Source organism: Novosphingobium sp. PP1Y, from assembly GCF_000253255.1.
GTDB lineage: Bacteria > Pseudomonadota > Alphaproteobacteria > Sphingomonadales > Sphingomonadaceae > Novosphingobium.
This window is the reverse complement of record NC_015583.1, coordinates 1,034,976-1,150,318: the sequence shown is the minus strand read 5'-3', so window position 1 is coordinate 1,150,318 and position 115,343 is coordinate 1,034,976. Positions and strand designations below refer to the sequence as shown.

Below are 115,343 nucleotides of genomic sequence, written 5' to 3'. Positions count from 1 at the left end.
CCGGGTCGGGTTCGAACCCGAACAGTTTCTTGCGCCGTTCTGCCCACTCGCGCCGCGCCGGATGGTCTTGCGCCGGGCTGAGCGCACTGGTTACCACGCAACCGTTACCCAGCCCATGGAAGATCGGCTTGCCCAGATGGAATTCAATGCCGCGAACGATGTGCGCATGGTGGCCCAGAACCGCATCGGCGCCGGCCTCGATCGCGTGGCGCGCCAGAACGCGTTCGTAAGGCTCGATCTGCGCGGTCGTATGCACGACGCCCTTGTGCATGGCGACCAGCACGATGTCCGCCTTCCCACGCACGGATGCGATCTCCGCTGCCAGACGGGTCAGCGCCGCAGGAGCAACTTCGCCCAGCCGGGCGGCGGGCGCGATGGGCGAACCGTCCAGTGTCTCCACCCGCAGATAATTGGAGCCGGCCCCAGCCTCGGCGGCCCAGCCATTCTCGGGGCCGACGCAGTTGTAGCTGAGCAAAGCCACGCGCCATCCCGCACGATCGATAAAGGCAGGCGCGGCGGCTTCGGCCAGATTCGCGCCGGCTCCGGCAAACGCGATGCCGCTATCGGCCAGTTCCCGGCGCGTATCCGCGATACCTTGCGCGCCGCAATCGGCGATGTGGTTGCCGGCGAGGCTGACCATGGCGTAGCCTGCGCGCGCAATCGAGGCCACGTTTTCCGGTGGCGCGCCCGGCGCCGGTACGTCGCCTGCCAGTTCGGCCTGCGTCCGGCTATGCGGCACCTCCAGATGACCGATGGCGATATCCGCCGCCTGCAGCGCTGGCGCAATGCCCGACAACCAGTGATCGCCGTCCGGCTCGTCGAGCACGAGGTCACCGGTCACGACCAGTTGCAGCGTGCCGCGCGGCCCCACGGTAATGTCTTCGTTTTCGGGCATCGTCAGTCCAGAACGGGAAGGTCTATGCGCGAGGCATCGGCGCCGCCCTGCCACACGGTCAAAACCGGAGCCGGGTCCTGCCGAATTTCGCCAAGGTTGCGCTGGCGCAGATCGGCGCCGGTGACGGTTACGCGCAAGCTGTGCCCGGCCGGCACCACGCGCGACACAGGGGTCAGGGCGATATCGAGCGCAACCTTGCGGCCGGGCTTTACCGGGGCGGCATCGGCAGCAAGGCCCGAATGCCAGGGCATGCCCAGCGTATCGTACGGCGCGGGCGAAAGCTTGCGGCTGGATAGCGCCAGTCGACCGAACGAAATCACCTGCGCCTTGCCCTGCGCATCGATCTCGTCGAGATAGACGAACACGTTGGCATCGGGCGTGCTGGACGAAACCGTCAGTTGGACCCGGGGAAAGCCCACCAGCGTCATGGGTTGGCCAAGCGGCGCGCTGGAATAGCTGGGGCCATGGGCATCCATGGGATCGACCCAGAACGCGAAATAGGCGCTGTCACCCAGCTCGTAGTCGACGGCGAAGCTGTCGTGAGCCGCGCGTCCGGGCATTGGGGCCAAATGGCCGCGCCCCTTCATGGAGACATCACCCGGCGACAGATACCATGTCACGGGATGAGACTGCTCGCCCGGCAAGGCCTGCGACCTGACCCAGCCCTTGCCTTCCGCCCAATAAGTTGCGCGCGGCTGCTGCTCCAGCCCGTTCGCTTCGCCCTTCAGGTGGAAATCGAAGTAACGGCGGATCTCGCCGGTGAAATCGAAGCCGGGCGGCGGATTGCAGTGATCGCCCGGGCCACCCAGGAAGCGCCCGCCAAGGCTGGCTGCGCTCTGGATCGACTGGGCGGTCGGCTCATCATGCCAGTTGCCCCAGAAATAGGTGGCGATACCCGCGTTGCGCATGGCGTCGAGCCGATCGTAGAGTGCGACTTCCTGCCAGAAGGCATTTCCCGTGAGCGAAGACACGCTGTCGCGATAGGGCATGGAATACCACAGGCCCGCCATCGGCGTGTTTGCGGCATGGCCGGCCACGGCCTGGGCCAGCTGCTCTCCCTTGGGGTCCGCATCAACCGGCACGCTGGCCAGATCGTAGGATGCCGGTTCATCAGGGCGGGTGTTGAACTGGGCCGCGATCCCGCCGCGCCGCACGAAGGCGTACTTGTCGATATCGGACGCACCGATGAACACGGCCTTGAGCGCGGAAGGCGCGCTGGCCGCGGCCTGAAACGTGGTGCCCCCGAGATAGGAGCAACCGACCATGCCGACCTTCCCAGTGGCATAAGGTTGCCGCGACAGCCACTGGATCAGGTCATGACTGTCACGCGCTTCGGTGCGATCCTGGAATCCACGTCGCGTGCCGAACGAAGCGCCCTTGCCGCGAACGTCAGCCGTCGCCACCACATAGCCGGCCCGGATCAGCGAGCGCAGCGCCAGCCTGTCGCCCAGAGCCAGTTCGACGACTTTGCCGTTCTCGTCGCGATAGCGCGCACGATAGGGCGTTGCCGCGAAGATCACCGGCAGGGGCCTGGACTCTACCATGTCGCCGGTGGCCGGACGGTAAACATTCACAGCCAGACGGGTGCCATCGGCAGCGGGGACATAGAAAGATTCACGCCGGTAATCGGGATAGTCTTGGGACAGCGCATCCGTTGTACAGGTAAGGCCGAGAGCGGCGCCCACAACGCTTCGAATCATGTTTACACGCTCTCCCGTTCTTGCTTGCGTACATGATTGGGAATGCAATGAATCATTGCAATCGAAAAATTGACAATATTATTATTGACAATATCATCCTCGAAAATTCCACAGCCTGCGAGCCGATACGATGACAGACAAGAAAACACCCGGAGCCTCGGAAATCGCCGAGTGGATCCGCGATCGCATCCGCAAGGGGCGCATGGTTCCCGGCCAGCGTCTGGTGGAAGCCGACATCATGCGCCAGACCGGGGCCAGCCGCTTCAAGGTGCGCGAGGCCTTCCAGCGGCTCGAAGGCGAAGGCCTTGTCCACACCGAGGAATTTCGCGGTGCATCGGTTCGCAGCGCAACGCACGAGGAGATCCGCCAGATCTATCGCTGCCGCGCGGCCCTTGAAGGCAGCTGCGCGGCTGATTTCACCCATAACGCCACCAGCGGCCAGCGCGAACGCCTGCTGGATCTGCAGGTCCAGCTGGAAGCCTGCGTCGAGGAAAACGAATCCGAACGCTTCGGCCGCCTCAACATGGAATGGCACCAGCTGCTGATCGAAGGGGCCGGAAACGCCGTTGCGGGTCAACTACTGGAACGCCTGCACGTGCCCGTGCACCGCCTGATGTTCGAAAGCTTCTACAGCGCCAATCGGCTGCGCGCAGCCAATGCCGACCATCGCCGCATCATCGATGCGATCATGGCCAACGATCCCGTATCCGCCGAAAACGCCATGCGCAGCCACGTTGCGGCGGGCCTGGACACGCTCAACCAGATCGACAGCGAAGTCCTGGGGTAGAACCTGTATTCACGGCTGGTCGTCGAGCGCCTTGGTGGAGACATGCCAGCCGCTCTGCGTACACAGGCCGCAATCCGCGCTCTTGAACATCGCGCCTTGCGAGCGCACGCCTTTGAGTTGCCAATCGAGCCAGGACACGACCGGCTCGACGAACTCGCCGCCGTGCACCTTGCGATAGTGTTCGGCGTGGCCGGTGCCTTCGTGCCAGACCCAGGCGGCAGGCAACCCGGCGACAGCGGCGAAATCCGCCTGTGCGTTCTTGTGGGCAATGTCGCTCGGATCGCCGCTCAGCCACAGCGTCGGGGCGTGCAGGCGCGCAAGGCGGCTCTGTTGCAAACTCTCGCGTGATCACCAAGACTGCCGATTTGGGTTGGCAAGGCTGGTTGTGATGGATGATTTCAAGGGGCGGCATTTTGCCGGCGAGGTAATCCTGTGGGCGGTGCGTTGGTATTGCCGGTACGGTATCAGCTACCGCGATCTTGAGGAAATGCTGGCCGAACGCGGGATCGATGTCGATCACACAACGATATATCGCTGGGTTCAGCACTATGCGCCCGAGATGGAGAAGCGGCTCCGCTGGTTCTGGCGGCGCGGCTTTGTTCCGAGTTGGCGCCTAGATGAAACCTACGTCAAAGTGCGGGGCAAGTGGACCTACCTGTATCGGGCGGTCGACAAACGGGGCGATACGATCGATTTTTACCTGTCCCCGACCCGCAGCGCAAAGGCTGCAAAGCGTTTTCTGGGTAAAGCCTTGCGCGGACTGAAAGACTGGGAGAAGCCGACGAAACTCAACACCGACAAGGCACCAAGCTACGGCGCGGCAATCGCCCAACTGAAACAAGAAGGCAAACTGGCCCCGGACACTGAGCATCGGCAGGTGAAATATCTGAACAACGTGATCGAGGCCGACCATGGCAAACTCAAGATGTTGATCAAGCCTGTACGTGGCTTCAAATCGATGCCCACCGCCTACGCCACGATCAAAGGCTTTGAGGTCATGCGTGCCCTACGCAAAGGGCAAGCCCGAGCGTGGTGCCTGGAGAAGGGGATCAAGGGGGAAGTGCGTCTTGTCGAAAGAGCATTTGGCATTGGGCCATCAGCCCTGACCGAAACCATGGACATGCTCAATCAGCATTTCGCGAACGCTGCCTGATCCTGAAAGCCAGGGCGAAAAGTTCCGCCAATGCCGATGTTTGCAACAGAGCCGATATGGCTGCCTGAGTCAAACCGAATAGCCTCCGGAAAACCCGGGACGCTTCAAGGTTTGCAACAGAGCCTCTTGACGGGGCAGCTCAACAGCCGGGAACAAAGCTTGCCAAATTTTGCCAAAGTCGCTATGAGAGTCAAAAAGTCGCTATGAGAGTCAATATGTCGACCATGAACATCTCGCTCCCGGAAGGACTCAAGTCGTTCGTGGACCAACAGGTTTCCACGCGCGGCTACGGCACCAGCAGCGAATACGTCCGGGAGTTGATTCGCAAGGATCAGGACATCCAGAAGCTTCGCTCGCTTCTGCTGGAAGGAGCGAATTCTGCGTCAGGCGCCCCGGCGGATAAGGGCTACTTTGACGGCTTGCGCGCCCGAGTAAAGCGCAGCGCCGCGTCGTGACGTCCAAACCGGTCGTGCCGCGCGCTGTGGCGCGTACCGACATCGACAATGCGATCGAACACTACCTCGCGGAGGCCGGACCGGAAGTGGCTCTCGGCTTTATCGACGCGCTGGAGCGGACCTACGCCGCGATCGGCAAGGTGCCCGGCATCGGTTCGCCGCGCTGGGCGCATGAACTCAACCTGCCGGGTCTGCGTTCATGGCGCATTCAAGGCTATCCTTGGCTGGTTTTCTATGTCGAGGCTGAAGCCAGTATTGATGTCTGGCGCGTGCTCCATGCCAAACGCGATATCCCCGCGTGGATGGAGGGCGAGGTCCCGGAGGCTTCGGTATGAACAAACAGGATGACCTGTTGATCGAGGTCGACGGGAACGGCGAACTCCAGTTGCCCAAGGAAATCATGGCCCGGCACGGATGGGGACCGGGGGTCCCGCTTGTTGCTGGAAGAAGTGCCTGAGGGGGTTCTGTCGGAAACTTTGGCGCGATGTGAGAAGGATGGCGCAGTTTCGGCATTCGGGGAAGAGATTGTTGTTCAAGGGTCGCCATTTCGAGGGCTCGCTGATCATGCTGTGCGTACGCTGGTACCTGGCCTACGGGTTGAGCCTGCGGGATCTCGAGGAAATGATCGCCGAGCGCGGCGTGGCGGTCGACCATTCGACGATCCACCGCTGGGTACTGCACTATACGCCACAATTGCTGGACGCGTTCAACGCTCGCAAGCGGTCGGTGACTAGCAAATGGAACCTCGATGAGACCTACATCAAGGTGAAGGGCGAGTGGATGTACCTTTACCGGGCGATCGACAAATCGGGCGCCACAGTCGATTTCCTGTTCTCGAACACGCGCAATCTCAGGGATGCGAAGCGCTTCTTCCGAAGGGCCTACAAGCGCCACGGCCTGCCCGTCCAGCTGACCATCGACGGCAGCCAGACTAATCTGGAAGCTGCGCGGACATGCCATGCCGAAGTCAGGATGCGAACTCGGTCGAAGGCCGAGCCGCTCAAGGTCCGGCAGAGCCAATACATGAATAACCGGATCGAGCAGGACCACCGGCGCATCAAGCGCCGCATCCGGCCCATGCTCGGTTTCAAGTCCCAAGCCACCGCTGGCGTCATCCTCGAGGGCATCGAACTCATTCACATGATCCGCAAGGGCCAGATGATACCTGCCAACGACGCCCGCAATCCGTCCTTCGCAGATCAGTTCGACAGCCTTGCAGCCTGAAATACAAAGTCAAAGAGCAAGCCGCACGGCCGGCCAAAGTTTGCGACAGAACCCCCAAGCGCACTAATGATACTATGCATTATCAATAGTACGTAATTCGTCGTTCTTGAGTCGAGATTACCCGCCAAGGTTGCATTGACTTTCGTGTTCGAAAGCGCACTCTCTGGATGGAGGTGTGTCATGAAGAGCACGCAAATCTGGGATGTCGACCGCCTTGTCGCTGCAAAGATCCTGACGGATCTTGGCGTCGAGGCGTCCAGGGATAAGATCGAGGCCGTCGCTCGGCACGCGGCGACGCATCGGGAAGATTCCGCCTACTGGGCCGCCAAGCGCGTTCAGGCTGCCAACCTCGAGCGATTGGCTGAGCAACTCCGGAGCGACTACCGGGAACACCAATCGGTCTGGTACGATGGCTTCCGCGCAGCGGAGGCTTGCATTGCAACGACGACCGCGGACGAGGCCTTGCAGATGGCTTCCACGCCTCCGCAGTCGATCGCAGGGATTATCCGCTCACGGATCAGACTGTCCAAGGCCGAAAATCGGCAGAATAGCTCGCCTACCTGATCGGTATCAGGCCCTCGGGCTGTTCCGCAGGTCGCCGACAGCCCCCGCAACGATAGCCATGTGCGCGTCCCAGGACGGATTGTACCAATGCGGCAAGCGCTCCATCTGGGCACCGTAGCGCGGTCCCTCCTGCGCATAATCCATGACCGCTGCCCCCCACCCCGGTCCGTCCAGCGGGTCGAGGAACTCCGGGATCTCACCACCTACTTCGCGCAGCGCTGCCAGATCGCTGCAGATTGCGGGCGTGCCTACGGAAAGCGCCTCGGCCACAGGCATGCCGTAGCCTTCCGCGAAGGAGGGCATGACCAGCGCCCGGGCGCCGCGCAGGAGGGCGGAGAGGCGTGTATCGGGGCAGTTGTTGATCTCTTCGACGTGGCCTTTCAGCGCGGGGCAGCGCTCCAGCAGGTCCACCACCTGTTCGTTCTCCCAGCCCCGGCGACCGACGATGACGAGGCGCGGCACTTGGGCTGCCGGCAGCGTCTCGGCGAGGTGGCGCCAGAGGTGCAGGAGGAGCAGGTGGTTCTTGCGCGGTTCGATCGTGCCCAGGCACAGGAAGTAGGGCCTCCCGTCCGGAAATGACGCCGGCGCGGCAGGGGCGAGGCGTTCCGTTCCGAGCAGGGCTACGTGAACCGGCGGCGGGGCCATGCCGTTCCCCTCGGCTTCGATCCAGCGGGTCAGCGATGCGCCCGTGGCTGCCGAGTTGACGATGACTGCGTCGGCCAGCTCCGCTACCGTCCGCATGCGGCGGCGATGCTGCTCTGCGCCTGCGGGGCGCGCATATTCGGGAAACTCGATCGGGATCAGGTCATGCACCATGACCATGAAGCGCGCCTGCTCGCGCCGGAGGATTGCGCGTACCTTGCCGGTATTGATCAGGTGGTGCGGCGAGACCTGCAGGTACACGGCGCCGGGGGCACTGCCTACGCCCTTGCCTGTCGGCAGCAGCCGGGCCAGCCACGGCAGCACCGAAGGCAGCGAGCGCTGGCGCGGATTGTCGTCCTGGTGCGACCAGCGCTGTTCCAGCTCGTCGAGATAGGCGAGCGCGGCCAAGCGCCGGAGGCGGCCGTAGATGCCAGTGGGATGAACTGCGGCAAAGGCAAGGTCCTCGCCATATAGCCCGAGCAACCCGCGGGCGTAGGCCATCTCCACGCGGTCGACGCCCGAGGGCGTGGAGTAGCGCACGCGCGAGATCAGGCGCGATATATCGAGAATTACCTGCGTCACGGCTCCTCCACCCTACCGAATGGCGGCCATGAGCCGCCCTTGCAGGCGGCGCAAGGGCTCGATCCACCCTTGGCGGTTCGGCGCGTGCTTGTGCACGATGCGATCGACCAGCACTTCGGGCGGGCACGGCAGGCCCGTGACCGGATCGAGGTAGCGCGGATAGAGCAGCAGGACGCCGGCCACCAGTGCATCGAGCGACAGCGGCCGGCCGCGGCGTGCGGGGACTGCGCCCAGATCGCGGGTCAGGCCCCATCCGGAGTAGAAGGGCGTGCCGTGGCAGGTCACCTCGCGCCCGCGCATCAACGCCTCGAAGCCGGTCAGCGACGTGAGGACGTGGACCGCGTCGACCGCGTCAAGAAGCGGGGCCATGCCGCCTTCGCGCACGATGCGGTCGGCATGGCGCAGGGCCTCGGCATCGGCGACGGCGCCCACCCGGTGCCCGGCATCGACATCCGGATGCGGGCGCCACCAGATCTCGGCCTCGGGCTCCAGAGCGCGCACGCGGCGCAGCAGTTCGAGGTTGGAATGCAGCCCCCCGCCGCCTGCGAGCACCGACATGTCGTCTTCCACCTGGCCGGGCACCAGGACTACGCGGCGGCCCGTCTCGCGCGGGGGCAATGCGCTTTCCGATCCGGCGGCGTACTTGCTGATACCGGCCGAGACGATGGTCTCGCGCAGGGTCCTCGCCCGGTCGATCAGCTCAGGCGGGAACGCGCTTGTGGCAAGGATCGCCTCGAGGTCGCTGGGGGCGGTCGGGTCGAAGTGGATCCCGCGCCGGTCGACCACCACCGAAAGCGGCGGGACCAGATTGCTGCCCAATCCGACCGACCGCACGAAGCCGTCCTCCACGCGCACCAGCGGCACCTTGTCCTTGCGGGCCTGCGCGAGCAGCCCGGGGGAGATGCGCGAAGGCCAGATCGCTACTGCACCGCTTTGCCTGCGGGCAATGGCGAGCGCCCGGCGCGAGCGTGAGACGAGCTTGAGCTTCTGGCCCGGGGCCCAGAGGAACCGGCGTATTTCCTCGCGCTTCCACCAGGCCATGCCGCAGGCCGCGACAATGCCACGGTTGCCTTCGAGCACCCGCCGCCATTCGGCGAGAAGATCGATAGTCGCACCGAGGGTGGCCGCGGTGTCGTGGAAGGGATCGCGGTAGTGCGCGGCTGCGATGGCCTTGGCCGCACGGCGCCGCAGCGTCGCGGCATCCTCGCCGGGAGCGCCGAACGGGCCCGGCGACAGAACCTGCACCGGGACACCGGCAATGGCCGCGAGCGCGGTCCATTCATCGTCGCCATGCGCCTTGAGCAGGCCGGTGCCATCGAGCGCGGACCAGGGGTCGACTTCGGACCGGAATCTGCCGCCTTCGCGGCGGGTCAGGGCCGCAAGCGCATGATCCAGCGCTTTCAGCCCGTTACCGAGCCAAAGCGCGGACCTGCGCTGCTCCGGATCGAGAGCCGCCAGCAATTCGGCAATCTCGGCCGGGTCCCTCGGGCGCAGGACCATGCTCGCCGGGTTGGCGATCTCGGCAGGTGGCGACCAGAAGCTGCCGCCGACGCGTGCTGCGCGAATGCGCGCGAGGAGGGCATCGGCCTCGGGAAGCGCCTGCACCGCGCCGACTTGCGAGACAGAGGCGTCTGCGTCCGGGAATGGCGGGGCGCGCAACAGCGGCAGCGAAGGGGTCACGGGCGCAGGCCCCAGGACTCGAGCATCAGTCCGCCCCCGTCACTGCGCCGGATCACTCCGTAGCCGCCGGTAGGCAGTTTCAGACTGTCGAGCCGGTCCATGGCCGAAGCCAGCGCCGGATCGGCCATCAATGCAAAACGGGCCGCGCCATTGCTGGTGACGAGCAGGGCCGGGCCTTGCGCATCCCGCTTCGCGAAGAGATCGCGCCAGCCCTGCAGCCGCATTTCGGCGTCGACCTGCCAGTCGGGCGGCGGCGCGGCATGGCGTTCCCAGGCGGTGAGTGCCTCGATGCCGATGCGCGCCAGCACGGCTTCTTCGCTCCGGTCTTCATCGGGGCCGTGATCGATCTCGCGCAGCCATGCACAGGGCTCGGCCTTGGCCCCGCCATGCTGCGCATCGAGGATGATCTGCGCCGTTTCGCGTGTGCGCAGGAGCGGCGAGACCAAGGCGCGCGCAAACACCCATCCCTGCGCTGCAAAATGCGCGGCCAGCGCCCGGGCCTGCTCGCGCCCCTTCTCGGTCAACGGCAGGTCAGTGCGCGCACCGATCCGGCGCGGGGTCTCCCCGGCAGCGAAAGTGTTGCCATGGCGGACGATTACGAACATTACGCAAGGCGCCTACCCGACGCGGCGGCGGGCGCAAAGAGCGATCATTCGCAAAGGGTTGGTTCCTGGGGATAGGGATCGCCGAGCCGGGCTATCGCGGCTTCGGCCTGGGCCAGGTCTTCAGGGGTATCGATACCGGAAAGGGCGTGCTGCGGCATCTCCACTTCGACCGTAGCGATCGTCCGCCCCCCTTCGAGGAAGCGCAATTGCTCAAGGCCCTCAAGTTGCTCGCAAGGCGTCGGCCCGCTGCGGGCGAACCATTCGAGCGCAGCCATGCGATAGCCGTAAAGTCCCAGATGCTGCCAGACCGGGGAGTGCGGCCCTGCCTCGCGCAGCTTCGCTTCGTTGCGGATTGCGGGAATGATGGTCTTTGAAAACCACAGGGCATTGCCGCTGGCATCGCGCACGCAAGTCGTGCCGCTGAACGGGGCCGTCTGCTTGTGCGCGCGCAACCGATCCAGGCGATCCCAGTCCAGACGATAGACGGGCGTGGCAACATCGGCGCTACCCGCGCGCAAGGTCTCGATCAGGCCGGCCACGACGCCCGGCGGAATGAACGGCGCATCGCCCTGCAGATTGACGACGAGGCCGGGCGCCCGGTCCATCACGCTGGCCGCGGCAAAGGCGCGCGCGGAACCGGAATCGAGCGAAGCGGGCGTCATGACGGCACGAACCGCAAGGTCGCGTGCGTGTTCGGCGATGCGCTGGTCATCGGTCGCAACCACGACTGTGCAATTCCCGGCCTGCGCCGCCGCGCCGCGAGCGACGGCGACGACCCGTTCAAGCAGGGTGCGACCGGCTATCGGGAGCAGCGGCTTGCCCGGCAGCCGGGTGGAGCCATAACGCGCCGGAATGACGATGAGATCGGCAGCGTCCGGATCTGCGCTATCGGCCATGGAATGAAAATCGCGGGGCGTCGGCCCGGCTTCAGGCAATGCCGACACCCACGATGTCATGCATGTGGACGACCCCGACGAGCTTGCCGGCCTCGACAACGAACAGCACCGAGACGGAATTGTCGTTCATGATGCGCAGCGCTTCGGGCAGCAGGACATTACCGGGGACGGTGACCGGATCGGTGGACATGTGATTGCCGATGGTATCCGACAGATTGTTGACGACGATGCAGCGGCGCAGGTCGCCATCGGTAAAGACGCCGACCAGCATGTCGTTCTCGTCGACCACTGCCGTGCAGCCGTAGCGCTTGCGGCTCATTTCCAGCGTCGCGTTGACCAGCGTCGCATTGCGATGAACCCGCGGGATGGCATCGCCGATGCCCATGATTTCCGTCACGGTGGCAAGCTGTGCGCCAAGACGCCCCCCGGGATGGAAGACGCGGAAATCCGAAGGCGTGAATCCGCGCGCCTCGATCAGGGCCACGGCCAGGGCGTCGCCCAGGACAAGCTGCAGCGTGGTCGATGACGTGGGCGCCAGTTCATTCGGGCAGGCTTCGCGCACGACAGGCAGCTGCAGGCAGATATCGGCGGCGCGGCCGGCGGTGCTGTCGGGGTGCGCGGTCGCGACGATCAGTTCCACGCCGTAGTGCCGGCAATAGTGGAAGATGTCGTTCAGTTCCTTGGTCTCGCCCGACCAGGTGATGGCCAGCACAACGTCGTCGCGGCCGATGACGCCGAGGTCGCCGTGGCTCGCCTCTCCGGGGTGAAGGAACAGGGCGGAGGTTCCCGTGGAGCGCATGGTCGCGGCGATCTTGCGCGCGATGTGACCGCTCTTGCCCATGCCCGTAACGACGATGCGGCCGCGGGTATTGGCAAAGGCATTGATCGCCTTTTCAACGGCATCGCTGAGGCCCGGACTTTGCAGCGCAGCACGCAAGGTCGTGAGCGCCTGCATCTCGATATCCAGAGTCTTGAGCGCAGATGCAGCATAGCGCGTCTGCAAAGCTTCGATTTTCATAATGCCCCTAAAAAACCGCCGCTTTTGAATGTAGCTACCGCAGCAAACTTTACTTAAAGTTAATCTTGCACACGACGCCTATTCGAGGACGCAGCATATTTGAAGCCGCTGGGGATTGCCAGCGCAATCAAACCGGGCCAAGGGTCATGGGCGAGATTAACACCGCAATGCAGCATAGCTGCCCAGATAGCTCCGATCTAGATGTTTCAGATATTTAAGGTGCGATGCGATGCTTTTGTGCAACCGTGAGATTGGGACGAACCGCCCTTTATTCGCGATAGCCGGACCCTGCGTTATCGAAAGTGAGGCGCTGGCACTTTCCGTGGCCGAGCATCTTGCTGATGTGGCGCGCAAACTCGGCCTGCTGCTCATTTTCAAAAGCTCGTTCGACAAGGCCAATCGCAGTTCCGACCGCTCCTTCCGCGGGCTTGGCATGGACGAGGGCCTGCGCATCCTGGAAAAAGTGCGCAGCGAAACCGGCCTTCCCGTGCTGACCGACGTGCATGAACCGGCGCAGGTCGCGCCTGTCGCCGAAGTGGTCGACGTGTTGCAGACCCCCGCGTTCCTTGCGCGCCAGACCGATTTCATCGCGGCCGTTGCCCGGTCGGGCAAGCCGGTCAACATCAAGAAGGCGCAGTTCATGGCGCCCGCCGACATGCAGCAGGTCGTCGCCAAGGCGCGCAATGCCGCTGCCGCCGCCGATCTCGAGCCGGACAATTTCATGCTTTGCGAACGCGGCACCTCGTTCGGTTACAACACTCTCGTCAGCGACATGCGCGGGCTTTCGATCATGGCCGACACCGGTTGCCCGGTCGTGTTCGACGCGACGCATTCGGTGCAGCAGCCGGGCGGCTTGGGCGAACGCTCGGGCGGCCAGCGCGAATTCGTGCCCCTGCTGGCCCGCGCCGCCGTCGCCGCGGGTGTCGCGGGCCTGTTTATGGAAACCCATCCGGACCCGGACAAGGCGCTTTCGGACGGCCCCAATGCCCTGCCCCTCGCCGACTTTGCGCCCCTGCTGCAGAAATTGCAGGCCATCGATTCGGTCACCAAGGACCTTTGACCGGGTAAGCAGCTGTCGGCGAAGCAATCCTAAGTCACGCGGCTAACAGCGGACCGGGCCAGGCAGCACGCCTCAACCCGCGACGCGCCCGCCGGCCTTCTCGATCGCCTTGCGGATGTCCTGCACGAAGCGGGAATGACGCACGCCGAACAGGAAAAGGTTCTGTATCAGGTTGCCGCGCCAGCGACAGGGCCGCTTGATCTGGATGAGCAGGACATAGCGGTCTTCCCCGGTCTCGTTCCAGACTTCGTGGTTGAACATGTCGTCGAACAGGAAGGACTGCCCGTCCTGCCAGTTGAGGACATGGACGGCTTCGCCTTCCTCCAGGTGCATGCGGCACTTGTCCCAATCCCGCGGGGCGCGCAGCGTGAGATGGTAGGTCAGCATGCCCTTGGTCATGCCCCAGTGCCGGGGAATGTGGCCTCCCGCCTCCAGCACCGAGAAGTTCGCCGTGACGAGGCCGGGCACCTTGTCGAGCAAGGCCGCAGTGACCGGCGCACGGGCCGCATTGGCCTCCATGCGGTAGCCATAGCCCTTGAGGAAGAATGCGCGCCAGCGCTTGTCGGCGGCAATGCGGCCGTGATCGAACGAGATGTCGCCCAGGGAGGGAATATCCTCTGCGCGGATCCGCAATGCCTCGTCGCGAATGTCCTGCCAGCGCGCCTCGAGCCGCGGAATCCAGGCAAAGAAGCTCTTGTCCTGAACTGCACTGTCGGGGATCCGGGAATCGCGCATGATCACACCGTCGATCTTGGGGCGCAGTTCTTTGCCGATCTGGAACAGTGACTTGTTGATGAAGGGGACTTTCCACCCGCGTGACTTGAGTGTTTCGTTCCAGTTCAAGAACCGGCTCCATTTTGATGATCATGTTTCAAAGGTCGGCCTATACCCGTCCGCGCGGAATTTTCCATGACCGCAATCGCCTTGTCCAGAGCGATCGGGACGCAGGACTGTCCGGATGGGCTTGCCATCACCCCTCGCTTGGCGGCAAGGGGGAGCGATGCGCAGCAATGAGATGGACCGGGCATGACGGTCCGGGCCAAGGCAAAGACGATCCTGCTCTCCCCTGTATGGGCGCTGCAGTTGATGACGTCCGCCAAGAGCTTCCTCGACAATCCGCTGATCGGTTCGAACCGGCTGAACCGCTGGGGCCTGCACCGCTCCCGGGTGCGCCTTGCCGATGCGCTGTGCCGCTGGCGCCGCCGCCGCCTTGCCGGAAAGCTGCGTCCCGACTGGCGCGAGGCGTTTGAGCGCGACGGTTTCGTCGTCGTGCACGATGTCGTCCCGCCTGCCGAATTCCCTGCCCTGCGCGCGGCCCTTCTCGCTTATGAAGGCCCCGCGCGCGAGATGCGCCAGGGCGATGCGATCACCCGCCGCATGGCGATCGACCCGCAGATGCTTTCAGCCATTCCGGCCTTGCGGGCCTTGCTGGCGCGCAAGGATCTGCTTGCGCTCTTCCACTACGTGGCCGGTTTCCGCACGACACCGCTGCACTACATCCAGACAATCGTCAGCCATTGCGGCGGCAACGAACCCGATCCGCAGGAGTCCGTCCACGCGGACAGCTTCCACGCATCGATGAAGGCGTGGCTGTTCCTCAATCCCGTTTCGGTCGAGGAAGGCCCCTTCACTTACGTGCGCGGCTCACACCGCTTCGACGAAGCCCGGCTTGCCTGGGAAAAGCGGCGCAGCCTGCGCGACGCCAAGTCGATCGACCGACTTTCGGCGCGCGGCTCGCCGCGTGTGACGCCGCAGGACCTCGAAGACATGGGCCTGGGTCAGGCCGAACCGCTCGCCCTGCCCGCCAATACGCTGGTAGTGGCCGATACCGGCGGCTTCCACGCCCGCGGGAAAGCGGAAAGCAGCGGCGAACGCGTGGAGATCTGGTCCTACGCCCGCCGCAATCCCTTCCTGCCCTGGCTCGGCGGCGACCTGCTCAGCCTGCCCGGCATCGCGGAACGGCGCATTGGCTGGTTATGGTCCTTCCGGGACCGCTTCGAAGCCCGCATCGGCCAGCCCTGGAAACCCGCCGGTCATCGCCGCCCGACTGATGCGGGGGCATGAGCGCAGGACAAGGGTCTCGACATGGCTTGATGTTCGTTTCCGACATAGGCCAAAGCTATGGGAAACGGTAATTTCCTTATTTCCCCTGCAAATTCCTGACGTCTATTCTCACCGTCACTGAAAGCAGGGAAAAGGAAAACCATGGCAATGCACCTGAACCGCAGGGTCTTCATCGGATCGACCGGCGCGTTCTTGGCCGCGGTGGCAAGCGGCGGGCTTGCAACTGCTGCCGGAAAGCGTGCCATTGCCCGTGTCATCATCGACAACGACTTTGCCGGCGATCCGGACGGCCTGTTTCAGCTGGCGCATCATTTGCTCAGTCCTTCGGCCACGATCCCGCTGGTCGTCTCCTCGCACTTGCCCGTGAAATTTGGCGGCCCGGCTTCAGCCACAGCCGGTGCGGCCAAGGCGCAGGAACTGATGGAGGTGATGAACCTTGCGCAGCGGCCGCCGATCCTCGCCGGGGCAGAGCTGCCAATTGCATCGCGCTCCGACTGGAAGCCCAGCCCGGCGAGCGCTGCCATAGTGCGTGAGGCGATGCGCGAGGACGCTGACGAACCGTTGTTCTACGCTGCAGGGGCCAGCCTGACCGAACTCGCCCTTGCCTGGCTCGCCGAACCGAAGATCGGCCGGCGCCTCAAACTCGTCTGGATCGGCGGGCGCGAACATCCCGGGTTCGCCTATCCGCCCCCCGGACCCGACGAAGCGGAATTCAATTTCTCCGTGGACACCTTGGCCGCCCGGATCGTCTTCAACGAATCCGACATCGAGATCTGGCAAGTGCCCCGCGACGTCTATCGCCAGGTGCTGTTCTCTCTCGCAGAGCTGAACGAACTGGCCGCTGTCAGCCCACTGGTCGGCCATCTCAAGCGGGAGCTCGATAACATGGCGGATGCGCTGGCGAAGATTCCGGGCTTCCCCACGCCCCCTTCCAGCGAGGTATATGTGCTGGGTGACAGCCCGCTGGTGACGCTGACCGCGTTGATGACCCCTATCCAGCCCGATCCGGCATCGAGCCGTTATATCCTCAAGCCCACCCCGCGCCTCGCTGTAGACGGTCACTATGAGGAGAACCCGGGCGGAAGGCCGATGCGGGTCTACAGAACCGTCGATTCCACTCTCACGATCCGGGACATGGTGGCCAAGTTCAAAGCCATGGGACCCACCGTCTAGGCATCAGTCGCTCTTCCGCCTTCGCCCCATCACCAACGCCAGCGAACAGGTCGAGAGGATCGGCCCGATCCAGTCGGCGAACTGGTCTGCCTTGGGCCAGACGCGGCCATCGAAGGCGCCCCACCAGGGCATGTTGGCGCGCAGGCCGTGGCCGAACTGCTCGATCCAGCGATACTCGGCCTGGGCCATTTCGCGGCCGAGGAAATAGCCGCAGGCGAGAGCCGCGCCGGCCCACCAGTTGCGCGTAAAAAGGCCAACCACGGTCTGGATCGCCAGGGCCCAGAAGGCATGTTCGATGAGGTTCATTCGATCTCCGCAATCTGTCGGATCGAGGCGGGTTTCGCGATGCCGGTTAATTTCAGTTAAGCATAAATCTCGAGAATCTCATCAGTTTATCGGGAACTTTCAATGCGCTTGCCTGTTTTGCCCGGTGTTTATGACAGAAATGACATCAGGGAAAACTACATGATCAAGACATTCACTTCCACGCTCGCTGCTGCTGCCGTGATGGTCCTGGCCCAGCCAGCCCTTGCGCAGTCGGGCGACGCGGACTCGGCAGCAACCGGCGGCGGCACAACCTTCCGCGGCATTCGCGTTGAGGGCAACGTCGGTGGCGACCGGTTCCAGTCCGAAGGCAACCATGACACCAATTTCGGCTACGGCGCCACGGTCGGCTTCGACGGCACCATGGGCGAGCGTTTCGTGATCGGTGCCGAGGGCAGCTACTGGCGCGCCAATAACTGGGCCGAGAACTGCACCGACCTGCCCGACACCAACAGCATCTGCCACAAGGCTTTCGAGGAATGGGGCGCCGCAGTGCGCGCCGGCTATCTGGCCACGCCTGACCTGCTGATCTTCGGCAAGGCCGGTTACGTCAACGGCGAACAGCGCCGCCGCATCGACGATGCCGACGGCAACCAGCTCGTCTATGATCACTACCGCGCAGACGGCTACCAGGTCGGTGGCGGCGTCGAGTATGACGTCGTCAAGGGCTCGACCCCGATCTACGCCAACGTCCAGTACGTCTTCTCGGACTACCACGGCCACTCGGCCCGCCACCGCGTGATGGGCGGTATCGGCGTGCGCTTCAAGTAAACCGCTACAGGGATACTCCAGCGATGGCGGCGCGGGCACAGGCTCGCGTCGCCATTTGCTTTATCGGCCATGCCGGACGGGGTGAGTTCCGGTGCAGGTTAGTGGCGTTCCACCCGCTGTGAACACGGCGTGCCAGGCCTAAGATCGGTTCAGGCCGGTACGGCGCAGCCATCCGCGCGTGGATCGGATGCACCTTCGAAGCGTCCATCGCCATGGACGATGACTGCTCCTGCATGACCCATTGTATCCGAATAGGCCGGCAAACACTCGACGACGTGCCCCGCCTGAGCGAGACTGTCGAACAGGGCCGCCGGAAAACGGCTTTCCAGCTTGAGCGTTGCCGATTCCTCGCCCCAGGTTTTTCCGAGAAGCCAGCGCGGCGCCGATATGGCCTCCTGAAGCCCCTGGCCGTAAAAGGCATAGCGGGAAAAGATGGCAGCCTGCGTCTGCGGCTGGCCGTCCCCGCCCATCGTTCCGTAAGACATCACCCGGCCATCATCGAACAGAGCGAGGGCGGGATTGAGCGTGTGAAATGGCAAGCGTCCCGGAGAGAGGCGATTCGGCCCATCGGTCAGGGTGAAGCTGCTGCCCCGGTTCTGCCAGAGCACGCCGGTGCCATCCACGACGACACCCGATCCGAACTCCCAGAATATACTCTGAATAAAGCTGACGACCGTTCCATCGCGGTCCGCAGCCCCCATCCAGATGGTATCGCCTGTCGATGCCTCCACCGGCCAAGGCAGGGCGCGCGCCGGGTCGATCCGGCCCGCCTCTTTGGCAAGGAAGGAAGGCTCGAGCCACTGGCGCGGATCGAGCGCCATGAAGGCAGGATCGCCGACGTGGGCGTCACGCAACAGAAACGCACGCTTGGTCGCCTCGACTGCGGCATGGACATGGGCGAAGCTATCCCGCTCACCCAGGGCAAGCCGGTCCATCAGGGCGAGGATCATGAGCGAGGCAACGCCTTGCGTCGGCGGTGGATGATTGAACAGGGTCGCCTTGCCGCAGCGGACCGACAGGGGCGTGACCCGCTGCGCGCGTTGGCTTTCCAGGTCGGCAAGGCGCAAGGGTGACCCGGTGCCCTCGAGGCCCTTGGCCAGACTGCGCGCGATGTCCCCGCGGTAGAAGTCATTGAGTCCCGCTTGCGCGAGCCGTTCCAGCGTTGCCGCCAGTTCGGGTTGCCTGAGCACCTCACCATGGCCCGGAGCCTTTCCGCCGGGCATGAATGTCCTGGCAAAGCCGGGCTGGGGTTGCAGTTCAGCGACCTTCGCCGTGGTCAGTTCATGTTGGCTGCGCGTTACGATGATCCCCTCGCGCGCATGGGCTATGGCCGCGGCGAGAAGGTCGCGGAGCGGCAGGCCCGGCTTGGGCATGAGGGAAAGAGCTTCGGCCCAACCGGAAATCGTGCCTGCCACCGTCAGTGCAGCCGGTCCGCCGCGCGCGGGAATGGAGGTGCCTTCGTAGAATGAATCGGTGGCGAGCATCGCCGAGCGGCCGCACCCGCTGATGGCGACGGGGACTTCTCCGGGGCGATGAATGAGCCAGAAGCCATCCCCGCCAAGGGCATTCATGTGGGGATAGACAACCGCGATCGTCGCTGCAGCCGCCACCATTGCCTCGATGGCGCTGCCCCCTGCACGCAGGATATCGCGCCCGGCCTGCGCCGCCGCTCCATGCGGTGCGCTCATCATGCCATGCCGGCTCCAGGCGCTATTCTGCATCGATTTTCTTTTCTTCAACGGCGATGCGGCGCCCCCCTCGCCAAACTTCTCTTCGTTTGGGGCGAGCGACTACGGCCTCCGCAACGCTTTGCGCGTTAAGGACGACGAAATCGGCTGGCATTCCTTCGGCCAGTCCATAGTCGCGCAGGCCAAGCGCGCGGGCGGCATTGCCCGTCACCATGGCAAAGGCGAGCTCGAGCTCCTTGTCGGTGTAGAGCCCGGCGCGATAGCCGACCATCATCGCCCGCTCCAGCATGTCGGCGTCACCGTAAGGCCACCAGGCGTCGCGCACGTTATCGCTTCCGGAAAACAGCAGGACGCCTTCCTGCGCCAGCGCCGCAACCGGCGGGCATGGCTGCGGTCCCGGTCCGTTCGTCATTATCGCAACCCCGGCGCGCGCCAGCAGCGCTCCGGTCCGGCGGGCCACATCGAGCGGCACGTCGCCCAGTGCATATGCGTGGCTGACCGTCACGCGGCCGCCCATACCAAGCGCCTGGGTACGCTGCGCAATATCTTCAAGCTGCGCGATGCCGACCATGCCGAAATCGTGCAGGTGGATGTCGATCGGCACGCCCTTGCGGTCAGCAATCCCGAAGACGATATCCAGATGATCGTCCTGCGCACCGTCGAAGCCGACCGGATCGATACCGCCGACGAGGTCCGCACCAGCATCGACGGCGGCCGACAGCAGGTCCGCCGTTCCGGGATCGGAAAGGATGCCGCTCTGCGGGAATGCCACGATCTGGACCGTGATCGCATCGGCCATTGCTTCGCGCAGGTCCAGCAACGCCTCCACATTGGAAAGCCCCGCCTTCATGTCGACGTCGGCATGGGACCGCAGGTGAAGCGTGCCATTTCCGAGAGCCAGTTCGGCGAGCGCCATGGCGCGTTCCCGCACCGGACGGGCATTGGCAAGCGCCGCCTTCTCGAAGGCAACCCGCTCACGAACGTCGAACGCGCCAGTGCAGGCTCGATGCGGCTGCCAGCCGCCGGGCAGGAAGCTCTTGTCGAGGTGAATGTGTCCGTCGATGAAAGGCGGTACGACCAGACGCCCTTCCAGATCGTGCACCTCCCCTTCCACGACATCGGGCGCGGCTGCGCACAAATGATCTATGCGACCGTCAGCGATACCGATCGCGAGGGGTGAGCCGTCCGCTAAGCGGCCGTTGATTAACCAGTTGTCCATGATCCGATCCCGAGACGGAGCTGCGATTTCATCGCGAAGTGCCCACACCAAACGTCCCGGTCAAGGGCATTGCGTGCAATATATAAATTTAATTGCATGCAATCTTGTAGTCATTTCGAATGCGCCATAGAAGGCGCGCCATGACGCATCCTTCTTCCGGTCCATTCGATCTGGTCGTTCGCGGCGCCATCCTTGTTGACGGAAGCTGCGTAGCAATCGGGATCAAGGATGGCTGCTTTGCAGCTATCGAACCTTCGCTTCCTGCGGCTCCGGACGAGATCGATCTGGGCGGGCGCCTCGTGTGCGGCGGCCTTGTCGAAACACACCTTCATCTCGACAAGTCCCGCCTGATCGACCGTTGCGGTTGCGGCCATCCCAGCCTGGCTCATGCGGTGGAAGCCGTGGCCGAAGCCAAGCGGCACTTCACGGTGGAAGACATCTACCGCCGTGCCGCGGCAACGCTTGAAGCGTGCATCGGCCATGGCACCACCCATATTCGAACCCACGTCGAAGTCGATCCGCGAGTCGGTCTGCGGGGGTTGGAAGCGATGATCGCCCTGCGCCGCGACTATGCCTGGGCTATCGAACTCCAGATCTGCGCCTTCCCGCAAGAAGGGCTGACCAACGATCCCGGCTGCGAAGCACTCCTGGTGGAGGCGCTTGAAAACGGCGCGGATCTGCTGGGCGGCGCCCCATACATGGACGCGGCCCCTCGCGAACAGCTGCAACGCCTTTTCACTTTGGCCAGTGCATACGATGTCGATCTCGACCTGCATCTCGATTTCGACCTCGATCCAGAAGGATCCCAGATCGGCGACCTGTGTCGCCTGACCGCCCAGCACAAGCGCGGCGGCCGGGTGGCGATAGGTCATCTCACGAAGCTGGCAATGGTTTCGCCTCTCAATCGCATCCCGTTCCTGCATCGCCTCGCGGATGCAGGAATCGCGGTCAGCACTTTGCCTGCAACCGACATCTACCTGCTCGGCAAGGAGCTGGGCGTGCATGCTCCCCGCGCACTTGCACCGGTCCATGCGATGGTCGATGCCGGCATCTCATGCGCGATCTCGACCAACAATGTCCTCAACCCTTTCACGCCCTTTGGCGATTCCTCGCTACTGCGGCTTGCGAATTTTCACGCCAACGTAGCCCAGCTCGACAGCAAGGCGGCCATGGACAGGAGCTTTGACATGATCTCCGCCATGGCCGCCCGGTGCATCAACGCCGAATATGGTATCGCAGTGGGCCGGCCTGCGACTTTCGTGGCGCTGGATGCGGCTTCGCCCGAACAGGCCATACGGGAAATCGCGCCCCCGCTGCTCGGCTTTCGTAATGGCCGTCGCAGCTTCACCCGAGCGCAGGTGCAGCTTCATCATCCCGAAGATCGCACCGATCATGAATCGCGTTCATCTGAAGCCGAAAGCAACTGATGGAAAAGGACCGACAGATAAAGGCGGATCGATCGGAAGCCATTTATCGCGCACTGCGCGAGGCGATCATCGAACAGGCGCTGGAACCCAGAACCAAATTGTCCGAAGATCGCATCGGCCAGCAATTCGGCGCCAGCCGAACGCTTGTGCGTCTCGCACTCGGCCAGCTCGCCGCAGAAGGCCTCGTGACTCTCGAGCCCAACAGAGGCGCTTACGTGGCGCTGCCCGAATGGGACGAAGCGGGAGACCTGTTTGAAGTGCGCACGGCCCTTGAGCGCATCGCAGTCCAGCGAATTGCCCGCAGCGCCGACACGGATGCTATCAGGCAACTGCGCCGTCACGTCGAGGAAGAAGCGGCGGCAGCGCAGCTCGATGATCGCAGGAAGTCGATCCGCCTCGCCACGGAATTTCACATTCTTCTCGCTGAGCTGGCAAGCAGTCCGCTGCTGTCCGGCTATATCGCGCAGCTCGCGTGTCGCTGCGGGCTACTTCTCGCCCATCACGATCCGACTCATTCGGCAGACTGCGCGGTCAGTGAACACGGTGCGATCATCGATGCACTGGAACAGGGCGATGCCGAGCGCGCGATCCACCTTTCGGACGCGCATCTTGGCGAGGTCCTGAACCGGGCCCTGGAAGGACGACCGCCTTTGAAGGGGCAGGATCTCGACCAGATCCTTGGCCCTTACGTCGAGCGGATTCTGGCACAAGGATCGAAGGAATGATTATCGACGACCCCGAAGCACTCGCATCCCTGACCGAAGCGAGCGATGCCTATGAGGCAGCCCTGCAGCACAACGACCTCGATACGATGGACCAGCTATTCTGGGACAATTCTCGCACGACCCGCTTCGGGGCACGCGAGAACCTGCACGGCATCTCGGAAATCCGCGAGTTTCGCATTCAACGTCCGGGCGGAGCGCCCGCCCGCGACAATCTTCGCCGCACTATCGCCGTGTTCGGCCCCGATCACGGCCATTGCGCCATCGAGTTCCGCTATCGGGGCAACGGGGCACTTGGGCGTCAGACCCAGATGTGGGTCCGACTCGACGGCGCCTGGCGCGTGGTCGGCGCACACATCTCGTTGCTGCCCACCTGAGTGAAGGGGGCCGCACGGGCCCCGCCCACTCTCCGACCAGCCCTCCCGAAGACACTCAGGCCACGCCCCTCCTCCCTCCCTGATCGCGAGGGACAGCTTGCCCGCGCGCCATAGGATTAGACATGACCCTGTTCGGCATCACCTTCGACCGTTTCCTTGGCGCCCTGCTCGTAGCAATCGTCGCCGCCATAGCCCTGCCCTCGCTCGGCATGTCAGGCGGGCCTCTGCATGTCGATCTCATCTCGAAGTACGGCGTGGGACTTGTCTTCTTCCTCTATGGCCTCACCCTCGACCCAGCGCGAATGCGGGCGGGCCTGAGCCACTATCGCCTGCACCTCATCGTTCAGACGACGACCTTCATCCTCTTTCCGCTGATCGTCCTGGCGTTGCATGCTCTGGCTGGGCCGGTATTGACGCAAGAAGCGTGGACCGGGTTCTTCTTCGTGGCAGCCCTGCCCAGCACGGTTTCGTCCTCGGTCGCCATGGTTTCGCTGGCCCGGGGCAACGTCCCTGCCGCGATCTTCAACGCCACCCTGTCCAGCCTGATCGGCGTCTTGCTCACGCCCGCACTGATGGCCTGGTACCTGTCCCAGTCGAGCATGCCGCTGAACCTTGGGAATGTCCTGATCAAGGTGGTTGGGCTTGTCGTAGTACCTATCCTTCTGGGCTCCTTCGCCCAGCGCTGGCTGGCGGGATGGGCCATGCGCAACCGGAAGGTCATCCAGCTTGCCGATCGCGGGGTGATTACCGCCATCGTCTACAACAGCTTCTGCGATTCCATCGCGAAGGGCGTGTGGAGCGCCCATAATGCCGACCTCGTGGCGAAGATCGTCATCGGTGTCATCACTCTCTTCGCGATCGTCTATGCGCTCACGACCGCGATCTGCAACGCCATGGGCTTTTCCCTGGAAGACAGGATCGCCTGCACTTTCTGCGCGTCGAAGAAGTCGCTCGCCACCGGTGCGCCCATGGGTGCGATCATGTTCGCGGGCCAATCGGCCTTCGGCATCCTTATCGCCCCCATCATCCTCTACCATTTCTGCCAGTTGGTCATCACCAGCATCATCGCCTCACGCTTCGCTTCCCGGGCGGCGGATCAGTAACAGGCAAAACGGGCCGAACGCAGCCTCAGACGCCAAGCGACTGCCCTCCCCCTCTGAAGGGCAGTCTGCGAGCGAGTCCATCACCTCATCAGCTCAATGCCTTCCAGCGCGGCGGCAGTGGCCAGAAGCATCTCGTCTTCGCCCCGACGGGCAAGCAGACATAACCCGAGCGGCAAGCCCGCGACACTTGCCGCAGGAACGGACACGGCGGGTACCCCGGCCAGGCCGGCGATACACGTCATCGCGATCGTCCTGTCCCGCAGGCTCTGCTTTTCCGCCGCCGGCAATTCGAGCTTCGGCGCAGCCCCCGATGCAGTCGCGAAAGCGAGAACGCCTCCGGGGGGAACATGTTTCTCTAAGGCAGCGAGAATCTGTTCGGCCGCCATGTCCGCCAGATTTGCACGAGCGGGATCAGCCTTCGATGCCATCTCGAAGCGCAGGCCAATGCCCGGGCCGAACTTCGGCTTGTTACCCTCGATCCACTCACCGTGGGTTTTCCAGACTTCGACCGGCTGGCGGGCCAGGAACGCGTCTTTCCATTCCTGGAGGCGCCCGTCCGCAAAGGAAGTGCGAACGGTCTCGATGTCGAGATGCTTCGCGACTGCCTTGACCGCATCGTCAACGGCATCGGCCGCGTCGCGATCGGCAAGCGCGAGGACGTCCGTGGCGACCACCAGACAGCGCGCGGCCGGCTTTGCGGCATAGTCCGGCAGGAGCGGCCCGGTCGCCCTGGCAAGCCATGCTCCGCTCGATGCCAGTACGCCTACCGTGTCGAAGCGCGGTGCCAGCGGCACGAGGCCGTCTACAGGAACCCGGCCATGCGTCGTCCTGATGCCGAATATGCCGCAATAGGAGGCCGGGACGCGGGTCGATCCGCCGGTATCGGTTGCCATGGCATAAGGAACCAGCCCTGCGGCGACCGCCGCGGCAGATCCGCTGGAAGACCCGCCGGGAATACGATCGGGCGCCTTTGTATTGAGCGGAGTGCCGTAATGGACATTGGTACCTGACAGGCTCAAGGCAAGTTCATCGGTGTGGGCGATACCGATGACATCGGCGCCCGCATCCAGCCATTGCTGGACGGCCCAGGCGTTGGCGGTTTGCACCGGCGCCTGCTCCAGCCAGACAGGATTGCCGGCTCCGATGCGATGTCCTGCTACACGGAACAGATCCTTGATCACCGTTTGGGAACCGGCAAGCGCACCCGAGCCGCTGCCACGCGCCACGTGCGCCGGGCCAATCCGCAAGGCGCGCGAATGGTCCGGCGCCAGCTCCAGTTTGTCAGTCATCTTTTTTCCAATATTGAGTGCAGACCGGCCGGGCGAGCAAGCGCCCCAACCGATCAAATGACATTGTCCGAATTGCAGGCGCACACATCCTGTTTGGATAGGCTGCAATTATACGACTCCTCTATTCTTAGAGGAGTCGGAAAACGAAAAAGAAAATAATTGATTTAGTTAATTAAAGATTACAACATAATAACGAATAAGTTAATATCTATAAGTCTCTCAATGAACGATTTTATAGAATCGGTGATTCAACACAAGTTCAACATTTCAGCGAGCGTGTGAGGAGAAGACCTTTGATCCAGTGAAATATTGTCTTCAAGTTTGCGCAAATGCTTCCCCATCTCCGCACGAGCAGAGGCGACATCTCGCTTCTCCATGTAGTCGATGATCCGAGCATGCTCCTGGTGCTCGCATACCGCATTGCCTATGGGCTGGTACACGGACACAATCAGCGAACATCGCGTCATCAATGCCGCCAGGTAGTCAGTGAGTATCGGATTCCCCGCGATGGCGGCGATTTTCAGATGAAATTCGCGCGCGCAAGCCACCCAAGTCCGCTGATTCGAAGTTCCAGCCATCTCGCCTTCGTGGGCCAGCATCTTTCGCAAGTCGTTCATGTCCTTGGCCGAATGGCGCATTGTCGCCAATTCGACGATGGAAACCTCCAGCGCACGACGCGCCTCGAAGATTATGCGAGTCTCTTCCGGAGTCGGAACGGCAACAATCGCGCTCTTGTTGGGCCGCAGCATGACGATGCGATCATTCTCGAGCCGCTGAAGCACCTTGCGGATAACGCCGCGGCTTGCACCGAACAAAGTGCATAAACTTGGCTCAGGCAGCTTGGTGCCGGCCACCAGCCTTTGATTCAGCACGCTATCGAATATGGACTGATAGATGTGCTGCTCAGACCCGGGCTCGGCTTCATGTGCTACGCTTGCGGATGAAGCCAAATCATCGACCTCCGCATCTTCCGCGAGAGTTTTGTCATTCGACATCGGCTTACTGCCTCGCTGAACCATTGGCCTTCACCCTTCCACGCAGCACCGCGATGCATAGCGATAGTTTTGCCGCTATGCATCGCGCTCGGATGATCGGCAACATAATTTTCCAAAATCGTTGACGATTTAACAAATAAATCATTGACGTTTTCTGGGCATATTGTGCATCATGGATGCCGATCACAAGGGGTAGTACGGGTGGCCGGGTTATGAATGAGCAGCTGAGCAGGCGATCTGCATTGGCGATCGTCCTTGCATCGCTGGGGGCCGGATTGACTGGATGCGAGCGTTCCCAAGAGATTAAGATCGGACTTGTCACGGCTCTTTCCGGCCACTCCGCAAAATCGGGAGAGGCTCTGAGTCGCGGCCTGTTGCTGGCTATCGATGAAATTAATTCACGCGGCGGGTTGCTGGGCTGCAAGCTGTCCTTGGTGAGCAGGGATGATCAGAGCGATGTAGGCAGAGGTGTCATCGCTGCCCGCGAACTGATCTACAAAGAGAACGTCGCCGCACTTTTCGGCGGTCTGGATACTCCGGTGGCAAGGGCGATTATTCCGATCGTCTCGGCCGCTAAGAAGCCCTTTATCATACCGTGGGCTGCAGGAACGGCGATTACACGCAACGGGTTGAAGCCCAATTTCGTCTTTCGCGTTTCTGCGGTCGACGAAGAAGTGGATCAGGCCATGGTCGACTTCGCAGTCGCAAAATACGGAGCCAGGCGGCCGGGACTCATCCTGATCAACAACCCGTGGGGCCAATCCAATGAAAAGGGATTGAAGGCGGCGTTGGCCAGCAGGGCGATGCCCATGGCCGGTGTTGAACATCTGGAGATGTCCGACGTCGACCTGTCGAGGCAACTGGGACGCCTGCGCTCTGCAAAGGCAGACAGCCTGCTGCTGGTGGCGCCTGTGGGCCCCTCCGCGCAAGTGGTGAGGGCGCTCGATCAGATGCGCTGGGAAGTTCCAGTGGTCTCTCACTGGGGGCCTGCGGGGGGGCGCTTTCAGGAACTGGCCGGTGCGCGGGCCAGCACTGTCAAGTTCATTCAGACCTACAGCTTCTTTGGGTCGCAGTCGCCGGCCCAGACAAGAGTATTTGCCGCCCTCAAGGCCAAGTACCCCGATATTCGAGGCCCTGAGGATGTGACGCCGGCCGTGGGGGTCGCCAATGCCTACGATGCCATGCATCTGACCGCATTAGCGATCAAGGCGGCCGGATCGCTCGACGGTGACGCCATTCGCCGTGGCTTCGGATCTATTTCCGAATACGACGGGCTCATCAAATTCTACCGGCACCCCTTCGCAGATGGCCAGCATGATGCGCTCGGTCGAACCGATTACATCTGGGCTGAATTCCGCGAAAATCGGATCATGCCGGTCTCCACGACGGAATCCTGATTCATGGATATCACCTCAACGCTATTCACCGGGCTTGCCCTGGGTTCGATATACGGCCTCGTCGCAATAGGATTTCATATTACCGCTTCGGTTTGCGGCGCGGTCAATTTCGCACAGGGCAGCAGTGCCATGCTCGGTGCGGCGGTCATGTGGATGCTGATTGACGCAGGATGCCCTGGATGGGCTTCGCTGATCCTGTCTGTCAGCCTCTGTGCCGTGTACGGCGTGGTTGTGGAGCGCGCCGCGGTCCGACCATTTCTCCGGCGCCGAAGTGATGCGTGGCTCATGGCCACGGTAGCGCTAGGGCTTATCTGCGATAATGGGATGACGTTCATTTTTGGCGCTGAACCGCGAGCGATGCCCTCGCCGTTCACGGGCTCATCCGTGCGTCTGGCCGGCAGCGACCTTGGCATCTATCCTCTTCACATCATCATTCCTGCGGTAATGCTGTCTATTGCGGCCGCGCTCGATTGCTTCCGCCGCAAAACGCTCGTTGGCATAGCCATGCTGGCCTCTGCCCAGAACCAGGATGCAGCGCGAATAGTCGGAATCCCGGTTCCGACCATGGTCACCTCTGCCTTCGCCCTGGCCTCGGCGCTGGCAGCGATCGGCGGGATCATGCTCGCTCCGCTCTCGAACGTTGATCCTGGCATGGGTGTCGTTTTGGGCCTGAAAGCCTTTGCCGTTGCCATCCTGGGCGGCCTGGGCAGCGCTTGGGGGATTGTAGTCGGGGCGTTGCTTTTCGGAGTCGCGGAAGCCGCCATCGGGCTTGCGCTCGGAACGGGCTTCACCACCATCGCCACTTTCACGTTCATCATCGCCGCTTTGGCCATTCGGCCGAACGGGCTGCTGGGCCGCGCACAGGTTCGCAAGGCATGAGAATGAAAAAAACCGAAATCGACCTGCACATTGTTGTCCAATCAATCCTAATTGGTATTGGAATTATTGGGTCTCTCGTACTGAACTCATATTATGCTTTCATAATCGGACAGATAGCTCTGCTTGCAACCGCAGGGATAGGTCTTAACATATTGATCGGGCTTAGCGGCCAATTCAGTTTTGGACACGCCGGATTCTATGCAATCGGCGCCTATCTGGTCGCTATTTGCACATCGCACGATCTTCTGGATTTCTGGCTTGCCCTGCCTCTCGGCGTTGTACTCTGCTGCATAGTCGGAGCCATGCTTGCCATGCCTGCCTTCAGTGTCAAAGGTCCATACCTGGCCATGGTGACGATTGCATTTGGCGTTGTCGTCGAACAGATGCTGGTTGAAGCGGAAACTCTGACCGGCGGGCAAAACGGCATTCTGGCGATCGCGCCGATCTCATTGGCCGGGCAGCCGCTCGATGACCGGTCTATGGCGATACTCGCTACCCTGGCTGCATCCTTAGCATGCGCTGCCTATCATATTCTGAGCAAGAACGGTTGGGGCCTCGCCATGCAGGCCGTGCGCGACTCCGAGAACGCGGCCGCCGCGATCGGGATCAATCCTTTCGTGGCCAAGGTCGTCGCATTCACGCTATCCGCTGGATTCTGCGGCCTGGCAGGAGGACTCTCCGCTCCGCTCAACAGCTTCGTCATTCCGCATTCGTTCGGCCTCAACTTCTCGGTCCTGCTGGTACTTGTCGTGGTGATTGGCGGCCTGGGCGCCAGATCGGGCGCGTTATTGGGCGCAATCGTGGTTGGCCTGCTCCCCGAATTCCTGTCGTCGCTGGAAGCCTACCGCGCTGTCGCCTACGGCGTGCTCGTGCTCACCGTATTATGGTTGGCCCCCAGCGGAATCGCAGGACTATTGCCCAATCGCGCCGGCCCGAATGCGTCCCCTCGCGTTCGCAAGCCGATCTCCGCCATCGTTCAGGAACGGAACCGAGAGGACCTGTCGGCCAATGGGCTCGAGCTCAGTTTCGGAGGGGTGAAGGCGCTGGATGGACTTTCGCTCACGATACCAGCAGGAACGGTCACGGCACTCATCGGCCCTAACGGGGCTGGGAAGTCGACCATCATCAACATTCTCAGCGGTTTTTACAAAGCCGATGCCGGTCAGAAACGACTGGGCGATACGCTCCTGCCCGCTGGGAAGGCCTGGGTAACTGCGGTGCGCGGAATTGCGCGCACATACCAGACCTCCGCCCTGTTCGACAGCTTGAGCGCGCGCCAGAATGTCTTTCTCGCATTGCGCAAGGGTAAACTCGGCTCGCTCCTCGCATTCCAGGGCAAGAGTGATGCGGACATGCAGGAAAAAGCTCGACAATTGCTGTGGGCCTGCGGCTTCGAAGGCGATGCCGACGCCACCACGGGTAATCTTGCGCACGTTGACAGGCGATTTGTCGAAATAGCGCGGGCAATTGCCCTCGACCCGGATGTCCTTCTACTGGACGAGCCAGCCGCCGGTCTCTCCCAGGCCGAAAAGCGCACGTTGACCGACCTTTTGCGAAATGTCGCGCAATGCGGCATCGGAATTGGCCTGATCGAGCATGACATGGGGCTTGTGACCGCTGCTTCGGATCAAGTCGTCGCCCTTTGCGCGGGCGAAATAATCGCCAGCGGCGCTCCCACTCAAGTGCTTGAAGATCCGGTCGTGCGTACGGCCTATCTTGGCGAACGCGGCGGCGCTCGCAGGGCGGCCGCACCTGTCGTAGCCGCAAGGCCGGTTCTGGCGGCCTATGCTCTTCATGCTGGCTATGGATCGATCGAAGTTCTGCATGGTATCGACTTTGAAGTAAGAGAAGGCGAAGCCATTGCGCTGCTGGGGGCCAATGGCGCCGGCAAGTCGACCTTGATGCGTGTCCTGTCCGGCCTCATGCCGCCTCGCAAGGGCCAGCTCCGGCTGTTCGAACGCAACGTCAATGATACATCCACCCTTGAACGGGTTCGCTCCGGCCTGGCGCTGGTGCCCGAAGGGCGACAAGTCTTTCCCGAATTGACCGTCAGGGACAACCTCAGGCTTGGCGCATTCACGTCTCCTCGCGGCATGGATGCGCGAATAAGCACGATACTGAAGCGCTTCCCGCGGCTGCTGACCATGCTCGACCGCAGGGCAGGCCTGCTTTCCGGAGGCGAACAGCAGATGTTGGCCATCGGTCGCGCACTCATGGCCCAACCACGCATACTTCTGCTCGATGAGCCGTCAATGGGATTATCCCCCCAAGCGACATCCGACATGTTCGATCAACTTGAGACGCTCAAGGGCGATGGACTTTCGATGGTGATCGTCGACCAGATGGCGGACCGAGCATTGGCGATGTCATCGCGAACATACGTCCTGGGGCAAGGCAGAGTGGCTCTGACCGGTGCATCCTCGGACCTCATGAAAGATACCTCGCTCGAGGAACTCTATCTTCCGACCGATGTCCGCGAACCCGACTCTGCGCATGCCTGAACCCTGGAGCAACTCGAGGCATCACCGAAGGCAGGAGGAAACACGGTGAACGAACGCGCCGGAGCGTCCGCCCTTGCCGTACTGCGACTGGACAATGGCGGCGAGGAGCAAACCATTTCGCGTGGCGCGGCGAAGGGCGGTGCGACCGCGAGACTGGAAGCGATGAGAAGCAAGCTCATAGCCTATTTCCACGATCGTGCGCCGCATGGAGAGGCTGAGGATTTCGCACAGGAAACCATCGCGAGGTTGTGCGGCAGCACGCGCTTTGCTTCCGCCGCAAGCGACGCATACATTTTCACGATCGCCAAGAATCTGCTTCGTGATCGTATTCGTCGCACGGCCACCAGGCATCGCCACGGGCAGTCCTCGCGTGAGGATTTTCAGGCGGCCTTGTTCGGCACGGTAGACGAACTCAATGCAGAACGGGTGATGCTGGGCAGGGAGGCCATCGCAAGAGTGGTGAAATCGCTGGACAGCATGTCCGAACGCACTCGTCAGATCTTCCTTCTTTATCGGCTTGAAGGGTGGACCCAGAGACAAATAGCCAATCATTTCAACATCAGTACAAGTGCAGTGGAAAAACACGTGGCCCGCGCGGTTGTTCAACTCGCGAAGACAGTTAAAGCGAAGCGATGACCGAATCCGTCATCACCGCTTCCGATTGGCAGGAAGCCGCCCGGCTCTATCTGGCTGCTCTGGAAGATGAAAACGCCATGCCGGCCTTTCGTGCATGGGTAGGGCAAGATCCGGCGCGAGAAGAAGTCGCCGACGCGCTTCGCATGGGACTTGCGCAATTTGATGCCGCTTCGTTTGCGCCCCAGATCAATCAATGGCGTCTTGAGGCACTTCAGGCGCGGCCAACACGACTGCCTCTGCACTCACGATGGAAAGCCGCCATGTCCGGTATAGCGCTTTCGGGCGCAGTCGCTGCAGGCGTCTCCGTCCTGTTCTTTCACCCTGCAGAGTATTCGTCTTCACAGGCGATTGCACCTCGTACCGTCGCTGCGGAAACCGGGCAACGAAAGACAATACATCTCGAAGATGGAAGCACCATCATCATGGATGGTGAAACATCGCTGGAGCTCCGCTTCTCAAGCCTTGAGCGGGATGTCGTCCTGTTACACGGAACGGCCCGCTTTCAGGTGGCCAAAGATCGGAAGCGGCCTTTTCACGTGCGCGCGGGAGAGTTGGACGTAAAGGCACTCGGTACAGACTTTCACATCACGGCCCAGCAGGCCTATGTGCAGGTCAGCCTGATCCATGGAAGTGTCCTGGTTTCGGAACTTACCGGGCGCGACGCAAAGGAAGCGCGCATGCCTCAGGCGATTGCCAGGTTGGAGCCCGGTGAGCAACTTCAGAAAAGGAATGGGGAGGCCCCTCACCTCAGGAAATTCGACGAGAAGGATGCCGCTGCGTGGAACGGCACGCAGATCGAATTCGACGATGCATCGCTTGCCGAAGCTGCGTCGATATTCAATCGCCACGCCTCGCGCCCCATATCCGTCGCACCGTCGATCGCCGAGAGACGGATTTCCGGTGCTTTCGACAATCAGGATGCGCTCCCGTTTGCCGATGCAGTTGCGACAATGTACCCGGACGTTGAAGTCAAAACCACCCCGCAGCGTATAGAATTAAGTCCTCGCCAAAAAAACTGATGTGGCTGCTGCTCTCTTGCACGTTCTTATTGGTAGGAAGGCGGGGGCCTTCCTGATCCGTACAGGAAAGGCAAGAAATTGAGCATCCTAAAATACTCGCGTTCCTTAGTGACGCAAGCGGCGCTGGCCGCCGCGCTGGCCTGTCCAGCTGCAGTTTACGCAGGCGAACAACAGATCCGATTTCAAATCCCGGCCGGATCCATGAGCAAGGCATTACGCGCCTACAGCCAACAGTCAGGCCAGAAGATCCTGTACACCGAGAGCATTGTGGCCAACCTGCGTGGAGGCGCAGTCAACGGGAGTTTCCATCCGGACGATGCCCTGGCACAATTGCTCAAGGGTAGCCGCATCAAGGTCGAGCGAACCAAACATGGCGTGGTCATTCTGCGTTCGCCCAGTGCGTCATTGGGTGCGGACCACAGCAACTCTCAGGCGCCTGCGCAAGCAACTCACTACACGGCGAGCGCCGCAGCCGCCACGAGCGGTTCAAACGGTCTCGGTGAGATCGTTGTCACTGCCCAGAAGCGAAATGAGAACCTCCAGGACACTCCCCTGTCCGTATCCGTCATTGGCGGCGATGATCTCACTCGTAATGGCATTTACGACATTCGAGAATTGGGCTCTGTTGTTCCCAACATCCAGATTACGCCAGGAACCAATACCTTGGTGACTATCCGCGGCATCGGCATCAACGCATCGCCTGTTCAAACTGACCAGGCGGTGTCAGTCAATGTCGACGGCGTCTACATGGCGCGAGCGAACTCAATCAATGGCGCATTCTTCGACATTGAACGTATTGAGGTGCTTCGTGGACCGCAGGGTACGCTGTACGGACGAAATTCGACCGCCGGTGCACTGAATATATTCACTGCGAAGCCGAAGTTCGAATATGCGGGGTCAGCGGAAGTCGAGTTCGGCAATCTCGACAAGCTGCGATTCTCGGGGATGCTCAACGCGCCTGTAAGCGACCAGATCGCAGTGCGCGCATCCTTCCAGAGCGATCGCCGCGATGGCTATATGTCCAATGGCGCGAACGCTGTCGATTCCACCGCTGCGCGCATGCACGTCTTGCTGGAGCCCACTGAAAACCTGTCCGTTTTGCTGTCCGGAGATTATCTCGACCTCGGCGGCGATGGCGGGGGACTTATGCCCCTGCCGTCAGCCGGTGGAGACTGGTACACGCCATTCGATCAAACCGGTGCCAAGCGGGATACTAAGCAATCCGGCTTGCAGACCGAGGTCAACTGGACCCTCGGCGATGTCACTGTGACCTATATTGGTGCCCGGCGGAAAATCAGGAACGACATTGTTCTGAAAGCCGGTTTCACACTGGCCGAACAGAGTGCAGACCGCGTTTGGACGCATGAGCTTCGCGTCGGAGGCGGGTCGGACGCGAGCACGCTCCAGTGGCTGCTCGGCCTGTACGCGCTTGATCAGGACGGTCAGTTCGCACAGCAGATCCAGTCCGGCCCTTTCCAAAGTTTCGCATCCAATCCGGACCAGGCCGCGAATTCCAAGGCCGTGTTCGGGCAGGCCACTCTGAAGTTGATCGATTCCCTCCGCCTCACCGGCGGGCTGCGTTTCAGCAAGGACAAGAAGAGCCAGACGGGCTTCGATACGTACGGTGATCCTTTCCTCAATGAAGGGTCGTGGAACTCGACCAACTGGCGCATTGCTCTTGAAGCGCATGCGAGCGAGAATTCGCTTCTCTATGCCAGTGCGTCCACCGGGTTTCGGGCCGGCGGCTTCTTTGGCGGTGCGCCGCCGAACACTTTCCGTCCGGAGGAACTGACCGCCTACGCAATCGGATCGAAGAATACCTTCGCAGGCGGAAAGGTACGCCTGAATGCCGAAGCATTCTATTATGACTACAAGGATCTGCAGATCGGCTATCTCGATTACGTCAATCCTTTTCCCGCCTTCGGTAACCGCATCAACAATGTCGGCCGTGCCGAAGTTTACGGTGTCGAAATCGACGGCAACTGGCAGGTCCTGAATGACGCGCGGCTCGATGCAAGCGTCAGCTATCTTCATGCCCGCTACAAGGATTTCGTCGTCCCCGGCAGTGATTATCCGCCTCCCAACGGGCGCCCCCCCGTCGACTATTCTGGCCAGGTCATGACCCGTTCGCCGGCGTGGTCGGGGCGCATTGCCTATAACCACAGCTTTTACTTCCCGGATGGAAATAAATTGACTGCAACCGTGGCTGCTTATGGCTCGACCGGGCAGTGGTTGGACTTCATACATATTCCGGAATCGCGGCAACGAGCCTATGCCAAGGCTGACATGTCGTTGACTTACGACTTCGTCGACAACGGACTGTCTGTCACCGGTTATCTGCGTAACATCACCAACCAAGCCGTGTGGAACAGCTACACGAACTCGGGCGGATCGCAGGTCCAGGTTGGTCCACCCCGCACCTACGGCGTCATGATGAACGCCAGATTCTGACGAACGGCGGGCGCGGGAAAACAATTTCCGCGCCCGATTTTCGTAGGCGCATGTTCAAGGAACCAAAATGGTGCAAGAAAAAGATCGCACAACAGCAGTGTCCCCCCGGATGAGGCGTCCGGTTTCCCATTTCCACCCAGTCGCGGGATTCGAGAGCCCGGCTATCGGTGCAAACGGCCTACGGGGGGCGAGGCCACTCACGGCTACTACCGGAGCCGAAAGGCATGCGGCCGTTCGCGAATTGATGCGTCGCGCGGGTGTCAGCGGTTTTCTGGCGGTTTCGACGCCGGATGACATGCAAGGCGGCGATTATCTCACCGGTGCGACTGGCGACTGGATGGGCGCGATGGTCTATTTGCCCCTGGAAGGAGAGCCATTCGCCTTTGCCCCTCCCGACGTCGCGACACTTCTCCCCGCTGTCGTCATGCACGCCATGGAATCGGCCGGGATGAAATTCTGGGTCCAGGACTGGACCTTCGGTTTCGACGGCGTACCTGAATTCTGCGCCCGCCTGCGAGATCGGATCAATGGGCCTACCATCATCGGCAGCGCCAATCTCTCCGGTTCCTCCCTCGAGGCCTACTTGCAGACCGAATTGCCGAACCTGCAGTTCAAACCCCTGGACAAGGAATATGCACGACTGCGCTCCATTCAGGGCGCCGAGGCCCTCAACCATGTCCGTTCTGCAGCTGCCGCAAGTGAAGCCGCTGCCGAACTGCTTACCAAAACCGTCAGGCCCGGAGTTGCCGAAGCCGAGGTTACCGGTTCGATCAGATGCAATATCGGGCGGTATGGCATCGTGATCGGCGACGTTGGGCTCGGTCCCTACGATGGCTATGGCGCGCCGATTGCTCCTGGTGGCTTCCGCACAATCAGTAACGTCGGCGTTTCATTCGATTCGCGTTGGCGCGAACGCGGGCTGATGACGCGAACCCTGAAACGCGGCCAACTCGTGACGTCCACTGTCCAATGCTGGTCAGGCGGAATGGAAGGCCGCATTCACGCGACCTTGGCGATCGGCGGCCTGTCCGCTGGACGCCAACGAGCTGCCGACAGGTTGGAGGATACTTACCACCGGGCCTGCGAGATCATCAAACCCGGCATGACACTGTCACGGATCAACGGCGCCATTGCGAGCTGGCTGGGAGCGTCCGAACCGGATGCGGGACTACCATATTTCCGGGTGCTCAATCCGCAGATCGACCATCTCCGGGACGACTTCGAACTTCACGAAGGCATGCATGTCCAGCTCAATCCACGCCTGACGGCGGAAGGCGGCATGATGAGCATCGGCGGTGGCCTGCTCGTCACTGTCGGCGGCTGTGAAGAACTCAACATCATTCCTTGCAAGGTGCAATCGGTATGACTGTACGCGATATCCGAACCATGGCGCCTCTCGACAGGCGGACCTTCTTTGCCGCCGGCGCAGGTGCATCACTTATCGCCGCTTCGACGAGCTTTGCCGCGCCCTTACACAAGGGGCACAGTCCGGATTGGCGAGACGAGAGCTGGACGAACCGTTATCCGCAACTGTCGCTCAAAGAGCGCGACAGAAGATTGGAATTGGCTCGCAAGCTGATGGTCGCTGAGGGGCTCGATTGCCTTGTCATCGCTTCGCCTACTCAAAGCCATGACTTTGTCGGGCACTATTTCTCGAATGAAGCAACTCCTACGGTTATCATCCCGAAAGGCGGAGAGCCAATCGCGTTTCAGGACAACGTTAGCAGTCCAACTGCTCAACGCGACTTCGAGCTGGCGCAGGCACTCTATCCTGAGCGCTGGATCAAAGATTGGAGATTTAACGAGGGTGCGCCGGGCATTGCGTCCGCGCTCTCGGAAATGGGCCTGGGCAAGGCCCGGGTGGGATGCACCGGTTTGACGGCACTCTGGCCGGTATCGCCCTACATGGTCAATGGCGGCGCGCCGTGGAATAAGTTGCCTCTGACTCATTCGTTGATGACGCTCTTGCCGCAGTTCGAATGGGTGGACGTCTGGTCTTCCCTGCTTCCCGCGATTGCGGTCAAGAGTGGCGAAGAGCTCGAACAATACAAAAAAGCTGCGCATCTCGCCGAGCGTGCAACACAGCTGTTCTTCGACAATCTCAGGGTCGGGGGAACCGAGGCCGATGCCATGGCCCACGCTGCCTACGACATATTCCGCCACGGGGCGTGGACCCCATCTGGTGGTTCGCCTTACATTAGCACCAGGCCTCTTGCCGAGAGCGATGTCGTGACGAACGAGATCATCGTTTATGTCGGAGCGACAGAGGCACAGGCGGGCTGGACTTCCTGCATGGGGCAACCCGGCGTGACGATGACGAAACTTATAGACGCTGCCCACATGTCCTACGAACTGGGCCTTCGCGCCGTTCGACCTGGCCTTGCATTGCGTGAACTTCAGGAAATCATGTCCCCGCCCTTTAGAAAGCTCAATGCCTGGAACAATGCGCCGCTTTTCCATGGATTGTCGCCGATCTTCACGAATGGTCAAACGAGCAGGTTCGTGGAACAAGGGATTCCCTCGCTGCGGCAACGTTATTTCTCCAAACATGACGGAGAGCTCCCGTACTCGCCTACTTTCGGCGCCGATATCAAGCTCCAGCCGGGGATGGCGATCCATCTGGAACCCAATGGACAGATCGGAAGAGACAAGGTCTTCCTGGGCGCAAACCTGCTCGTAACTGCGGACGGCGCTGAAGAATACAGCGCCAGCTCAAGGCGAGTTCACATGCAAACAGCTTGAGCCTGTCAGAGACTGGCCTTTTCGGCTCTGTCCAGAAGTCATACCGGGCCAGAACGAGCGGTCCGGCGCAGCATCGGCTGGGGTCATGCCCGGCCGATGCAGGCAATGGAGCCCAAGGAAGCGCCAGTCATCTGCATCGAGGCGCGAGGGACTTTGCCCACGCGCTGAGGGAACCGCGGAGCACCTCTATCCGTTCAGATAGCCATGTCTGGATTTCGGAAAACTGCGGCAACGGCCATGGCGCTCGCGCTTGTGGCCTGCGGGCAGACCCAAGACGTGCCAGATCGCTCAGGGCACGCAAGCGGCGCTCTGCCCTCTCCGCAATCGACCGCGGAGCCAGATCGCGTAACAACGAGCCCGGCCACCGATCGCAGCGAGGAGCCATCCCCGCCTGCCGGACCGGCACTTAACCCTGAAGCCGAGCGCGGTGAAAGAGGGGCGCGCGACGTTCTTCTCGATTTTGTTCGCGCTGTAGAGCTCGGTCGATATGGCCAAGCCCGGTCCATGCTCAGTCCGCCGGACCGGAAGAAGTGGAGCGAAGCCGAGTTCGCAGCCATTTTCGCGGATCTGGACAAGATCACAATCGCCGCACCCAATGGGCAAATGGAGGGCGCCGCAGGATCGAGCTACTACACCGCTCCCCTGACCGTCACCGGGACCGACAAGAATGGTCGCCCCGTCCGGCTCGAAGGCGAAGCGGTGCTGCGGCGGGTCAACGACGTAGACGGCGCCACCCCGGCACAGCTTCGCTGGCATTTCCAATCCCTGACGCTCGACTGGACGCACTGACAGCGCCGCCCATGGCGGGCCGGTTACCACGCGAGCGCCGCGTATTCTCAGTTGGCAACTGCGAAGGGCTGCGCCTTTGCCAGCACGATACGGTTACGGCCACTCGCCTTGGCCTGATAAAGCGCAGAGTCGGCAGCCGACAGCAGAATTGGCAGCTCTGTCCCGTCGACGCCCAGTTCTGCCAAACCGATGCTGACGGTGGCACGCACGCCGAGACCGGCATCGGGATCCGCCACGGCTTCCGCAAACCGGCTGACCACACCTTGGGCAAGGGCCATCGCCTCGGTGCTGGACCTGCAGGGCAACAACGCAGCGAATTCCTCGCCGCCTATGCGGGCAAGGATGGCGCTATGGCCGACCGCACGCCGCGCGAATCGCGCGAAGAGCTTGAGCACTTCGTCGCCCATGGCATGTCCGAAGCGGTCATTGATCGACTTGAAGTGATCGAGGTCGAACGCAAGCAGAAATACCCTGCCATCCACCCCCCACGTGTGCAGAAACCGCTCTCCTTCCTCGAAGAACCAGCGCCGGTTGCCCAGGTTCGTCAGATAATCGGTGCGCGAAGCCGTCAAGACCTGCTCGTGGGCTTCCTCACGGAACAGGGCCATGAGCGCCATGGGCAGGCCGACGGAATAGAGCACGCCTTCGTACATCGTGACAGTGCTTGCTGCGGTGAGCAGCGGGGCCCCGAAGATCGGCGCAAGTACCGGCAACACGAATGCCCTGCCAGCATAGAAGAGGGTATGCAGCGCCGTGAAGGCGATGACCACGCGCCGCGCTCGCAAAGCCCTGAAGCTGTCGTTACGGCACATTTCCCACATCGTCAGGCCGCTGACCAATGCAATGGGCAAGGCACTGACATAGTTCCATACGGCGTGTTGCCCGCGAGCGCCTGACAGGGTCCACATGAGCCCGACAGCGATAAGGATAGTCAGCGAGATCGCGCGCCGCCTGTGACCGCCAAGAGCTGCAGTGCCCTCGAACACGAGGAGATAGCCCGCCATCATGACCATGTTGGCCACGATCGCGCCCAAGGCGCCAGGCAGATGGCCTCGCGCCAAAGCCAGGGCACAACCCACTGCAAGGGTCCCAAAGCCGGCGGCGAGGCAAGTGATTGCCCTGAGATGCTTTGGCCGCGATTGGCCTTCCCAGAACAACATGCCCGCACTGAGCAGCAAGGTTCCGATGGCAAGAAAATAGAGGGTAGAGAGATCGATCCACATGGCAGGCACCGCGGTTTCCCCGCCTCTATCCGCCAATCCGCAAATTTCCTGTTAATGACCTACTCGGAAGCGAACGGTGCCGTCGAAGATCGATTGGCGGAAAACCAAGGCTTACGATGCCGAGCACAAACCTGCTGCTTCGGTTTGCTGAGGATCGCCACGAGCACAATCGGGCCGCTCAGCCACGCCGCAAAACGATGTCGTGCAAGAATCAAATTGTGCTCTTAGCCTCCAGCGCCTGGGCAATCATGGAGGCCAACCTTCTTGCACCCTCGGCAGTCAAATGGCCGTCATCGATCAGGAGCGGCTTACCACCGGGAAGAAAGTCGCATACATCGTTTGTGCGGCAGAAAACGGGCTTTGGATCGATGAAAATAATCCTGTCATCGGCAATCTTGCGCAAACGATCGTTCATCGGTTTGGAATATCGATCGTAGATTGCGGCGCTCATCCTGCCATCAATTCTGGATGACCACATACGCCGAGCCAGAAGATCTTCGGCACCTTGGGCCTGGGTAGCGTAAAAGGTTCCGATCAAGATTACTTTCTTGCCCATCCCTTTCAGAATTTCGACAGTGTCGATTATTCGATCCGTTATCTGGTCCATTCTTTTATCGGCAAACGCGGGATTGTAGTGGTCCGGAACCAGAAAGACCGGCCTGTCCGGTATGTCGAAGGCGTTCAGGAATTGGCCAAAGATGACCACTTCAGTAATCTCGGGATGATCCTCCAGAGCCTTCACTGTGCTTTGATTCGCCCGGATACATTTAGCTCCAAAATTCCGATACTCACGACGGTCATCGACCCGAACCGCCCCTAGAATCGGTGGGCAGGAATGCAGGATGAAGCCGTAGGCAGAGTGATCGTGCAGAACTTTGGCGAATCCGGGCTTCAGGGCATCGGCGTAGGAATCGCCCCACAAGGCAATAGTCGCCGGCATTTGCGCATTTCCGATCCGGCATTCGGGGTCGTTGAGGGTTCGCTCCGGTTCGCGGCATTTTTTGGGCGAGGAAACGTGAACGACCGCTTCGCTAAGTTCGGCAATCTCGGCGGGATATAGCTCCCGCACTACGGTGGGAGATTCCAGCTGCATGAGGCCGGTCCCCGCCACGGCCACTATAGCAAGCGCAGCCGTTCCGAAGCCTATCGTTGCCAATGGCCGTCGGCCCTGCGGCTTGTCGACAGAAGCCAATTGCGCTGGAGGCGTATGAAACCGCCGCTCCACGAACCACCAGGACAGGAAGGCCAAGGCAACCGACAAGGCGATGGCTTGCAATGCCATGGTCGTGGAGAGACCATGGAAGCGCCGATAAAGTAACGAAATGACCGGCCAATGCCAGAGATAGAGCGAATAGGATATCCACCCGATCATGACCACGGGGCGCCAGGAAAGGGCCACGCTCACCGGACTGGAGCGATCCGAGATACCTGCATAAATGATGAGCGCAGTTCCCAGACAAGGAAGCAAGGCAAGCGAACCGGGAAACGGGCTTTGCTCATTGATGATGATGAAGCCCAGGGCAAGAAGCAGTGCGCCTGCAAGCATCGCGATCTTCGCGATATGCCGATGTTTAATCGCCGGCAAAATCCGTGCCGCGACAATCGCGCCGAGCAGTAGCTCCCACGCTCGGGTCGGCAGCAGATAGAAGGCAGCCAGGGCATGGCCATTGGTCAGCGTCACGCTCAGGCAAAGCGAAAAAGCGCACCCTGCAACAAGTAACAGATTAACTTTCCCAAGTTTCCACGCCAGCCAGAGCAGGATAGGAAAGAAGACATAATATTGCTCTTCGATAGCAAGCGACCAGGTGTGCAAGAGTGGGATCAAATGCGCTTCGGGAGTGAAGTACCCGGTCGTCGTCCAGAAATATATGTTGGACGAGAAGGCCGCGGTCGCGATCAAACTTTTCCCGTAATCCGCCAACTCTCTTGGGGTGAACAAGAAAAGTACCAGAATCGAAGTTATAGACAGTACAACAAGAAGAGCCGGCAGGATGCGGCGAATGCGGCGAACATAGAATTCCGCAAGACTGAACTTATTAGCGTTCAAGCCTGCGAGCAGAATGCCAGTGATCAGATACCCCGATATCACATAGAAGACATCGACCCCGATGAACCCACCGGTAAATATATCTGGAAATGCGTGGTTGAGGACAACGGAGGTCACCGCAATGGCTCTCAATCCGTCGATGTCCGGGCGATATGATGTCTTCGAAGATGCAGAACTGGTCTTCGACGATACTCGCATGAAATTCAACCTCGCGAATCCGGCGCCTGCGAAGGTTACGGTATCGCTTGCTTGCGGTCTTCCCAGCAACTGGCCAAATTCATTAACTCGAAAAGGCTTGCGACAAACGGGGGCGTCGAGAATTCGCTGCACCGGAATTTGAACGCCGGGTCCCAATGGAAGAGGCCTGCTTCCGTTCGCTACGCGCCGCCTGGCCTCACTCGGGCAGGAGCGGCCGCCCCTCGATCCGGGCGATGGCGTGGCGCACCACTTTCTCCAGAGCTTCTTCGGAAAAGAACCCGCCGGGGATCAGGCAGCGCTCGATCAATACCCGGCGGAAGGCCTCGAAGGTCTCGGCATCGGGTGCGACGGGGTCCCGCCAGAATGAGTCGAGGCCACCTTGGTACGTAATCTCGGGGATGTCGTAGACGGCATGACCCAGCGCCACTACCGGCACGCCCATCGCCAGCCCCAGCGTGCCGCTGGTGCTGTTGATCGTGACCATCCCTCGCGCATCGCGGGCAACCGGGACGATATCGCCCCAGCCCAGGTAGTCGACCCGGTCGGCAATGCCGAAGCGGGCGGCCATGTCGGCGGTTTCCTGTTCCCAGTTGCGCACGCCGTTGTCGAGCGGGTGCTCCTTGACGACGAGACGCGTGCCGGCCGGCGCATGGGCAGCGAAGGATCCCAGCACCAGCTTGAGGGCATCGGCGATGCCCGCAAAGGGTGAATGCAGGCGGATCTGCGCATCGGAATCGAGCTGCAGCGGGAACAGGAAATAGGGATCGGCGGAGGTCTTCATCCGCTCCAGCAGCGCGGCGGCCTGCGCCTCGCGCTCCTTGCGGCGGCGCAGCTTGCGCCACCAGCCCATGCCTTCGACCGCGGGATGCCAGGGGCGATGGTTGTTCCAGTGCGGGTAATGCCAGCGCGTGAAGACATCCGCGGCGTTATACAGCAGGCCCTCGGTCGCACGGCGGCGAAACGAGGACGGCACTTGCGCATGCGGGGGAACGGGAGGCAGCTTTGCCGCGGTCTCGCGGTACCAGGCCGGGTCGCGCGGCAGGCTGGAGTGGCCGTTGACCCCGCCCAGTTCCAGCGTCACCCAGTCGGGGCGGACATAGCCTTCCTCGAAGACGTGAACCGGGATGCCCAGTTCGCGGCAGACGCGCGTGGCGCCCATGTGATGGTCGCGGCAATCGCCGAAAAGCATGACGTCGGTGATCGCCAGTTCGCCGAGCAGGCGCTGGAATTCGGCCGGCCAGTCCTCCAGCGATCCGCGATAGTCGATCCCGCCGGGCAGGCGCCAGAACGGGCGGTCGCCGCCGTTGAAGTTGACCTTGTACACCCCGTGCCCAGCAGCGATCAGCCCTTGGCCGAGGCGGCGGAAAAGCGGTCCCATCAGTCCCTGCAGGAGCAGGACGTTGCGACGGCGCGATCCCTTGCCGGTCACAAAGACGACGCCGGAATCGCCTTGCGCCCGAGTCACCGCCTCCAGTTTCAAAATCCGCACTCCGCCCTTGATTTTTCAGGAGATCTGATCGTCTGGCCTTGCATCTACCTAAGCATATTGCCCAATGAGTTGATCCATCCGTTAGTCTGCCATGTCTTGATCGACAACCTTTCGATTCAAAGTCATCGATTGCATCGACGCCTAATAATGACACGAACAAGACCCCGCGCTATGAGGCCGCTCCCTGCAGTGGAGCCGAGATGGAAATGACCCGACCTGCTTTGCGGCACGGTACCAGGTAGATCGCATGCTGACTGTTGCCGTGCTGCTGGCCGGCTCCCTCCTCCTTGACGCTGCAGTCCGCCCGCGTCCGGCAAGTGCGGGGGGCATCCCCCTGCGCTGCCTGCCCGGCCTCGTCCTGCAATCGCTCATGGCGACGGCCCTTTTCGGCCTGTTCCTCGCCCTATGCGGGAATGCCGCTGTCTCCGTGGCCATGGCGCTGGCAATCGTGGCCTTGCTGGCGGTCGCCTCCAACGCCAAGAACGCCATGCTGGGCGAACCGCTGCTGTTCTCCGACCTTGCCCTGATCGGTGCGATCTTTCGCCATCCGCAGTTCTATCTCTCGGCCGTCAGCCTGTGGCAGCGGGTCCTGGCGAGCCTTGGCGGGTTGGTCCTGCTTGCCGTCCTTGCGCTGCTGTTCGTGCCCGATCCGTGGATCCACCTGTCAGGACTGGGCATTGCGCTTGGCAGTCTTGCAGCCCTGGCCCTGTTCCTGCGGATCAAGCCGCCTTGCGCGCTCACGCCGCATCCCGATGCTCACCTCGACGTGCAGCGCTTCGGGTTGCTGCCGGCGCTGCTGCTCTATTGGCTGCGCTGGCGCGAAAGCAGCGATCCATTGCCGCATCCGCATCCACATGGGGACGCGCCCGGCGCTGCCCTGCGCAAACCGCACGAGGCGGAATTGGCGGTCATCGTCCAGTGCGAATCCTTCGCCGATCCCGCCGAACTCTTCGGCGATCCGGAACTGGCCCTGCCCGCTCTCGATGCGGCACGCGCCATCGCCTGGCAATCGGGGCGCCTGCACGTAAGCGGGTTTGGCGCCTATACGATGCGCACCGAATATGGCGTGCTGTTCGGCCGCGACGAAGCGGATCTCGGCTTCAGGCGCTACGACCCCTTCCTCACGGCGCTGGGCGAACACAGCTACGCGCTGCCCAACAGGCTGAAGACCGCGGGTTGGCAAAGCCTGTTCCTGCACCCGCACGACATGCGCTTCTACGGGCGCGACCGGATCATGCCCGCGGGGGGCTTTTCCGAGCTGGTCGGGCAGGATCGCTTCGCACCGCCACGTGCGCACGAGGGTCGCTACGTCACCGACGCCGCGATGGCGGACGTTATTGCAGATCTTGCCCGCGACCTCGCGGCGCCCACCCTGCTCTACGCGGTCACCATCGAGAACCATGGCCCCTGGGCGCCCGAGCAGGCGACCGGGCCGGATGCGCTGACCGAAAGCTACTTGCGTCTCGTGCGTAACAGCGATGCCATGCTGCAGCGTTTGCTGCATGACCTGGCAGCGCTCGGCCGGCCGGCCACGCTCGTCTTCTTCGGCGATCACCGCCCCAGCATTCCCGGGGTCACAGCCCCGGGCAGCGCGCGGCACACCCCTTACGTGATCGTCCGCATGGACGCGCAGGGCCAGTTGCTGCGCGGCGCTGCAGAGCCGGTCGACCTGACCCCGGCCGAACTGCATCATACCGTGCTGGCGGCCCTGACTGCCCCCGCTATCGTCCAGGAGGCGTGAGCGAGGACAGCAGCCTGTCACGCAAGAATGCGGGGAGCAGGCGGTCGAACCAGCGCAGAAGGGCGAAGATACCCGGCGCGACGACATGCGCCTGCTTGCGCTCCGCCGCGCGAGCGACGATCGCGGCGGCCTTCTCGGGCGTCAGGATCATCGGCTTGGGCCCGGGCACCTTGCGCCCCGATGCGGTATCGATGAAGCCGGGCGAGACCAGCGTCACGCCCACGCCATAAGGACGCACCGCCAGGCGCAGGGCATCCGCGAAGCGGGCAAGACCGGCCTTCGTCCCGGCGTAGGCCGCCGCAAAGGGCAGCGCGTGGAACGCCGCCGCCGATCCGATCAGGACGATGCGCCCTTCCCCGCGCCGCGCCATGGCTTCGGCCAGCGCCGCGGTCATCGCAGCGGGCGCCACGAAATTGACCTTGCCCAGTCGGATGACAAGCGCGGGGTCCTCCACAAGGGCCCCTTCCGCCCGAATGTCGCCAAGGCCCGAGGCGAAGATGGCGATGTCGATCGCCCCTGCCGCGTCCTCGGCCATCAGCGCGGCCACGGCGGCGTCTTCGGCGCTCATGTCCAGCGAACGGATGCTCGCCTGCGCTCCCGCCGCGCGGCAAGCCGCCGCCGCCGCATCGAGCCGTTCCTTGTCGCGCCCCCACAAGAGCAGCTCGGCACCCGGCTGCGCATAGTGGGCGGCAATCGCACGCCCCAATCCACCGGATGCACCTGTGACAAGAATGCGTCGCATTGGGCGACCGGACGCCCTTTCGGCAGTTTGCGGGGGAAAAGCCACGGCCCTCTCTCTTGTTCGGCAAGCACAGGAATTTAAGGGTTCTTTTCCAAGTTATGCCAGCCTCATTTTTTACATTGCAGATTAATCAAGAATTATGCTGCATGGCAGCATATAGTGTTGACAACGCAGCCCCATTGCTGTCGAGAAAGTCGTCTGATGCGTGATCCTCGAACCAGTCCCCAGCGCGTTCAGCTGTTCGAGAACCGGCAGCTCGAGAAGCTCACTCTCATCTCGCCGCGCGGGTTCGTCCTGGTCTGGAGCATCGCGCTCCCCTTCATTGCATGGACGGGTTGGGGCACGGCAGGCGCAGCCTACGGGGCGCTCCTCTTTGCGCTCGGCCTGCTGGTCTGGTCGCTGTTCGAGTATGCGATGCACCGGTTCCTGTTCCACTGGGATTCCGATGCCGCGCCGATCAGATGGCTGGTCTTTGCGGTCCACGGCAATCACCACACCACCCCAAACGATCCGCTGCGCAACTTGATGCCGCCGCTCGTCAGCCTGCCCATCAGCGCTGCCGTGTGGGCAACCTGCGTGGCCCTGCTCGGCATGGCGGGCACCTGGCTCTTCCTGGGCTTCATCATCGGCTACGTCGGATACGACGTGGTCCACTACGCCTGCCACCAGTGGCCCATGCGCGGCCGCATCGGCATGGCGATCAAGCGCCACCATATGCGTCACCACCACGTCGACGAAGAAGGAAACTACGCAATCACGGCGATCTTCTGGGACCGCATGTTCGGAAGCAGCGTGCGCGAGATAAAGAAGGCGCAGTAAGCGTAGCTCTGGACCCTGTCGGTCGAATTATCGCCAAGCAGGTTCAATGCTGTGGACGGCCATAGTCTACAATCCTGATCACCTTCTGCTGCATATTCAGGAACTTACCAGCGAATCCTCCCGGCTGCGGCGCCTTGCAACATTGCTAACGCGTGGGCATGCTTTTGCCTTTCACTCAGATGCCGGGTTGAACGTCAATCCAAGTGCATCCTCATCTGCCGTTGCTGCCGCCAGTTCGGCCCTGGCGGCGGCGATCCGGGCGTGCGCCTCGATAAGCTTTACCTGCGCGTTCGTGGCGCTTTCTTCGCGCTGATTGACGAGGAAGAAATCGCTTGACCCAAGTTCGAAACGGCGTCGTTCAGCGTCTGCCAGAGTTTGCGCCAGCGCTCGTTCCCTTTCGCTGATATCGACAAGCTGGCCCGCCGTTTCGACCTCGATACCGATAGAAGCTACTTCGGCTCTTATCTTTTCCGCCAGAAACTGCTGCTTGACGGTTAGCTCATCGATCTTCGCCTGCGCCTCGGCCAACTTGCCCTTGGCCTTGCGGTTCTGCAGCGGGATCTTGAAGGTCACGCCTACGATCATTTCAAGCGGCGTCCGACTGGAACCGCCAAGGCCTTCCGGACCGAAGTCCTTGGCCAACTCGCCGCTCAGATCCAGCCTTGGTCTCATGTTGTTGCGGGCAAGGGCCATCTTGACGGCAGCCTTGTCGATTTCTTCCAGTATGATTGCGAAGTCGGGCCGGCCTTCCAGATTGAAACCAGGGTCGATCCTGATCCCGTTCAGTGCCGTCAGATCGCGTGGCAATCGCGTTTCATCGACGATGATCGGCAGACCATCCGCATCGCGATAATATAGGGAAAGCTTTACTGCCGCTGCGCGTAAGTCCTGCCTTGCCTCTGCCACGAAGGCCTGCCGTTTGACCAAGTTGGCCTCATTCTCAGTGAGAATTATCGCGGGCTTGGCACCCAGCTTGACCTGGCGTTCGATGCCCGCACTTCGGTTCTGTGCAAGGACCATCAGCGCCTGATAGGCCTTGAGCTTCAGCCCGGCCGCCACCCATTTTTGATAGGCGTCGGCCGCCCGCATCTGGACCCCAATGCCGGCGGCTTTGGCTTCGAACCTGGCGATGTCGATATCGTTTGCTGCCAGTCGAAATTCCGACCGGCGCGCATCGATCAGGCGATCGCGAAGCAGGGAATAGAGCGCCCCGACTTTCAGCTCGCCCAGTCGATTGGTATATCCCTTATCCTCATATACCGGGAAATCTCCGCGAGACGCGCGGTACTGTCCATAGACATACCCGCCGTTGTCCATGAGCGGCTGCTCGGCCTTGCCTGCAAATTCGGTGCCGTCGTAGTAGCCAGCCAATCGGCTGCGCGCCTCCACAGCAAAGACAGCGTCGAACGCCCCTTGCGCCGACAGCGCCCTGGCTTCGGCTTGCCGATTGCGCGCAAGCGCCGCGATGATGTCAGGTGCCGAGCGTGCCGATGATCGAAGCACATCCTGCAGCGTCAGGGGCTCGCCGGAATTCGCCGCCGATAATTCCCCTTTGCCATGCTGTGCCCATACCGCCGACGGTGAGACGGCGATCACCAGCGCCATCATGCCGATCAAGATGCGCATCATTACTTCTTCTTCTTTTCGATCGAGCTTTTCTCAGCCTTTTCCTGACCTTCCCCAGCCACCTGAACCTGCCCGAAATTCAGGGGAAAATCGTTGATCTGTCGCCACAGTTCGTAGCCGACCGTGACGTTGTCGCCTTGTATCCAGCCCAGTGCCTTCCCGCCTTGGCGCACGAAGCGCCTGGCCGGCCAGGCCGGCTTCCCGGGTCTGGGTTCGACCAGCACTCGAAACAGGCCATCAGCGCGCGGTGTCGGATCGACCGACCGAACCTGCCCGTCATAGATGCCGACCGCGAAGGCCGGCCAACCGCTGAACTGGAATGCGGGAAAGCCCTCGAATTCGAGGCGGACCGGTCGCCCCTGTTCGACCAGCGGGATATCCCGGCCGTCCACATAGAGTTCAACCGCGCGGCTGACCTGCTCCGGTGCGATCATCGCCAGCACTGTGCCGGCCGAGATCAACGCGCCTCCCGCCGCCGCGTTCAGATTCTGAACACGGCCGCTGCGCGGTGCAGTGACGACTTGTGCCGACTGGCGCATCTGCCGCACCTCGATCTGCTTCAGCTTCGCCTTTGCCTCAGCGAGCTTGGCGTTGGCTTCGGCAACCTTGATCTGCGTCTGTTCATAATCCCGCCGAGCCGCCAGCCCTTCGGCAAAAAGCTGACCTGTGCGCCCCACATCGATCGAGGCGACCGCGCGCGCCTGCTCGATTGCGGCGATCTGTGCCTCGATCTCCGCCTTCTCGGCGGCCAGGCGCTCAAGGAAATTGGGATCGACATCGACGACCTGGGCAATCGGATCGCCGGCATTCACAAGCTGGCCGTCCTGCACGAAGAAGCGCTGAATGCGCCCCTCGACGAGCGATGAGACCTGCTGTGGACGGTCATCGGGATCAAGGGAGATGACCTGCCCGCCCCCTTGCGCCGTCTGGCGCCAAGGCACGAAGAGAATGGCGACCGCGAGACAGATCCCCACCAGGATAAGCCATGCCACGACGATAACGACACGTGGAGGATTAAGCCCTGCAAGAGAGCGAAAATGCGTCAACTGCGCTTCACTGATCGTCATGCCTCTCCCTCCTCTGTTCGCAAGAAGCGCACAAGATCAGTCCGATCCGTGAAGCGGCGCTGCGCATGCACGCCCAGCCAGAAGCAGCTATCGAGTTGCAACGCCTCAGGCCGGCCGGTGAAAAGCAGAACGGTCGTGCCATGCTCGCGCAGCATTTTCAGTGTCTCATGGAGTGGTTCGGCCGGAACCATGTCATAGAGTTGCGACAGCAAAAGGACCCTTGGTCGGCTCAGCAGTGCCGTTGCCACCTTAAGCTGCATGACTTCCACGATCGAAAGCGGAGATCCGGAACTTGCCAGCTGTGTGTCCAGCCCTTCAGGCAGGCTGGAGATGCGCGCGGCAAGGCCAACCACATCGAGCATCCGCATGATCGTAGCGCCATCCGCATTGCCGCCTGCGGCAAGGTTCAGGTACTCGCGGATGGTGATATCGACGATTGTTGGCCTGTTCAGCACCATTACGGCGGATCGCAGCAGATACATGTCGAAGCTGCCCAGGTCGCTGCCGCCGATTGTCAGCAATCCCCTTTCAGGATTGGCATGACGCTTGAGCATGAGCGCGATCTGGCTTTCGACACCGGGCTCCGCGACAATGACGGCCTGCTCGCCGTTATCGATAGCAAAGTCAAAGCGCGACCCGCCCAGTTCCACGGCGCGAAACCGTACCGAGCCATCGGGCGGGGCCTGACCGTTGAGGCCGAGCGGTTCCTGCTGGATGGCAAATATCTGCGACAATTCCTCCGAGCTTGCCACCAGGTCGTAGAAGGTGTCGAGATACCACCCCAGCTGATAGATGCCGTAGAAAACGCCGGACAGGATGAGCTCGGCCGCCACTAGCTGACCGATCGAAAGCTGGCCCGCCAGGATCAGATTTCCACCGAGCGCAAGCAGCGCCGAGGCGGCAAAGGCGTAGACCAGGAAATATCCCAGCGTCTGCGCGAAACTGTAGCGGAAATAGCGGCGGTGCGCGTGAATGTAATTTCGCGTTACCGCCTCGGACCTGTCCATTGCGAAATCGAGATGGCGCGCGGACTTGTAGAAGCCGTTCGATGCACCGACGCCTTCCAGCCACTGCGCCGCTTCGTGCTTGGCATGCGAGAGACCGACCGCGCCCGCGATCGCGCCGCGGTGCCACACCAGCCAAATGAGCAGGCAGGTCGCGATCAGGGCGATGTTGAATCCGAGAAAGAAGGGATGATAGAAGCTCGTCACGATCAGCCCCACCGCGCCCTGGAGGATGATCGTGAACGCGTTGATCACCAGGCTTGGCACCGCTTTCTGGACGACAACCATGTCGAAGTAGCGGTTGAACAGGCTGCCTTTGCTTTGATCCGCGAAAAAGGGGTTCTGCGCATGGACAGCCCGCACGGTGACTTCCGCTACGACACGTGCGAAAATGCGGCGTTCGAACATCGCCAAGAGGTAGCTGCGCAGCGCGCTTAGTCCGGCAACGAGGAGCAGAAGGACGAGTAACACGCCCGACAATATCCAAAGCGGGGCCACCAAAGCCGTGCGCGCTACCGAATTGATCAGTAACTGGACCGAAATAGGTGTCGCCAGTGAAAGTAGCGTGATCGCCAATGTGTAGACGATTCCGACTTTGATATAACCCTTATCGGGACCGACTATTTCCCTGAGCCACGTAGACGCCTGACGTAGCCCCAAATACTCACCGGACAATTCGCGACCTCATCAACATGCTGCTGGCATCTAGTGATGAGCTGTAGCCCGAGACAAGAGGCCAATGCTGCCTTGCAACATTTAATAACGCAATTGCAACATCAGCGCCGATAGCCCGCAAAGTGGAGGCCGAGCCTTGACGGCGTCGATGCGACGCTGCAGCGCGAGGTAAGATCGATCAAGGACCTCCAGGAGTTCAACGCCATGAAATTGGGCTACGTGCGTACAAGCGCAGGAGAAGAAAGCCTGGCTGCCCAACTCGAGGCCATTCGCGCGGCCGGGGCCGTGCGGATCTGGGAGGATCACGGAATATCCGGTTCCGCCGTGCTCAAGCCCGCCTACATGGAAATGTGCGACTACGCCCGCCCCGGCGACGAGATCATAGTCTGGCGCCTAGACCGCCTGTCACGCTCGCTCATTACGCTGATTTGCGACTTGCAGGCGCTGGGCGAACGGCAGGTCGAATTCCGCTCCTTGTGTGAAGACATAGACACCACCGCGCCCGAAGGTCGCAGCTTCTTTCACACCGTGGCCGCCTTCACGGCATTTGGTCATGATGTCCAGCGCGAGCGCGCGGAGGCTGAGACAGGCATGGGAGCAGCCAGGCTGCAGGATTAGTCGCGCGCCGCCTCCGGACGGATCTAGGACGTCCGTTGCGCAGCCATCTCTTGCGAGGCAAGGCGGTGAGTGGAACATCCAAATCGCAGCGATTTCATGCAAGAAGTGCTGGCGCTCCGAGCGGGACCGCAAACAGGGGCGCCATAACACGCAGGCGCGAATGGATCAGGTCTGGCTTCTCACATTGCAAATCGACACGTTGTTCGAAGGCCTTCGACCGGCAAACGGTTTGGGGGGCTCAATGTGGGTTCAAGGAGCGGGAATGGAGCGGGAATGGTGCGATCTTGCTCGTGACGACACCGATGAGGCCGTTGGAAGCGAGACGTCTGTCGCTCTAACGGATGACGGCTTCGAAGCGACCGTCCGGCACATCGCCCCCGATGCAGTTGCAATGGAACATCGGCCAAGAGCATCCGGGCTGCGGATTTTGCCATGCGGTGACGTTTAGTCAGGGAAACCCGCAGGGCACAAGCTATCGTGGAGGCCGCAATGAACCGCCCAAGCCTGACAATCGCAGGCCTGCTTGCCGTGACGATTGCGCCTCCGGCTCAAGCCGGCGAAAGCAATCTGCCCGGCATTGCAACGCTTCGCATCGCGCCTGCGGATCTGCAGTGGTCGACATCGGATCGGATCACTATCGAACGCGCCAGAACCAGGCGGCTTGTGGATGACAGCGGAATTTCCGGCTGGGGCCTCGATTTCGTGTCACTGCGATCTCGGCATCCGGGCGACGAACCCGGTTCCGACGCGCGCATGAAGGTTCATGCCCGGCAGGTCAGCGTCGAAGGCTGGCAGGACATTGGTGCAGACACCGAACTTCGGCTGCGCGCACATGCAGGAATGACCAGCAGGATGGATCGCGAGTCCGCATTGCTCGTCGCCAAGACTAAGACCGTCGAAACGGGCCTTGAGGCGACTGTGCGACACGCCTCCGGCTGGCGCGTGCGATGCGGGTGGTTTGCACAAGGCGGTTGGGGCGGACATTCCCTGCAGGATGACGCAATGCGGATGACCAATGGCGAATCCGGTGCAGCGCAAGGCGCCCGCCTCGTGTTCGAAATGCCCGTCGCCGGCCCTGCCCTGTTCGCCCACGCCCTGATGAGCCTTGAGGCGAGGACCGGAAGCAAAGCCATTGCGCCGGGTCAGCCGGTCCCGCACCAGAACGAGGTCGCCCTGAGAATGTCGACTTCGTTCTGAAGACGAAGTCCAGTCGTCGGGAGCAACTACTACACGAACGAAAATGGACGTTCGGCCGAAGACCGTCCGGTCGAACTCGGCAGGACGCAGCGCTGGCCCGGGCATCAGTCCAACCGGATCGTGCGCCGCCTTCTCCACCTCTGGACGCCGGCGCCGATGAGGCAAAGGGCCAGCAGGACAAGCAACGACAGGACGAAGCGCAAGTCTTTGTGCAGGTGCGCGAACACCTGGCTGAACCCGTGGCCGAAGCCAAAACCGATGCACCCGATGACGATGGCCCAGGTCGTGGCCGCAATCCCGTTGAACAGGATGAAGCGGGCGGTAGGTATGGACGAGGTGCCGATGGCCAGCGGGCTGACGGTGCGCAGACCATAGATGAAACGGAAGCAGAGGGTGAAGCCGGTTGGGTGGCGCTCCAGAAATGACAGGGCCCGTGCGAAGCCGCGCCTTTGCCTCAGCTGGGACAGGTTGCCGCGGTTCCGGTAGCGCCTGCCTATAAAGAAGAAGATCTGGTCGGCGAGAAATGAGCCTCCCGCCGCCGCTGCCAGGACGCCGGGCAAACTCAGCAGGCCATGGTGTGCGAGGAGCCCTCCTGCGAGGACGACCGTCTCGCCTTCGAGCCCTGCCCCCACGAAGATGGCGATGAGCCCGTATCGCGCGATGATCGCCGAAACCGTCATGGCGCGACCATTACCCGCTCCGGCAGCCCCGGGTACGCGCCCAGACGCGTTCCTTGCGCAAAGCGCGTGAGGAGGCCCGGCCGCATCTTGAGCAGGCCGACGCCCATCGTGCGCAGGACCGGATGTTCGAGAACACGCTGCAAGGCCATGGCGCGGGTTAGCTGGCGCCCGGTTTGGGCACGGTGGCGCTGACGATAGTGCGCGGCGTCTTTGCCTTCGAGCAGGCACTCGGCCGCGATGAAGGCACTGCGCAAGGCAAGTGCCATGCCGTCACCGGTCAGCGATGCCGTCATGCCTGCCTGGTCCCCCAGGCGAAATACCGGGTCGTCCGGGCGGCAGGCCGGCGCCATGCCATAGCTTAGGTTTCCGATCGTGACGGGCTTGGCGAACAAGGGCTCGGCTTCGCAAAGCCATTCGCCGCCGCGCGGGAGGGATGCCAGCATCGCCTGCATGTCAGACCAGTTCCTGCCGATCTGCGAAAGCCGGCTTCGCCTGACGATAAGACACAGATTGGCGCAGCCACCTTCGATCATCTGCAGCCCGGCATAGCCGCCTTCAAACAGGGTCAGTTGCACCACGCCTGCAAGCTGCTCCTGCGCCGGACGCGAAAGACGATAATGCATCTTGAAGCCGACATAGCGATCAGAGTCCTTTTCCTTGCGCTCCTGCCCGCCCTCCCGTACCGGCAATTTGCCCGTCGCCAAAAGGACGGTCCCGGCGCTGCGCTCTCCAAGGCTCGTGCGCACGCGCGTTCCGAACATTTCAAGGACCCGAACGCCCCGCTCCAGCGCGACACCGGCTGCCTCCGCGCGTTCAAGAAGCACTTCATCGAGGATATGACGGCTGAGGCCGAGTGCAGTGAACGGCAAGGCCGCGTCGATCCGTGCGGGGCCCGAGATCAGGCGTACGCGATCGATCGGCACGGCGCCCAGCGCTGCTGCATCGATACCGAGATCGGCGAGATGACTATGGGCTTCGATCGAGAGGAATTCGCCGCAGATCTTGTGATGCGGACCCGTTTCGCGTTCGACAAGGCAAACCGACTTCCCCGCACGGGCGAGCAGCAGGGCTGCGGCGCCTCCCGCCAGTCCCCCGCCAAGGATCAGCGCATCGGCCATCTCAACCCAGCAGCTGGAAACGAAAGCTTTCTGCCGCCATGCCCGGACCGAAGGCGATGGCCAGGCCGGGCTGCGGCGCCCGCCTCTGCTCCCGGCGCTCGAGCATATGGGCAAGAATGAACATCAGCGTCGCCGAAGACATATTGCCGTATTCGCGCAGGACTTCGCGCGAGGGTGCCAGCGAACCTTCGGGCAGGGAAAGGCCATGCTCAACCGCGTCGAGGATCGTGCGTCCACCGGCATGGACGGCCCAGAGCGAGAATTCCTCCGGCGTCTGACCGCGCAGCAATCCTTCGGGAATGTCGCGCTCCCGGCGCAGCGCCTCGGTGATGCGCGACGGGACTTCACCGCCAAGGTGCATGTCGAACCCCTGATCGCCGATGTCCCAGGTAATGGCATCGGCCGTCCCCCCGATCGTCGCTGCGCGAAAATCCTTGAGTGCAATCCCCTTCGCATCCGCCGTGACGAGCGCCGCCGCAGCGCCATCGCCGAAAAGGAGCATCGAAAGCAGCTTGCCCAAGTCGGCGGTGCGCTGGAAATGGAGGCTGCACAGTTCCAGCGTGACCACCAGGACCCGGGCCTGCGGCGTCGAGCGGACGATATGATGGGCAAGACGCAGCGAATTGACGGCGGCGTAGCAGCCCATGAAACCGACGACGGTGCGCTCGATGCGCGGATCCAGCCCTGCTCTTTCGATAATGACCTGATCCAGCCCAGGGGCCATGAAGCCGGTGCAGGAAGCAACGATCAGGTGGGTAATGCCCTGTGCCGCAATGTCCGGATCGAGAGCGAGGATGGCATCGAGAGCAAGCCGCGGCGCGTCGCTGGCATAGCGCGTCATACGCTGCGCGGTACTCGGCCATTCGCCGGTGCCGTAGAAATCGTCCCGATCGGTGACCGTCCCGTCAGGCAGCGTCACCGGCTCGAGAAACGAAAAGCGCTGCTCGATGCCCGACCGCTCTACCATGCGGCCAAACAGCTTGCGCGTCTTGTCATCGGGCAGGCCGGCCGTGGCGAAGCGCAGGAAAGCATCGTGCACGCCGTGCGGCGGGTTGGCCGTGCCTATGCGATTGATATGGGCGGTCACAGCGCTCATGGCTTGCGTCCGATCAGGACCGCGTTGAGGCCGCCGAAGGCAAAGCTGTTCGACACCAGGACCTCGTGATCGATGATCTGCCGCGACAGGACCAGTGGCAAGGCGCAGTCCGCAGAGGTGCCGAGGTGATTGAGAATGGGCGGGGCGATGCCGTGCACAAGGCACCTGATCCCCAAGAGGAATTCCATTGCTCCTGCGGCGCCGATCATGTGGCCATGGGCAGACTTCGTCGCGATGACGTCGTGGCGATCGAGCGCCGTGCCATAGACCGCCCGCATGGCCGCCGCCTCCGCCGGATCGTTGAGCTGGGTACCGGTGCCATGCGAGGAAATCAGTGCAGGAGCGTCCGCTTCCACGCCAGCATCGGCATGAGCGGCGCGGATTGCCATTGCGATCCCGTCAACGTCCGGAGCGGTCATGTGCGCGGCATCGCTGGACGCGCCGTAACCGGCCAGTTCGGCGATGACCGTCGCACCGCGCGCCACGGCGTGCTCTTGGCTTTCGAGCACCATGACTGCAGCCCCTTCGCCCAGCACCATACCCTTGCGCTCAATGGAAAATGGACGGCAGGCGTCGGGTGCGAGTACGCCAAGGGAACGCCACGCTGTCCAGGATCCCTGCGACAGGCACGCCTCCGCACCTCCGGCAATTGCGACGTCGACCCTTCCGCTGCGGATCATGTGCATCGCCTCGCCGAGCGCATGGGCGGACGAGGCGCAGGCGCTCGACAGCGTAAAGGTCGGCCCATGGACCTTCAGCAGCATGGCGATCTGCGCGGCGGGCGCAGCAATCATCGAGGCCGGGATGGTCTGCGGGTGGACCTTGGCCTGACCCTTGGCGAAAAGGCGCTCATAGGCGGTATCGATGGTGGCATTGCCGCCACTGCCGCACCCCATGAGAACAGCAGTCCGGTGGTGCAGGACCGGATGGCCGCGCAGGCCAGACTGTTCGACGGCCTCGCTCGCAGCTTCGATGGCATGAAGGGAGAGCGGATCAAGCTTGCCCAGTGCGCGCAAATCGGCCGATGCGAGATGCACAGGTCCGCTGTCCTCCGCCGCAATCCACGAGGCGATGCCCCCCAAACCTTCGCGCTGGATAGGCCGAATTGCGCTCGCCCCGTCCTGCAAGGCCGACCAGTTCGCCTCCACACCTTTGCCAAGGCCGCTGACGCACCCCATGCCGGTGATGACGACTTTGTGCATCATGCCTTGGCGCCGGTCGTGATCCGGTCGATCAGTTGTTGAAGGGTGGATTCGGGGGGAATATCTTCGGGCTGGATCTCGACGCCGAAGCGGTCCTCGATCTCGAACAGGACGCTCACAAGGTCTATCGAGGATATGTCGAGGGTGGCAAGCGTGGCGTCAGGCGCCAGCTTTTCGCGTTCGAGACCGGTTTCCTGCGAAATCAGGGCCATGATGTCTTCATTCGTCAACGGCCGCTCTCCTCGGCAACACGGGTCCAGTGCTTGGTCTGGCACAGGAACAGAATGCATCCGGTTACATCGAGGCGACCCTTTTCACCAAGGGCAATAGAGGCGCGGTAACTGCGGCCAGCTTTTGGATCGTAGGCGCGCCCGCCTTTCCAACCATCGCCATCGGGATGCATGCCGTAAATGATCCGCACCCCCACCAGCGGTCGATCCCTGAGCGAAGCATCCGGATTGTTGACGTCACGGGCCGGAGCCTCGGGATCGAGAACGCGCACCAGCGTGCCGCAGAGCGATGCGCCGCAACGCTTCACTTCGACGATCCCGGCACCATCGTCGGTCAGCCACCGCCCGAAGATCCCGCGGGAAGGCATTGCGCTTGCGGAGCCCGCCAGTGCAGACAGCCCGATGATCACGGTAACCGGCACGAATTTCATTGGATGGAACCGGCTCCCCGTCCGCTGCCATGACGACGCCTGCGTGTTTCTTTCGGCAAGGTGCTCGAACCCTTCGCGCTTGCTGTTCATCTGCGCGACTATCACGCCTTGGGACTGGACAGTCCATGCAATTAATCGTGAAACGCACAAGAACGCCAGATTGTTGCGCTTGGGCCGAGGGCCCCGATTTGCGTCCGATGAAAAGGGGAATGCCGATGGCGTCACTTGCAGTGCGATCCCGACTGGAAGAACAGATGGATGCGCTTGATCTGGACGCTCAGACTTATGCGCAGGTCCTGCGCGATCTGGCCCGGGTCAATCGCTGGACCTTCACGGCCCACCCCGCCCTGGCATATCTGCGCAAGGCCACGAGGGGGGCTAGCGCTTTCAGCCTGCTCGATGTCGGATTCGGGCACGGCGACCTGCTTCGCGCTATTGCGCGATGGGCGCGAGGGCAAGGGATCTCGGCGCGGCTCGTCGGTGTCGACATCAACCCCCGGAGCGAGCCGATCGCCCGCGCCGCGACCCCGGACGGTCTCGACATCGATTTTCGAACCGGCGACTATGGCGACCAGCCCGAAGCGTTCGACTACATCGTCAGCAGCCAGGTCGCTCATCACATGAGCGATGCGCAGCTGACGGCCTTCCTGCACCACATGGACAGCCGCGCACGTCGAGGCTGGCTCATCAGCGACCTGCACCGCCACTGGTTCGCCTATCACGGTTATCCATGGCTCGCCCGCGCAATGGGGGTCCACCGCATCGTGCGCGAAGACGGCCAGCTCTCTATCGCCCGGTCCTTCCGCAAGGAGGACTGGATCGAGATCCTGACCGGCGCGGGCATCGATCCCGAACGTGTCGGGATAGCAAGGCGCTTCGCCTTTCGCCTTTCGGTGGAATGCCTGAAAGGCAGCTAGCGCCGGACGATCTTGGGTGCCCGGATGGTCGGGTAAGTCGATTGTCTATTTCAGGTGTTCGAGCCCGACAGCGGAGAATTCTATCATCTGGGCGACCAGGTCTTCCAGGGGCACTTCTGCCCGGCCCTTTGCCTTGAGCAGGTCGTACTCGCTGATCACGCCGAGGAATCCTGTCGTGATCATGGTCAGGTGCAGGCGCCGGGCCACCGCGGGATGGGCATCCATGCGCCGATCGAATTCGTTGATGGCCCGGGCAATGGCGAGATCCGGGCGCTGCGGATCTTCGGCCGGGTGCTGCAGGGCGAAGCGACCGTAGAGCGTGAGATATTCGAGCAGCAGGCGCGCATAGACGTGGGCGCCGGCCGCATTGCACATGTCGAGATAGGGCAGGAAAATGACCGAGAGCAGCTCGCTCATCGTGCAGCCTTCGATTGAGCCGAACTGCCTGATCATGTCCTGGCGGCGCGGTTCCATAAGCTGCACGCGCCATTCGAAGATCTCGGCGAGCAAGGTCTGCTTGTCGCCGAAGTGATATTGCACGGCCGCGACGTTGGACTGCCCCGCAGCCAAAGCGACCGCGCGCATCGAGGTAGCTTCGATGCCGTCGTTGGCGAAGAGATTTTCAGCCGCTTCCAGGATGACCTGGCGCGTGACCTCCGACCGCTTCGTCCTTGGCGTGCGCTCGTTGGCCCTGGCCCTCTCGCTGTTTTTGCTTTGCATTTCTTGCCTCTGCCACAGGACCGGGACGGAGGGTATAGGCTTTCAGGCAAATTTCAAACACACTAATTAAACAAACAGGTGATTTAAACTTGGCTCTCCATCATTGTCCGGGGGCAAGCGGGGAACTCACCGCTGAGGGAACGCCTCGCCAAAGGCGAAGCGAACGAGGGAGAGAGAACTTGGGCAAATCACACTACAAGCACGTTCGAAATCTGCTGCTTGCAGGGACCGCTGCGGGTCTGCTGGCAGGCATTCCGGCCCACGCGCAGGATCAGTCCGCGGCCAGCGGAGCCGAGAACAACGAACCCCGGGGCGGGATCGGCGAAATCGTTGTCATGGCGCGCAAGCGTGCAGAATCGACGCAGGACGTTCCGGTCGCGATTACCGCCGTCGATGCCAAGACAATCGAAAAGTACGACCTGACGAGCCTCGAGCGGCTTTCGGCTTCGACCCCGCAGTTCTCCGTCGGCCGCGCGGGCACGGGCTCGGGCGCTACCCTGGTGCTGCGGGGCATCGGCTCGAACACCACTTCGATCGGCCTCGAACAGTCAGTCGCCGTCGTCGTGGATTCGGTCTATTACGGTCAGGGCCGCACGATCAACGAAGGCTTCTTCGACCTCGGCCAGATAGAAATACTCAAGGGTCCACAGGCGCTGTTCTTCGGCAAGAACGCGACCGCCGGCGTGGTCTCCATGGCAACGAAGGATCCCGGAGACACGCCTGAATTTCTCGCCAGGGTGGGTTATGAGGCCAATGCCAAGCAGTTGACCGGTGAAGCCATCGCCTCAGGGCCCCTGAGCGACACCTTCGGGGCCCGCCTCGCAGTGCGGGCCAGCAAGCAGTACGGTTCCCTGTTTCCCAATCGCGGAGAGGCGGAAACCTGGCGCCTGACCGATGTTGCCACCGGTGACACCCGGTTCCTGCCCGGTGCCGATCCGATTCGCAAGCAGGGTACGCGCGATCTGCTCGGCCGCATCACCCTCGTCTGGAAGCCTGACAGCCGCCTGACAGCGAACCTGAAAGCCAGCTTCAACGACGCGCGGTCGGACAATCCACTTTCGAACTATGTATTCTACAACTGCAATGGCGGCCATGCGCAGCTCAACGCCAATGTGCCGTGCGAGAAGAAGTTCCGGACGTACCAGGGCTCCGCGCCGATCGAGGTGGCCCAGGACATTCCCCACGGCAATGACGATGGCACACCCGGCAACAAGTACAAGTCCTGGGGCGCGACAGGGACGATCAACTACGAACTCGACAACAATATAACGCTGACCAATGTCGCGAACTACAACTGGAACAGGAATATCTTCAAGATCGATGCCAATGTGATAGCGGCATCGCCTGTGGGGCTCTACGCCACCGAGGATACAAACTACCACAGTTTTTCGGACGAACTGCGCGCCACTTCGGATTTCGGTGGCATGTTCGACTTCATGGTGGGCGGCCTCTACCAGACCACAAAGCGCAATTATCTGGCATGGACGGCGCAGGCCGGGCTTGAGAACTCTGATGCACCAGACGGTTTCCGCTTTGTCGGAAACTCCAAGGATTCAACCACCAAGGGCGAAACGCTTGCGTTTTTCGGTCAGGCCATCTTCCGCCCGATTCCCAAGGTCGAACTGGCCGGCGGCGTGCGCTACACGCATGAGACCAAGGACAGTTCGTTCCTCCAGCCTTACTCCAACCCGGCCCTCGTGGGGCTCGGCGTCTTCTCGCCCGGCGTGACCCTCACCGCCAGCCAATCGTTCGACAACTGGTCGCCCGAATTTACCGTGACCTGGGAGCCCAGCGATGCCGTGACCGTCTATGCCGGCTACAAGTCGGCGTACAAGTCGGGCGGCTTCTCGAACTCGGGCATCTACGGACCGCTGGCATCGGTCGACGATTTCACCTTCGGACCCGAGACGGCGCGAGGCTTCGAAGGCGGTATCAAGACGCAGTTGTTCGACCGCCAGTTGCGGTTCAACCTCGGTGCCTTCTGGTACAAGTACAAGGACCTGCAGATCGACTTCTTCAATTCGCCGGTCTTTGCCTTCACCACCTACAACGCCGGTTCGGCCATTACGAAGGGCATCGAAAGCGACTTCCAGTTCGCGCCCTATGCCCTGCCGGGTTTCGAACTTCACGGCTCGCTCAACTACAACAAGGCCGCTTACGACAAGTACGATGGCGCTCCGTGCTGGACCGGCCAGACCATCGCCCAGGGCTGCTATACGACAACCCCGCGGGCCGCGCAGGATCTCAGCGGCGTGGAACTGGCCAATGCGCCCAAGTGGACCGGCGCGCTTGGCGCCAGCTATGAGACCGACGTCAGCGAGAGCCTGAAGATCAACCTGTCCGCCGACGGACGCTTCAAGAGCAGCTACCTGCCCACGGCCTTCGGCAATCCTTACTCGCGCCAGAAGAGCTACGGCGTTCTGGATGCGCAGATCCGCCTTTCGACCAAGGACGACCACCTGCAGTTCGCCATCATTGGCAAGAACCTGACCAACACGTTCTATGTCAACGGCGCGCAGGACGCCCCGAGCTCGGGTGGCGGCACCGGGACGGCGGGAGGTTTCCACGCCGACCAAATCGGATATGTTGCCGATCCGCGTACGGTCACCGCGCAGATCACGTTCAAGTACTGAGGGGGCGGACGGTGAGGAACCGCAGTCCTGCCGCACTGGCCGGTTCCTCATCTCCCCAGCCTCCTACACCGGTGATCGGCCGGAGTTCCGATCCCATGGCAAAACATGAAGAGAGGACCTGAGCGATGAACCAATCGAACCGAAATCCCGGACAAATGCGCCGGCGACTGCGCTGGATCGGTGCCACGGCCCTGGCAGTCGCGGTCGTTCCCGGACTCGCTCTCGCCCAGGCGGCGGACCCGATGGCGGGCAAGGTCGGGCGGACGGTCGCCGAAACCCATGCTCCGCAATGGCCTTCCGAACCCAGAGCGCCGAAGAATGCGCCCAATGTCCTTGTCATCATGACCGACGACGTCGGCTTCGGCGTCACCAGCACGTTCGGCGGACCGGTTCCAACCCCCACCTTCGAGGCGCTCTCGCAAAACGGGGCGAAATACACGCGCTTCAACACGACCGCACTGTGTTCGCCCACGCGCGCTTCGCTGCTTACCGGACGGCTGCCGCAGAACGTAAACATGGGCAACGTCACCAACCTGCCGACCGGGTATGACGGCTATACGACGGTCATTCCCAAGTCCGGCGGGACAATGGCGCAGATCCTCAAGGAGAACGGCTTCAACACCGCCATGTTCGGCAAGGGCCACCTGACTCCCGAATGGGAAATGAGCATGGCAGGGCCATACGACCGCTGGCCGGTGGGCCTCGGCTTTGAATACTTTTACGGCTTCCTCTCGGCCGACACGTCGATGTGGAATCCCAGCATCGTCGAGAACACGACACCGCTCGAGCCGCCGCACAACAGGCCCGGCTATCATTTCGAAGCCGACATGGCCGATCATGCGATCAACTGGATTCGCAAGCAGAATGCGGTGGCGCCCGACAAGCCTTTCTTCATCTACTATGCGCCCGGCCTGTCGCACACCCCGCATCATGCGCCCAAGGAGTGGATCGACAGGTTCGCAGGGCAGTTCGACCAGGGCTGGGACGTGCTGCGCCAGCAGATCTTCGAGCGCCAGAAGAAGCTGGGCATTGTTCCTGCCGATGCGAAGATAAGCCCGCGACCGGATTCGATGCCGGCCTGGTCCTCGCTCGATGCCAGGCACCGGAAGGTTTACGCCCGGCTGATGGAGGTCTTCGCGGCGACCGTCGCCTATTCCGACTACCAGACCGGCCGGGTGATCGACGAACTGCGCCGCTCAGGCCAACTCGACAACACCATGATCGTCTACATCGAGGGTGACAACGGCAGCAGCGCCGAGGGAGGCCTGCAGGGCCTCGCCTTCGAACAGTCGACGATCACCGGGCGTTCGGAAAGCTTCGAGGAACTGGCACGCCATTACGACGACTTCGGCGGACCGGAAGTCTACAACCACTTCCCGGCCCAGTGGGCCTGGGCCCTCAATGCGCCCTTCCCCTGGTGGAAGCAGGTTGCATCGCAGGCCGGCGGCGTGCGCAATGGCATGGTCATCTCGTGGCCGGGGCACATTACCGACAGCAAGGTATGGCGCACGCAGTATGCTCATGTCAGCGACATCATGCCAACGGTTCTCGACGCGGTGGGCGTCAAGGCGCCCGAAGTGCTCGACGGCGTCAAGCAGAAGCCGATCGACGGCATCAGTCTCAAGTACAGCTTCACCCAGCCCAAGGCGCCATCCGCGCGGCGGACCCAGATCTACGAGATGATGGAAAACTTCGGCATCTACAGGGATGGCTGGATGGCCGGAACCCTGCCCAAGCGCGCGGCATGGGAAGCCGGTGCATCGGGCGATCGCCGGCTCGACATCGGCCCCGACCAGCGCGTGTGGACCCTGTTCAATCTCGACAAGGATTTCACGACCGCAGTCGACCTTTCCAGGAAGAACCCGGCCAAGCTCAAGGAACTCCAGAACCTGTTCTGGGATGAAGCGGCGAAGAACAACATCCTGCCGATCCACGACTACAGCCAGGGAACCGAGGGCCGCCCGACGGTGGGCGGGCACCGCAAGCGCTTCGTCTATACCCCGGGCCTCACCCGCATTCAGGAGGACGCAGCGCCGCATACCATCGGGCACAGCTTCACCATCGAGGCCGATGCGAACATCCCCGAAGGCGGCGCCAATGGCGTGATCATCACCCAGGGCGGACGGTTCGGCGGCTATGCCTTCTACCTCAAAGACGGCAAGCCGGTGTTCCACTACAATGCCGTGGGCGATGACCAGTTCACGGTTCGCAGCGACGTGGCCGTGGGCGCGGGCGAGCACAAGCTGACCGCGCGCTTTACTGCCGACGCACCGAAGCCGGGTACCGCGGGAACGCTTGCAATCCAGCTTGACGGCAAGGAAATCGCAAGCGGGCGCATTGGCAGGACGGTCGCAGGCTGGATGTCGCATACCGAAGGCCTCGACATCGGGCGCGACACGATCACGCCGGTCGATCCGGATTACACGGTCGCTGACAGCGCCTTCTCCGGCACCCTGTCGCAGGTCGTGGTGACCATCGCACCCTGAAGACTTGCGCGCGCTGTCCGCAGAGCCGGGACCGGGCAGCGCGCCCAGACAAGCCCATGCACCCGCCCGCCAATCCGCCGGCCGCGATCAATTGATCGCGGTCGGCCCCTTTCCCTTGAGGAACAGGCAGTCTATCTGGCTCGCAAGAACCAGAATCATTCCGGCTGTATGTGACTTCGCAACCTTTCCGTTCGGGTCTTGAATCGGCATTCCTGGAAAACAGGGAGAAGCTGCTGAACTTCTTGCGCGCGCGCGGGGCAGGTGATGCGGCCGAGGATATCGTGCAGGAAATCTGGGTGAAGCTCTCGTCGAGCCGCCCCGGTCCCGTCGCATCGCCCCTATCCTATCTTTACCGCACCGCCGACCTGCTGATGATCGACCGCTACCGCTCGCGCCGACAGGCCGAGAAGCGCGAGCGCGACTGGAGCGAGGCGCATTCCGGCCATCCGCCGGCAGAACCTTCTGCCGAGCAACGTGTCGCCGCGGCGCAGGAGGCGGGAATGATCATGCGCATGCTCGAAGGGCTGGGCCCGCGCGTGGCGACGGTATTTCGCCGGCACCGCATCGATGGCGCGGCGCAGAAGGACATCGCCCGGGATCTGGGCGTGAGCCTCAGCACCGTGGAGAGCGATCTGCGCGGGGCCTATCGGGCGATCAGCGAATGGAAGGAAACCCGCGATGAGGCTTGAGCCCATCGTCTCCGTCTTCCGGGCAAGAGGAGGGCGTAATGACGTTTGACGAGACGATCCGGCAGCAAGCCCTCGAATGGGCAGTGCGGGCCGGTGACCCGCAGTTCGAGGATTGGGAGGCCTTCACCCTGTGGCTGGAGGCCGATCCCGCCCATGGCCATGCCTATGACGCTATCGCCGCCGCCGTCGCCGACGCATCGCAGCTGGTGATCGGCGCGGGTGCGGCGAACGACGATGGACTGGCGGCTGCACAACCGGACGCTGCGACCTTGCGCACCACCCGGCGCCGCTGGATCGGCGGCGCGCTCGCTGCCTCGCTGGCGCTTGTCGGCGGATTCACTCTCTGGCAGGCGAACTCGCGCGACCTCTACCGCATCGAAGTCGCGCCAGGCGCGATGCGGACAGTCGCACTCGATCCCGGCAGTCAGATCGATCTGGCCGGCGAAACGATCATCGAACTCGACCGCGACGATCCGCGCTATGCCCATCTGGCAAAGGGACAGGCCCTATTCACCATCCGTCACGATGCGCAGCGGCCCTTCCACCTCGAGGTGGGAGACGACACGCTGGTCGATGTCGGCACGATTTTCGACGTGCGCCACCGCGGTGCGGATATGAGCGTCGCCGTGTCGGAAGGCGCGGTGCAGTTCAATCCCAAGGACCAGAACCAGCGCATTTCGCCCGGCCAGATCCTGCGCAAGAATGGGCAGGACGGTCGGATCACGCTGGAGGCCATCTCGCCCGATCAGGTTGGCGAATGGCGTGAAGGCCGGCTAACCTTCAGTGCCGCATCGCTTGAGCAGGTAGCCATGGATCTGACGAACAGCACCGGTATTGCCTTTGCCGCTGCCCCCGGGTCATCGCCCGGATCGGTTTCGGGTTCCCTGCGCCTTGATCCCATCCGCAAGGACCCCCGCTCGCTGGCCGCTCTGCTCGGTCTCGACGTGCGCCAGGAAGGCGATCGCTGGATAATCGGCGAACGCTGAACGTGAAGGCTGAGACTTGGCTTCTGGCGGCCATTCTGGCTCTGCCCGCCCCGGCGCTGGCGCGTGAAGCCATGGTGTCGACGCGCGCCGGGAACGTGGGCGATGCGGTCGGCGACCTCGCCAGGCAGACCGGGACCAGCATCGTCGTTGCCGATCCGGAGATCGCCCGCAGATCCATCTCCTCCATGCGCGGACGCATGAAGGCGGACGAGGCCGTTCGGCGATTGGCACGCGCTGCTGGCGCTCATGCTGTCGAAGTTGCGCCCTCTGCATGGCGCCTCGAAGCAGCGCCGAAGCCAAGCCGAAAGTCCGCAACTTCGGCCTGGACGTCGCTCCCCATCGCCGCACCGCAGCGGATCGCCCCGCCCGAACCGATCGTGGTCATCGCCTCCAAGCGCGACTTGCGCATCGATCAGGTGCCGGGGCAAGTTGCGATCCTCGACGGCGAGGCGCTTGAAGCCGGAGGTATAGGCGGTACGGAAAAGATCACGCAGCGCCTTGCAACCGTGACCTCCACCCACCTGGGCAGCGGGCGCAACAAGTTGTTCATTCGCGGCATTGCCGATTCCAGCTTCACCGGACCGACCCAGGCGACGGTCGGCCAGTACCTTGGCGACCTGCGGCTCGCCTACAATGCGCCCGACCCCGACTTGCGCCTCTCCGACATGGCGCGCGTGGAAGTCCTCGAAGGCCCACAGGGCACCCTTTACGGCGCAGGATCGCTGGGCGGCATCATCCGCATCGTGCCCAATGCCCCGGTTATGAGAGCGGCCACGCTTTCCGGCACTCTAGGCGGTTCGTTGACGCAGGGCGGGGATTTCGGCGGTGATGCCAGCGCGACGGTCAATCTGCCACTCCGCGGCGAGAGTGCGGCCTTGCGCGCGACGCTCGATGCCGTGCAACAGGGCGGCTATATCGACAAGCCGGTCCTGGGCCGAAACAATGTCAATCGCACCGACATTCTCGGTGGACGGATCAGCGCCCGCTTCGAGATTTCGCCCGGATGGTCCGTCGATCTTATCGCGCTTGGCCAGACGACCGATGCGGCGGACAGCCAGTATGCCGATCGCAACGGCCCCTCGCTGGAAAGCTCCGCCCGAGTCACCGAAGGTTCCGACGCAGACTATGCGATGGGTCAGTTCGTGCTTTCCGGCCGCATCGGCGACTTGCGCCTGCGCTCCACCACCGGCCTCGTGCGGCAGCGACTGAGAGAACGCTACGACGCCAGCCTGCCCGAAGGCGCGCCGCGCCTGTTCGAGCAGGCCAACCGGACACGCATGATCGCCAATGAGACGCGCATCTGGATGCCCGAAAGGCATGGCATAAGCTGGCTGGTGGGCACCAGCTTCACCCATAATGCAACGGTCCTCAAACGCCGCTTCGAAAGCGAATTGCTGCGCAGTTCCACGACAGGCGTGCGCAACACCATCGATGAAGCGACCCTGTATGGCGAAGCAAGCCTGCGGATCATGCAAGGCCTCGTGGCCACGGCCGGTGGGCGCTTCACCTACTCGCGCCTCGGCGGCTCGGGAGAGGACGTCTCGCGCGAACTGGCCATGGCGCTTGCCCAGGTCACTGCGAAGCGCTCGCTCGAGACGTTCCTGCCTTCCCTTGCGCTTCACGCCGAAGTTGCGCCCGGGACGGCGCTGTACATGCGCTACCAGGAGGGCTTCCGTCCGGGCGGCTTCGCCATCGAGAGCGAGTTCGTCCGCCGCTTCCGCAACGACCGGACCGAGACATTCGAGTTTGGCGCCCGCCACGGCCGCGCGGGCACAGGCCCCTTCGATCTGGCGCTTAGCCTTTCCTATACGCGCTGGCAGGACATCCAGGCGGACTTCATCGATGGCTCCGGCCTGCCCAGCACCGCCAATATCGGCGACGGCCGCGTCTGGTCGGCCAGCGTATCGGGCGGCGTCGCGCTGACCCCGGGTCTGCGCGTGGAAGCCGGTGTGACCTGGAACCGCAGCAAGGTCGACACTCCGCCGTTGTTCCTCGCCGCGCGCTCAATGCAGGTGCCCAACATTGCCCATGTTGCCGGACGGGTGGGCGTGACCTGGGAACGCGAAGTCGGGCACGGCCTACGGTTCACCGGCAATGGCTGGGCAAGCTACGTGGGCCGATCGCGCCTCGGGATCGGTCCTGAACTGGGCGCACCGCAGGGCGACTATCTCGACAGCGGCGCGAGCCTGCGGCTGGGCACCGACAGGCTCGGCGTGACGGTCGGGCTGACCAACATCGCCAATTCGCGCGGCAACCGGTTTTCGCTGGGAACGCCCTTCGGCATCGGGCGCGAACAGGTCACGCCGCTGCGCCCGCGAACCCTGCGCGTGGGCGTAGATACCCGTTTCTAAGAAAATTTCTTCAAGGTTGGCCGCGAAGGTCTCCGTCTCAAGGGTCGAAACCGACCTGAAGGGATTGAGATGTCGCGCTACCTGCTTGCCTCTACTGCACTGCTTGCTCTTGCCGCGGCGGCCCAGACCACGGCCGCCCATGCCGAGGACGTTACCACCAAGAAAACCTCGCCGCTGCGTACCTCGACGATCAAGAACGGCGCCGCCGATGCGATCAACATCACCAAGGACGGCTCGGTCGTCCTGACCGCGGGCACCGCCGTGACGATGGACAGCGACTACAAGGTGACCAATGCCGGCGCGATCAGCGTCAGCAATGCGAGCGGCGCGGTCGGTATTGCCGCATCGGCCGGAACCAGTGGCGACATTGTCAATTCCGGCACGATCACCATCGACGAACCTTATGAACCGACCGATGAGGACAAGGACGGCGACCTTGACGGCCCCTTCGCGCTCGGCTCCAACCGCTACGGCATCCGCACCACGGGCGCCCATACCGGCAAGATCGTCAACAGCGGCAAGATCGTGGTCGAAGGCAACGATTCTGCGGGTATCGCGCTGGGCGGGCCACTGACCGGGGATTTCGTGCATGATGGGCAAACGACGGTGCTGGGCGACCGCGCTACCGGCATCGAAGCGGGCGACATCGGCGGCAATGTGCGATTGGCCGGCTCCGTATCGGTCCAGGGCGAGGATTCGGTCGGCGCGCACTTCGGTGGCGACGTCGATGGCGCGATGGTTGTCCAGGGGACCGTAGCCTCGACCGGCTACCGTTACACCACCGTGCCTTCGGATACCTCCAAGCTCGACGCGGATGACCTGCTTCAAGGCGGATCGGCGCTCGTAATCGAGGGCAATGTCTCAGGCGGCATCGTCCTTGCCGTGGCGCCCAAGAACTCCGACCCCGACAATGCCGACGAGGACGGCGACGGGATCGAGGATGCAAAGGAAGGCTCCGCCAAAATCGTTTCCTACGGCGAGGCACCGGCCATGGTCCTCGGCGCGGCTGACCGTGACATTGCCATCGGCCCCGTCTCGGGTACGGCGAGCCAGTACGGCCTGCAGATCGAGGGCACTGTCGAAGGTCGCGGCCTCTATTCCGGCGTCGATGCCACCGGCCTGGCCATCGGGGGACGCGGCGGCGCGGTCACGATCGCCAATGGCATCGGCATTTCCGGTGGCATTGCAGCCGTGTCCAATGGCGGCAATGCGACGGCCTTGAGCATCGGCGCTGGCACTTCGACTCCGCAGCTGCGCATCTCCGGCAGTGTCGCGGCAAGCGGCGGCAATGCCGCGGATGCGCAAACCACCGCCATTCACATCGCCGAAGGCGCCAGCCTCCCCACCATCCGCAACAGCGGAGCGATCAAGGCAACGGCGGCAGGTGAGAACGGCTCGGCCAGCGCTATTGTCGACAAGAGCGGCACGGTCACACTTGTCGAGAACAGCGGCAGTATCGTGGCCAGCGGTGCCAAGGCCGATTCCGGCCGCAACATCGCCATCGACCTGTCCTCCGCAACGAGCGGCGTGACGGTGAAGCAGACGCAGGTCGCATCGGGTTATGATGCGCCTTCGATCGTGGGCGACGTCAAGCTGGGAAGCGGCGACGATCGCTTCGAACTGGCGGATGGTTCGCTGAACGGAAACGTTTCCTTCGGCACCGGCAGCAATACGATGGCGCTTTCGGGAGACGCCGCGCAGACCGGCAATGTTGCCTTCGGCGGCGGAAGCGACACGATGAGCCTGGCCGGCAGCTCCACATTCCTGGGCACCGTCGATTTCGGCGGGGGCGCCGATGTCCTCACGCTTGCCGGCACCTCGCGCTTCTCGGGCAGCTTCGCCAATGCGGGGAACCTTGCAGTCAGCGTTCAGGGCGGCCTGCTGGACGTGCGCACGCCCACGCAGATCGGCTCGCTAGACGTGGGCAAGGACGGTGTGCTGGCTGTCACGCTCAACAAGGAAGCCGGATTGGGAAGTGCCTACACCGTTGCCGGTACGGCCTCCTTCGAGGAAGGCGCGAAGCTTTCCATCCGCCTTGCCGACGTGTCGACTGCCGAAGGCAGCTACCAGGTGCTCACCGCCGGGGCAATCGAGGGCCTGGACGGACTTGAAACCGCCACCGACCTTGTCCCCTTCATGTTCAAGGCCTCGCTCGACGAGGATGCAGCAGCGAACACCATCGTTGTCGACGTCGCCCGCCGCTCCAAGCAGGAGCTTGGCCTGAACCGTTCGCAGTCATCCGCCTACGACGCAGTCTTTGCGGCACTCGGACGCGATCAGGAAGTTGAGGACGTATTCCTCGGCATCGCCGATGGCGACCTTTTCCGCCAGACGGTCGGCATGATGCTGCCAGACCATGCAGGAGGATCCTTCGAAGGGATCAGCCTGGGTGCGCGGACCATCGGACGGCAACTGATGGACCCGCAAGGTCCGCTGGTTGCCAGCGGCCCGATCAGCGTAAACGTCAACCTGGCCTTCTGGGGTAGCGACAAGGACACCGCAGGCAGTGCGGCCTACGATCTCAACGGCTATGCCTGGTCGCTGACCGGTGAGTACGAAACCGGCATCGGCCGCTTCGGTGCGACCGCCGCCTATCTGTGGAACCGTCACACCAACGGTGCGGCAAGCGAGGTCAAGTCCGGTTCCTATGAACTGGCGGCGCACTGGCGCGGCAACTGGGGCGCGTTCAGCGGCTTCACCCGCGCATCTTATGGCCATGCCGACTTCGACAGCACCCGCAACTTCGTCGGCGTGGCCGGCCAGGAAGACGTAAAGCGCAAGATCGAGGGAGACTGGAACGGCAACTTCGTCACGTTCTCGGCAGGCGCGTCGGCCGAGGGTGGCAGCCGCTATCTCTATTTCCGTCCGGCGGTTACCGTCGACTACGTCCGCCTCAAGGAAGGCGGCTACACCGAGGCCGGCGGCGGCGAAGCGCTCGACCTGACGGTCAGTTCACGCAAGAGCGACGAGCTTGGCCTCAATGGCGGCCTCACGCTCGGCGCCGACCTCATGGGCATGGGCGCACGCGACGAAAACTGGTTCCGCATCGAGACCGAAGGCGGCTGGCGCGAGATCCTGAGCGGCGGCCTGGGAACGACGACGGCCCACTTCGAGGACGGCACCCCGTTCTCGCTCGACGGTGAGAAGGCCACCGGAGGCTGGTTCGCCCGCCTTCGCGCCTTTGGCGGATCGGCCGGTTTCGTACTGGGCGGCGAACTGTCGGCCGAAGATCGTCATGACCATGTCAACCTGGCCTTGCGCGGCAGCGTGAAGGTGGCCTGGTAGGCCGCCCCGTCTGCTGATCCCGAAACAACGAAGGGGGCATGCATCCATGCCCCCTTCTCCTTATTTCCGGCATTCGGCTTTCAGCGCATCTGCAGGATGATCACCTGGCTGCTGGCGGGATCGGTGCGCTTGCGCAAGTCAGCTACATCATCGGGCGAAACCGTCCCTCCGCGATTGCCCCAGGCCGTGCGCACGAAGCTGAGCGCATCGGCGATCTCGCTGTCGGACAACTGGTTGCGGTAGGGTGGCATGCGGTAGGCATCGGGAACGCCTTGAGCCACCACCCTCTGCGATCCGTTGAGCGTGATGTTGATCGCCGAAGGCGCACCGTCGCTCGTCATCGCCGAAGCCGAGCCTGCCAAGGGCGGTATCCATTGGCCCTGCCCTCGTCCATCGGCGCCATGGCAGAAGCTGCACTTGGCCATGTAGGTCTGCGCGCCGGGATGATCCATGCGATTGGCAATCGTCAGCGCCTGGTTGGATGAAGCATCGTACTGCCAGGGCTCACCCTCCTTGCGAGGATTACCCGGTAACGACTTGAGATAATGGGCCATGGCGCGAAGGTCTTCGTCGCGCATGAACTGCAGGGAATTGTTGAAAGCCTCTGTCATCGAAGCATAGACGACAGCGTGGCGATTGCGACCGGTCTTGAGGAACTGCCAGATCTCGTCCTCGCTCCACCGGCCCAGACCTATATTGCCGTCGCCTCTCAGGCTGGGAGCGTACCAGCCATCGAGTACCGCTCCGGCCAGGAACCGGTCGCTCTCTTCGTCCAGCGCCTTTTCGTTCATGGCAAGGCCGCGCGGGGTATGACAGGCGCCGCAATGGCCCGCAGCCTGCACGAGATAGGCACCCCGGTTCCACTGCGCGTCGCGGTCGGCCTTGTTCTCGTAGGTTCCTCCGTCCGTGAAGACGGCTTTCCAAAGCGCGAGCGGCCAACGCATGTTGAGCGGCCAGGGTATTTCGCTTTGGCGGTTCTCCCGCCTGGTTGCCGGCACTGCGGTCATGAAAAAGGCGTAGAGCGCCTTCACGTCATCGTCGCTTAGCTTGGCGTAGGAAGGATAGGGCATGGCCGGATAGAGCCACTCGCCGCCCGGCGCGATGCCCTGGCGGATTGCCCGGTCGAAATCGGCCAGTGAATAGGCGCCGATTCCGGTCTCCAAGTCGGGCGTGATGTTCGTGGCGAAGATCGAACCCATGGGTGTCGCCATCTCCAGTCCGCCGGTAAACGCAGGCTTGCCCGGCAGGCCATGGCAAGCGACGCAGTCTGCCGCCCGGGCCACGTATTCGCCGCGCTTGACCAGATCGGCACTCGGCGTGCCGCTGGCCGCACCATCGAAAGGCGAAGCCGGTGTGCGATTGACGAACCATGCGATAGCCAGGCCGACGATCACCACGAGGGCCAGCAGGATCGTGAGAATCTTCTTCAAGGTTTCGTTCCGTTCACTGGAGGGCCTGTCCGCAACCGGTAAGGTTCGCGGACAGGAGAACAGGAGCTTGCAGGTTCGCCTCAGGTGTCGAACTTGATCCGCGAAAGCGGCATGCTGCGCACCCGCTTTCCGGTCAGCGCGGAGACCGCATTGGCCACTGCAGGCGGCACGGCCGGCAGTGGTGGTTCGCCGATACCGCCCATTTGTGCGCCGCTCTCGACGATCTTGACGTGAACGCGCGGCATGCGATCGGGCGGCAGGATCGGATAGAGATCGTAATTGCGCGCGACCGGCTGCCCATCCTTGTAGACGGCTTCCTCCAGCAGAACCTGCGAAAGACCCAGTGCAATGGCCGAGTTGACTTGCGCCTCGACAATCGCCGGATTGACGATGCTGCCCGGATCGATCGCTTCCCAGAGTTCATGGACGACGACCTGTTCGTCCTTGATCGAAACTTCGGCAATGGCCGCAGCGTGCGATCCGAAGGGTGAGGCCATGGCCACGCCGCGCGCACGCCGGGTGCCGTCGGCTGCACTGAACGGACCGCGCTTCCAGCCTCCCGCCAGATCGCCGACAGCTTGAAGCAAGGTGGTCAGGCGCTTGTTGTCCCTGAGCAGGCGCAGACGCATCTCGAACGGATCGAGTCCGCCCTTGTCCGCCAGTTCGTCGAGGAAGGTCTCGTAGAAGAAATCGTTCATCGAGTTGCCGACCGACCGCCAGTAGGCAAGCGTGACAGGATTCTTGACGTAAGCCTGCGCGATGCGGGAATGGGGAATGGCGTAGGATTTGCCGGTCAATCCCTCGACGGCCATCCCATCCACGCCCTCGGCTCGCTTGTTGGCAATGCCTTCGCCCGGTCCCTCGCAGGCGCTGATCGCCTCGATCGCGATGGGCATGCCGTTGCTGTCAAGGCCGCCACGAAAGCGCACCGCTGCCATCGGGCGCAGGGGATCGCGCAGGAATTCTTCCTCGCGGCTCCAGATCACCTTGACCGGCTTGCCCACGGCCTTGGCCAACTTGATCGCCTGCGGATAGCAGCATCCCGGTCCATACAGGAAATGCCGACCGAAAAAGCCCCCCAGCATCTGTGAGTGGATCTTGATCTTGGCCGGCTCCATTCCGGCTATCTTTGCAGCATCCGCCTGGAACATTTCGGGCGCCTGATTGGGAACCCACAGATCCAGCGTGCCATCGGAATTGAACCGCGCCAGGCTGGAAGGTGGCTCAAGCTGGGCATGGTGCAGGTACTGGCTGAAATACGTGGCTTCTACCTTTGTCGCCGCATCGTCGAAGCCCTTGGCGAAATCGCCCCGGGCCTCAGCCTCGTTGCCCGCTTCGGAGTTGGCGCCCAGTTGCTGCGAGAAGGCCTCGCTGTCGAAGTCGCCCGGCATATAGCGGATGCCGGACTTGTCGCCGGGTTCTGCCCAGTCGACCAGCAGGGCCTCGACAGCCTGGCGCGCATGCCACCAACGCTTGGCGACGACTGCGACGGCGCCGTCGAGGCGATGGATCGATTCGACGCCGCGCATCGCCTTGACCTGGTCCTCGTTGCGGATCGAGCCCACCTCGAGACCGAGGCGCGGCGCATGCTGAATGGCTGCATGAACCATGTCCTCGACCACCACGTCGATCGTGAATTGCGCCTTGCCGGTCGCCTTTTCGTGCATGTCGATGCGCGCGACCGGTTTGCCGATCCAGCGGAACGTCTTGGGATCGCGCAGCTTGAGGCTATCCTGCGGGGGCACCGGCATGTCGAGTGCCCCGGAAGCCACTTCGCCGTAAGCCAGCGAACGTCCGGAGGCTTCATGGACCACACGGCCCGGCTGCGTCGTAAGCGAGCTGAACGGTACGCCGAGCTTTTGCGAAGCCGCCTGCATCAGCATCAGCCGGGCCGATGCACCGATCTTGCGCATCGTCATGTAGCTGGTGCGCACCGACATGCTGCCACCGGTAATCCGGCCTGCCCCCGGGACGATCAGGTATTCGCTGCCCGCCGGCGCGCTCTCCACGGTAAAGGCTGACGGATCGATGTCGAGTTCTTCGGCGACGATCTGGGCCATGGCTGTGAATACGCCCTGCCCGCCCTCGATGAACGGGCTTTGCAGCCGCACGGTGTTGTCCGGGCGAATTTCGAGGAAGGCGGGCACTTTTAGGTGCGCCGCCGCCTCGGGGATCGCGGACTTGCCCTCCTGCGCCCGCGCCTTGCCCAGCGGGATACCGAAGCCGAGGACGAGGGCCCCCGCACTTACCCCGGCCGAAGCCAGCAAGAAGCGCCGACGCGAAATGTTTGAGGGCTCGCCATCCGCAAGCTGCTGCAGGCCATCGTTACTGCCCCGGGGTGCATCTGCGATCATGTCCATCACGCGTCCCCTTCGCTGCCGGTCTTTTCGCTTCGGGCCTTGGATCGAACCGCTGCCGTGCCGGCTACGGCCACCGCCGCCACGGCCGCGCCGCCTGCGACCATCTCTGCAGCCCCGAGGTGGAGGCCATCTCCGCTGTCCGCAGTCTCCGACGTACCGGCAAGGTCCTTCATCGCCGCCTTGATCGCGTTGTAGGTGCCGCAGCGGCACAAGTTGATCATCGCTCCACGGATCTCATCGTCCGTGGGTGTCGCGGTTTCCTTGAGCAACGAAGTCGCCGCCATGACCTGTCCCGACTGGCAATAGCCGCACTGGGGCACCTGGTGGCGCACCCAGGCCTCGACCACCCGCTTTCCGAGATCCGTTTCCTCGATCGCTTCGATCGTGGTGATGGCGCTCAACGCCACGGCATCGAGGGGGGTCACGCATGAACGGGTGACGACCCCGTCGACAAGAACCGAACAGGCTCCGCACTGCGCAAGACCGCAGCCATATTTCGTGCCGGTCATTCCGAGGTCGTCACGCAGCACCCACAGAAGCGGTGTGTCGCCGTCGGCCTCGACGTCCATTTCCTTGTCGTTGATTCGAAGTTTCATGCCGCCCTCGTGAGTCAAGTTGCCCGTCTGCCCTGCGCAGCGCGAGGTACTGCGCCGTGACCGCAAAGCATTAGGGCATTATCCTGCGTTTCGAACATGGTGGACGAATGCCTTCTTGTCACCTGTTGAAGAGACAGGGAGGCAAATCACCTCACGCAACTGCAGTGCGAATGGACCGCCATAGCCCAGGATCCACGATTCGCGCGGATGAAACTCGTGCAAGTGGCCTGCCAGAGAGATCATGCGGCTTCGGTCATGGTGCGGGCCTCGATCGATTCGTCGTGCGCCAAGGGAATCTTGTCGAAGGACGAGTGGTCCGACTGCGGAAGGCCGAGTGGCGTGCCGTCATTTCCTCGAACACCGAGGAGACTGGGATGTCAGAGACATCGTCGATTGATCTGGTCCGCAGGCGCTATCTTGAGGCGCATGGGGCAAACGTGCAGGCCGGATATGGCGCGATCCTCCACGTCTCGTACCAGAACACGGCTCATGCCGCGCTAGGCTATCGCCGCGCCGGTGAAGAAACTCTTTTTCTCGAACGCTATCTCGACCGTCCGGTGGAGCAATGCCTGACTGATGCGCTGGGTCATGCCGTCGAACGTTCCAGCGTGATCGAACTCGGCAATCTGGCCGCCGACGATGCCTTTGCCATGGTCACCCTCTGGGGCATGGCGGCGAATGACCTTGGTGCCGATTGCGAAGTGGCGGTGGCAACGCTCACCGCACCGCTGCGCCGCATGTTCGAGAGACTGGGCGTGACCCTGCACGTCCTTGCCAAGGCCGATTTGCAGCGCGCCGACGATCCGGTCGCCTGGGGCAACTACTATGCCAATGACCCAATGGTCTGCGCCGGCCTGATTGCGCAGGGCCAGCGCGCCATTTCCGCCTTCCTTGCCCGTCGCCGGAAATTTGCCGCGTGACCGGTCTGCTGGAGACGATCCGTGCCCATGCCGAGCACAACCCGCTCGGCATCGCGCTCGACCCGGTCGTATCGGATTGCGTGACGTGGCGGGACCTGGCCGAGCGCGTGGGGCAGGCGGTCGCCGAATTGCGCGGCGATGCGCAGAGTGGCAAGCCCCATGTCCTGCGCCTCGATCATGGTGTCGAAGCAGCCGTTCTCGAGCTGGCGCTTCTCGATGCCGGTATTCCGGTCCTGTCGCTTCCTGCTTTCTTTACCGACGAACAGGTCCGTCACGCCGTTTCCGCCTGCGGTGCGGGGGGCGAATGTCCCTCCACACCGCACCCCGCGCCGTCATTACTGCCCCGTCTGACGGCGCGGGTTACCTTTACCTCCGGATCGACCGGCACGCCAAAGGGCGTGTGCCTGTCGCAGAGCCACATGCTCACTGTCGCCGCATCGGTCGTTGAAGCGCTGGGAACCGCCCATGCCGGCCGACACTGCGCCCTGCTGCCCCCCGGAATCCTGCTGGAAACGGTCGCCGGTTTCTTCGCCACCATGTTGGCCGGGGGGACTTATATCTGCCCGCCGCAGCGCGAGGTCGGGCTGGGTGACCCCTTCCGTCCCGATTTCGGAGCGATGGTCTCACGCCTTGCGGTGTGGCGGATCACGTCGCTGATCCTCGTTCCGGAATATCTCGCAGGGATGGTCGCGGTTCTCGAACGCACCGGCCAACGCCTACCGGACCTGACGCTGGTGGCTGTCGGCGGGGCACGGGTGCCCGTTGAACTCCTGCAAAGAGCCCGCGACCTCGGTTTGCCGGTCAGGCAGGGTTACGGCCTGACCGAATGCGGCTCGGTCGTATCGCTGGAATGCGCGGACGAAAGCTTGGAAGGCTCGGTCGGGCGCCCGCTCGGCCATGTCCGGGCGACGATCGCCTCCGATGGCGAAATCCTGCTCGAGGGAGAAATGTACCTTGGCACCATTGGCGAGCCGCGTACGCCGGGACCTCTGGCCACCGGCGACATCGGTCGCATCGACGAACATGGCCGCCTCTGGGTGGAAGGCCGCAAGACGGCCATGATCGTCACCAGCTATGGCCGCAATATTTCGCCGGAATGGGTAGAGGCCGAACTGCTGCTACAGCCCGAAATCGCCCAGGCCCTGGTCCATGGCGACGGCCGCCCGGCACCCGAAGCGCTGCTCGTCCCGGCATCGCCAGACGCGGATATCGTCAAGGCCCTTGCGGCGGCAAACCGGACGTTGCCCGCCTATGCACGCGTGGCCACCTGGCGTGAAGCGGCGCCGTTCACGCCAGCCAACGGTATGCTCACCGGCAACGGACGCCTGCGCCGCAAGGCCATCGCCCGGACATGGCTCGAGGGCAAGCCGGCCTTTTTCGATGAGCTGGAAGCTGCAACCTGGCGCGATCGACTGCGCTTCCTGACGATCCCGCAAGTGCGCGCCGGACTTGCCGGAACGATCTCGCGCCGCACCTACCTCGATTACCTTATTCAGGCCTATCACCATGTGCGCCATACGGTTCCGCTGATGCAGGCGGCGCGTGCTCGGTTGCTGGACCGGCCCGAACTCGTCGCCGCGCTCGATGAATATATCGAGGAAGAGACCGGCCACGAGGAATGGATCCTGGCGGATATCGCTGCGGCCGGCGGCGATGCCGACAAGGCGCGCACCTGCAGGCCTAATCCGGCAACGCAGGCCATGGTCGACCATGCCTATGCCCGGATCGGGGAAGGCAATGCCGCCTGCTTTTTCGGCATGGTCTATGTGCTGGAAAGCGTAAGCGTCGCCCTAGCCCAGCGCGGTGCCAGTGCAGTCGCCGCGAATCTTGGACTGCCGCCGGAAGCCTTCACCTACCTGACCTCGCATGGCGCGCTCGATCAGGACCACATGGCCTTTTTCGCCGCGCTCGTGAACCGGTTGGACACGCCGGAGGACCGCGAGGCCATCACCAGGATGGCGCGCGAAATGTTCGCCCTCTTCGGGGGCATGTTCGCCGCAATTGCCATGGAGGACCAGGATGTTGCCGCTTGAAGGCAAACGCATAGCCGTCACCGGCGCTGCCGGGGGCATCGGCACGCCCGTGGCCACGCTGCTTCGCGAGGCCGGAGCCCATGTCATCGGGATCGATCGCACAGAAAGCGCGGCCTGCAACGCCAGTATCGTCACCGACCTCTCGGATGAGACCGCCCTTGCCCGGCTTGCAGAGCGGCTTGCCGGCGATTGCCCGGATATCCTCGTCAACATCGCCGGGGTCATGCGTTTCGGCCTGCATCAGAGCCAGCCGATCGAGGCGCTGTCACTGTGCTATCGCATCAACCTGCTGGTGCCGGCCGTCCTCGCCCGCGCAGTGGCGGCGCCGATGCAGGCGCGAGGGAGCGGGCAGATCGTCAATATCGGCTCGGTCCTGGGCGCGATTCCCTATCCCTGGTTCGCCGCCTATTCGAGCAGCAAGGCGGGTCTCGCTGCCCTCAGCCAGGGCTTGCGGCGCGAGCTGATGGGCAGCGGCGTCACAGTCACCCACATCAATCCGCGGGCCGCGCGCACCGCATTCAACAACGGTGAGGTCAATCGCTTCCTCGAAGTGACGGGGATGAAGGCCGATGCACCCGACTGGGTGGCCCGGCGGATCGTCTCGGCCATCGTCGAAAGACGCGAGACCGTCTCGATCGGCGCACTCGAGCGCTTTTATGCCGCCCTCAATGCCATTTCCCCCCGCTTGATCGACAACGGACTTGCCGGACAGATCCGCAAGGCCCGCGCCGAGTTCTGCTGAACCAGCCCGACACGATAAAGAGACAGGAGATCCATCCGATGATCAAACGCAGTGTCCTCACGTTTCTGGCCGCCCCGCTGCTGGCCTGCGCCCTGCCCTCGGCCGCCTTCGCCGACATGGCGAGCGACGTTAAGGCCGTGAACGATGGCTGGGCCCACATCACGTACGAAGTGAAGGGTTCAAGCACGCAGACCAAGGCGCTGGACCAGCTGGCCAAGCAGGCCGCGACCATCGTCGCGCGCTATCCGGGCAAGGCCGAACCGCTGCTCTGGCAGGGCATCATCACCAGCGAGCAGGCCAATCGTGCCAATATCTTTCACAAGATGAGCCTGGCGACGCGGGCCCGCGACCTGATCGCCAAGGCCTATTCGCTCGATCCGCGCGCGGCGGACGGCGGAGCCGCGCTCAGCCTCGGAGTACTCTACTACAAGGTTCCGGGATCGCCGATCGGATGGGGGGACGACGAGCGGGCACAAAAGCTGCTCAAGCAGGCGCTGGCAGTTGATCCCAACGGCCTGGATTCCAACTACTTCTATGGCGACTACCTGCTGGATCAGGGAGACAAGGCGGGAGCGAAGACCTATCTTCAAAAAGCCCTGCAGGCTCCGCACGATCCTGCCCGCCCGGTGTGGGACGCAGGCCGCAGACGCGAAGTCCGGGCCCTGCTGGCCAAGGCGGGCTGATTGACCGCAAGCACGTGCCCATGATGCTGGCTCACCGGCTTGCGCGGCAGCTTGCCCATCCCAGTGGCCTGCCCGGCCGCCTGCTGGGCAATGCCATGGATGTGGTCAACCGCAAGCCCACCCGGCTTGCGGTCGATCTCCTGGCGCCGGGCGAGGGAGAAGCGGTGCTCGACGCCGGATGCGGCACCGGCGCGGCGATGGCCGAACTGCTGGCGCGCACCGATTGCCTCGTCACCGGGGCCGACGCTTCCGCGACCATGCTGGAAGCCGCGCGGCAGCGCTTTGGCGCGCGTGCTTCCTATATCGAGGCGAAACTGGAAGATCTGGCATTGCCTGACGCGACCTTCGATGCGGTGCTCGCTCTCAATGTCCTGTATTTCGAAGATTCCAACCACCCCATGCTGCACAGGATGCATCGGCTGCTGAAGACTGGCGGGCGAATTGTGGCCTACGTCACCGACAGGCAGAGCATGGAAAACTGGTCCTTTACCCGCGAGGGCTTTCATCGGCTTTTCGATAGAGACGCGCTTTGCGCAGCGTTTGCAGATGCAGGGTTTGCACAAGAGCGGATCGAAGTGCATGAAGTGGCGATCACCCGATCGGTCACCGGTTTGCTCGCAAGGGCCTGGCGATCATGAAGTTCTTGGCGGAGATCGACATGGAGCCGATGCCGCAGCAAGCGCGAGCCTCGGGGCTCGCCCGCGTACTCGAAGACGAACGCGGTCCCTTGCTGCAATTCCTCACTGCCCGTTGCGCTTCGGCGGACGACGCGCAGGACTTGCTGCAGGATCTCTGGATCAAGGTCGGCGCGCAGCCCGCAGGGCCCGTCGCCAATCCACGCGCCTATCTGTTTCGGATGGCCAACAATCTCGTTCTGGATCGGCTGCGCGGGCGACAACGCGCAATGCGGCGTGAGCGCAACTGGCTTGAGGCCGAGAGCGGCGGTGTCGCCATGCCGCCGGAAGACAGGACTGACCCCGGCGAACCTGCCGACGAAGCGCTGGCCCGCAAGCAGGAAGCGCAGATCCTGCGCGACGCCATCGACGCCCTTCCCGAAGGCGCTGGCCGGGCCTTGCGGCTCTATCGCTTCGAGGGAATGGGGCAGGGAGAAATCGCCGAAGTCATGGGAATTAGCCGCAGCGGGGTGGAAAAGCACCTCGCACTCGCCATGAAACGCCTGCGCGCGGCGCTGTCCGACTGTGGATGTTTCGACACGGCGACGTCTTCAGATCGAGGGGCTGACAGCGGGGAACGACCGCAGATGGAACAGGGACAATGAAACGCGAAGACGATCCGATCCTGGCCGAAGCCGTTCGCTGGCACCTCGCCAGCGGCGACGATGCCATGGACTGGGATGCGTTCACCCTCTGGCTGGAAGCAGACCCTGCACACCGCAAGGCGTTCGATGAGATTGCCCTGACGGACATGATGCTCGGCGAGCATCGCGAGGAACTGGCAGAGCCCGCGGCGCCCGAGTTCGAAACCCCGATGGAAGCCACCTATGCCGAGGCTGCGAACGATCGTGTCGTGCGTCCGGTCTTCGGGAAGCGGCTGCGTTGGGCTGGATTTGCCGTTGCCGCGGCCCTGACTGCGGTTCTGGCGGTTCCCCAGTTCATGGGCCCCGCTCCAGAGCTTTACGAGACCGCAGCGGCATCGCAGCGCATCGCGCTTGAGGATGGCTCGACGATCCTGCTCGCCCCGCGCAGCCACCTGACCATCGAGGGCCGCAATCGGGATCGCATGGCCCTTTCCGGCGGCGCCCTGTTCGACATCCGCCACGATCCCTCGCGCCGCCTCACGATCACCGCCGGCGATCTTGCGATCAGCGACATCGGCACGCGCTTCGACGTACAGGAACAGAAGGACACGGTGCGCGTCGCCGTCGTCGAGGGTAAAGTGCAGGTCAGTTCGCAGGCGCTCGACGCTCCGGTGAAGCTGGCCGCCGGCAGCGGTCTCGATTTCGACGGCGCAAAGGGCACCGCGACGATTGCATCGATCAAGCCCATCGATGTCGGTTCATGGCAGGAAGGCAGACTTTCCTACGAAAATGCGCGACTTGTGCTGGTCGCCGCCGATCTGCATCGCTATGCGGGTGTCTCGGTGGAAGTGCCGGCGTCCTTGCGCGACCGGCGGTTTTCGGGGACGCTGATTGTCGACGATGGGGATGCGGCGTTACGCGATCTGGTGCAGCTCATGGGCCTGCGTCTCAGCGGCCACGCTGGCGCTTGGCGTCTGGAGCAGCCCGGCAGCTGAGGCGCGCGAAGCAGCGCGCCGCGGCATCGACATAGCTGCGAGCACACTGCCCGAAGCCATTGCCGAGCTTGCCCGCGAAACCCGGGTTTCCATCGGTACGCAGGGTGCACTGCCCCGCCTGCGCACAAGGCGCGTAAGGGGAAACTATTCGGTCGGCGAGGCGCTCTCGCAGCTTCTGTCCGGTAGCGGTTTCGTCGCAAGGCAGGTAAGCGAGACGGCCTGGCGCATCGAACCGGCCGCCGCCATCGGGCCTGCGGTGCCCCCGCCCAGTCCCGTTTCACCGCCGCCGCCACAGCCCATCGTCGTCACGACCACCAAGCAACCGCTGGAATTGCTCTCGGTTCCTGCCGCGGTTTCGGTGGTCGCCCTAGCGGACGAAATCCACGGCATCCCTACCCGCGCCAGCGCCACGGTTGCCTCGCAGATCGAAGGGCTTTCACTCACGTCACTGGGGCCGGGGCGCAATCGCATGTTCCTGCGCGGCGTTGCCGACAGCGCCTTCAGCGGCGAAAGCCAGTCGACGGTGGCCGTCGTATTAGACGAAGCGCGCCTCACTTATGCTGCGCCGGACCCGGATATCCGCCTCGTCGACATCGAGCGCGTCGAAGTGCTCAAGGGGCCGCAAGGCTCGCTTTACGGGACCGGTGCGCTCGGCGGCATTTACCGCATGGTGTCCCACGCTCCCGAACTCGATCGGACCAGCCTCGACGTTACTGCGGGAACCTCACTCGTGGCGCACGGCAATACCGGCTATTCGGGCTCCGCCGTGGCCAACCTGCCCCTGGTGGGCGAGAGGGCCGCCCTGCGCCTCGTCGGCTATGGGGCCAAGGAGCCCGGCTGGATCGATACCGGTCAACGCAACGACGCGAACTGGACGCGCGTGTCGGGCGCGCGCGCTGGGCTCGCCTTCATTCCGGCCAACGACTGGCGTCTGGACCTCACCGGCTTCGGCCAGTGGCTGCGCTCGAGCGACACGCGCTATGTCTATGCCCCGCGCAGCTATTCACGCGACGCACAATCGCCCGAGCCGCACGACAACGACCTCATCCACTTCGCCGGACGGCTGAACGGCGCGGCCGGCAGCATCGATGTGACGTTCGCCAGCGCCATGACCTGGCACGATGTCGACAACACGCTCGATGCATCGCTCGGCGCGGATGGCTTCGGGCTCGCCAATCCGCAGAGCCTGCTCGACAAGCGCCATTTCCGCATATGGGATTCCGAGCTGCGCCTGCGCGGTCACCTTGGCGGCGTAACCTGGCTTGCGGGCATCTCGCGCCTTGTGGCGCGCCAGAGACTGGCGACGTCACTTGAAGATAGTGCAGGCGCCATGGAGACGCTCGACGACGATCGCCGGACCAGTCACGACAATGCCGCTTATTTCGACGCGACTGTTCCGGTATCCGGCACGATCTCGATCGATGCCGGGGCGCGGCTTTTCCGCTCGTCTATCCGCGAGACGCGCATGTTGCAGGCCGGCCCCGTCTCGCGTGAGCGTGACAAGTCCGGCGTAACACCCAGTGTCGCTTTGTCCTGGCAGCCCGGCTCGTCCAGCCTCGTCTACGTGCGCTACGGATCGGCCTTCAGGCAAGGCGGATCGGATATTACGTCCAGCGGCAGCATCGACACGCTGGGCAGCGATGAACTGGCCTCCATCGAACTGGGCTGGCGCCAGCGGATGTCCGGCGGGGGCAAGCTCGATCTGGGCGCGTGGTTCTCCAACTGGCACGACCTGCAATCCGACGTGCTGGAGGACAATGGCCTCGTCGAGACGGTCAATGCCGGAAACGCCCGCATCTTCGGCATCGAAGGCAGCCTCGAACTGCCGCTGGGCGAAGGCTGGCAGGCAGAGGCCGGCGGCAATTTCACCGATGCGCGCCTGATCCGCAATGATCTGGGTTTCGAACTGGAAGACAGGCACTTGCCGGTCGTTCCCGAATATACCGTACGCGCCGGCCTGCGCCGCGATTTCACACTAGGACAGCTGAATGCGCGCGCGAAGCTGAGCCTGCGCTATGTCGGCCCGGCCCGCATGAGCTTCGATCCTGACCTTGACCGCAGGATGGGCGACCTGATCGAGAGCGATTTCGAAGTTCAGGTCAGCGACGGCATCTGGCAAGTGGGCCTGAACGTGCAGAACCTGTTCGCTGACAAGGGCGACGTCTTCGCCTTCGGCAATGCCCTTCGCTACCGCACCATGCCGCAATTCACGCCGCAGCAGCCCACGACGATTTCCCTGAACGGGTCGGTCCATTTCTAGACTGCGTCAGGTCTCGTAGATCACCCGCGTCGCGGCAGCGGCAGCGGAAGCGCGGTTTTCGACGCCGATCTTCACGAAGATCTGTTCGAGGTGCTTGTTCACCGTACGTGCGCTGATGTTGAGGATCTCGCTCATGTCCTTGTTCGACTTGCCGCGCGCGGTCCACAAGAGGACGTCCGCTTCGCGCGGGGTCAGGCCGAAGGCATCGCGCAGCATGTCGCCCTCGCGCCCCTCGCGCGAGAGGGCGATGCGGAACATGTGCTCGGCGCCGCCTGCTTCGCCGACCAGGGTGACATCGAACCGTTCCGCCCCCAGGACGACAGTGACTGTGCGCTGCGAGGCTTCAACGATCAGTTCAGCGAGCAGCGATTGCAATGCGGTTCGCTTGTCCGGTGAAAATCCGTCAAGCACGCGCTGCGCGGCAGGTGTAGTCCAGCCAATGTGGCCGCGCGCATCGCAGCTGACCAACTGCGCGCCCATCCCATCAAGCCCGGTCATCGCCTTGCGCGCGCCGCTGGAATTGCCGAGATGGACGCGGATGCGCGCACTCAACACGTTCAGAACCACGGGTTTGGTTACATAGTCCACCCCGCCCGCTTCCAGTCCACGCACGACATGGTCGCTATCGGAAAGCCCGGTCATGAATATGACGGGCACATCGCTGGCGCGCGGGTCGGACTTGAGCAGGCGGCATGTCTCGAATCCGTCCAGCCCCGGCATCACCGCGTCGAGCAGCACGAGGTCCGGTCGCGCCTCGTCCAGCAGCCCAAGCGCGATCGCACCATCGGCAGCAAGGATCGGTTCGTGCCCTTCGCTGCGCAGAAATGCTTCGATCATCCCGCGCGTTTCGGGATCGTCATCGACGACGAGGATGCGGGCCGTCATCGCGCGGACTCCGGTCGTTCGGCGGGTTCGAGGTCGAGCAGGACAGAGATCCGATCGATCAGAACATCGAGTTCGTAGGGCTTGGCGATGTAATCGTCATGCGGATCGTCGGGCCTGCGCGGCCGCTGGAACTCGTGGACATTGGCAGAGACCATCAGGATCGGAACGCTGTCGCCATCGAGTTGCCTGATCGCATGGGCAGCTTGCCATCCGCTCATCTCGGGCATGGCGACATCCATGATGACGAGATCGGGCCGTTTGCGGCGATAGGCCTCGATCGCAGCGCGCCCGTTCTCGGCAAACTCGAGATCGAATCCAATCGGGGTCAAAAGGTCCCGGGTCAGTTCGAGGTGCGCGGAATCGTCGTCGACGACCAGAATGCGCCGCTGCGGCCCGGCAAAGGACAGTTGGGGAGCAGGCTCCGACGGCCCTTTTTCCGGCACGGGCGCCTCGGAGAAGAACATCTTCACGGTAAAGGTGCTGCCCAGGCCCGGCGTACTCTTCACGGTAAGCTGCCCGCCCATGACATCGACAAGCATGCGTGCGATCGTCAGGCCCAGGCCTACGCCCTGCTGTCCGCGGACCGTGCCGATCCGCTCGAATGGTTCGAAGATGCGTTCCAGACTGCTTGCTTCGATACCGACTCCGGTATCGACCACTTCGAATTCCGCGACCGGATTGCGCCAATAGACGTTGAGCGCCGCGGACCCGGCAGGCGTATACTTGATCGCGTTGGAAATGAGATTGATGAGCACCTGCCGCAGCCGCTTCTGGTCGGCATAGATCCAGTGCGGCAAATGGTTCGGCCGGCTATGGTCGAACTGGATTCCCCGCGCGGCGGCCTGAATACGGAACATGTCCACGATCTGGTTGAGCAGATCGACGAGGTTCACACGCTCGCGGGCGATCCGGACCGAACCGTTCTCGATCCGTGATACATCGACGAGACCGTCGACGAGATCGGACAAGTGGGTGGCGCTGCGCCGGATGACGCGCACAGCGTCGGCGACCGGTACGCGTTCGTCGCGCTCCAGCAACTGTGCGTAGCCAGAGATTGCGTTGAGCGGCGTGCGGATCTCGTGGCTCATACCGATGATGTAGCGGCTCTTGGCAAGGTTGGCATTCTCCGCCGCCGTCTTGGCCCGCTGCAGTTCGGCATCGGTACGCGCGTGCGCCTCGATTTCTTCCATGAGTGACACGGTCTGGCGTTCCGTTTCCTGCTCTGCCGCCCGCTGGCTTTCCCGCGAGAGAACGAAATACCAGGCGCCGAAACCTGAAATCGCCATGAAACCGACGAAAACGGTCTTGAGAATGCTGGCAAGGACCAGCGGGTCGTCCCCGGCAACTTCACGCTGATAGAAGATCAACAGCAGCACCACGCCGGCGATGGCAAGGCAGACGCAGTAGGCCACGAGGAAGCGGGCGATGCGCGCATAGGTCACGTCGGTGATCGAGCCCGGCAGGAGGCGCTCGAGCAATGCGGAGAGGTTGACCCCGGCCTCCGGCCTGACCTTGCAGGCATCGTGGCAGCGTGCCTCCAGCGTACAGCACAGTGAACAGACCGCGCCGTCGTAAACCGGGCAGACCGCCATATCCGGTGCTTCGAAGGTGTTCTCGCAGACCTTGCAGGTGCATTCGGCGGTTTCGAATTTGTCCTGCGGACGGGCGATGTAATAGCGCCCCCGGGTGGCGGCAGCGATGATCGGGGCGAAGATGAACGATACGCTCAGCCCGATTACCGGGGAGAGCATCTGCGCCACCTCTCCCAGTAGCCCTGCGAAGCAAAGTGTCGAACACAGGATCGAGATCGCCATGGCGCCGACCCCGACCGGGTTGAGGTCATAAAGGTAGGCGCGGCGAAACTCGATGCCCGGCGGGCTGAGGCCGAGCGGCTTGTTGATCATGAGGTCGGCGATCACCGCACCGAACCACGCGACCGCGAAGTTGGAATAGAGCGTCAGCACCCGCTCGACGACGGTCTGGATGCCGCCCTCCATCAGCATCAGCGCGATCAGGGTATTGAACACCAGCCATACGACGCGACCGGGATGCCGGTGGGTCAGGCGCGAGAAGAAATTCGAGGACGCTATGGAGCCGGCATAGGCATTGGTGACGTTGATCTTGATCTGGCACAGCGCAACGAAGACCGTGGTCAGTATCACTGCGCCCGTCGGGTTGGCGACGAGGCCGCCGAAGGTCATGAAATAGAGCATGGCCGGATTGGCCGCATCATTCGCGCTCATGCCGGAGGACAGCGCGATGACGGCAAGGAAGGATCCCAGGGCAATCTTGACGCCGCCCACGAGAATCCAGCCCGGGCCGGTCGCCAGCAGCGCCGACCACCAGCGCAGCTTGCCGACTTTCTCCTGCTCGGGCAGGAAACGCAGGTAATCGACCTGCTCTCCGATCTGCGGCAGCAGTGAGAGGAAGACGGCGAGCGCAACCGCAAAACTCGCCATCGAGCCGACTTTCTCTGCGCCTTCGAAACCGGTCCAGAGGGCAAGGCCATCGCTGCCCTGCTCGACGAGGAACAGGATAGGCGCAACCTGCAGGATGAACCAGATCGGCTGCGTCCAGTTCTGCCACTGGCTGATGCGGTGAAAGCCGTAGGCGACGATGGGAATGACCACCATTGCGCTGATCATGTGCCCGATCGGCAGTGGTATGCCGAAACACAACTGAAGCGCTGCCGACAGGATCACCGCTTCGATCGAGAACAGGATGAAGGTGAAGGAGGCGTAGACCGCCGAAGTGATCGTCGAGCCAAGATAGCCGAAGCCCGATCCGCGCGTGAGCAGGTCCATGTCGACGCCGTAGCGGGCGCCGTAATAGCAGATCGGTATGCCGGAAATCAGGAAAATTGCCGCCGCCACGCCCAGCGCCCAGGCCATGCTTTCGAAGCCGTAACCGATGGTGACCGTCGCGCCCAGCGCCTCGCAGGCAAGGAAAGCGATCGAGCCTAGTGCAGTATTGGCAACCCAGGCAGGCGAGCTCCTTCGCGCGCGCGTCGCGGTGAAGCGCAGGGCATAGTCTTCCAGCGTCTGGTTGTTGACCCACTGGTTGTAGCGCCGGCGCGTGCCGACGATGACCTGGCGCTTGACCGCGACGTCCGACACAGTGCCCGCCCGCGCCCGATCAGGTTCCGATTTTGCCAATCCGGTTGCGCTCCATCATGAAATCCCGGCCAGGACGAGGCCGAAACCCGCGCTGCCAGCCCCGATCAGGCGCAAAGCCGGGTTCGGCAACACCCGGGCAAGAGCATAACCGCCGAAGTGGAGCAAGGCACTGGTCGCCAGAAACCCACCGGCAAACAGTGCCGGAGAGGCATCGTGCGGCATCTCGATGCCATGGCTGGCGCCATGCGCATAACCGAAAGCGGCGACGAGAAAGGCCGCAATGGCAGCCGGCGTGCGGACCTGGAATGCCGCAGCAAGGCCAAGCACGACGAGCGAGGCCATGATCCCGGCTTCCGCGGCCGAACCGGGCAGCCAGGTTCCGGTCACGAATCCGAAGGTCAGACCGCCCAGAAAAGCGAGCGGAAGTACCCAGCCCGACCGCTTCAGGAACACTGCAGCGCCAAGGCCCACCAGCAGCATTGCGGCGAGGTGGTCGGCGCCGGTCAGGGGATGGAGCAGCCCCGATGCGAATGCGCCGTTGCCGTGTCCGGGGTGGGCCAGGGCCAATTCGGGAGCGAGGCTAAGGCCTGCAAGGGCAAAAGTGGAGACGAGCCGCTTCATGCAGCAATCCTTTCCGGCAGTCCGCCTGCCTTGATGATGAAGCCGGCGATCTCCTCGAGACCCTTGCCAGCGCGAATGTTGGCGAATTCGAACGGCCGCGCGCCGCGCATCTTCTTCGCGTCGCGGTCCATGACTTCAAGGCTGGCGCCGACGAGCGGCGCAAGGTCGATCTTGTTGATCACCAGCAGATCGCTTCGGGTGATGCCCGGCCCGCCCTTGCGCGGGATCTTGTCGCCTGCCGAAACGTCGATGACATAGATGGTGATGTCGGCCAGTTCCGGGCTGAAGGTGGCCGCCAGATTGTCGCCGCCGCTTTCGATCAGGATGAGGTCGAGGCCCGGGAAGCGCTGCTCCAGCACATCGACCGCGGCGAGATTCATCGAGGCGTCCTCGCGGATCGCAGTGTGCGGGCAGCCGCCGGTCTCGACGCCCAGGATACGGTCGGGATCGAGCGATCCGGCGCGGGTGAGGAACTCGGCGTCCTCGCGCGTGTAGATGTCGTTGGTGATCGCGGCGATCTGGTAGCTCTCACGCAGGTATTTGCAAAGTGCGTCCATGAGCGCGGTCTTGCCCGAACCCACGGGGCCGCCGATGCCGACGCGCAAGGGGCCCGAAGCCGGGAGGGGAGTTGCCATCTGGTTCATGTCCTGAACAGCCTTGTGTATTGGGTTTCGTGAGCCATGCAGCCGAGGTCGGCGACGAGCGTGCAGCCGCCCAGGGCATCGAAAGGATCGCCGTCCGGCAGGCTGGCCATGTGCTTGACGGCGGCCATGACGACCTCGCGGCAGTCATGAAGGACGAGCTGGCCGTCTGTCTGCCCGAGCGGCACGAGGCGCTGCGCTGCCGAGACGAGATTGGACACCGCGCCGTGCAGCCAGGCCGTCAGCGCGCGTTCCAGTGCAATGCCGCGAAGCGCGAAAAGTGCCGCCGCCGCAACGGGATAGGCGATGTCCGTGCGCTCGAGACCGGCAAGTTGCTTCGTAAAATCGGCGACGCCCGAGGCCGCGCGCGAAATGCGTACGAAAGCGCTGCCCTGTGCGGTGCTCTCGACATAGCGTTCGTGACCGATCTGACTGGCCAGCGCGAGCTGCGCCACTTCGTCGAAGCGGTCCGCATCGCCGAGGCGGGACGCCCGCCAGGCGTGCGTGAACAGCACGAGGTCATTGTGGATCGCGCCATGCTCGACAAGCGCGACGATCCAGTCCCGGGTGCTGCTGCGATCTGTGACGTGACCGGCCTCCACCGCCCATTCCAGTCCGCTGGAATGGGCAAAGGCACCGATCGGCCAGGCCGGCGACATCCAGCTCATCAGGTCGAAGAGCTCGGCGTCAGCCATGGGCGTGATGCTCTTGTCCGTGGCTGTGAGCGTGATTGTGCGCTTGGCCATGCTCATGCTCATGCTCATGCTCATGGTCATGACCGTGTCCGTGGTGATGTCCGCCAGTGCCCGAATAGGCCCCGCCCTCGGGGTCGAAAGGCGCAAGGACGGGCTGGCAGTGGCCGCCCAGTCCGACCACCATTTCGGCAATCACGTGATCGTGGCGAATGCGCAGGGTTCCGCCGTTATCGCCGGGCAGAAGCTGCGTCGGCAGATGACGGTTGCCCAGGTGCCAGGAAATGCGGACCAGCTCGGCGCTCGAATGCGCAGCGATCTCGATCAGTGGCTCGCAAAGGGCCTCCACGCGCACCATGCTGTCATCGTCGAGGCGCAGCATGTCACCGTCGCGCAAGTGTACCGGGCGTGCCATGTCCAGCAGGATCGAAGCCCCGCCATTCGTGGTGAAGACGATCCGGCGGCGATTACGCTGGTCGAAATCCAGGCGGACCGCATCTGCAGCTTTTTCAGCCGCTTCACTCTCGATCCTGATAATTCTTCTCATGGTAATCCTCAGTACATGAAATAGCGCTGCGCCAGTGGCAGCTCGGTGGCCGGCTCGCAGGCAAGCAATTCCCCGTCGGCGTGGACTTCGTAAGTCTCGGGATCGATACGAATATCGGGCAGCGCGTCGTTGCACTTCATCTGCGCCTTGCCGATGCCGCGCGTCTGACTGACCGGCATCACAGTGCGGGCGAGACCAAGCTCTCCTGCAATATCAGCCTCATAGGCCGCATTGCTGACAAAGGTTATGCAGCTTGCCGCCATGGCCTTGCCGAACTGGCCGAACATCGGGCGCGAATGGACCGGCTGCGGCGTCGGGATCGAGGCATTGGGGTCACCCATCATGGCACACACGATCATGCCGCCCTTGAGCACGAGATCGGGCTTTGCGCCAAAGAACGCCGGGTCCCAGATGACCAGATCGGCCAGCTTGCCGACCTCGATCGAGCCGATCTCGCGAGCCATGCCCTGCGCGATGGCCGGGTTGATCGTGTACTTGGCGACATAGCGCTTGGCGCGCTCGTTGTCTGCCTCGGAGCAGTCACCTTCCAGGGCGCCGCGCTGGGCCTTCATCTTGTGGGCAGTCTGCCAGGTGCGGGAAATGACTTCGCCCACACGGCCCATCGCCTGGCTGTCCGAGGAAATGATCGAGAGCGCGCCCATGTCATGCAGGATGTCCTCGGCCGCAATGGTCTCCTTGCGGATGCGGCTTTCGGCGAAGGCCAGGTCCTCTGGTATCGATGGATCGAGGTGGTGGCACACCATAAGCATGTCGAGGTGCTCCTCGATCGTGTTCACGGTGAAAGGCATCGTCGGATTGGTCGAGGACGGGATGACATTGGCAAAGCCTGCCAGCTTGAGGATGTCGGGCGCATGTCCGCCGCCCGCACCCTCGGTATGGAAGGCGTGTATCGTGCGGCCCTTGAAGGCAGCGATCGTATCCTCGACGAACCCGCTTTCGTTGAGCGTGTCGGTATGGATCATGACCTGCACGTCCATCCGGTCGGCTACCGAAAGGCAGCAGTCGATGGCAGCGGGGGTCGTGCCCCAGTCCTCGTGCAGCTTGAGAGCGGCGGCGCCGGCGCGGACCATTTCCTCCAGAGCAGCCGGGTCGCTGGCATTGCCCTTGCCCGCGAATGCCAGGTTCACCGGCAACCCCTCGGCCGCCATGAGCATGCGCTTGATGTGCCACGGGCCCGGCGTGCAGGTGGTCGCATTGGTTCCGGTCGAAGGGCCGGTGCCTCCGCCTGCAAAGGTGGTCACCCCGCTCGCCAGCGCCTCCTCCACCTGCTGGGGGCAGATGTAATGGATATGCGCGTCGATGCCGCCGGCGGTGACGATCTTGCCTTCGCCTGCGATAATCTCGGTCCCCGGTCCGATCACGATCTCGACACCGGGCTGGATATCGGGGTTGCCCGCCTTGCCGATGGCAGCGATGCGCCCGGCCCTGAGCGCGATGTCCGCCTTGTAGATGCCGGTCCAGTCCAGGATAACGGCATTGGTGATGACGGTATCTGCAGCGCCTTGCGCATTGGTGCGCTGGCTCTGCCCCATGCCGTCGCGGATCACCTTGCCGCCGCCGAACTTGACTTCTTCCCCCAGCATCGTGGCGTCGCTCTCGATGCGGATGAGGATATTGGTGTCGCCGAGGCGCATCCGGTCCCCGGTGGTTGGCCCGAACATGTCGGCATAGGCGGCGCGGGACATGCGATAGGCCATCAGGCGTCTCCCGCTTCGAGCGGGCCCATGACCTTGCCCTGGAAACCGAAGACCTGCCGATCACCCCGCAGCGGAACGAGCGAGACCTCGCGCGCCTGACCGGGTTCGAAGCGCACAGCGGTGCCGGCAGGAATATCGAGCCGCTTGCCAAGTGCCGCATCGCGATCGAACACGAGACCGTCGTTTGCTTCGGCGAAGTGGTAGTGGCTGCCTACCTGCACCGGCCGATCGCCGCTGTTGGCGACGCGGATCGCTGTGACCGGCTGCCCGGCATTGAGCTCGTGCTCTCCCGGCGCGGCAAGGATCTCTCCGGGAATGAACGGATCAGCGGATCGGGTCATGAACGCTCACCAGCTTGGTGCCATCGGGAAAGGTGGCCTCGACCTGCACGTCGTGGATCATGTCGGCGACACCGGGCATGACCTGCTCGCGTGTGATGACATGGGCCCCCGCCTCCATCAGATCGGCCACCGAGCGTCCGTCGCGCGCACCTTCGAGAACGAAGTCGGAAATCAGCGCGATGGCCTCGGGGTAATTCAGCGACACGCCGCGCTCGAGCCGGCGGCGCGCCACCATGGCGGCCAGCGAGAGCATCAGCTTGTCCTTCTCGCGAGGTGTGAGGTTCATTTCAGCATCTCCAGACGCGGGGCAAGGCACGCCCCTTGCGCATGACTTCAAGTGTGGCCGCGATGTCGCGGCGCAGGATTTCTCCATCGGGCGCAATCAGGCGCACCGCCAGGATGCCATTCCAGGCGCTCGCAGCTGCCTGTCCCTGGGCAGTCTCCAGCGCGCTGCGCACCGGTTCGAGCAAGGCGGCGGCGTCATTCGCCACATGGACGATGACTGCCATGGCTCGCGCTCGGCCGCCCACTGCGGCATGAGCCATGAGGTCCGCGATATCGCCCTCAAGCGCCAGGGTATCGGCATAGATCAGTTTGCCGCCCCGCCAGATCCGCAGGCGGTCGCGCAAGGCTCCCCGCGTGACGCTCTCACCCATCGCCTCGCGGCCCAGCACAAGTGCTTCCACGCCCAGAAAACTTGAATCCTGCGCCAGCGCGATCTGCGTATCGCGCACCAATCGGGCCTCGTCGAACAGGATGGTTTCCTGTGGCAGCCATTCTGCCTGGGCGCCTTGTTCCACGTGCAGGCGCGTTGCTATTTGCGAACCTTGGTCAAGGGCCCGGTAGACTTTCTCTGCCGCCTGGGTCGCCACGGCAGATCGCACGCCCTGTGCCCATGTCACGCCCTGGACGAGGCGATCGCCCTCGGCAAGGCCGCCCGCGGTGTTGATAAGCACCGCGCAGGGCTCCTCACCCGAAGTGCGCGGCATGCGCATGCGCAGGCAACCCGACTGAAAGGCGCGCGAAACGGCGGCGACCCCGGACCTGCCGATGAAGGCAAGGTCGATCTCACCGACGCTGCGCAGGCTGGCGGGAACCGCATCCGCCCGCGCGGGCGCGCAAGCCGCCGTGGGCGGGATAGTCTGATCGTCACTCATGGCAAATGCCCGGTGCACGCTTGGCAGTGTCCTTCGTCGATGGAGCGGCGAGTTGGTCGCGCCCCTCCGTTTGCAAGTGCACAATCGGCGCATGGCGGGCCCGATCATATGGGGCATTTGACGTATGGACTCGGCCAAGGGCCGCAGCGCTGCGTCAGGCGGTCCGGCGCATACGTCAAATACCCCATGGCGCGTTCGTGCTGCACTGCACAACCTCCAGCTGCGTCAGGGCTTCAGGGTCCGGCGTCAGGGTTCAATGTGGAGGGAAATCTAGAATGACACGATGGAAGCAGGCTGCGCTTGGCGCCCTTACCCTCGCCGCGGCTTCGGCAGCCTTTGCCAGTCCGGCGATGGCCGACGACGAGTTGCCGTTCACCTTCAACGGCGGGGTCACGTTCCTGAACGACTATCGCCTGCGCGGTGCGTCGCTGAGCGATACCAAGCCGGTCATCCAGGGCTCGGTCGAGGCAGGTGTGCCGATTGCCGAGAACGTCAGCGCATTTGTGGGCGTCTGGGCCTCGAGCCTCGACAAGGATGCAGGCGCTGGTGCGATGGAAACCGACCTCTATGCCGGCCTGCAGGGCACGATCTCCGGGGTGAAGGTCCGGGCACGCTACCTGCGCCTCGTCTTCCACGACGCCGAGAACATCGATTTCGACCAGTACGAAGTAGGCGTCAGCGGGCCGGTCGGGCCCGTCACGCTGGGTGCGGGCGTCATCCATGACGAATACCATTTCACCGGGCACAGCACCTACACCTACACCAGCGCCACGCTGCCGATCGACAATACCGGTTTCGCCGTGAAGGGCCTCGTCGGATACGAAGACGGCACGAGGTGGAACGACAAGGTCAACTGGCAGCTGGGCGTCAGCTATGCCCGCGGACACTTTCTGATCGGTGCCGACTACATCGATACCAACAAGTTCTCCGCCGCGTCCAATGGCGACAACCGCGCCGGCGCGACCGTCGTCGGATACATCGGCGCGCGCTTCTGACCTTTCCATTCATTCGCAGACGACCGGCCTGGTGCGCAGGCCGGCATCCAAGGGGATAGACAATGGCATTCATGAAAAAGAGAGCTTTCCTTGCCACTGCACTGGCCTGCACCGCCATGCTCGGCGCCTGCAGCAAGGGCGCCGACGAGGGCGCGTCTGCAGCCGATGCGGACGCAATCAAGGTCGGCGTGCTGCACTCGCTTTCCGGCACCATGGCGATCAGCGAAGTGACCGTGAAGAACGCCACCCAGCTAGCGATCGACGAGATCAACGCCGCCGGCGGGGTCATGGGCAAGCAGATCCTGCCCGTAGTCGAAGACGGCGCCTCGGACCCGGCCATCTTCGCGCAGAAGGCTTCCAAGTTGATCGAGGGCGACGGCGTGACCACCGTTTTCGGCGGCTGGACCTCGGCAAGCCGCAAGGCCATGCTTCCCGTCTTCGAAAAGGACCACAGCCTGCTTTGGTACCCGGTCCAGTTCGAAGGCAACGAATGTTCGCCCAACATCATGTACTCGGGCGCGCAGCCCAACCAGCAGGCACTGCCTGCCTACGACTGGGCCAAGGAGCAGGGCTACAAGAAGTTCTTCCTCGTCGGTTCGGACTACGTCTATCCCCGCACTGCCAACCTGATCCTCAAGAAGCACATCGCGAAGGACGGGCTCACACTCTCCGGCGAGGAATATCAGCCGCTGGGCGGAACCGAGTTCTCGGGCGTGGTGGGCAAGATCAAGGCTGCCAAGCCCGACATCATCATCAACACCCTGAACGGCGACAGCAACGTCGCGTTCTTCAAGCAGATGGCCGCGGCGGGCATGGGCCCCAAGGTCATTCCGGTCATGTCCTTCTCGATCGGCGAGCAGGAAGCCATGGCGATGGGGCCATCGCTGGTCGAGGGTGGATACGCAGCCTGGAACTACTTCCAGAGCCTCGACAATGACATCAACAAGAAGTTCATCGAAGCCTACAAGGCGAAGTTCGGCGCCGACGCGGTGATCACCGATCCGATGATCCATGGCTATCTCGACGTCTATGTCTGGAAGGCTGCGGTCGAAAAGGCGAAGAGCACAGATCCCGAAAAGGTGCGCGCTGCCGCCGTCACGCTCGACACGATCCCGACCCCGCTCGGCGATGCGAAGTTCATGAACAACAACAGCCTGATCCAGACCGCCTACATCGGCCAGTCGCAACCGGACGGCCAGTTCAAGATCCTCTGGAAATCGCCCGCCCCGATCGACCCGGACCCGTATGACCCGGTCACCTTCCCGGGCAAGTCCTGCAAGATCTGATGACCTGACTTCTGCCGTTTTCCGCTGGGCGGCCCTTACCGCCCACCCTGTCCCGGGCAACGATCCCCTGCCCGGGACAGAGGCCGGAATAACGCAGACAGTCCAACAAGCGAAAGGAGCCAGGACATGGACGCGGTATTTCTGACCGGCCAGCTCTTCAACGGCTTCTCCGTCGCCTCACTCTACGTGCTGGCGGCGCTCGGCCTTGCGCTCAGCTTCGGGCTGATGCGGGTCATCAACATGGCCCACGGCGAAATCCTGATGCTGGGCGGCTATCTCGCCTGGATGGCGATGACGATCGTGCCGGGGCCGCTCGGCCTGCTCGTTGCGCTTGCCTTCGCCCTGCTTGGCGCGGGCATCTTCGGCGGTTTTCTGGAGGTGGCTCTGGTCAGCCGGCTGACGGCGCGGCCGCTCGACACACTGCTTGCCACCTGGGGCGTCAGCCTCATCATGCAGCAGGCCGCGCGCGACCTGTTCGGCGCGACCGGTGTTTCGGTGACGGCGCCCGCCTGGCTCGATGGCGGCCTCACCATCGCCGGGCTGCAGCTTCCGACCCTGCGGATCTTCATCCTCATAGTGGCCGTCGCCGTGCTGCTGGGCCTCGCCGCGATCCTCAGTTTCACGCGCATCGGCCTGCTCGTGCGCGCGGTCAACCAGGACCGCCCAACGGCCGCAGCCATGGGCGTCAATGTGCGCCTCGTCGATTGCTTCATCTTCGCGCTGGGCGCAGGTGTCGCAGGCCTCGGCGGCGTCGTGCTGGCCCTGCTGGGTCCGGTCACCCCGAATGTGGGCCAGGGCTACATCGTCACGGCCTTCCTCGTCGTCATTCTCGGCGGTCTGGGGTCGATCGTCGGCACCACCGTTGCCGCGCTGATCATAGGCCTGATCACCGCCCTCTCGCAGATTTTCGTCGATGTCAGCTTTGCGCAGGTCCTTACCCTGCTTTTCGTCATCCTTTTCCTCCAGTTCCGGCCGCAGGGCGTGATTGCCGTCAAGTCCCGCGCACTCGATGCAGAATAGGAGCGAGGCGATGCCCGCAAGACTTTCCCTGCCACTGGCCTCCGGACTGGCGGCCTTTCTCCTCGCACTGGCCGCCCCGTGGGTGTTGAGCGGCTACGACCTCAACCTGCTCGGGCGTTTCCTCGCCTTGTCCCTGACGGCCATGGGACTGGTGCTGCTGTGGGGCGAAGGCGGTATCCTCAGCCTCGGCCAAGGGGTGTTCTTCGGTATCGGCGGCTATGCCATCGCCATGCACCTCAAGCTCGTCGAACTGGGCAGCGGCGAAGTGCCCGACTTCATGGTCTGGAGCGGGATCGAGAAACTGCCCTGGTGGTGGGCACCGTTCGGCAGCGCCCTGTTCGCTGTCATCGCGGTCTTCGTCGTCGCCCCCGCGCTGGCGGGTCTCGTGGGCTGGGCGATCTTTCGCCGCAGGATCGGCGGCGTCTATTTCGCCCTCATCACGCAGGCCCTCGCCCTTGCCTTCGCCACGCTCCTGATCAGCAAGCAGGACATGACAGGGGGCTTCAACGGCCTCACCAATTACAGCACGCTGCTGGGCTTCAACCTCAACCTTCCCGAAACCGCGACGGGCATCTACTTCGTCACGCTCGCAACCGTCGCCGCGGCCTTCTTCGGCCTGCGCTGGCTCATCGCCTCGCGGTTCGGCAAGCTCCTGCGGGCGAGCCGCGACGGGACCAATCGCCTGCGCTTCCTGGGCTACGACCCAACGCCCTACAAGGTGATCGCCTTTGCCGTGGGCGCCCTGCTCGCCAGTCTTTCGGGTGCACTGTTCACGCTGCATTCCGGCGTGATCTCGCCGGCCCTCGTGGGCGTTGTGCCTTCGATCGAAATGGTGATCTGGGCCGCAATCGGTGGCCGCCACAGCGTCGCCGGTGCGCTCGCCGGGGCCTTGCTGGTGAACTTCGCCAAGGACAAGATCTCCACCGCCATGCCCGAAATGTGGCTCTACTTCCTGGGCCTCATGTTCATTCTTGCCGTCACCGTCCTGCCGCGCGGCCTTGCCGGGCTGTTCGGAGAGGATCGCCCGTTCCGGGCTTCGCGCAAGGGCGACCTCTTCGCCCGCTGGCGCAAGGATCGCGCCGAGGCCGATGCCGCCGGAACCGCCAGCGCCCCGAACGCGAAGGAGATCCCCGCATGACCGCTCCCATGCTCGAAATGCGCAATGTAATCGTCGATTTCGATGGCTTCAAGGCCATCAACGACCTCTCGCTTTCCATCGAAAGCGGCTCGATGACGGTGGTCATCGGTCCCAATGGCGCGGGCAAGTCGACCATGTGCGATTCCATCATCGGCCGGGTGCGGCCGACCTCGGGGAAGGTGCTGTTCCACGGCAGGGAAATCCAGGCCGAAGCAGAGCATTCGATCGTCGGCCTGGGGATCTGCCGAAAGTTCCAGACGCCCGGCGTGCTGGTCGCGCTCTCGGTGATCGATAACCTGACGATCGCGGCCACCCGCGACCGCCGCTGGTGGACCAAGTTCGGCCGCAAGGGCGAAGCCGAAGCCCGCAGCCGGGCCGAGGAAATCCTTGAGACGGTCGGCTTGTCACCGCGCCGCGATGCGCTTGCCGGCAATCTCTCCCATGGCGAGAAGCAATGGCTGGAGATCGGCATGGTCGTTGCCACCGATGCCGAACTGCTCCTGCTCGACGAGCCGACTGCGGGTATGGGCGCGGCGGAAAGCACCCAGACGGCAGAGATCGTGAAAGCCCTGGTCGGCAAGCACGCGGTTCTGGTCATCGACCATGATATCGACTTCGTCTCGCAACTGGGCGGCCACGTCGTCGTGCTTCACCAGGGCCAGCTTCTGCGCGAAGGCACGCTGGAGCAAATCCGCGCCGACGAGGAAGTCGCGGCAATCTATCTCGGGAGGGCCTGATGGCGATCGAAGACGCAGACCAGCTGCTCAACTTGCGCACAGTCAGCTCCGCTTACGGCAAGAGCCAGGTGCTCTGGGATGTCGCGTTCGACCTCAGGAAAGGCGATTGCGCGACCGTGCTGGGCCGCAACGGCGTGGGCAAGACCACCCTGCTCAAGACGATCATGGGCCAGATCCCGTGTACAGGCGGCCATATCTATTGGCACGGCCATGAAGTGACCGAGATGCAGGCTCACCAGCGTTCGCGCGCGGGGATCGGCTTCGTGCCGCAGGGTCGCCACGTCTTCCCCCACCTCAGCGTTCGCGAAAACCTGGAGGTCGGCCTGTCCGCCCTGACACGCAAGGGCTTTTCAGGTGCGAAGAAAGTGCCGGAATTGGTCTTCGAGCTGTTTCCCAAACTGACCCAGATCGCGGACCGCAAGGCCGGAGTCCTTTCCGGCGGTGAGCAGCAGCAGCTTGCCATCGGGCGCGCGCTGGCCGGCCAACCGGAGCTGCTCCTGCTCGACGAGCCGACCGAAGGCATCCAGCCCAACATCGTCCAGCAGATCGAGGACGCCTTGCTGCGGGTGCGCAAGGAACTGGGCGTGGCGATCCTGATCGTCGAACAGAACCTCGACTTTGCATGGTCTTTCGCCGACCGTTTCTTCGTGATGCAGCGCGGCAGGATCGTGAAGGAAGGCCGCACTGAAACGGCCCCGCCCGACGAGGTCGCCGCGCTGATCCATGTCTGACCTTTCGCCATGATTGGAGCGTCTTGCAATCGTAGCACTGGCATGGTCTGATCCACTCGGGAGCGGGGAGCAAGATCAGGACCAGGAGAGCATCATGGACGCCAAGACAGGTGAAACGGTAAGCGGGGGCTGCCCCGTGAAGCATGGAGATCTTCGCTCGCTGCTCGGCCGGACGAACCGGGACTGGTGGCCCAACCAGCTCTCCCTCGACATCCTGCACCAGGGCAGCAGATCGCCCAGCCCGCTCGGCCCGGATTTCGATTACGCGAAGGCCTTCAAGGCGCTCGATTACGATGCGGTGAAGAAGGATCTCCATGCGCTCATGACCGACAGCCAGCCCTGGTGGCCGGCCGACTATGGTCACTATGGTCCCTTCTTCATCCGCATGGCCTGGCACAGTGCCGGCACCTATCGCACCGGCGACGGGCGCGGCGGGGCGAATTCGGGGCAGCAGCGGTTTGCCCCGCTCAATTCCTGGCCGGACAACGCAAACCTCGACAAGGCGCGCCGCCTGCTCTGGCCGATCAAGCAGAAGTACGGCGCCAACCTGAGCTGGGCGGACCTGTTGATCCTTGCCGGCAATGTCGCCATTGAATCGATGGGCGGACCGGTCTTCGGTTTCGGCGGTGGACGCGCGGACGTGTTCGAGCCGGAAAAGGACGTCTACTGGGGCACCGAGGAGGAATGGCTCGGTCAGACCCGCATCGATCCGGACAAGCAGCTCGATCTCGAAGACCCCCTCGCGGCGATCCAGATGGGGCTCATCTACGTCAACCCGGAAGGGCCCGGCGGCAATCCGGACCCGGTCCAGTCGGGACGCGACATTCGCGAGACTTTCGCCCGCATGGGCATGAATGACGAGGAGACCGTCGCGCTCACCGCTGGCGGCCACACCTTCGGCAAATGTCACGGGGCGGGCGATGCCGCGCTGGTCGGCGCGGAACCGGAGGGTGCGGACATCGCCCAGCAGGGCCTTGGCTGGACCAGCACGCATGCCAGCGGAATGGGCGACGATACGATCACCAGCGGCCTCGAAGGCGCCTGGACGCCTCGCCCGACGACCTGGGACATGGGCTACTTCCACATGCTGCTCGACTACGAGTACGAACTGGTCAAGAGCCCGGCCGGCGCCCACCAGTGGCAACCGATCGATCAGAGGCCGGAAGACATGGCGCCCGGCGCGCACAGCCCGGACAAGCGGCTTCCGACGATGATGACCACCGCCGACATGGCGATGAAGATGGACCCGGAATATCGCAAGATTTCCGAGTACTTCCGCGACAATCCTGAGAAGTTCAGTGATGCTTTTGCCCGCGCGTGGTTCAAGCTGTGCCACCGCGACATGGGACCCAAGGCACGCTACCTCGGCCCCGAAGTCCCTGCCGAAGACCTGATCTGGCAGGACCCGATACCAGCGCTCGACCATGCGCTCGTCGACGATGCCGACATTACCTCGCTCAAGGACAAGATCCTGGGCTCGGGTCTCTCGATCGCCGAACTGGTGACGACGGCCTGGGCTTCGGCTTCGACCTGGCGCGGCTCGGACCATCGCGGCGGCGCCAATGGCGCGCGGATCCGACTTGCCCCGCAAAAGGACTGGGCTGTCAACCAGCCCGACCAGCTCGCCAAGGCGCTTGGCAAGCTCGAGGCGATAAAGACCGATTTCGATGGCTCTGCGTCGGGCGGGAAGAAGGTCAGCCTGGCCGACCTCATCGTGCTGGGCGGCTGCGCTGCGATCGAGAAGGCCGCCTCCGCTGCTGGCACTTCGGTCAAGGTCCCCTTCGTCCCGGGCCGCACCGATGCCAGCCAGGAGCAGACGGACGTTGAAGGCTTCGCCGTCCTCGAACCGCGGGCAGACGGTTTCCGCAATTACCTGGAAACGCGCTTTTCGGTCCCGACTGAAGAATTGCTGGTCGATCGCGCCCAGCTGCTCGGGCTGAGCGCCCCCGAAATGACTGCACTGGTCGGCGGCCTGCGGGTCCTTGGCGCAAACCATGGTAACAGGATGCACGGCGTCCTGACCGACAGGCCCGGTGCCTTGACCAACGACTTCTTCGTCAACCTGCTCGACATGGGAACGGCGTGGAAGCAGGTTGACGACAGCGGTGACGAAACCTTCGTCGGAACCTGCCGCAAGACGGGCCAGGAAAAGTGGAAGGCGACGCGGACCGATCTGGTCTTCGGCTCGAACTCGCAGCTTCGGGCCTTGTCCGAAGTCTATGCCTCGAGCGATGGCCCCAGGAAGTTGGCGGACGATTTCGTTGCAGCCTGGACCAAGGTTATGAACGCAGATCGTTACGACCTGGTCTGAGGCTCCACACAAGGGGGAAAGGCAAGCCTCCCTCTAGTCCAGATGCAAGCTGCATTGAAAGCCGGCACCCGTGACAGGGTTGCCGGCTTTTTCATTGAACGGCTTGTGCTCCCCCATCCTGGGCGGCGGATCAATCCAGACCCAGCCAAATGCCACGCGCGACACTTTACCCGCCGGTAAAGTGTCATTGACGACAAAATGTTGTCCTCTTGAGAAAGGGGATTCTCATGATTCCGTGTTTGTGCTCTATTTCTTCCCGTTATGTTTGTTGCGCCGCCCCCATCCGCACCGCGTGCCTCGGTCAGTGACATGGCCGCCCTGCTGGACCAGGTCGCCCATGCCAGTTCCCGGCCGCGCTATGCCTTCATGGTCCTGTCGCTGATTGCCGAAATCGCCAGGCCGGACGGAAGCGCCGGACCGTTCGTTTCCTTCGACGGACGATCGATCCTGCTGCGCGACTGGCTCTGCGACGCCCTGACTCCAATGGGAACACGCGATCCGAAGCGGCAGGCTCTCACCGAAAGGATCCGCGCCGATCTGGAACGCTCCGGCAAGCTGCCCAGCGAACCCGAAGCGGCCCTTGCAATGATCGACGAGGAAGTGCGCGACCGTGTGCGCACCTCGGGCAAGACCAACCTCAGCAGGGCGGTGTCCGAGCTGGTGAAGGAAGGGCTGATCCGCCGCCACTATCAGGGCTTTCGGGTCGACCACCACAATCGCGGAGCGCAGCGTCACGTCGTCTATACCCTGACCGGGCGCGCACGATGCCTGATGAGCCGGCGGGAATCCCGCTCCTTGCGCGACAATCGGCAAGGCCAACTCGCGCTCAACTGATCCTTCCCCCTTTCATCAAAGGCCATGCGCGCTTAGGCCTTAGTTCAGCCCCCATCGCATGCGCTAGAGAAGGACAGTAACCGTGGAATGCATCCGAGCTGCCCTCATCGGCTACGGTCTGGCAGGCAAGGTCTTTCACGCTCCCCTGCTCCAGGTCACCGACGGAGTGGAACTGGCGGCAGTGGTGTCGAGCGATCCGGCCAAAGTGCATGCCGACTGGCCCGACCTGCAGGTTGAAACGCAGATCGACGCCGTCCTGGCAGATCCGACGATAGAACTTGTCGTCCTGGCGACGCCGGATCACCTGCACGCGCCGCAGGCGCTGTCGGCTCTTGCAGCAGGCAAGCATGTCGTCATCGACAAGCCCTTCGCCGTCACCATCGCCGACGCGCGCAGAATTGCCGAAACCGCCGAGCATTGCGATCGGCACGTCTTCGTCTTCCATAACCGCCGCTGGGATGCTGACTTCCTGACCCTGCAGTCGCTGGTGGAAGCGGGCGAACTGGGCGAGGTGATGCATTTCGAAAGCCACTTCGACCGCCTGCGCCTCGAGGCGGGACAGCGCTGGAAGGACAAGCGATTTGGCGGTGTCTGGCAGGATCTAGGACCGCACCTGATCGACCAGGTCTTGAGCCTTTTCGGCATGCCCGAGGCCGTCTGGGCGGATATCGCAATCCAGAAACTGGAAGGTCACGCGCCGGACTTCGCGCATGTCGTGCTGCGCTATGCCAGAACGCGCGCGATATTGCACATCTCGCAGCTCGTCCCCGATCATGGCCTGCGTTTTGCCGTGCATGGCACCAGGGCAAGCTACATCAAGCGCGGCCTCGACGTGCAGGAAGAGCAAGGCAGTAGCGGCATGACGCCCCGCGAAGCTGCCTGGGGGATCGACCCCCACGAAGGAGTATTAACCGGCGTCGACGGGGCGGCCCGGCCGATTGCGAACAAACGCGGCTGCTATCAGGCGTTCTATGAGAATGTGCGCGACTGCCTGAGTGCTGGCGCAAGCCCAGCCGTTCCCACCCGGCATGCGATCGCGGTCATGGAAGTTCTCCGGGCGGCTCAGGAGAGTGCGCAAGAAAGACGGGAAATTCCGATTCTTCCAGACCCGCGCTAACAGTCCGGTTGAGCGATAAGCTCAGGAGTAGTCTCGGTTTGAAGCGCTGACGAGCGCGAGCGCGGGATTTGCCTTGGCCTCGTAGAGCGCCTTGTCGGCAGCGATGAACAGGGCTTGCGGATCGAGCTTGATCTCACCGCAAGCGCTGAGCGAAGCCGCTGCCGGTGCGTGGGCCAAGCCGACCGAAACGCCAAGGGGCAGCAGATCGCCGTTCCACGCCACCGGTGACAGGAGATGGCCGATCACGCAATGCACTTCGCCCTCGATAGCCGAGTTCAGGGGCGCCGGGGGAAGCAGGACCGCGAACTCATCGCCGCCGATGCGCGAGATCAGATGCGCCTGCGGAAAAGCCCTGCGAAGCCGCTCGGCGAAAGCAGCGAGGCAGGCATCGCCTGCCGCATGGCCCCACCAGTCGTTGATCTTCTTGAAGCCGTCGAGGTCGAGCAGGAGCAAGGCGCCCACGCGCCCGCGCAGTGCACAAGTGTCGGGCTGTTCGAGGAATTGCTGGAAGCGCGAGCGATTGGCGACGCCGGTCAACGGATCGCACTCGGCCTGCTGACGCAGATGTTCCCAGCGCGCATGGTCCTCGGTGATGTCCTGCTTCATGCCATAGAGCGCCTCGGCTCGCCCGTTGCAGGCTCGCGTGGCGGCGGTAATCCTGATCCAGCGCTCCATGCCGTCAGGCCGGACGATGCGGGCATCGAGTGTGAAGCGGGAGCACGCCTCGACCGCCTTCGAACGCTTGTACTCCAGGAGTTCGCGCGATTCCTCGTCGTACATTTCCAGCACCGTGCGGCGATCGGGAATATTTCGCGCGGATAGTCCGAAGAGATCGTAAACCCCCTCCGTCCAGTCCAGTTCATTGCCGGGCAAATTGCATGACCATGCCCCCATCGGGACCAGCGCCGCCGCCCGCTCGTAGAGCTTCAGCGAATCCGGGCTGTCATCGTTGATGACCTTTGAGCTATCCTTGATGGCGACGTTGGCGTGGAAGTGAATCATCGACCCCGATCTTGCACACGATAGGCTGTCAGTCCCGCAAGCGGGGTGAAAGCAGACCGTAAGGCGAAGAAGTAAAGAGCGCGTTTACCGCTGGTCACTGCGCAATCAGTCTGATGACGACGTGTCCTTCATCGACTTGAGCCAGTCGCCCAGGTTCATCGGGAAGGGGAAGACAATGGTGGAGCTGTTGCGCTCGTTCGCAAGGACGTTGAGCGTCGAGAGATAGCGCAGTTGCATCGCTTCAGGTGCAGCGCTCAGGATATTGGCGGCTTCCAGCAGCTTGGCCGCCGCCTGTTGTTCGCCTTCTGCATTGATCACCTTTGCGCGCCGTTCGCGCTCGGCTTCGGCCTGCCGGGCAATCGCGCGGATCATCGATTCGTCGATGTCGACATGCTTGATCTCGACGTTGGCGACCTTGATTCCCCAGGCATCGGTCTGCTTGTCGAGGATCTCCTGGATATCGCTGTTGAGCTTGTCGCGCTCGGCCAGCATTTCGTCGAGATCGTGCTTGCCGAGCACCGAGCGCAAGGTGGTCTGGGCCAACTGGCTGGTCGCCTGGATAAAGTCCTCCACCTGAATGATCGCGCTCTTGGGATCGAGCACGCGGAAATAGACCACGGCATTGACCTTTACCGAGACGTTGTCGCGCGAGATGACGTCCTGCGTCGGCACATCGAGGACGACCGTGCGCAAGTCGGTGCGGACCATCTGCTGCACGAACGGGATGAGGATGATCAGTCCCGGTCCCTTCACCGATGTGAAGCGCCCGAGCGTGAAGACAACACCGCGCTCATACTCGCGCAGGATCTTGATTGCGGACCACAGGAATATGAGAACAATGAACAGGAGCGGGACGTAGAACCCCAGATCGCCGGCGATATCCATTTACATGTTCCTCCTGATCAAAGACCTGTTCAACTCGGCCTGGCAACCTGCAATTGCAGGCCTCGAATTCCTTCAACGACGACAAGGGCCCCGCACTCGAGGTTTTCCGGGCCGGTCGCGACCCATCGTTCTCCATGGGCCAGAACGTGACCGCAGCGCCCCGCCCAGTCGAGCACTTCGCCATGAAGACCGATCATGCCCTGCTCTCCGGTTTCCACCCGCATTCGCTGCGCGCGGATGCCCAGCCTCGCCGTGATCCCGATGACCAACACGCCTGCGACCGCCAATGCGGCAATCACTGACGCGCTCACCTGAAAGGCTGCCACATCGGTGTCGATAAGCAGCGCTGCGCCCAGCACGAAGGCGATGAGGCCGCCGATGCCGAGAATGCCGAAGGACGGCGCGAAAGCTTCTCCCACCATCAGGGCAAGGCCGAGGAGGATGAGGGCGCCCCCTGCCAGATCCACCGGCAAAGCCGCCAGCGCGTAAAGGCCAACGAGAAGCGAGATCGCTCCTACCGTACCGGGCACCATGGAGCCGGGATTGAGGAACTCGAAGAGCAGCCCATAGACCCCCACCATCATCAGGATCAGGGCGATATTGGGATCGGTAATCGTCGCCAGCACACGATCGCCGAAGCCGGGCTTCACCACGATTATCCTGATCCCCTCAGTACGGATCGTCCGTGCCTTGCCGCCAATCATCACGACCTTGCCGTCGATCTGCCTCAGCAGCGAAGCACGGTCAGTGGCGATCAGGTCTATGACGTTTTTCTCCAGCGCGGATTGGGCCGAGAGGCTGGCTGCGCCGCGTACGGCCTCTTCCGCCCATTCGACATTGCGTCCGCGCAGCTCTGCAAGTGAGCGGATGTAGGCGACGGCATCGTTCACCGCCTTGCGCTCTCCGGTGTTCGCGGGCTGCGGCTTTTCTTTCGCCTCCTCCCGATCTTCGCCCGAGCCGCCCGTGGCTCCCAACTGGATCGGCGTGGCCGCGCCCAGGTTCGTGCCGGGGGTCATGGCTGAAATATGGGCAGCATAGGCGATGTAGGTTCCCGCACTGGCTGCCCGCGCGCCGCTGGGGTGCACATATACGACGACCGGCATCGGCATCGCGAGAATGTCGCGGATGATCTGGCGCATGGAGGTGTCGAGCCCCCCCGGCGTATCCATCTCGATCAGGACCAGTTCGGCGCCTTGCTCTCGCGCCTGTTCGAAACCGTCACCAAGATATGCGGCAGTAGCTGGCCCGATCGCACCGTCGACAGTCATGACCACGGCGGTGGGCCGCCGATCTTGCGCGAAACTTGTCGAAATCGTGAGGGTAAATGGAATGGCAAGCAACAGGAGGCAAACGAGCGTTCTGCCCACCCCGATCAACCTTGCAATAGCCTGTCCCATTTCCCGCTACTTTCGGCCCATTGCGAACGGGGCCACAGCATGTCTTGTGCCGGTATCGACAATGAACCTTTCATAGCACAACTATCGGCAATTGCGTAATCTTCCGCCGGAGGGCCACGTGCCTTGGGGAACTTGCCCGATATGAAAACGGCGGCAGGGTCGCACCCCGCCGCCGCAATTTGTTCACTCGCTGAAGACCCCAATTCAAGGCCCCAAATTCAGGGCCCCAAATTCATGGGCTTGGCCCTCAGGCGGGATAATCCTCGGTATCGATAGTCCCGCGCATGACTTCCGGGTAGCGATGCCCGGTTACCGTCTGCTGGTTGATCAGCGCATCGGCACGGTCGAGAATGGACGTGTCGACCGTGAGCCCGCCTGCCGCATTGTTCTGCGCCCAGTGATCGGTCGAGCGGGTACCTGGGATGACATGGACATTGTCCGAACGCGAAAGCACCCAGGCCAGCGCAAGCTGCGCCGGAGCCAGTCCCGCCTCGCCGGCAAGGGCATTGAACCGCTCGACCAACACGAGGTTCTTTTCCCAGGCGTCGGGCTGGAAACGCGGGTGGCTGCGTCGCAGGTCGGTTTCGGCCAATGTCGTAACATCGCTCACCGCGCCGGCCAGCACCCCGCGTGCGACCGGGGAGAAGGCGACGAAGGCAATGCCCAGTTCACGGGTCGTTTCGAGTACGCCCAGCTCGACGTTGCGTGTCCAGAGCGAGTATTCGGTCTGGACGGCAGCCATCGGGTGTACTGCGTGGGCCTGGCGGACATGTTCCGCAGACCATTCCGAAACGCCGTAAGCGCCGATCTTGCCTGCCTCCATCGCCCGCACCATGGCGCCCACCGAATCGGCAATGGGAACCTTGGGGTCGAAGCGGTGCATGTAGAACAGGTCCACATGATCGGTGCGCAGCCGCTTCAGGCTGGCATCGAGCGAAGCCTCTATAGCCTCCGGGCTGCAGTCGATCCCGCGACGCGGACCATCGACGAGGATACCGGTCTTCGTCGCGAGGAAGAATTCCTTGCGCCGATCGCCGATCGCTTCCCCGAGGATCTCCTCGGACATGCCCTTGCCGTAGATGTTGGCCGTATCGAAATGATCGCATCCGTTGTCGAGCGCGTGGCGGAACAGGGCCAGGGCATCCTCGCGGCTCGGCGCGTTGCCGTAAGCCCAGGCCACGTTCATGCAGCCCAGCCCGACCGGGTTGAGCGCCTTGCCGGCGAGGTTGCGCTGTTTCATCAGGACCAACCGTCCTGCTCTTCAAGGCTCGCAGCAAGCTCACCGATAACGCGGTAGCAATCCAGGACCGAACCGACCGAGCTGTTGGGCTCGCGGCCTTCGCGGATGGCAGCGACGAATTCACGGTCCTGCAGTTCGATTCCGTTCATCGAGATATCGACGTTCGAAACATCGATCGGCTCCTCGCGCCCGGTCACCAGGTCATCGTAGCGCGCGATGTAAGTACCGGTGTCACCGATGTAACGGAAGAAAGTCCCGAGCGGACCATCGTTGTTGAACGAAAGCGAGAGCGTGAGAACCTGGCCGGCTTGCGTCTTCATCTGGATCGACATGTCCATGGCAATGCCGAGTTCGGGGTGCTTGGGTCCCTGCAGTGCATTGGCGCGAATGACTTTCGAACCGGTCATGTACTGGAAGATATCGATGGTATGGGCCGAGTGATGCCAAAGCAGGTGGTCGGTCCAGCTGCGCGGCTCGCCCTTTGCATTCATGTTCTTGCGACGGAAGAAGTAGGTTTCGACGTCCATTGCCTGGATGTTCAGTTCACCGGCTTCGATCCGCTTCTTAACCCACTGGTGAGAGGGGTTGAAGCGGCGGGTATGGCCCACCATGCAGACAAGGCCGGTTTCCTGCTGCTTCTTGACCACTGCCTGGGCATCCGCCCAGCTGTCCGCAAGCGGAATTTCCACCTGAACGTGCTTGCCAGCTTCCATGCAGGCAATCGCCTGTTCGGCGTGCATCTGGGTGGGGGTGCAAAGGATCACGGCATCGACGTCATCACGTGCAAGCGCGTCGGCAAGCTCGGTCGAACTGTGCTTGGCACCATATTTTTCGGCAACGGCAGCAGCCTGCTCGCCGGTCCGGCTGATGATCGATGTGATCTCGACGCCGTCGATATTCTTGAGGCCGTCAAGGTGCTTCTCGCCGAAGGCTCCGGCGCCAACGAGGGCTATACGCATGGGATTACTCCTTGGAATACTCGTGTGATTTCAGCTTATCAGGGCCTGCGCTGCGGCGTTGTTTCCTTCCAGCGTGGGACTTGGCGGAACCGTGCCGTCGACCGGTTCAAGCACGATATGCCCGATGGTGGTGTTCGAACAAGGGACGTGGTAGTGACGATGCAGGCACTTGGTGCTCCTGCCCAGCGCCCCGCGCATGATCAGCCACATGACCATCTCGATCCCTTCGGACCCGGTCTCGCGCAGATACTCGATGTGCGGGATCGAACGCAGCGCCTGGGTCTCGCCGACGAGACCGTCCATGAACTTGTTGTCCCACTCGGCGTTGATAAGGCCGGCGCGCGGGCCCTGGAGCTGGTGGCTCATGCCGCCGGTGCCCCAGATCTGCACGTTGAGATCCTCGCCAAAGCTGTTGACCCCGCGGGCGATGGCCTCGCCCAGTGCCCAGCAGCGGTTGCCCGACGGCGGCGGGTAGGTGACGACATTCACGGCGAGCGGAATGACCTTGACCGGCCATGCCTCCGGCGCACCGTACATCATCGTCAGCGGCACGGTCAGGCCGTGATCGACGTCCATCTCGTTGATGATCGTCATGTCGAATTCGTCGAGAATGAGGCTCTGGGCGATATGCCAGGCCAGATCCGGGTGGCCCATCACGTCGGGCACGGGGCGCGGACCCCAGCCTTCGTCGGCCGGCGCATAACGCTCACCGCAGCCGATGGCGAAAGTCGGCACGATGCTCATGTCGAATGCCGAAGCGTGATCGTTGTAGACGAGGATCACGACATCCGGCTTTGCCTCGTCCGCAATCCACTTCCTGGTCCAGTCATAGCCGTCGAAGATCGGCTTGAAGTAGGCGTCCCGGTCCTTGCCCTGGTCCGCCGCCACGCCGAGCAGCGGCACGTGGCTGGAGCCGACGCCTGCAGTAATGCGCGCCATGTCAGTTTCCTTCCCGCTTGGAGCGAACGCCCTTGGGCGAGCGGCCACCGGCATTCATCATCGCCTGATAGTCTTCCACGCTCATTCCGGTCATCGTCGATACGGCCTGCACGAAGCTGAGGCCATCGGTGGAGAAAACCTTGGAAAGGAAGTAGATGTTCCCGCCAAGATCGAGCAGTCGGTTGTAGTCGCGATCGAGCACCGCCTGCTTTTGTTCCTCGCTCATCGGCCATTCGTCGAGATAAGCGCGCTCGTCAGCTTCCCACCGCTCGCGGTTCTCGGGCTTCATGAGGCTCATCGCGAACTGGTTGAGGTGATAGCCCTGACGAGCCCGCGCCGCCGTGTAGACGCGGGTGCCGGGGATATCCTCGAAATCATCGAGATACTCGTGGATGTCCTTGTACTTGCTCATCCATCTGCCTCCTGCTCCGCCCGCATCTTGCGGGTGATGATCTGCCTAGCACGCACACCGCCCTCATCGATGCGATATGCAGCCAGCTTCTTGCCCGGATTGGCGAGAATGGCTTCCTGCTGTGCCTCGAGAATTTCGCGGTCCTCGGCAAAGACGCCGCCCTGCTGGGCCTTGAACCTGGCGGTGAAGCCGGTGTCGTCGATGTCGAAGTTGCGTGCCATGCCCCAGAAGTAGTGATGGCTGGTCTCGGTTTCCGGCGTCATGAAGTCGACCACCATGCCGCGAACGCCCTGGTCGTGATCTTCCAGCGTGGCACCTGCATCGACAGGCGCGACCCCGACGTCGATCATGACGGCGGAGGGCAGGAGGAACTGGCAGATCTGCCAGCGGTCGACCGGCCCGGGCTTCTTGAGCGCATTGCGCCAGAACGGCGGCGCGTCGATCGCCGGCATCCAGCGCGAGAGGAACACGCGTTCCTCTTCAACCCGGCACTCCAGAGGCGCCTCGAGAATCTCTTCCTGCCCGATCGAGCTGGAGTGGACGTAAGTCTCGTGCGTGAGGTCCATCAGGTTGTCGATCATCAGGCGGTAGTCGCACTTGATCGGGTAGTAGCCGCCGTCGAAGACCCAGCCCTTGGTGCTGCAGGGCCACAGATCGGGAATCAGCGCGGGGTCGGCCTTGTCCCGTTCGCCGATCCAGATCCAGATGAAGCGGTGCTTCTCGGCTGTCGCGAAGACTTCGGCACACACGCGCTTGTTAACCGCTTCGGACTTCAGCGGCATTTCTTCCGCAACGCCGTCCGGACCGAGTTTCAGGCCGTGATACTTGCAGCGGATGGAATCGCCTTCGCGAATGCCCATCGAAAGGGGCAGCAGGCGATGCGGGCAGGCGTCGCGCATGGCCACGACCGAACGGTCGAGCTTGCGGTAAAGCATGATCGGCACGCCGCAGATCGTGCGTGAGAGCGGTCCGGTGTCGACTTCCGCATCCCAGGCAGCGACGTACCACTGATTGGTTAGCCAGGTACTCATGGCTTTAGAGACCTCGTTCCTTAAGTTTCGCGTCGAGACGCGGGAACACCCGGCGGGCGTTACCCTCGAAAATGGCGTGACGTTGATCGTTGCTGATATCCAGTGCGTCGACGTAGCGCTTGGTGTCGTCGAAATAGTGCCCGGTCTGCGGATCGATCCCGCGAACCGCTCCGACCATTTCCGAGCCAAACAGGATGTTCTTGGTCTCGATCACTTCGGCCAGCAGGTTGATGCCCGGCTGGTGATAGACGCAGGTGTCGAAGAACACGTTGTTCATGAGGTGCTGGTCGAGCGAGGGCTGCTTGAGCATGTCGGCAAGCCCGCGATAGCGGCCCCAGTGGAACGGCACTGCGCCGCCGCCGTGCGGAATGATGAAGCGCAGGTTCGGGAAGCGGGTGAACAGGTCGCCCTGCAGCAGCTGCATGAAGGCGACCGTATCGGCCGCAAGGTAGAAACCGCCTGTGGCGTGCATCGCCGGATTGCAGGAACCCGAGACGTGGATCATCGCCGGGACGTCCAGCTCGCACATCGCTTCGTAGATCGGGAACCAGTATTCGTCGGTCAGCGGCGGATGTTCGAAATGGCCACCGCCCGGATCGGGGTTGAGGTTGCAGCCGATGAAGCCGAGTTCCTCGACGCAGCGGCGCAGTTCCTTGACCGAGGCCGTCAGGTCCGCCTTCGGGCTCTGCGGCAGCATGCACACGCCCACGAAAGTCTCGGGATAGAGCTTGGTGACGCGGTAGATCAGGTTATTGCAGTGCTGCGCCCATTCCTCGGACACCTCCTGATCGCCGACATGGTGGGCCATGGCCGACGCGCGCGGGGAAAAGATCGTCAGGTCCGCGCCGCGTTCCTTGATCAGGCGCAGCTGGTTCTGCTCGATCGTATCGCGGATCTCGTCATCGGAAATCTCGGGATAAGGCGGCGGCGTTTCACCGGCCTTGAATGCGGCTTTCTGGGCTTCACGCCATTCATCGTGCGCTTTGGGCAGAACCGTGTAGTGACCGTGGCAGTCAATGACGAGCGTCATTTCCCATCTCCTCTCGTGAATACGCCAGTCGCCGCGATTCCGGCGAGCTTGGCTTCGTAACCTTCGGGAAGCGGTGTCATCGCCAACTGCCCGAGCGATCGCTGCCAGTTAACGGTATTATCCGTCATCAGCGGATCGATTCCCAGCGAACGCAGCATCTGCGCCGCTTCCTGCATCTCGGCCGCGCGGCGGCGGCCGTGGATCAACATCCGGTCCAGATTGTAGTCAGCCCTTTCGGCCCAACCGACCGACTTCTCGCTGGCATCGAGCGACGCGAGAACCTCTTGCGCCACGCCCTCGGCATGAGCGGCCATCATCATTTCGGCGGTCAGGGCCTCGAGCCCCTTCACCATGACCGAGCGCACCAGCTTGATCGCCGATGCGCGGCCGACCTGGTCACCTACCGTGCGCACATTGGCGAAACCGGCTTCGCCCAGCAATTCCTGCGCCTTGGCCGCTTCGGCGCCCGATACGAGCAGCGGAACTTTCATGCGCGCCGGCTCTACAGGAGCGAGCACCGCCACATCGACGTAGCGCCCCTTGCCTGCGTTCACCGCCTGCGCCGACGCCCGCTTCGTCCCCGGCGCGACCGAATTCAGGTCACAGAAGATCGCGCCTTCACCGAGCAGCGCCGCAGCGGCCCGGGCGACTTCGGGAGCGGCGTCCGCGGTAACCAGCGACAGAACAAGCCGGGCGCCATCGAGTGCCTCGGCAATACTGTCGCAGGCGATAACACCGTGCGAATCCATCGCCTCGCGCCGCGACGGGTCGATATCGAAAGCCCTGACATTATCCCCCCATTGCGCGCCGCGCGCAAAGGTTGATCCGGCCTCCCCAAACCCAATGAGAGCTATGGAATTATTCATGAAGCCCCAATGCCCTGCCACCCGCATCGAGGCCAATCGGAACTGGCTTTGCGATATAATATGAGACTAATCCATGCCTTCGCGGCGTACCCGTTTCAACAGCTTGCGCTACTCGGCAATTTCCGTTGCCGCAGCCTGCAGATCCGCGAAGAACTCTGCCTGGACCTCGGTCGGGCGCAAGGAAGCCCGCGTCGTCATGCCGATCGTACGCTGATAACCCCGCGGCAAGCGAGTCAGTTCGCACAGCCACCCTGCCTGCACTTCGACCTGCATCTGGTCCGGCGACAACAGAGCCAGAAAATTCGAATTCATCATGACCTG

General features: G+C 62.9%; 104 protein-coding genes (2 of these 104 cut by a window edge). 52 read left to right on the top strand and 52 right to left on the bottom strand.

Annotation, left to right across the window (positions count from 1 at the left end; all coding sequences use genetic code 11):
* Positions 1-895, bottom strand: partial view of a CapA family protein gene (locus tag PP1Y_RS06080; RefSeq protein ID WP_013837205.1) — the 5' portion only. Its footprint begins 242 nt before the window's first position; only the first 895 of its 1,137 coding nucleotides appear in the window; the start codon lies at positions 893-895; the stop codon falls past the left edge of the window.
* A 2-nt stretch (positions 896-897) separates the two neighbouring features.
* Positions 898-2,595, bottom strand: coding sequence for a CocE/NonD family hydrolase (locus PP1Y_RS06075; protein WP_013837204.1), 1,698 nt, complete (start codon positions 2,593-2,595; stop codon positions 898-900).
* Between the two features lie 130 nt (positions 2,596-2,725).
* On the opposite strand from PP1Y_RS06075, the gene PP1Y_RS06070 reads away from it, so the two are divergent.
* Positions 2,726-3,382: a GntR family transcriptional regulator gene (locus tag PP1Y_RS06070; protein ID WP_013837203.1), complete on the top strand. Its 657-nt coding sequence runs from the start codon at positions 2,726-2,728 to the stop codon at positions 3,380-3,382.
* A 9-nt stretch (positions 3,383-3,391) separates the two neighbouring features.
* Here the strand turns inward: PP1Y_RS06070 and PP1Y_RS06065 are convergent, their stop codons facing one another.
* The gene (locus PP1Y_RS06065) at positions 3,392-3,718 is read right to left on the bottom strand and encodes a hypothetical protein (protein WP_013837202.1); all 327 of its coding nucleotides are present in this window, start codon (positions 3,716-3,718) and stop codon (positions 3,392-3,394) included.
* Between the two features lie 52 nt (positions 3,719-3,770).
* Between PP1Y_RS06065 and PP1Y_RS06060 the strand changes: the two genes are divergently transcribed.
* The 6 genes from PP1Y_RS06060 (at position 3,771) to PP1Y_RS06040 (ending at position 6,778) form a co-directional block, all read left to right on the top strand.
* Entirely contained in the window at positions 3,771-4,535 is a 765-nt protein-coding gene (locus PP1Y_RS06060; RefSeq protein ID WP_013837201.1) for an IS6 family transposase, read from the top strand.
* 215 nt (positions 4,536-4,750) lie between these two features.
* Entirely contained in the window at positions 4,751-4,990 is a 240-nt protein-coding gene (locus PP1Y_RS06055; protein ID WP_013837200.1) for a type II toxin-antitoxin system ParD family antitoxin, read from the top strand.
* Positions 4,987-5,325, top strand: a complete 339-nt coding sequence (locus PP1Y_RS06050; RefSeq protein ID WP_013837199.1) for a type II toxin-antitoxin system RelE/ParE family toxin — start codon at positions 4,987-4,989, stop codon at positions 5,323-5,325. Before PP1Y_RS06055 ends, PP1Y_RS06050 begins: the two co-directional genes overlap by 4 nt.
* Entirely contained in the window at positions 5,322-5,447 is a 126-nt protein-coding gene (locus PP1Y_RS26470) for a hypothetical protein (RefSeq protein WP_255327347.1), read from the top strand. Before PP1Y_RS06050 ends, PP1Y_RS26470 begins: the two co-directional genes overlap by 4 nt.
* Positions 5,448-5,485: 38 nt before the next feature.
* On the top strand, positions 5,486-6,214 hold the full coding sequence (locus PP1Y_RS06045) for an IS6 family transposase (protein ID WP_013837198.1): 729 nt from the start codon (positions 5,486-5,488) through the stop codon (positions 6,212-6,214).
* 180 nt (positions 6,215-6,394) lie between these two features.
* A complete protein-coding gene (locus PP1Y_RS06040; protein WP_051009976.1) occupies positions 6,395-6,778 on the top strand; it encodes a hypothetical protein in 384 nt (127 codons plus the stop codon).
* A 6-nt stretch (positions 6,779-6,784) separates the two neighbouring features.
* On the opposite strand, the gene PP1Y_RS06035 is transcribed toward PP1Y_RS06040, so the two are convergent.
* The 5 genes from PP1Y_RS06035 to PP1Y_RS06015 are packed head-to-tail and all read right to left on the bottom strand — an operon-like array spanning position 6,785 to position 12,201.
* The gene (locus PP1Y_RS06035; RefSeq protein WP_013837196.1) at positions 6,785-8,002 is read right to left on the bottom strand and encodes a glycosyltransferase family 1 protein; all 1,218 of its coding nucleotides are present in this window, start codon (positions 8,000-8,002) and stop codon (positions 6,785-6,787) included.
* A 12-nt stretch (positions 8,003-8,014) separates the two neighbouring features.
* The gene (locus PP1Y_RS06030) at positions 8,015-9,682 is read right to left on the bottom strand and encodes a capsule biosynthesis protein (protein ID WP_041558450.1); all 1,668 of its coding nucleotides are present in this window, start codon (positions 9,680-9,682) and stop codon (positions 8,015-8,017) included.
* Entirely contained in the window at positions 9,679-10,287 is a 609-nt protein-coding gene (locus PP1Y_RS06025) for a histidine phosphatase family protein (RefSeq protein ID WP_013837194.1), read from the bottom strand. The genes PP1Y_RS06030 and PP1Y_RS06025 overlap by 4 nt, the downstream gene beginning before the upstream one ends.
* Before the next feature lie 44 nt (positions 10,288-10,331).
* Positions 10,332-11,183: a 3-deoxy-manno-octulosonate cytidylyltransferase gene (locus PP1Y_RS06020; RefSeq protein WP_013837193.1), complete on the bottom strand. Its 852-nt coding sequence runs from the start codon at positions 11,181-11,183 to the stop codon at positions 10,332-10,334.
* A gap of 31 nt (positions 11,184-11,214) precedes the next feature.
* On the bottom strand, positions 11,215-12,201 hold the full coding sequence (locus PP1Y_RS06015; protein WP_013837192.1) for an SIS domain-containing protein: 987 nt from the start codon (positions 12,199-12,201) through the stop codon (positions 11,215-11,217).
* A 229-nt stretch (positions 12,202-12,430) separates the two neighbouring features.
* Between PP1Y_RS06015 and kdsA the strand changes: the two genes are divergently transcribed.
* Complete coding sequence (gene kdsA / locus PP1Y_RS06010) at positions 12,431-13,261, top strand: 3-deoxy-8-phosphooctulonate synthase (RefSeq protein ID WP_013837191.1); 831 nt, start codon at positions 12,431-12,433, stop codon at positions 13,259-13,261.
* 72 nt (positions 13,262-13,333) lie between these two features.
* On the opposite strand, the gene PP1Y_RS06005 is transcribed toward kdsA, so the two are convergent.
* A complete protein-coding gene (locus tag PP1Y_RS06005; protein WP_013837190.1) occupies positions 13,334-14,104 on the bottom strand; it encodes an aspartyl/asparaginyl beta-hydroxylase domain-containing protein in 771 nt (256 codons plus the stop codon).
* A 183-nt stretch (positions 14,105-14,287) separates the two neighbouring features.
* Here PP1Y_RS06005 and PP1Y_RS06000 point away from each other — a divergent pair, with 183 nt between their 5' ends.
* Both PP1Y_RS06000 and PP1Y_RS05995 read left to right on the top strand, forming a co-directional pair.
* Positions 14,288-15,325: a phytanoyl-CoA dioxygenase family protein gene (locus tag PP1Y_RS06000; protein ID WP_013837189.1), complete on the top strand. Its 1,038-nt coding sequence runs from the start codon at positions 14,288-14,290 to the stop codon at positions 15,323-15,325.
* 141 nt (positions 15,326-15,466) lie between these two features.
* Entirely contained in the window at positions 15,467-16,498 is a 1,032-nt protein-coding gene (locus PP1Y_RS05995; protein ID WP_148274862.1) for a nucleoside hydrolase, read from the top strand.
* 3 nt (positions 16,499-16,501) lie between these two features.
* Here the strand turns inward: PP1Y_RS05995 and PP1Y_RS05990 are convergent, their stop codons facing one another.
* Entirely contained in the window at positions 16,502-16,804 is a 303-nt protein-coding gene (locus PP1Y_RS05990) for a hypothetical protein (protein WP_013837187.1), read from the bottom strand.
* A gap of 159 nt (positions 16,805-16,963) precedes the next feature.
* On the opposite strand from PP1Y_RS05990, the gene PP1Y_RS05985 reads away from it, so the two are divergent.
* A complete protein-coding gene (locus PP1Y_RS05985; RefSeq protein WP_083835178.1) occupies positions 16,964-17,593 on the top strand; it encodes an outer membrane protein in 630 nt (209 codons plus the stop codon).
* Positions 17,594-17,742: 149 nt separating this feature from the next.
* On the opposite strand, the gene PP1Y_RS05980 is transcribed toward PP1Y_RS05985, so the two are convergent.
* Together PP1Y_RS05980 and PP1Y_RS05975 are read right to left on the bottom strand one after the other, a co-directional pair.
* Positions 17,743-19,314, bottom strand: coding sequence for a gamma-glutamyltransferase family protein (locus tag PP1Y_RS05980; RefSeq protein WP_013837185.1), 1,572 nt, complete (start codon positions 19,312-19,314; stop codon positions 17,743-17,745).
* Positions 19,304-20,500, bottom strand: coding sequence for an amidohydrolase family protein (locus PP1Y_RS05975; protein ID WP_013837184.1), 1,197 nt, complete (start codon positions 20,498-20,500; stop codon positions 19,304-19,306). The genes PP1Y_RS05980 and PP1Y_RS05975 overlap by 11 nt, the downstream gene beginning before the upstream one ends.
* A gap of 140 nt (positions 20,501-20,640) precedes the next feature.
* Between PP1Y_RS05975 and PP1Y_RS05970 the strand changes: the two genes are divergently transcribed.
* The 4 genes from PP1Y_RS05970 to PP1Y_RS05955 all read left to right on the top strand — a co-directional run bounded on the left by PP1Y_RS05970 (position 20,641) and on the right by PP1Y_RS05955 (position 24,129).
* Positions 20,641-21,927, top strand: coding sequence for an amidohydrolase family protein (locus PP1Y_RS05970; RefSeq protein ID WP_013837183.1), 1,287 nt, complete (start codon positions 20,641-20,643; stop codon positions 21,925-21,927).
* Positions 21,927-22,652, top strand: coding sequence for a GntR family transcriptional regulator (locus PP1Y_RS05965; protein WP_013837182.1), 726 nt, complete (start codon positions 21,927-21,929; stop codon positions 22,650-22,652). Before PP1Y_RS05970 ends, PP1Y_RS05965 begins: the two co-directional genes overlap by 1 nt.
* Positions 22,649-23,026, top strand: coding sequence for an AtzH-like domain-containing protein (locus tag PP1Y_RS05960; protein WP_013837181.1), 378 nt, complete (start codon positions 22,649-22,651; stop codon positions 23,024-23,026). The genes PP1Y_RS05965 and PP1Y_RS05960 overlap by 4 nt, the downstream gene beginning before the upstream one ends.
* A gap of 122 nt (positions 23,027-23,148) precedes the next feature.
* The gene (locus PP1Y_RS05955; protein ID WP_013837180.1) at positions 23,149-24,129 is read left to right on the top strand and encodes a bile acid:sodium symporter family protein; all 981 of its coding nucleotides are present in this window, start codon (positions 23,149-23,151) and stop codon (positions 24,127-24,129) included.
* A gap of 80 nt (positions 24,130-24,209) precedes the next feature.
* On the opposite strand, the gene PP1Y_RS05950 is transcribed toward PP1Y_RS05955, so the two are convergent.
* Both PP1Y_RS05950 and PP1Y_RS05945 read right to left on the bottom strand, forming a co-directional pair.
* A complete protein-coding gene (locus tag PP1Y_RS05950; protein WP_013837179.1) occupies positions 24,210-25,418 on the bottom strand; it encodes an amidase in 1,209 nt (402 codons plus the stop codon).
* Positions 25,419-25,666: 248 nt separating this feature from the next.
* Positions 25,667-26,413 carry a GntR family transcriptional regulator gene (locus tag PP1Y_RS05945; protein WP_013837178.1) on the bottom strand — a complete coding sequence of 249 codons (747 nt, stop codon included), beginning with the start codon at positions 26,411-26,413 and terminating at the stop codon, positions 25,667-25,669.
* Between the two features lie 212 nt (positions 26,414-26,625).
* Between PP1Y_RS05945 and PP1Y_RS05940 the strand changes: the two genes are divergently transcribed.
* From PP1Y_RS05940 to PP1Y_RS25715, 9 genes are all read left to right on the top strand, one after another.
* Complete coding sequence (locus tag PP1Y_RS05940) at positions 26,626-27,810, top strand: ABC transporter substrate-binding protein (RefSeq protein ID WP_013837177.1); 1,185 nt, start codon at positions 26,626-26,628, stop codon at positions 27,808-27,810.
* A 3-nt stretch (positions 27,811-27,813) separates the two neighbouring features.
* Positions 27,814-28,689, top strand: a complete 876-nt coding sequence (locus PP1Y_RS05935; RefSeq protein ID WP_013837176.1) for a branched-chain amino acid ABC transporter permease — start codon at positions 27,814-27,816, stop codon at positions 28,687-28,689.
* On the top strand, positions 28,686-31,190 hold the full coding sequence (locus PP1Y_RS05930; RefSeq protein ID WP_148274860.1) for a branched-chain amino acid ABC transporter ATP-binding protein/permease: 2,505 nt from the start codon (positions 28,686-28,688) through the stop codon (positions 31,188-31,190). Before PP1Y_RS05935 ends, PP1Y_RS05930 begins: the two co-directional genes overlap by 4 nt.
* Before the next feature lie 45 nt (positions 31,191-31,235).
* The gene (locus PP1Y_RS05925) at positions 31,236-31,826 is read left to right on the top strand and encodes an RNA polymerase sigma factor (RefSeq protein WP_051009974.1); all 591 of its coding nucleotides are present in this window, start codon (positions 31,236-31,238) and stop codon (positions 31,824-31,826) included.
* Complete coding sequence (locus PP1Y_RS05920; protein ID WP_013837173.1) at positions 31,823-32,845, top strand: FecR family protein; 1,023 nt, start codon at positions 31,823-31,825, stop codon at positions 32,843-32,845. The genes PP1Y_RS05925 and PP1Y_RS05920 overlap by 4 nt, the downstream gene beginning before the upstream one ends.
* Before the next feature lie 78 nt (positions 32,846-32,923).
* On the top strand, positions 32,924-35,296 hold the full coding sequence (locus tag PP1Y_RS05915) for a TonB-dependent receptor (RefSeq protein WP_148274859.1): 2,373 nt from the start codon (positions 32,924-32,926) through the stop codon (positions 35,294-35,296).
* A 295-nt stretch (positions 35,297-35,591) separates the two neighbouring features.
* Complete coding sequence (locus tag PP1Y_RS05910; protein WP_158511836.1) at positions 35,592-36,662, top strand: M24 family metallopeptidase; 1,071 nt, start codon at positions 35,592-35,594, stop codon at positions 36,660-36,662.
* Positions 36,659-38,038, top strand: coding sequence for a Xaa-Pro peptidase family protein (locus PP1Y_RS05905; RefSeq protein ID WP_148274857.1), 1,380 nt, complete (start codon positions 36,659-36,661; stop codon positions 38,036-38,038). The genes PP1Y_RS05910 and PP1Y_RS05905 overlap by 4 nt, the downstream gene beginning before the upstream one ends.
* Before the next feature lie 504 nt (positions 38,039-38,542).
* Complete coding sequence (locus PP1Y_RS25715; protein ID WP_148274856.1) at positions 38,543-38,827, top strand: hypothetical protein; 285 nt, start codon at positions 38,543-38,545, stop codon at positions 38,825-38,827.
* Between the two features lie 47 nt (positions 38,828-38,874).
* Here PP1Y_RS25715 and PP1Y_RS05895 read toward each other — a convergent pair whose 3' ends face one another.
* The 3 genes from PP1Y_RS05895 to PP1Y_RS05885 form a co-directional block, all read right to left on the bottom strand.
* Positions 38,875-40,086 carry a diguanylate cyclase gene (locus tag PP1Y_RS05895; RefSeq protein ID WP_369799476.1) on the bottom strand — a complete coding sequence of 404 codons (1,212 nt, stop codon included), beginning with the start codon at positions 40,084-40,086 and terminating at the stop codon, positions 38,875-38,877.
* 175 nt (positions 40,087-40,261) lie between these two features.
* Positions 40,262-42,427, bottom strand: coding sequence for an acyltransferase family protein (locus PP1Y_RS24620; protein WP_148274855.1), 2,166 nt, complete (start codon positions 42,425-42,427; stop codon positions 40,262-40,264).
* Between the two features lie 64 nt (positions 42,428-42,491).
* Positions 42,492-43,673 carry a capsule biosynthesis protein gene (locus PP1Y_RS05885; protein WP_065762404.1) on the bottom strand — a complete coding sequence of 394 codons (1,182 nt, stop codon included), beginning with the start codon at positions 43,671-43,673 and terminating at the stop codon, positions 42,492-42,494.
* 358 nt (positions 43,674-44,031) lie between these two features.
* On the opposite strand from PP1Y_RS05885, the gene PP1Y_RS05880 reads away from it, so the two are divergent.
* Positions 44,032-45,525 (top strand): LTA synthase family protein, encoded by a 1,494-nt coding sequence (locus tag PP1Y_RS05880; protein WP_013837165.1) that lies wholly within the window; start codon positions 44,032-44,034, stop codon positions 45,523-45,525.
* Here the strand turns inward: PP1Y_RS05880 and PP1Y_RS05875 are convergent.
* On the bottom strand, positions 45,506-46,267 hold the full coding sequence (locus tag PP1Y_RS05875; protein WP_013837164.1) for an SDR family oxidoreductase: 762 nt from the start codon (positions 46,265-46,267) through the stop codon (positions 45,506-45,508). The two genes, PP1Y_RS05880 and PP1Y_RS05875, sit on opposite strands and share 20 nt — an antisense overlap.
* A 201-nt stretch (positions 46,268-46,468) precedes the next feature.
* Here PP1Y_RS05875 and PP1Y_RS05870 point away from each other — a divergent pair, with 201 nt between their 5' ends.
* Positions 46,469-47,086 carry a sterol desaturase family protein gene (locus PP1Y_RS05870; RefSeq protein WP_013837163.1) on the top strand — a complete coding sequence of 206 codons (618 nt, stop codon included), beginning with the start codon at positions 46,469-46,471 and terminating at the stop codon, positions 47,084-47,086.
* A 171-nt stretch (positions 47,087-47,257) separates the two neighbouring features.
* Here the strand turns inward: PP1Y_RS05870 and PP1Y_RS05865 are convergent, their stop codons facing one another.
* From PP1Y_RS05865 to PP1Y_RS05855, 3 genes are read right to left on the bottom strand one after another with little or no spacing between them, the layout of a single operon-like run.
* Complete coding sequence (locus tag PP1Y_RS05865; protein WP_148274900.1) at positions 47,258-48,712, bottom strand: TolC family protein; 1,455 nt, start codon at positions 48,710-48,712, stop codon at positions 47,258-47,260.
* A 2-nt stretch (positions 48,713-48,714) separates the two neighbouring features.
* Entirely contained in the window at positions 48,715-49,779 is a 1,065-nt protein-coding gene (locus PP1Y_RS05860; RefSeq protein ID WP_013837161.1) for an efflux RND transporter periplasmic adaptor subunit, read from the bottom strand.
* On the bottom strand, positions 49,776-51,458 hold the full coding sequence (locus PP1Y_RS05855; protein WP_013837160.1) for an ABC transporter ATP-binding protein: 1,683 nt from the start codon (positions 51,456-51,458) through the stop codon (positions 49,776-49,778). Before PP1Y_RS05855 ends, PP1Y_RS05860 begins: the two co-directional genes overlap by 4 nt.
* Before the next feature lie 204 nt (positions 51,459-51,662).
* On the opposite strand from PP1Y_RS05855, the gene PP1Y_RS05850 reads away from it, so the two are divergent.
* Both PP1Y_RS05850 and PP1Y_RS05845 read left to right on the top strand, forming a co-directional pair.
* Positions 51,663-52,076, top strand: a complete 414-nt coding sequence (locus tag PP1Y_RS05850) for a recombinase family protein (protein WP_013837159.1) — start codon at positions 51,663-51,665, stop codon at positions 52,074-52,076.
* A 489-nt stretch (positions 52,077-52,565) separates the two neighbouring features.
* On the top strand, positions 52,566-53,273 hold the full coding sequence (locus PP1Y_RS05845) for a hypothetical protein (protein ID WP_065762393.1): 708 nt from the start codon (positions 52,566-52,568) through the stop codon (positions 53,271-53,273).
* Between the two features lie 104 nt (positions 53,274-53,377).
* Here PP1Y_RS05845 and PP1Y_RS05840 read toward each other — a convergent pair whose 3' ends face one another.
* From PP1Y_RS05840 to PP1Y_RS05815, 6 genes are read right to left on the bottom strand one after another with little or no spacing between them, the layout of a single operon-like run.
* Positions 53,378-53,953: a DedA family protein gene (locus tag PP1Y_RS05840; RefSeq protein ID WP_013837157.1), complete on the bottom strand. Its 576-nt coding sequence runs from the start codon at positions 53,951-53,953 to the stop codon at positions 53,378-53,380.
* A complete protein-coding gene (locus PP1Y_RS05835) occupies positions 53,950-55,071 on the bottom strand; it encodes an NAD(P)/FAD-dependent oxidoreductase (RefSeq protein ID WP_013837156.1) in 1,122 nt (373 codons plus the stop codon). Before PP1Y_RS05835 ends, PP1Y_RS05840 begins: the two co-directional genes overlap by 4 nt.
* A gap of 1 nt (position 55,072) precedes the next feature.
* Positions 55,073-56,167, bottom strand: a complete 1,095-nt coding sequence (locus PP1Y_RS05830; RefSeq protein ID WP_013837155.1) for a type III polyketide synthase — start codon at positions 56,165-56,167, stop codon at positions 55,073-55,075.
* Complete coding sequence (locus PP1Y_RS05825; RefSeq protein WP_013837154.1) at positions 56,164-57,372, bottom strand: beta-ketoacyl synthase; 1,209 nt, start codon at positions 57,370-57,372, stop codon at positions 56,164-56,166. Before PP1Y_RS05825 ends, PP1Y_RS05830 begins: the two co-directional genes overlap by 4 nt.
* Positions 57,369-57,599, bottom strand: a complete 231-nt coding sequence (locus PP1Y_RS05820) for an acyl carrier protein (RefSeq protein ID WP_013837153.1) — start codon at positions 57,597-57,599, stop codon at positions 57,369-57,371. Before PP1Y_RS05820 ends, PP1Y_RS05825 begins: the two co-directional genes overlap by 4 nt.
* The gene (locus PP1Y_RS05815; protein WP_041558618.1) at positions 57,596-58,030 is read right to left on the bottom strand and encodes a DUF2147 domain-containing protein; all 435 of its coding nucleotides are present in this window, start codon (positions 58,028-58,030) and stop codon (positions 57,596-57,598) included. Before PP1Y_RS05815 ends, PP1Y_RS05820 begins: the two co-directional genes overlap by 4 nt.
* 215 nt (positions 58,031-58,245) lie before the next feature.
* Here PP1Y_RS05815 and PP1Y_RS05810 point away from each other — a divergent pair, with 215 nt between their 5' ends.
* Positions 58,246-58,947, top strand: a complete 702-nt coding sequence (locus PP1Y_RS05810; protein ID WP_013837151.1) for a methyltransferase domain-containing protein — start codon at positions 58,246-58,248, stop codon at positions 58,945-58,947.
* A 45-nt stretch (positions 58,948-58,992) separates the two neighbouring features.
* Here the strand turns inward: PP1Y_RS05810 and PP1Y_RS24615 are convergent, their stop codons facing one another.
* On the bottom strand, positions 58,993-59,667 hold the full coding sequence (locus PP1Y_RS24615) for a TetR/AcrR family transcriptional regulator (RefSeq protein ID WP_013837150.1): 675 nt from the start codon (positions 59,665-59,667) through the stop codon (positions 58,993-58,995).
* A gap of 179 nt (positions 59,668-59,846) precedes the next feature.
* Between PP1Y_RS24615 and PP1Y_RS05800 the strand changes: the two genes are divergently transcribed.
* The 6 genes from PP1Y_RS05800 (at position 59,847) to PP1Y_RS05775 (ending at position 72,097) form a co-directional block, all read left to right on the top strand.
* Positions 59,847-62,300 (top strand): TonB-dependent receptor, encoded by a 2,454-nt coding sequence (locus PP1Y_RS05800; RefSeq protein WP_013837149.1) that lies wholly within the window; start codon positions 59,847-59,849, stop codon positions 62,298-62,300.
* 242 nt (positions 62,301-62,542) lie between these two features.
* Complete coding sequence (locus PP1Y_RS05795; protein ID WP_013837148.1) at positions 62,543-64,786, top strand: arylsulfatase; 2,244 nt, start codon at positions 62,543-62,545, stop codon at positions 64,784-64,786.
* A gap of 170 nt (positions 64,787-64,956) precedes the next feature.
* Positions 64,957-65,475: an RNA polymerase sigma factor gene (locus PP1Y_RS05790; protein WP_013837147.1), complete on the top strand. Its 519-nt coding sequence runs from the start codon at positions 64,957-64,959 to the stop codon at positions 65,473-65,475.
* Between the two features lie 38 nt (positions 65,476-65,513).
* Positions 65,514-66,461 (top strand): FecR domain-containing protein, encoded by a 948-nt coding sequence (locus PP1Y_RS05785; protein WP_013837146.1) that lies wholly within the window; start codon positions 65,514-65,516, stop codon positions 66,459-66,461.
* A 2-nt stretch (positions 66,462-66,463) separates the two neighbouring features.
* On the top strand, positions 66,464-68,812 hold the full coding sequence (locus PP1Y_RS05780) for a TonB-dependent receptor (RefSeq protein ID WP_041558446.1): 2,349 nt from the start codon (positions 66,464-66,466) through the stop codon (positions 68,810-68,812).
* A 69-nt stretch (positions 68,813-68,881) separates the two neighbouring features.
* Positions 68,882-72,097: an autotransporter outer membrane beta-barrel domain-containing protein gene (locus tag PP1Y_RS05775; protein ID WP_013837144.1), complete on the top strand. Its 3,216-nt coding sequence runs from the start codon at positions 68,882-68,884 to the stop codon at positions 72,095-72,097.
* Between the two features lie 80 nt (positions 72,098-72,177).
* On the opposite strand, the gene PP1Y_RS05770 is transcribed toward PP1Y_RS05775, so the two are convergent.
* The 3 genes from PP1Y_RS05770 to PP1Y_RS05760 form a co-directional block, all read right to left on the bottom strand.
* The gene (locus PP1Y_RS05770; RefSeq protein ID WP_041558445.1) at positions 72,178-73,527 is read right to left on the bottom strand and encodes a cytochrome c; all 1,350 of its coding nucleotides are present in this window, start codon (positions 73,525-73,527) and stop codon (positions 72,178-72,180) included.
* An 80-nt stretch (positions 73,528-73,607) separates the two neighbouring features.
* The gene (locus PP1Y_RS05765) at positions 73,608-75,881 is read right to left on the bottom strand and encodes a molybdopterin cofactor-binding domain-containing protein (RefSeq protein ID WP_013837142.1); all 2,274 of its coding nucleotides are present in this window, start codon (positions 75,879-75,881) and stop codon (positions 73,608-73,610) included.
* A gap of 5 nt (positions 75,882-75,886) precedes the next feature.
* Positions 75,887-76,483 (bottom strand): (2Fe-2S)-binding protein, encoded by a 597-nt coding sequence (locus tag PP1Y_RS05760; protein WP_013837141.1) that lies wholly within the window; start codon positions 76,481-76,483, stop codon positions 75,887-75,889.
* 374 nt (positions 76,484-76,857) lie between these two features.
* Here PP1Y_RS05760 and PP1Y_RS05755 point away from each other — a divergent pair, with 374 nt between their 5' ends.
* The 8 genes from PP1Y_RS05755 to PP1Y_RS05720 are packed head-to-tail and all read left to right on the top strand — an operon-like array spanning position 76,858 to position 85,374.
* Complete coding sequence (locus PP1Y_RS05755) at positions 76,858-77,403, top strand: thermostable hemolysin (RefSeq protein WP_013837140.1); 546 nt, start codon at positions 76,858-76,860, stop codon at positions 77,401-77,403.
* Positions 77,400-79,436 (top strand): AMP-binding protein, encoded by a 2,037-nt coding sequence (locus PP1Y_RS05750; protein ID WP_041558442.1) that lies wholly within the window; start codon positions 77,400-77,402, stop codon positions 79,434-79,436. Before PP1Y_RS05755 ends, PP1Y_RS05750 begins: the two co-directional genes overlap by 4 nt.
* Complete coding sequence (locus tag PP1Y_RS05745; RefSeq protein ID WP_013837138.1) at positions 79,423-80,178, top strand: SDR family NAD(P)-dependent oxidoreductase; 756 nt, start codon at positions 79,423-79,425, stop codon at positions 80,176-80,178. Before PP1Y_RS05750 ends, PP1Y_RS05745 begins: the two co-directional genes overlap by 14 nt.
* Before the next feature lie 38 nt (positions 80,179-80,216).
* Positions 80,217-80,861: a TRAP transporter TatT component family protein gene (locus PP1Y_RS05740; RefSeq protein WP_041558441.1), complete on the top strand. Its 645-nt coding sequence runs from the start codon at positions 80,217-80,219 to the stop codon at positions 80,859-80,861.
* 20 nt (positions 80,862-80,881) lie between these two features.
* Positions 80,882-81,499 carry a class I SAM-dependent methyltransferase gene (locus tag PP1Y_RS05735; RefSeq protein ID WP_041558440.1) on the top strand — a complete coding sequence of 206 codons (618 nt, stop codon included), beginning with the start codon at positions 80,882-80,884 and terminating at the stop codon, positions 81,497-81,499.
* Positions 81,496-82,140: an RNA polymerase sigma factor gene (locus PP1Y_RS05730; RefSeq protein ID WP_051009972.1), complete on the top strand. Its 645-nt coding sequence runs from the start codon at positions 81,496-81,498 to the stop codon at positions 82,138-82,140. The genes PP1Y_RS05735 and PP1Y_RS05730 overlap by 4 nt, the downstream gene beginning before the upstream one ends.
* A complete protein-coding gene (locus tag PP1Y_RS05725) occupies positions 82,137-83,114 on the top strand; it encodes a FecR domain-containing protein (RefSeq protein WP_041558439.1) in 978 nt (325 codons plus the stop codon). The genes PP1Y_RS05730 and PP1Y_RS05725 overlap by 4 nt, the downstream gene beginning before the upstream one ends.
* Positions 83,020-85,374, top strand: a complete 2,355-nt coding sequence (locus tag PP1Y_RS05720; protein ID WP_232512377.1) for a TonB-dependent receptor — start codon at positions 83,020-83,022, stop codon at positions 85,372-85,374. The genes PP1Y_RS05725 and PP1Y_RS05720 overlap by 95 nt, the downstream gene beginning before the upstream one ends.
* A gap of 6 nt (positions 85,375-85,380) precedes the next feature.
* On the opposite strand, the gene PP1Y_RS05715 is transcribed toward PP1Y_RS05720, so the two are convergent.
* Genes PP1Y_RS05715 through PP1Y_RS05670 form a run of 10 tightly spaced genes read right to left on the bottom strand, consistent with a single transcriptional unit; the run spans position 85,381 to position 95,092 of the window.
* A complete protein-coding gene (locus tag PP1Y_RS05715; RefSeq protein ID WP_013837132.1) occupies positions 85,381-86,259 on the bottom strand; it encodes a DNA-binding response regulator in 879 nt (292 codons plus the stop codon).
* Positions 86,256-89,375, bottom strand: coding sequence for an ATP-binding protein (locus tag PP1Y_RS05710; RefSeq protein WP_013837131.1), 3,120 nt, complete (start codon positions 89,373-89,375; stop codon positions 86,256-86,258). Before PP1Y_RS05710 ends, PP1Y_RS05715 begins: the two co-directional genes overlap by 4 nt.
* A 54-nt stretch (positions 89,376-89,429) precedes the next feature.
* Positions 89,430-89,996 (bottom strand): HupE/UreJ family protein, encoded by a 567-nt coding sequence (locus PP1Y_RS05705; RefSeq protein ID WP_013837130.1) that lies wholly within the window; start codon positions 89,994-89,996, stop codon positions 89,430-89,432.
* Positions 89,993-90,631 carry an urease accessory protein UreG gene (gene ureG, locus PP1Y_RS05700; protein ID WP_013837129.1) on the bottom strand — a complete coding sequence of 213 codons (639 nt, stop codon included), beginning with the start codon at positions 90,629-90,631 and terminating at the stop codon, positions 89,993-89,995. The genes PP1Y_RS05705 and ureG overlap by 4 nt, the downstream gene beginning before the upstream one ends.
* A gap of 5 nt (positions 90,632-90,636) precedes the next feature.
* Positions 90,637-91,383 carry an urease accessory protein UreF gene (locus PP1Y_RS05695; protein ID WP_013837128.1) on the bottom strand — a complete coding sequence of 249 codons (747 nt, stop codon included), beginning with the start codon at positions 91,381-91,383 and terminating at the stop codon, positions 90,637-90,639.
* Positions 91,325-91,876 carry an urease accessory protein UreE gene (locus tag PP1Y_RS25275; protein ID WP_013837127.1) on the bottom strand — a complete coding sequence of 184 codons (552 nt, stop codon included), beginning with the start codon at positions 91,874-91,876 and terminating at the stop codon, positions 91,325-91,327. The genes PP1Y_RS05695 and PP1Y_RS25275 overlap by 59 nt, the downstream gene beginning before the upstream one ends.
* Positions 91,877-91,884: 8 nt before the next feature.
* Complete coding sequence (gene ureC, locus PP1Y_RS05685) at positions 91,885-93,594, bottom strand: urease subunit alpha (protein ID WP_013837126.1); 1,710 nt, start codon at positions 93,592-93,594, stop codon at positions 91,885-91,887.
* A complete protein-coding gene (locus tag PP1Y_RS05680) occupies positions 93,594-93,935 on the bottom strand; it encodes an urease subunit beta (RefSeq protein WP_013837125.1) in 342 nt (113 codons plus the stop codon). Before PP1Y_RS05680 ends, ureC begins: the two co-directional genes overlap by 1 nt.
* On the bottom strand, positions 93,919-94,221 hold the full coding sequence (locus tag PP1Y_RS05675) for an urease subunit gamma (RefSeq protein WP_007014513.1): 303 nt from the start codon (positions 94,219-94,221) through the stop codon (positions 93,919-93,921). Before PP1Y_RS05675 ends, PP1Y_RS05680 begins: the two co-directional genes overlap by 17 nt.
* Position 94,222: 1 nt before the next feature.
* Positions 94,223-95,092, bottom strand: coding sequence for an urease accessory protein UreD (locus tag PP1Y_RS05670; protein WP_013837124.1), 870 nt, complete (start codon positions 95,090-95,092; stop codon positions 94,223-94,225).
* 275 nt (positions 95,093-95,367) lie between these two features.
* On the opposite strand from PP1Y_RS05670, the gene PP1Y_RS05665 reads away from it, so the two are divergent.
* The 9 genes from PP1Y_RS05665 (at position 95,368) to PP1Y_RS05625 (ending at position 105,261) form a co-directional block, all read left to right on the top strand.
* Positions 95,368-96,087, top strand: a complete 720-nt coding sequence (locus PP1Y_RS05665) for a TorF family putative porin (protein WP_041558436.1) — start codon at positions 95,368-95,370, stop codon at positions 96,085-96,087.
* Positions 96,088-96,149: 62 nt separating this feature from the next.
* Positions 96,150-97,373: an urea ABC transporter substrate-binding protein gene (gene urtA, locus PP1Y_RS05660; protein ID WP_041558435.1), complete on the top strand. Its 1,224-nt coding sequence runs from the start codon at positions 96,150-96,152 to the stop codon at positions 97,371-97,373.
* A gap of 126 nt (positions 97,374-97,499) precedes the next feature.
* The gene (gene urtB / locus PP1Y_RS05655; protein WP_007014517.1) at positions 97,500-98,393 is read left to right on the top strand and encodes an urea ABC transporter permease subunit UrtB; all 894 of its coding nucleotides are present in this window, start codon (positions 97,500-97,502) and stop codon (positions 98,391-98,393) included.
* Between the two features lie 10 nt (positions 98,394-98,403).
* Positions 98,404-99,531, top strand: a complete 1,128-nt coding sequence (gene urtC, locus PP1Y_RS05650) for an urea ABC transporter permease subunit UrtC (protein WP_013837121.1) — start codon at positions 98,404-98,406, stop codon at positions 99,529-99,531.
* The gene (gene urtD / locus PP1Y_RS05645) at positions 99,528-100,268 is read left to right on the top strand and encodes an urea ABC transporter ATP-binding protein UrtD (RefSeq protein ID WP_013837120.1); all 741 of its coding nucleotides are present in this window, start codon (positions 99,528-99,530) and stop codon (positions 100,266-100,268) included. The genes urtC and urtD overlap by 4 nt, the downstream gene beginning before the upstream one ends.
* The gene (gene urtE, locus PP1Y_RS05640; protein WP_013837119.1) at positions 100,268-100,999 is read left to right on the top strand and encodes an urea ABC transporter ATP-binding subunit UrtE; all 732 of its coding nucleotides are present in this window, start codon (positions 100,268-100,270) and stop codon (positions 100,997-100,999) included. Before urtD ends, urtE begins: the two co-directional genes overlap by 1 nt.
* Positions 101,000-101,093: 94 nt before the next feature.
* A complete protein-coding gene (gene katG, locus PP1Y_RS05635) occupies positions 101,094-103,310 on the top strand; it encodes a catalase/peroxidase HPI (RefSeq protein ID WP_013837118.1) in 2,217 nt (738 codons plus the stop codon).
* Positions 103,311-103,619: 309 nt separating this feature from the next.
* Positions 103,620-104,144, top strand: a complete 525-nt coding sequence (locus PP1Y_RS05630; RefSeq protein WP_013837117.1) for a hypothetical protein — start codon at positions 103,620-103,622, stop codon at positions 104,142-104,144.
* A gap of 82 nt (positions 104,145-104,226) precedes the next feature.
* Positions 104,227-105,261 carry an oxidoreductase gene (locus tag PP1Y_RS05625; protein ID WP_013837116.1) on the top strand — a complete coding sequence of 345 codons (1,035 nt, stop codon included), beginning with the start codon at positions 104,227-104,229 and terminating at the stop codon, positions 105,259-105,261.
* Positions 105,262-105,282: 21 nt separating this feature from the next.
* On the opposite strand, the gene PP1Y_RS05620 is transcribed toward PP1Y_RS05625, so the two are convergent.
* The 11 genes from PP1Y_RS05620 to PP1Y_RS05570 form a co-directional block, all read right to left on the bottom strand.
* A complete protein-coding gene (locus PP1Y_RS05620; RefSeq protein ID WP_013837115.1) occupies positions 105,283-106,263 on the bottom strand; it encodes a GGDEF domain-containing protein in 981 nt (326 codons plus the stop codon).
* Between the two features lie 105 nt (positions 106,264-106,368).
* Positions 106,369-107,148, bottom strand: a complete 780-nt coding sequence (locus tag PP1Y_RS05615) for a slipin family protein (protein ID WP_013837114.1) — start codon at positions 107,146-107,148, stop codon at positions 106,369-106,371.
* Between the two features lie 29 nt (positions 107,149-107,177).
* Complete coding sequence (locus PP1Y_RS05610) at positions 107,178-108,515, bottom strand: nodulation protein NfeD (RefSeq protein ID WP_369799475.1); 1,338 nt, start codon at positions 108,513-108,515, stop codon at positions 107,178-107,180.
* Positions 108,516-108,792: 277 nt separating this feature from the next.
* On the bottom strand, positions 108,793-109,785 hold the full coding sequence (locus PP1Y_RS05605; RefSeq protein WP_013837112.1) for an aldo/keto reductase: 993 nt from the start codon (positions 109,783-109,785) through the stop codon (positions 108,793-108,795).
* On the bottom strand, positions 109,785-110,744 hold the full coding sequence (locus PP1Y_RS05600; protein WP_013837111.1) for a Gfo/Idh/MocA family oxidoreductase: 960 nt from the start codon (positions 110,742-110,744) through the stop codon (positions 109,785-109,787). Before PP1Y_RS05600 ends, PP1Y_RS05605 begins: the two co-directional genes overlap by 1 nt.
* A 30-nt stretch (positions 110,745-110,774) precedes the next feature.
* Positions 110,775-111,683 carry a class III extradiol dioxygenase subunit beta gene (locus PP1Y_RS05595; protein ID WP_013837110.1) on the bottom strand — a complete coding sequence of 303 codons (909 nt, stop codon included), beginning with the start codon at positions 111,681-111,683 and terminating at the stop codon, positions 110,775-110,777.
* Position 111,684: 1 nt separating this feature from the next.
* Positions 111,685-112,095: a protocatechuate 4,5-dioxygenase subunit alpha gene (ligA, locus tag PP1Y_RS05590; RefSeq protein WP_013837109.1), complete on the bottom strand. Its 411-nt coding sequence runs from the start codon at positions 112,093-112,095 to the stop codon at positions 111,685-111,687.
* Positions 112,092-113,126 carry an aromatic ring-hydroxylating dioxygenase subunit alpha gene (locus PP1Y_RS05585; protein ID WP_013837108.1) on the bottom strand — a complete coding sequence of 345 codons (1,035 nt, stop codon included), beginning with the start codon at positions 113,124-113,126 and terminating at the stop codon, positions 112,092-112,094. Before PP1Y_RS05585 ends, ligA begins: the two co-directional genes overlap by 4 nt.
* A gap of 4 nt (positions 113,127-113,130) precedes the next feature.
* Positions 113,131-114,156 carry an amidohydrolase family protein gene (locus PP1Y_RS05580; RefSeq protein WP_013837107.1) on the bottom strand — a complete coding sequence of 342 codons (1,026 nt, stop codon included), beginning with the start codon at positions 114,154-114,156 and terminating at the stop codon, positions 113,131-113,133.
* The gene (locus PP1Y_RS05575) at positions 114,153-115,022 is read right to left on the bottom strand and encodes an NAD(P)-dependent oxidoreductase (RefSeq protein WP_013837106.1); all 870 of its coding nucleotides are present in this window, start codon (positions 115,020-115,022) and stop codon (positions 114,153-114,155) included. Before PP1Y_RS05575 ends, PP1Y_RS05580 begins: the two co-directional genes overlap by 4 nt.
* 108 nt (positions 115,023-115,130) lie before the next feature.
* On the bottom strand, positions 115,131-115,343 hold the 3' portion of the coding sequence (locus tag PP1Y_RS05570; RefSeq protein WP_013837105.1) for a LysR family transcriptional regulator. It continues 942 nt past the right edge of the window; only the last 213 of its 1,155 coding nucleotides appear in the window; its start codon lies beyond the right edge, outside the window — the gene reads right to left on this strand; the stop codon is at positions 115,131-115,133.

Coding starts and splice junctions, on each gene's coding strand:
- PP1Y_RS06075 (WP_013837204.1), bottom strand. CDS start 2,595: ATGATTCGAAGCGTTGTGGGCGCCGCTCTCGGCCTTACCTGTACAACG.
- PP1Y_RS06070 (WP_013837203.1), top strand. CDS start 2,726: ATGACAGACAAGAAAACACCCGGAGCCTCGGAAATCGCCGAGTGGATC.
- PP1Y_RS06060 (WP_013837201.1), top strand. CDS start 3,771: ATGGATGATTTCAAGGGGCGGCATTTTGCCGGCGAGGTAATCCTGTGG.
- PP1Y_RS06055 (WP_013837200.1), top strand. CDS start 4,751: ATGTCGACCATGAACATCTCGCTCCCGGAAGGACTCAAGTCGTTCGTG.
- PP1Y_RS26470 (WP_255327347.1), top strand. CDS start 5,322: ATGAACAAACAGGATGACCTGTTGATCGAGGTCGACGGGAACGGCGAA.
- PP1Y_RS06045 (WP_013837198.1), top strand. CDS start 5,486: ATGGCGCAGTTTCGGCATTCGGGGAAGAGATTGTTGTTCAAGGGTCGC.
- PP1Y_RS06040 (WP_051009976.1), top strand. CDS start 6,395: ATGAAGAGCACGCAAATCTGGGATGTCGACCGCCTTGTCGCTGCAAAG.
- PP1Y_RS06025 (WP_013837194.1), bottom strand. CDS start 10,287: ATGTTCGTAATCGTCCGCCATGGCAACACTTTCGCTGCCGGGGAGACC.
- PP1Y_RS06020 (WP_013837193.1), bottom strand. CDS start 11,183: ATGGCCGATAGCGCAGATCCGGACGCTGCCGATCTCATCGTCATTCCG.
- PP1Y_RS06015 (WP_013837192.1), bottom strand. CDS start 12,201: ATGAAAATCGAAGCTTTGCAGACGCGCTATGCTGCATCTGCGCTCAAG.
- kdsA (WP_013837191.1), top strand. CDS start 12,431: ATGCTTTTGTGCAACCGTGAGATTGGGACGAACCGCCCTTTATTCGCG.
- PP1Y_RS06000 (WP_013837189.1), top strand. CDS start 14,288: ATGACGGTCCGGGCCAAGGCAAAGACGATCCTGCTCTCCCCTGTATGG.
- PP1Y_RS05995 (WP_148274862.1), top strand. CDS start 15,467: ATGGCAATGCACCTGAACCGCAGGGTCTTCATCGGATCGACCGGCGCG.
- PP1Y_RS05990 (WP_013837187.1), bottom strand. CDS start 16,804: ATGAACCTCATCGAACATGCCTTCTGGGCCCTGGCGATCCAGACCGTG.
- PP1Y_RS05985 (WP_083835178.1), top strand. CDS start 16,964: ATGATCAAGACATTCACTTCCACGCTCGCTGCTGCTGCCGTGATGGTC.
- PP1Y_RS05980 (WP_013837185.1), bottom strand. CDS start 19,314: ATGCAGAATAGCGCCTGGAGCCGGCATGGCATGATGAGCGCACCGCAT.
- PP1Y_RS05975 (WP_013837184.1), bottom strand. CDS start 20,500: ATGGACAACTGGTTAATCAACGGCCGCTTAGCGGACGGCTCACCCCTC.
- PP1Y_RS05970 (WP_013837183.1), top strand. CDS start 20,641: ATGACGCATCCTTCTTCCGGTCCATTCGATCTGGTCGTTCGCGGCGCC.
- PP1Y_RS05965 (WP_013837182.1), top strand. CDS start 21,927: ATGGAAAAGGACCGACAGATAAAGGCGGATCGATCGGAAGCCATTTAT.
- PP1Y_RS05960 (WP_013837181.1), top strand. CDS start 22,649: ATGATTATCGACGACCCCGAAGCACTCGCATCCCTGACCGAAGCGAGC.
- PP1Y_RS05955 (WP_013837180.1), top strand. CDS start 23,149: ATGACCCTGTTCGGCATCACCTTCGACCGTTTCCTTGGCGCCCTGCTC.
- PP1Y_RS05950 (WP_013837179.1), bottom strand. CDS start 25,418: ATGACTGACAAACTGGAGCTGGCGCCGGACCATTCGCGCGCCTTGCGG.
- PP1Y_RS05945 (WP_013837178.1), bottom strand. CDS start 26,413: ATGTCGAATGACAAAACTCTCGCGGAAGATGCGGAGGTCGATGATTTG.
- PP1Y_RS05940 (WP_013837177.1), top strand. CDS start 26,626: ATGAATGAGCAGCTGAGCAGGCGATCTGCATTGGCGATCGTCCTTGCA.
- PP1Y_RS05935 (WP_013837176.1), top strand. CDS start 27,814: ATGGATATCACCTCAACGCTATTCACCGGGCTTGCCCTGGGTTCGATA.
- PP1Y_RS05930 (WP_148274860.1), top strand. CDS start 28,686: ATGAGAATGAAAAAAACCGAAATCGACCTGCACATTGTTGTCCAATCA.
- PP1Y_RS05920 (WP_013837173.1), top strand. CDS start 31,823: ATGACCGAATCCGTCATCACCGCTTCCGATTGGCAGGAAGCCGCCCGG.
- PP1Y_RS05910 (WP_158511836.1), top strand. CDS start 35,592: ATGCAAGGCGGCGATTATCTCACCGGTGCGACTGGCGACTGGATGGGC.
- PP1Y_RS05905 (WP_148274857.1), top strand. CDS start 36,659: ATGACTGTACGCGATATCCGAACCATGGCGCCTCTCGACAGGCGGACC.
- PP1Y_RS25715 (WP_148274856.1), top strand. CDS start 38,543: ATGCTCAGTCCGCCGGACCGGAAGAAGTGGAGCGAAGCCGAGTTCGCA.
- PP1Y_RS05885 (WP_065762404.1), bottom strand. CDS start 43,673: ATGGGACCGCTTTTCCGCCGCCTCGGCCAAGGGCTGATCGCTGCTGGG.
- PP1Y_RS05880 (WP_013837165.1), top strand. CDS start 44,032: ATGCTGACTGTTGCCGTGCTGCTGGCCGGCTCCCTCCTCCTTGACGCT.
- PP1Y_RS05875 (WP_013837164.1), bottom strand. CDS start 46,267: ATGCGACGCATTCTTGTCACAGGTGCATCCGGTGGATTGGGGCGTGCG.
- PP1Y_RS05870 (WP_013837163.1), top strand. CDS start 46,469: ATGCGTGATCCTCGAACCAGTCCCCAGCGCGTTCAGCTGTTCGAGAAC.
- PP1Y_RS05865 (WP_148274900.1), bottom strand. CDS start 48,712: ATGCGCATCTTGATCGGCATGATGGCGCTGGTGATCGCCGTCTCACCG.
- PP1Y_RS05860 (WP_013837161.1), bottom strand. CDS start 49,779: ATGACGATCAGTGAAGCGCAGTTGACGCATTTTCGCTCTCTTGCAGGG.
- PP1Y_RS05850 (WP_013837159.1), top strand. CDS start 51,663: ATGAAATTGGGCTACGTGCGTACAAGCGCAGGAGAAGAAAGCCTGGCT.
- PP1Y_RS05845 (WP_065762393.1), top strand. CDS start 52,566: ATGAACCGCCCAAGCCTGACAATCGCAGGCCTGCTTGCCGTGACGATT.
- PP1Y_RS05840 (WP_013837157.1), bottom strand. CDS start 53,953: ATGACGGTTTCGGCGATCATCGCGCGATACGGGCTCATCGCCATCTTC.
- PP1Y_RS05835 (WP_013837156.1), bottom strand. CDS start 55,071: ATGGCCGATGCGCTGATCCTTGGCGGGGGACTGGCGGGAGGCGCCGCA.
- PP1Y_RS05830 (WP_013837155.1), bottom strand. CDS start 56,167: ATGAGCGCTGTGACCGCCCATATCAATCGCATAGGCACGGCCAACCCG.
- PP1Y_RS05825 (WP_013837154.1), bottom strand. CDS start 57,372: ATGATGCACAAAGTCGTCATCACCGGCATGGGGTGCGTCAGCGGCCTT.
- PP1Y_RS05815 (WP_041558618.1), bottom strand. CDS start 58,030: ATGAAATTCGTGCCGGTTACCGTGATCATCGGGCTGTCTGCACTGGCG.
- PP1Y_RS05810 (WP_013837151.1), top strand. CDS start 58,246: ATGGCGTCACTTGCAGTGCGATCCCGACTGGAAGAACAGATGGATGCG.
- PP1Y_RS24615 (WP_013837150.1), bottom strand. CDS start 59,667: ATGCAAAGCAAAAACAGCGAGAGGGCCAGGGCCAACGAGCGCACGCCA.
- PP1Y_RS05795 (WP_013837148.1), top strand. CDS start 62,543: ATGGCGGGCAAGGTCGGGCGGACGGTCGCCGAAACCCATGCTCCGCAA.
- PP1Y_RS05785 (WP_013837146.1), top strand. CDS start 65,514: ATGACGTTTGACGAGACGATCCGGCAGCAAGCCCTCGAATGGGCAGTG.
- PP1Y_RS05775 (WP_013837144.1), top strand. CDS start 68,882: ATGTCGCGCTACCTGCTTGCCTCTACTGCACTGCTTGCTCTTGCCGCG.
- PP1Y_RS05765 (WP_013837142.1), bottom strand. CDS start 75,881: ATGATCGCAGATGCACCCCGGGGCAGTAACGATGGCCTGCAGCAGCTT.
- PP1Y_RS05760 (WP_013837141.1), bottom strand. CDS start 76,483: ATGAAACTTCGAATCAACGACAAGGAAATGGACGTCGAGGCCGACGGC.
- PP1Y_RS05755 (WP_013837140.1), top strand. CDS start 76,858: ATGTCAGAGACATCGTCGATTGATCTGGTCCGCAGGCGCTATCTTGAG.
- PP1Y_RS05745 (WP_013837138.1), top strand. CDS start 79,423: ATGTTGCCGCTTGAAGGCAAACGCATAGCCGTCACCGGCGCTGCCGGG.
- PP1Y_RS05740 (WP_041558441.1), top strand. CDS start 80,217: ATGATCAAACGCAGTGTCCTCACGTTTCTGGCCGCCCCGCTGCTGGCC.
- PP1Y_RS05735 (WP_041558440.1), top strand. CDS start 80,882: ATGATGCTGGCTCACCGGCTTGCGCGGCAGCTTGCCCATCCCAGTGGC.
- PP1Y_RS05730 (WP_051009972.1), top strand. CDS start 81,496: ATGAAGTTCTTGGCGGAGATCGACATGGAGCCGATGCCGCAGCAAGCG.
- PP1Y_RS05725 (WP_041558439.1), top strand. CDS start 82,137: ATGAAACGCGAAGACGATCCGATCCTGGCCGAAGCCGTTCGCTGGCAC.
- PP1Y_RS05720 (WP_232512377.1), top strand. CDS start 83,020: ATGGGGATGCGGCGTTACGCGATCTGGTGCAGCTCATGGGCCTGCGTC.
- PP1Y_RS05715 (WP_013837132.1), bottom strand. CDS start 86,259: ATGACGGCCCGCATCCTCGTCGTCGATGACGATCCCGAAACGCGCGGG.
- PP1Y_RS05705 (WP_013837130.1), bottom strand. CDS start 89,996: ATGAAGCGGCTCGTCTCCACTTTTGCCCTTGCAGGCCTTAGCCTCGCT.
- ureG (WP_013837129.1), bottom strand. CDS start 90,631: ATGGCAACTCCCCTCCCGGCTTCGGGCCCCTTGCGCGTCGGCATCGGC.
- PP1Y_RS05695 (WP_013837128.1), bottom strand. CDS start 91,383: ATGGCCAAGCGCACAATCACGCTCACAGCCACGGACAAGAGCATCACG.
- PP1Y_RS25275 (WP_013837127.1), bottom strand. CDS start 91,876: ATGAGAAGAATTATCAGGATCGAGAGTGAAGCGGCTGAAAAAGCTGCA.
- ureC (WP_013837126.1), bottom strand. CDS start 93,594: ATGGCCTATCGCATGTCCCGCGCCGCCTATGCCGACATGTTCGGGCCA.
- PP1Y_RS05680 (WP_013837125.1), bottom strand. CDS start 93,935: ATGACCCGATCCGCTGATCCGTTCATTCCCGGAGAGATCCTTGCCGCG.
- PP1Y_RS05675 (WP_007014513.1), bottom strand. CDS start 94,221: ATGAACCTCACACCTCGCGAGAAGGACAAGCTGATGCTCTCGCTGGCC.
- PP1Y_RS05670 (WP_013837124.1), bottom strand. CDS start 95,092: ATGAGTGACGATCAGACTATCCCGCCCACGGCGGCTTGCGCGCCCGCG.
- PP1Y_RS05665 (WP_041558436.1), top strand. CDS start 95,368: ATGACACGATGGAAGCAGGCTGCGCTTGGCGCCCTTACCCTCGCCGCG.
- urtA (WP_041558435.1), top strand. CDS start 96,150: ATGGCATTCATGAAAAAGAGAGCTTTCCTTGCCACTGCACTGGCCTGC.
- urtB (WP_007014517.1), top strand. CDS start 97,500: ATGGACGCGGTATTTCTGACCGGCCAGCTCTTCAACGGCTTCTCCGTC.
- urtC (WP_013837121.1), top strand. CDS start 98,404: ATGCCCGCAAGACTTTCCCTGCCACTGGCCTCCGGACTGGCGGCCTTT.
- urtD (WP_013837120.1), top strand. CDS start 99,528: ATGACCGCTCCCATGCTCGAAATGCGCAATGTAATCGTCGATTTCGAT.
- urtE (WP_013837119.1), top strand. CDS start 100,268: ATGGCGATCGAAGACGCAGACCAGCTGCTCAACTTGCGCACAGTCAGC.
- katG (WP_013837118.1), top strand. CDS start 101,094: ATGGACGCCAAGACAGGTGAAACGGTAAGCGGGGGCTGCCCCGTGAAG.
- PP1Y_RS05630 (WP_013837117.1), top strand. CDS start 103,620: ATGGCCGCCCTGCTGGACCAGGTCGCCCATGCCAGTTCCCGGCCGCGC.
- PP1Y_RS05620 (WP_013837115.1), bottom strand. CDS start 106,263: ATGATTCACTTCCACGCCAACGTCGCCATCAAGGATAGCTCAAAGGTC.
- PP1Y_RS05615 (WP_013837114.1), bottom strand. CDS start 107,148: ATGGATATCGCCGGCGATCTGGGGTTCTACGTCCCGCTCCTGTTCATT.
- PP1Y_RS05605 (WP_013837112.1), bottom strand. CDS start 109,785: ATGAAACAGCGCAACCTCGCCGGCAAGGCGCTCAACCCGGTCGGGCTG.
- PP1Y_RS05600 (WP_013837111.1), bottom strand. CDS start 110,744: ATGCGTATAGCCCTCGTTGGCGCCGGAGCCTTCGGCGAGAAGCACCTT.
- PP1Y_RS05595 (WP_013837110.1), bottom strand. CDS start 111,683: ATGGCGCGCATTACTGCAGGCGTCGGCTCCAGCCACGTGCCGCTGCTC.
- ligA (WP_013837109.1), bottom strand. CDS start 112,095: ATGAGCAAGTACAAGGACATCCACGAGTATCTCGATGATTTCGAGGAT.
- PP1Y_RS05585 (WP_013837108.1), bottom strand. CDS start 113,126: ATGAGTACCTGGCTAACCAATCAGTGGTACGTCGCTGCCTGGGATGCG.
- PP1Y_RS05580 (WP_013837107.1), bottom strand. CDS start 114,156: ATGACGCTCGTCATTGACTGCCACGGTCACTACACGGTTCTGCCCAAA.
- PP1Y_RS05575 (WP_013837106.1), bottom strand. CDS start 115,022: ATGAATAATTCCATAGCTCTCATTGGGTTTGGGGAGGCCGGATCAACC.